The 112,924-nt window shown below is 65.8% G+C and carries 99 protein-coding genes, 1 tRNA gene and 3 pseudogenes; 57 read left to right on the top strand and 46 right to left on the bottom strand.

Annotation, left to right across the window (positions count from 1 at the left end; translation table 11 throughout):
• The coding region (locus RI03_RS09930) for an ABC transporter transmembrane domain-containing protein (RefSeq protein WP_037515133.1) at nt 1-1,332 on the bottom strand (1,332 nt) is incomplete at its 3' end.
• Between the two features lie 127 nt (nt 1,333-1,459).
• Between RI03_RS09930 and RI03_RS09925 the strand changes: the two genes are divergently transcribed.
• Genes RI03_RS09925 through cydX form a run of 3 tightly spaced genes read left to right on the top strand, consistent with a single transcriptional unit; the run spans nt 1,460 to nt 4,314 of the window.
• Nucleotides 1,460-3,034, top strand: a complete 1,575-nt coding sequence (locus RI03_RS09925; protein ID WP_010217048.1) for a cytochrome ubiquinol oxidase subunit I — start codon at nt 1,460-1,462, stop codon at nt 3,032-3,034.
• A gap of 14 nt (nt 3,035-3,048) precedes the next feature.
• Nucleotides 3,049-4,191, top strand: coding sequence for a cytochrome d ubiquinol oxidase subunit II (gene cydB, locus RI03_RS09920; protein ID WP_010217046.1), 1,143 nt, complete (start codon nt 3,049-3,051; stop codon nt 4,189-4,191).
• A 24-nt stretch (nt 4,192-4,215) separates the two neighbouring features.
• A complete protein-coding gene (gene cydX / locus RI03_RS22680) occupies nt 4,216-4,314 on the top strand; it encodes a cytochrome bd-I oxidase subunit CydX (RefSeq protein WP_010163863.1) in 99 nt (32 codons plus the stop codon).
• A 69-nt stretch (nt 4,315-4,383) separates the two neighbouring features.
• On the opposite strand, the gene RI03_RS09910 is transcribed toward cydX, so the two are convergent.
• Complete coding sequence (locus tag RI03_RS09910; RefSeq protein WP_010217045.1) at nt 4,384-5,052, bottom strand: OmpW/AlkL family protein; 669 nt, start codon at nt 5,050-5,052, stop codon at nt 4,384-4,386.
• 132 nt (nt 5,053-5,184) lie between these two features.
• Between RI03_RS09910 and RI03_RS09905 the strand changes: the two genes are divergently transcribed.
• Entirely contained in the window at nt 5,185-5,943 is a 759-nt protein-coding gene (locus tag RI03_RS09905) for a Crp/Fnr family transcriptional regulator (RefSeq protein ID WP_010217044.1), read from the top strand.
• Between the two features lie 6 nt (nt 5,944-5,949).
• On the opposite strand, the gene RI03_RS09900 is transcribed toward RI03_RS09905, so the two are convergent.
• The gene (locus RI03_RS09900; RefSeq protein ID WP_010163860.1) at nt 5,950-6,528 is read right to left on the bottom strand and encodes an acyltransferase; all 579 of its coding nucleotides are present in this window, start codon (nt 6,526-6,528) and stop codon (nt 5,950-5,952) included.
• 266 nt (nt 6,529-6,794) lie between these two features.
• Between RI03_RS09900 and RI03_RS09895 the strand changes: the two genes are divergently transcribed.
• From RI03_RS09895 to RI03_RS09880, 4 genes are all read left to right on the top strand, one after another.
• Nucleotides 6,795-7,235 carry a BLUF domain-containing protein gene (locus RI03_RS09895; RefSeq protein WP_037515131.1) on the top strand — a complete coding sequence of 147 codons (441 nt, stop codon included), beginning with the start codon at nt 6,795-6,797 and terminating at the stop codon, nt 7,233-7,235.
• Between the two features lie 61 nt (nt 7,236-7,296).
• Complete coding sequence (locus tag RI03_RS09890; protein ID WP_010217041.1) at nt 7,297-8,838, top strand: PAS domain-containing sensor histidine kinase; 1,542 nt, start codon at nt 7,297-7,299, stop codon at nt 8,836-8,838.
• Nucleotides 8,831-9,460, top strand: a complete 630-nt coding sequence (locus tag RI03_RS09885) for a response regulator transcription factor (protein ID WP_010217040.1) — start codon at nt 8,831-8,833, stop codon at nt 9,458-9,460. The genes RI03_RS09890 and RI03_RS09885 overlap by 8 nt, the downstream gene beginning before the upstream one ends.
• A gap of 116 nt (nt 9,461-9,576) precedes the next feature.
• Nucleotides 9,577-10,536: a L,D-transpeptidase gene (locus RI03_RS09880; RefSeq protein WP_238542340.1), complete on the top strand. Its 960-nt coding sequence runs from the start codon at nt 9,577-9,579 to the stop codon at nt 10,534-10,536.
• Nucleotides 10,537-10,590: 54 nt separating this feature from the next.
• On the opposite strand, the gene RI03_RS09875 is transcribed toward RI03_RS09880, so the two are convergent.
• The 6 genes from RI03_RS09875 to RI03_RS09850 form a co-directional block, all read right to left on the bottom strand.
• On the bottom strand, nt 10,591-13,080 hold the full coding sequence (locus tag RI03_RS09875) for a TIM-barrel domain-containing protein (protein ID WP_010217037.1): 2,490 nt from the start codon (nt 13,078-13,080) through the stop codon (nt 10,591-10,593).
• A gap of 19 nt (nt 13,081-13,099) precedes the next feature.
• On the bottom strand, nt 13,100-14,608 hold the full coding sequence (locus RI03_RS09870) for a tryptophan halogenase family protein (RefSeq protein WP_010217036.1): 1,509 nt from the start codon (nt 14,606-14,608) through the stop codon (nt 13,100-13,102).
• On the bottom strand, nt 14,605-16,224 hold the full coding sequence (locus tag RI03_RS09865) for an alpha-amylase family glycosyl hydrolase (protein ID WP_010217034.1): 1,620 nt from the start codon (nt 16,222-16,224) through the stop codon (nt 14,605-14,607). The genes RI03_RS09870 and RI03_RS09865 overlap by 4 nt, the downstream gene beginning before the upstream one ends.
• Nucleotides 16,225-16,229: 5 nt before the next feature.
• Nucleotides 16,230-18,044, bottom strand: a complete 1,815-nt coding sequence (locus tag RI03_RS09860) for an alpha-amylase family glycosyl hydrolase (RefSeq protein ID WP_010217032.1) — start codon at nt 18,042-18,044, stop codon at nt 16,230-16,232.
• Nucleotides 18,041-19,555, bottom strand: a complete 1,515-nt coding sequence (locus tag RI03_RS09855; protein WP_010217030.1) for a tryptophan halogenase family protein — start codon at nt 19,553-19,555, stop codon at nt 18,041-18,043. Before RI03_RS09855 ends, RI03_RS09860 begins: the two co-directional genes overlap by 4 nt.
• 80 nt (nt 19,556-19,635) lie before the next feature.
• Nucleotides 19,636-22,599, bottom strand: a complete 2,964-nt coding sequence (locus RI03_RS09850) for a TonB-dependent receptor (protein ID WP_010217028.1) — start codon at nt 22,597-22,599, stop codon at nt 19,636-19,638.
• A gap of 226 nt (nt 22,600-22,825) precedes the next feature.
• On the opposite strand from RI03_RS09850, the gene RI03_RS09845 reads away from it, so the two are divergent.
• A complete protein-coding gene (locus RI03_RS09845) occupies nt 22,826-23,848 on the top strand; it encodes a LacI family DNA-binding transcriptional regulator (RefSeq protein WP_026046615.1) in 1,023 nt (340 codons plus the stop codon).
• A 422-nt stretch (nt 23,849-24,270) separates the two neighbouring features.
• On the opposite strand, the gene RI03_RS09840 is transcribed toward RI03_RS09845, so the two are convergent.
• Nucleotides 24,271-24,942 (bottom strand): DUF6445 family protein, encoded by a 672-nt coding sequence (locus RI03_RS09840; RefSeq protein WP_238542339.1) that lies wholly within the window; start codon nt 24,940-24,942, stop codon nt 24,271-24,273.
• 84 nt (nt 24,943-25,026) lie between these two features.
• Between RI03_RS09840 and RI03_RS09835 the strand changes: the two genes are divergently transcribed.
• The 8 genes from RI03_RS09835 (at nt 25,027) to RI03_RS25080 (ending at nt 31,240) form a co-directional block, all read left to right on the top strand.
• Nucleotides 25,027-26,607: an MFS transporter gene (locus RI03_RS09835; protein ID WP_010217024.1), complete on the top strand. Its 1,581-nt coding sequence runs from the start codon at nt 25,027-25,029 to the stop codon at nt 26,605-26,607.
• 181 nt (nt 26,608-26,788) lie between these two features.
• Nucleotides 26,789-27,937: an aminotransferase gene (locus RI03_RS09830; protein ID WP_010217023.1), complete on the top strand. Its 1,149-nt coding sequence runs from the start codon at nt 26,789-26,791 to the stop codon at nt 27,935-27,937.
• On the top strand, nt 27,934-28,560 hold the full coding sequence (locus RI03_RS09825) for a methylthioribulose 1-phosphate dehydratase (protein ID WP_010217021.1): 627 nt from the start codon (nt 27,934-27,936) through the stop codon (nt 28,558-28,560). The genes RI03_RS09830 and RI03_RS09825 overlap by 4 nt, the downstream gene beginning before the upstream one ends.
• The gene (locus tag RI03_RS24645; RefSeq protein ID WP_010217020.1) at nt 28,557-28,751 is read left to right on the top strand and encodes a hypothetical protein; all 195 of its coding nucleotides are present in this window, start codon (nt 28,557-28,559) and stop codon (nt 28,749-28,751) included. Before RI03_RS09825 ends, RI03_RS24645 begins: the two co-directional genes overlap by 4 nt.
• Nucleotides 28,751-29,107 carry an acireductone dioxygenase gene (locus RI03_RS24640; protein WP_010217018.1) on the top strand — a complete coding sequence of 119 codons (357 nt, stop codon included), beginning with the start codon at nt 28,751-28,753 and terminating at the stop codon, nt 29,105-29,107. Before RI03_RS24645 ends, RI03_RS24640 begins: the two co-directional genes overlap by 1 nt.
• Entirely contained in the window at nt 29,104-29,790 is a 687-nt protein-coding gene (gene mtnC / locus RI03_RS09815; RefSeq protein ID WP_010217016.1) for an acireductone synthase, read from the top strand. The genes RI03_RS24640 and mtnC overlap by 4 nt, the downstream gene beginning before the upstream one ends.
• Nucleotides 29,787-30,854, top strand: coding sequence for an S-methyl-5-thioribose-1-phosphate isomerase (gene mtnA / locus RI03_RS09810; RefSeq protein ID WP_010217015.1), 1,068 nt, complete (start codon nt 29,787-29,789; stop codon nt 30,852-30,854). The genes mtnC and mtnA overlap by 4 nt, the downstream gene beginning before the upstream one ends.
• Before the next feature lie 257 nt (nt 30,855-31,111).
• Nucleotides 31,112-31,240, top strand: coding sequence for a hypothetical protein (locus RI03_RS25080; protein ID WP_269724661.1), 129 nt, complete (start codon nt 31,112-31,114; stop codon nt 31,238-31,240).
• Between the two features lie 260 nt (nt 31,241-31,500).
• Here RI03_RS25080 and RI03_RS25350 read toward each other — a convergent pair whose 3' ends face one another.
• Complete coding sequence (locus tag RI03_RS25350) at nt 31,501-32,472, bottom strand: hypothetical protein (RefSeq protein WP_443208554.1); 972 nt, start codon at nt 32,470-32,472, stop codon at nt 31,501-31,503.
• On the opposite strand from RI03_RS25350, the gene RI03_RS25240 reads away from it, so the two are divergent.
• Nucleotides 32,449-32,937, top strand: coding sequence for a helix-turn-helix transcriptional regulator (locus RI03_RS25240; protein WP_338009632.1), 489 nt, complete (start codon nt 32,449-32,451; stop codon nt 32,935-32,937). The two genes, RI03_RS25350 and RI03_RS25240, sit on opposite strands and share 24 nt — an antisense overlap.
• 145 nt (nt 32,938-33,082) lie before the next feature.
• Nucleotides 33,083-33,607 (top strand): PEPxxWA-CTERM sorting domain-containing protein, encoded by a 525-nt coding sequence (locus RI03_RS24060; RefSeq protein WP_170318370.1) that lies wholly within the window; start codon nt 33,083-33,085, stop codon nt 33,605-33,607.
• A 175-nt stretch (nt 33,608-33,782) separates the two neighbouring features.
• Here the strand turns inward: RI03_RS24060 and RI03_RS09790 are convergent, their stop codons facing one another.
• Together RI03_RS09790 and RI03_RS09785 are read right to left on the bottom strand one after the other, a co-directional pair.
• Nucleotides 33,783-35,030, bottom strand: coding sequence for a tyrosine-type recombinase/integrase (locus RI03_RS09790; protein WP_010217010.1), 1,248 nt, complete (start codon nt 35,028-35,030; stop codon nt 33,783-33,785).
• 156 nt (nt 35,031-35,186) lie between these two features.
• Nucleotides 35,187-35,276 (bottom strand) — tRNA-Ser (locus RI03_RS09785).
• Between the two features lie 94 nt (nt 35,277-35,370).
• On the opposite strand from RI03_RS09785, the gene RI03_RS09780 reads away from it, so the two are divergent.
• The 10 genes and pseudogenes from RI03_RS09780 to mazG all read left to right on the top strand — a co-directional run bounded on the left by RI03_RS09780 (nt 35,371) and on the right by mazG (nt 44,129).
• Nucleotides 35,371-36,417: a lytic murein transglycosylase gene (locus RI03_RS09780; RefSeq protein WP_026046610.1), complete on the top strand. Its 1,047-nt coding sequence runs from the start codon at nt 35,371-35,373 to the stop codon at nt 36,415-36,417.
• Between the two features lies 1 nt (nt 36,418).
• Nucleotides 36,419-37,210 carry an SPOR domain-containing protein gene (locus RI03_RS09775; protein WP_238542338.1) on the top strand — a complete coding sequence of 264 codons (792 nt, stop codon included), beginning with the start codon at nt 36,419-36,421 and terminating at the stop codon, nt 37,208-37,210.
• Nucleotides 37,211-37,229: 19 nt separating this feature from the next.
• Nucleotides 37,230-38,402: a D-alanyl-D-alanine carboxypeptidase family protein gene (locus RI03_RS09770; RefSeq protein WP_010217006.1), complete on the top strand. Its 1,173-nt coding sequence runs from the start codon at nt 37,230-37,232 to the stop codon at nt 38,400-38,402.
• A gap of 4 nt (nt 38,403-38,406) precedes the next feature.
• Nucleotides 38,407-39,039 (top strand): dTMP kinase, encoded by a 633-nt coding sequence (tmk, locus tag RI03_RS09765; protein ID WP_010217004.1) that lies wholly within the window; start codon nt 38,407-38,409, stop codon nt 39,037-39,039.
• On the top strand, nt 39,036-40,013 hold the full coding sequence (locus RI03_RS09760; RefSeq protein ID WP_010217003.1) for a DNA polymerase III subunit: 978 nt from the start codon (nt 39,036-39,038) through the stop codon (nt 40,011-40,013). The genes tmk and RI03_RS09760 overlap by 4 nt, the downstream gene beginning before the upstream one ends.
• 39 nt (nt 40,014-40,052) lie before the next feature.
• On the top strand, nt 40,053-41,591 hold the full coding sequence (gene metG, locus RI03_RS09755; protein ID WP_010217000.1) for a methionine--tRNA ligase: 1,539 nt from the start codon (nt 40,053-40,055) through the stop codon (nt 41,589-41,591).
• A pseudogene (locus tag RI03_RS09750) lies at nt 41,592-42,367 on the top strand (TatD family hydrolase).
• Nucleotides 42,364-43,128 carry an MBL fold metallo-hydrolase gene (locus RI03_RS09745; RefSeq protein WP_010216999.1) on the top strand — a complete coding sequence of 255 codons (765 nt, stop codon included), beginning with the start codon at nt 42,364-42,366 and terminating at the stop codon, nt 43,126-43,128. The pseudogene RI03_RS09750 and the gene RI03_RS09745 overlap by 4 nt, the downstream one beginning before the upstream one ends.
• Nucleotides 43,125-43,298: a hypothetical protein gene (locus RI03_RS24055; RefSeq protein WP_170318369.1), complete on the top strand. Its 174-nt coding sequence runs from the start codon at nt 43,125-43,127 to the stop codon at nt 43,296-43,298. The genes RI03_RS09745 and RI03_RS24055 overlap by 4 nt, the downstream gene beginning before the upstream one ends.
• 87 nt (nt 43,299-43,385) lie before the next feature.
• On the top strand, nt 43,386-44,129 hold the full coding sequence (mazG, locus tag RI03_RS09740) for a nucleoside triphosphate pyrophosphohydrolase (RefSeq protein WP_026046609.1): 744 nt from the start codon (nt 43,386-43,388) through the stop codon (nt 44,127-44,129).
• 117 nt (nt 44,130-44,246) lie between these two features.
• Here the strand turns inward: mazG and hflX are convergent, their stop codons facing one another.
• From hflX to dusB, 7 genes are all read right to left on the bottom strand, one after another.
• Nucleotides 44,247-45,539, bottom strand: a complete 1,293-nt coding sequence (gene hflX, locus RI03_RS09735; RefSeq protein WP_010216996.1) for a GTPase HflX — start codon at nt 45,537-45,539, stop codon at nt 44,247-44,249.
• A 9-nt stretch (nt 45,540-45,548) separates the two neighbouring features.
• Nucleotides 45,549-46,115: an RNA chaperone Hfq gene (hfq, locus tag RI03_RS09730; RefSeq protein WP_274517556.1), complete on the bottom strand. Its 567-nt coding sequence runs from the start codon at nt 46,113-46,115 to the stop codon at nt 45,549-45,551.
• A 134-nt stretch (nt 46,116-46,249) separates the two neighbouring features.
• Complete coding sequence (gene ntrX, locus RI03_RS09725) at nt 46,250-47,623, bottom strand: nitrogen assimilation response regulator NtrX (RefSeq protein ID WP_010163824.1); 1,374 nt, start codon at nt 47,621-47,623, stop codon at nt 46,250-46,252.
• 3 nt (nt 47,624-47,626) lie between these two features.
• Complete coding sequence (locus RI03_RS09720) at nt 47,627-49,831, bottom strand: HAMP domain-containing histidine kinase (protein ID WP_010216995.1); 2,205 nt, start codon at nt 49,829-49,831, stop codon at nt 47,627-47,629.
• A 106-nt stretch (nt 49,832-49,937) separates the two neighbouring features.
• Complete coding sequence (ntrC, locus tag RI03_RS09715) at nt 49,938-51,350, bottom strand: nitrogen regulation protein NR(I) (protein WP_010216994.1); 1,413 nt, start codon at nt 51,348-51,350, stop codon at nt 49,938-49,940.
• Nucleotides 51,347-52,432 (bottom strand): two-component system sensor histidine kinase NtrB, encoded by a 1,086-nt coding sequence (locus RI03_RS09710; protein ID WP_010216993.1) that lies wholly within the window; start codon nt 52,430-52,432, stop codon nt 51,347-51,349. Before RI03_RS09710 ends, ntrC begins: the two co-directional genes overlap by 4 nt.
• Nucleotides 52,408-53,412, bottom strand: coding sequence for a tRNA dihydrouridine synthase DusB (dusB, locus tag RI03_RS09705; RefSeq protein WP_010216991.1), 1,005 nt, complete (start codon nt 53,410-53,412; stop codon nt 52,408-52,410). The genes RI03_RS09710 and dusB overlap by 25 nt, the downstream gene beginning before the upstream one ends.
• 114 nt (nt 53,413-53,526) lie before the next feature.
• On the opposite strand from dusB, the gene RI03_RS09700 reads away from it, so the two are divergent.
• Genes RI03_RS09700 through RI03_RS09690 form a run of 3 tightly spaced genes read left to right on the top strand, consistent with a single transcriptional unit; the run spans nt 53,527 to nt 55,750 of the window.
• Entirely contained in the window at nt 53,527-54,693 is a 1,167-nt protein-coding gene (locus RI03_RS09700; RefSeq protein WP_010216990.1) for a bifunctional 2-C-methyl-D-erythritol 4-phosphate cytidylyltransferase/2-C-methyl-D-erythritol 2,4-cyclodiphosphate synthase, read from the top strand.
• On the top strand, nt 54,690-55,223 hold the full coding sequence (locus tag RI03_RS09695) for a hypothetical protein (protein ID WP_037515117.1): 534 nt from the start codon (nt 54,690-54,692) through the stop codon (nt 55,221-55,223). Before RI03_RS09700 ends, RI03_RS09695 begins: the two co-directional genes overlap by 4 nt.
• A gap of 2 nt (nt 55,224-55,225) precedes the next feature.
• Nucleotides 55,226-55,750: a CinA family protein gene (locus RI03_RS09690; RefSeq protein ID WP_443208553.1), complete on the top strand. Its 525-nt coding sequence runs from the start codon at nt 55,226-55,228 to the stop codon at nt 55,748-55,750.
• On the opposite strand, the gene RI03_RS09685 is transcribed toward RI03_RS09690, so the two are convergent.
• Nucleotides 55,687-56,169: a type II toxin-antitoxin system RatA family toxin gene (locus RI03_RS09685; RefSeq protein WP_010216985.1), complete on the bottom strand. Its 483-nt coding sequence runs from the start codon at nt 56,167-56,169 to the stop codon at nt 55,687-55,689. The genes RI03_RS09690 and RI03_RS09685 overlap by 64 nt on opposite strands.
• A gap of 1 nt (nt 56,170) precedes the next feature.
• Entirely contained in the window at nt 56,171-57,118 is a 948-nt protein-coding gene (gene lipA / locus RI03_RS09680) for a lipoyl synthase (protein ID WP_010163813.1), read from the bottom strand.
• Between the two features lie 65 nt (nt 57,119-57,183).
• On the opposite strand from lipA, the gene RI03_RS09675 reads away from it, so the two are divergent.
• Complete coding sequence (locus RI03_RS09675; protein ID WP_010163812.1) at nt 57,184-57,813, top strand: carbonic anhydrase; 630 nt, start codon at nt 57,184-57,186, stop codon at nt 57,811-57,813.
• Nucleotides 57,814-57,897: 84 nt separating this feature from the next.
• A complete protein-coding gene (locus tag RI03_RS09670; protein WP_010216982.1) occupies nt 57,898-58,311 on the top strand; it encodes a hypothetical protein in 414 nt (137 codons plus the stop codon).
• A gap of 202 nt (nt 58,312-58,513) precedes the next feature.
• Here the strand turns inward: RI03_RS09670 and RI03_RS09665 are convergent.
• Together RI03_RS09665 and aspS are read right to left on the bottom strand one after the other, a co-directional pair.
• A pseudogene (locus RI03_RS09665) lies at nt 58,514-59,286 on the bottom strand (polyphosphate kinase 2 family protein).
• Nucleotides 59,287-59,381: 95 nt separating this feature from the next.
• Nucleotides 59,382-61,190 carry an aspartate--tRNA ligase gene (aspS, locus tag RI03_RS09660; protein ID WP_026046607.1) on the bottom strand — a complete coding sequence of 603 codons (1,809 nt, stop codon included), beginning with the start codon at nt 61,188-61,190 and terminating at the stop codon, nt 59,382-59,384.
• Nucleotides 61,191-61,342: 152 nt separating this feature from the next.
• On the opposite strand from aspS, the pseudogene rnd reads away from it, so the two are divergent.
• Nucleotides 61,343-62,517, top strand: a pseudogene (rnd, locus tag RI03_RS09655) (ribonuclease D).
• Between the two features lie 9 nt (nt 62,518-62,526).
• Here rnd and RI03_RS09650 read toward each other — a convergent pair.
• The 6 genes from RI03_RS09650 to RI03_RS09625 all read right to left on the bottom strand — a co-directional run bounded on the left by RI03_RS09650 (nt 62,527) and on the right by RI03_RS09625 (nt 71,107).
• Nucleotides 62,527-64,155 (bottom strand): glycosyltransferase family 39 protein, encoded by a 1,629-nt coding sequence (locus tag RI03_RS09650; protein ID WP_138995646.1) that lies wholly within the window; start codon nt 64,153-64,155, stop codon nt 62,527-62,529.
• Entirely contained in the window at nt 64,107-65,294 is a 1,188-nt protein-coding gene (locus RI03_RS09645; protein ID WP_010216977.1) for a glycosyltransferase, read from the bottom strand. Before RI03_RS09645 ends, RI03_RS09650 begins: the two co-directional genes overlap by 49 nt.
• 184 nt (nt 65,295-65,478) lie before the next feature.
• A complete protein-coding gene (locus tag RI03_RS09640; RefSeq protein WP_170318368.1) occupies nt 65,479-66,993 on the bottom strand; it encodes a Ppx/GppA family phosphatase in 1,515 nt (504 codons plus the stop codon).
• A 7-nt stretch (nt 66,994-67,000) separates the two neighbouring features.
• Nucleotides 67,001-69,178 carry an RNA degradosome polyphosphate kinase gene (locus RI03_RS09635; protein WP_026046605.1) on the bottom strand — a complete coding sequence of 726 codons (2,178 nt, stop codon included), beginning with the start codon at nt 69,176-69,178 and terminating at the stop codon, nt 67,001-67,003.
• Complete coding sequence (locus RI03_RS09630; RefSeq protein ID WP_010163800.1) at nt 69,175-69,798, bottom strand: HdaA/DnaA family protein; 624 nt, start codon at nt 69,796-69,798, stop codon at nt 69,175-69,177. Before RI03_RS09630 ends, RI03_RS09635 begins: the two co-directional genes overlap by 4 nt.
• Nucleotides 69,799-69,841: 43 nt before the next feature.
• Entirely contained in the window at nt 69,842-71,107 is a 1,266-nt protein-coding gene (locus RI03_RS09625; protein WP_010216973.1) for a hypothetical protein, read from the bottom strand.
• Nucleotides 71,108-71,169: 62 nt separating this feature from the next.
• Between RI03_RS09625 and purM the strand changes: the two genes are divergently transcribed.
• From purM to RI03_RS09605, 4 genes are all read left to right on the top strand, one after another.
• Nucleotides 71,170-72,279 (top strand): phosphoribosylformylglycinamidine cyclo-ligase, encoded by a 1,110-nt coding sequence (gene purM, locus RI03_RS09620; protein WP_010216970.1) that lies wholly within the window; start codon nt 71,170-71,172, stop codon nt 72,277-72,279.
• Nucleotides 72,280-72,429: 150 nt separating this feature from the next.
• Nucleotides 72,430-73,005 carry a phosphoribosylglycinamide formyltransferase gene (purN, locus tag RI03_RS09615; protein ID WP_010216969.1) on the top strand — a complete coding sequence of 192 codons (576 nt, stop codon included), beginning with the start codon at nt 72,430-72,432 and terminating at the stop codon, nt 73,003-73,005.
• Nucleotides 73,002-73,265, top strand: coding sequence for an MmcQ/YjbR family DNA-binding protein (locus RI03_RS09610; RefSeq protein WP_010216968.1), 264 nt, complete (start codon nt 73,002-73,004; stop codon nt 73,263-73,265). Before purN ends, RI03_RS09610 begins: the two co-directional genes overlap by 4 nt.
• Nucleotides 73,266-73,507: 242 nt before the next feature.
• On the top strand, nt 73,508-74,002 hold the full coding sequence (locus tag RI03_RS09605; protein ID WP_238542337.1) for a hypothetical protein: 495 nt from the start codon (nt 73,508-73,510) through the stop codon (nt 74,000-74,002).
• A gap of 69 nt (nt 74,003-74,071) precedes the next feature.
• On the opposite strand, the gene RI03_RS09600 is transcribed toward RI03_RS09605, so the two are convergent.
• Entirely contained in the window at nt 74,072-75,652 is a 1,581-nt protein-coding gene (locus RI03_RS09600; RefSeq protein WP_026046604.1) for a long-chain fatty acid--CoA ligase, read from the bottom strand.
• Nucleotides 75,653-75,683: 31 nt separating this feature from the next.
• Nucleotides 75,684-79,202, bottom strand: coding sequence for a DNA polymerase III subunit alpha (gene dnaE, locus RI03_RS09595; RefSeq protein ID WP_010216963.1), 3,519 nt, complete (start codon nt 79,200-79,202; stop codon nt 75,684-75,686).
• 170 nt (nt 79,203-79,372) lie between these two features.
• Here dnaE and RI03_RS23515 point away from each other — a divergent pair, with 170 nt between their 5' ends.
• Nucleotides 79,373-80,674, top strand: coding sequence for a hypothetical protein (locus tag RI03_RS23515; protein WP_138995645.1), 1,302 nt, complete (start codon nt 79,373-79,375; stop codon nt 80,672-80,674).
• A gap of 20 nt (nt 80,675-80,694) precedes the next feature.
• Here the strand turns inward: RI03_RS23515 and RI03_RS09590 are convergent, their stop codons facing one another.
• The 5 genes from RI03_RS09590 to RI03_RS09570 form a co-directional block, all read right to left on the bottom strand.
• On the bottom strand, nt 80,695-81,174 hold the full coding sequence (locus tag RI03_RS09590) for a glutathione peroxidase (RefSeq protein ID WP_010216961.1): 480 nt from the start codon (nt 81,172-81,174) through the stop codon (nt 80,695-80,697).
• Nucleotides 81,171-81,998 (bottom strand): GNAT family N-acetyltransferase, encoded by an 828-nt coding sequence (locus tag RI03_RS09585; RefSeq protein WP_010216959.1) that lies wholly within the window; start codon nt 81,996-81,998, stop codon nt 81,171-81,173. The genes RI03_RS09590 and RI03_RS09585 overlap by 4 nt, the downstream gene beginning before the upstream one ends.
• Nucleotides 81,995-82,669 (bottom strand): ABC transporter ATP-binding protein, encoded by a 675-nt coding sequence (locus tag RI03_RS09580; protein ID WP_010216958.1) that lies wholly within the window; start codon nt 82,667-82,669, stop codon nt 81,995-81,997. Before RI03_RS09580 ends, RI03_RS09585 begins: the two co-directional genes overlap by 4 nt.
• The gene (locus RI03_RS09575) at nt 82,662-83,912 is read right to left on the bottom strand and encodes a lipoprotein-releasing ABC transporter permease subunit (RefSeq protein ID WP_010163784.1); all 1,251 of its coding nucleotides are present in this window, start codon (nt 83,910-83,912) and stop codon (nt 82,662-82,664) included. The genes RI03_RS09580 and RI03_RS09575 overlap by 8 nt, the downstream gene beginning before the upstream one ends.
• A gap of 609 nt (nt 83,913-84,521) precedes the next feature.
• Nucleotides 84,522-86,972, bottom strand: a complete 2,451-nt coding sequence (locus RI03_RS09570) for a TonB-dependent receptor (RefSeq protein WP_010216955.1) — start codon at nt 86,970-86,972, stop codon at nt 84,522-84,524.
• 264 nt (nt 86,973-87,236) lie between these two features.
• On the opposite strand from RI03_RS09570, the gene RI03_RS09565 reads away from it, so the two are divergent.
• Complete coding sequence (locus RI03_RS09565) at nt 87,237-87,710, top strand: Hsp20 family protein (RefSeq protein ID WP_010216953.1); 474 nt, start codon at nt 87,237-87,239, stop codon at nt 87,708-87,710.
• Nucleotides 87,711-87,993: 283 nt separating this feature from the next.
• On the opposite strand, the gene RI03_RS09560 is transcribed toward RI03_RS09565, so the two are convergent.
• Both RI03_RS09560 and secG read right to left on the bottom strand, forming a co-directional pair.
• Nucleotides 87,994-89,628 carry a CTP synthase gene (locus tag RI03_RS09560; protein WP_010216951.1) on the bottom strand — a complete coding sequence of 545 codons (1,635 nt, stop codon included), beginning with the start codon at nt 89,626-89,628 and terminating at the stop codon, nt 87,994-87,996.
• A gap of 113 nt (nt 89,629-89,741) precedes the next feature.
• Nucleotides 89,742-90,146 (bottom strand): preprotein translocase subunit SecG, encoded by a 405-nt coding sequence (gene secG, locus RI03_RS09555; RefSeq protein ID WP_010216949.1) that lies wholly within the window; start codon nt 90,144-90,146, stop codon nt 89,742-89,744.
• Nucleotides 90,147-90,410: 264 nt separating this feature from the next.
• Here secG and RI03_RS09550 point away from each other — a divergent pair, with 264 nt between their 5' ends.
• From RI03_RS09550 to eda, 8 genes are all read left to right on the top strand, one after another.
• Entirely contained in the window at nt 90,411-90,734 is a 324-nt protein-coding gene (locus tag RI03_RS09550; protein WP_010163778.1) for a MarR family transcriptional regulator, read from the top strand.
• A 10-nt stretch (nt 90,735-90,744) separates the two neighbouring features.
• Entirely contained in the window at nt 90,745-91,047 is a 303-nt protein-coding gene (locus RI03_RS09545) for a hypothetical protein (RefSeq protein ID WP_010216947.1), read from the top strand.
• Nucleotides 91,044-91,973, top strand: a complete 930-nt coding sequence (argC, locus tag RI03_RS09540; RefSeq protein WP_010216945.1) for an N-acetyl-gamma-glutamyl-phosphate reductase — start codon at nt 91,044-91,046, stop codon at nt 91,971-91,973. The genes RI03_RS09545 and argC overlap by 4 nt, the downstream gene beginning before the upstream one ends.
• Before the next feature lie 98 nt (nt 91,974-92,071).
• Entirely contained in the window at nt 92,072-93,538 is a 1,467-nt protein-coding gene (gene zwf, locus RI03_RS09535; protein WP_010216944.1) for a glucose-6-phosphate dehydrogenase, read from the top strand.
• A 142-nt stretch (nt 93,539-93,680) separates the two neighbouring features.
• Nucleotides 93,681-94,397, top strand: coding sequence for a 6-phosphogluconolactonase (gene pgl / locus RI03_RS09530; protein ID WP_010216943.1), 717 nt, complete (start codon nt 93,681-93,683; stop codon nt 94,395-94,397).
• A gap of 28 nt (nt 94,398-94,425) precedes the next feature.
• On the top strand, nt 94,426-96,243 hold the full coding sequence (gene edd / locus RI03_RS09525; RefSeq protein WP_010216940.1) for a phosphogluconate dehydratase: 1,818 nt from the start codon (nt 94,426-94,428) through the stop codon (nt 96,241-96,243).
• Between the two features lie 113 nt (nt 96,244-96,356).
• Nucleotides 96,357-97,325: a glucokinase gene (gene glk / locus RI03_RS09520; RefSeq protein WP_010216939.1), complete on the top strand. Its 969-nt coding sequence runs from the start codon at nt 96,357-96,359 to the stop codon at nt 97,323-97,325.
• A complete protein-coding gene (gene eda, locus RI03_RS09515) occupies nt 97,322-97,936 on the top strand; it encodes a bifunctional 4-hydroxy-2-oxoglutarate aldolase/2-dehydro-3-deoxy-phosphogluconate aldolase (RefSeq protein WP_010216937.1) in 615 nt (204 codons plus the stop codon). The genes glk and eda overlap by 4 nt, the downstream gene beginning before the upstream one ends.
• Before the next feature lie 393 nt (nt 97,937-98,329).
• On the opposite strand, the gene mltG is transcribed toward eda, so the two are convergent.
• From mltG to fabD, 5 genes are all read right to left on the bottom strand, one after another.
• Nucleotides 98,330-99,295 (bottom strand): endolytic transglycosylase MltG, encoded by a 966-nt coding sequence (gene mltG / locus RI03_RS09505; RefSeq protein WP_010216936.1) that lies wholly within the window; start codon nt 99,293-99,295, stop codon nt 98,330-98,332.
• Between the two features lie 7 nt (nt 99,296-99,302).
• The gene (gene fabF, locus RI03_RS09500) at nt 99,303-100,562 is read right to left on the bottom strand and encodes a beta-ketoacyl-ACP synthase II (protein ID WP_010216935.1); all 1,260 of its coding nucleotides are present in this window, start codon (nt 100,560-100,562) and stop codon (nt 99,303-99,305) included.
• Nucleotides 100,563-100,685: 123 nt separating this feature from the next.
• Nucleotides 100,686-100,922, bottom strand: coding sequence for an acyl carrier protein (locus RI03_RS09495; RefSeq protein ID WP_010163766.1), 237 nt, complete (start codon nt 100,920-100,922; stop codon nt 100,686-100,688).
• A gap of 126 nt (nt 100,923-101,048) precedes the next feature.
• Nucleotides 101,049-101,789 carry a 3-oxoacyl-[acyl-carrier-protein] reductase gene (gene fabG, locus RI03_RS09490; protein WP_010216933.1) on the bottom strand — a complete coding sequence of 247 codons (741 nt, stop codon included), beginning with the start codon at nt 101,787-101,789 and terminating at the stop codon, nt 101,049-101,051.
• A gap of 12 nt (nt 101,790-101,801) precedes the next feature.
• Nucleotides 101,802-102,737, bottom strand: coding sequence for an ACP S-malonyltransferase (fabD, locus tag RI03_RS09485; RefSeq protein WP_026046602.1), 936 nt, complete (start codon nt 102,735-102,737; stop codon nt 101,802-101,804).
• 184 nt (nt 102,738-102,921) lie between these two features.
• Here fabD and RI03_RS09480 point away from each other — a divergent pair, with 184 nt between their 5' ends.
• The gene (locus tag RI03_RS09480; RefSeq protein ID WP_010216929.1) at nt 102,922-103,284 is read left to right on the top strand and encodes an RcnB family protein; all 363 of its coding nucleotides are present in this window, start codon (nt 102,922-102,924) and stop codon (nt 103,282-103,284) included.
• Nucleotides 103,285-103,347: 63 nt separating this feature from the next.
• On the opposite strand, the gene RI03_RS09475 is transcribed toward RI03_RS09480, so the two are convergent.
• Entirely contained in the window at nt 103,348-104,058 is a 711-nt protein-coding gene (locus RI03_RS09475) for a helix-turn-helix transcriptional regulator (RefSeq protein ID WP_010216928.1), read from the bottom strand.
• Nucleotides 104,059-104,594: 536 nt separating this feature from the next.
• On the opposite strand from RI03_RS09475, the gene rpsF reads away from it, so the two are divergent.
• From rpsF to rplI, 3 genes are read left to right on the top strand one after another with little or no spacing between them, the layout of a single operon-like run.
• Nucleotides 104,595-105,020 (top strand): 30S ribosomal protein S6, encoded by a 426-nt coding sequence (gene rpsF, locus RI03_RS09470; RefSeq protein WP_026046601.1) that lies wholly within the window; start codon nt 104,595-104,597, stop codon nt 105,018-105,020.
• Nucleotides 105,021-105,033: 13 nt separating this feature from the next.
• Nucleotides 105,034-105,258 carry a 30S ribosomal protein S18 gene (rpsR, locus tag RI03_RS09465; protein WP_010163758.1) on the top strand — a complete coding sequence of 75 codons (225 nt, stop codon included), beginning with the start codon at nt 105,034-105,036 and terminating at the stop codon, nt 105,256-105,258.
• 12 nt (nt 105,259-105,270) lie between these two features.
• On the top strand, nt 105,271-105,876 hold the full coding sequence (rplI, locus tag RI03_RS09460) for a 50S ribosomal protein L9 (RefSeq protein ID WP_010216925.1): 606 nt from the start codon (nt 105,271-105,273) through the stop codon (nt 105,874-105,876).
• A 294-nt stretch (nt 105,877-106,170) separates the two neighbouring features.
• Here rplI and mutL read toward each other — a convergent pair whose 3' ends face one another.
• Complete coding sequence (gene mutL, locus RI03_RS09455; protein ID WP_026046600.1) at nt 106,171-108,072, bottom strand: DNA mismatch repair endonuclease MutL; 1,902 nt, start codon at nt 108,070-108,072, stop codon at nt 106,171-106,173.
• Nucleotides 108,073-108,230: 158 nt separating this feature from the next.
• Between mutL and RI03_RS09450 the strand changes: the two genes are divergently transcribed.
• The 4 genes from RI03_RS09450 to mrdA form a co-directional block, all read left to right on the top strand.
• The gene (locus tag RI03_RS09450; protein WP_010163754.1) at nt 108,231-109,277 is read left to right on the top strand and encodes a rod shape-determining protein; all 1,047 of its coding nucleotides are present in this window, start codon (nt 108,231-108,233) and stop codon (nt 109,275-109,277) included.
• Nucleotides 109,278-109,409: 132 nt separating this feature from the next.
• Nucleotides 109,410-110,387, top strand: coding sequence for a rod shape-determining protein MreC (gene mreC, locus RI03_RS09445; RefSeq protein ID WP_010216921.1), 978 nt, complete (start codon nt 109,410-109,412; stop codon nt 110,385-110,387).
• On the top strand, nt 110,384-110,893 hold the full coding sequence (gene mreD / locus RI03_RS09440; protein WP_010163750.1) for a rod shape-determining protein MreD: 510 nt from the start codon (nt 110,384-110,386) through the stop codon (nt 110,891-110,893). The genes mreC and mreD overlap by 4 nt, the downstream gene beginning before the upstream one ends.
• 32 nt (nt 110,894-110,925) lie before the next feature.
• Nucleotides 110,926-112,924: penicillin-binding protein 2 (gene mrdA, locus RI03_RS09435; protein WP_037515122.1), on the top strand; the 1,999-nt coding region annotated here is incomplete at its 3' end.

Raw genomic sequence — 112,924 nt, 5'->3', positions numbered from 1 at the left:
CCGCGCGCGACTGGCGGTCGGATCGGACAGCGCGATCGTGTCGGCGATGGTCCCGGGCAGCAACAGCGGGTTCTGCCCCGACCAGGTCGCGATCGCCGCGAGGCTGGCATTCCCGGGGAGCACGATCCCGTCGACCGCAAGCGTCCCTTCCGACAGGGGCGCGAGGCCAAGCAAGACATGCAGCAGGCTCGATTTGCCGCTCCCCGAGGGGCCCGTGATCGCGACGATCTCGCCAGGCGCGACGTCGAGCGTGAAATCGCGGACCGCCGCGACATCGGAATCCGGATAGCGGATCGTAACCGCAGCGAAGGTCACGCGTGGCAGCGTGGTCGTGGTACGAGACCAGCCCGCCGGCTCTGGCGCTTGCGCCGCGAGGACCGCGTCGAGCCGGACGCTCGCGGTCTCGGCGGCCTGGCGATCGTGATACGCCGCCGCCAGCCGTCGCATCGGTGCATAGAAGTCGGGGGCCAGCGCCAGAACGAAGAAGGCGCGAAACAGCGTCAGATGCTCGGGCACCGCTACCGGCAACAGCCCGAGCAGGTTGAACCCGGCGTAGACCGCGACCAGCGCGACCGACAAGGCCGCGAAGAATTCGAGTGCCGCGGACGACACGAACGCCACCCGCAGCACGCGCATCGTCCGCCGTGCGACCGTTGCGCTGGCCACCGCAATCCCGTCGGTTTCCCGCGCGATCGCGCCGAACGCGAGAATGACGGGAAGCGCGCGCAGACGGTCGGCGAGGCGGATCGACAGCTGCGCGAGCGCGTCGAACTGGCGGCGGGATTCCGCCGCTGCCGCGCCGCCGGCGAGCACCATCGCAGCGATGAACGGCACGAGCGTCAGCAGCAGGATGATCGCCGCGACCGGGCTGGCCACCGCGATCGCGCCGCCGATGAGTAAAGGCGCGATCGCGGCGGCACGGCGTGCGGGCAGGAAGCGCGCCACATGGCCGTGAAGCGCCTCCACCTCGTCAACCGCGCTGTTCACGAGTGCCCCGGTGGAACCGTGTCCGGCAAGCGGGCGAAACAGCGCTGCGACGACACGCGCGCGGATCGCCGTCTTGGCAGCCTGCGCGTCGCGCGCGCCGGCGCGGACCGCGAACATCGCCGCCACGCCGCGCAAACCGCCCGCGAGGATCGTCAGCGCGACCCACCACCCGATCCGCATATGCCTAGCGGCAAGCGTCGCAACCGCACCCGCCAGCCCCGCCGCAAACAGGATTGCCGCGACGGTATCGCCAAGCAGCAACACCATCGGACGCGCGGAAGTATAGCCCGTGATCTCCTTCAATAGTGGGACGGCGGGGGTGGGAGAAAGGGCGGCGGTCGTCATTCCCGTTGCCTAGAACAGGGGCCGTAATGGCCGAATACGGGAAACCGCGTATTCCGGAAAAAGCGGTGCCGGGGGTAGCCGAACGCGATTGGCGGCTCGCGGATGGTTGAGCCGGGAGGGCTTTGCCATGGATTTCACTATCGTCGATCTGTCGCGACTTCAGTTCGCGCTGACCGCGCTCTATCACTTCCTGTTCGTACCGCTGACGCTTGGTCTGAGCGTCATGCTGGTCATCATGGAATCCTTGTACGTCATGACCAACCGCCCGATCTGGCGGGTGATCACGCGGTTCTGGGCGAAGATCTTCGGGATCAACTTCGTGCTCGGCGTGGCCACCGGGCTGACGATGGAATTCCAGTTCGGCACCAACTGGTCGTATTTCTCGCAATATGTCGGCGACGTGTTCGGCGCGCCACTCGCGATCGAGGGGCTGATGGCGTTCTTCCTCGAGGCGACCTTCGTCGGGTTGATGTTCTTCGGTTGGGAGAAGCTCGGCAAGGGGCAGCATCTGTTCGTCACCGCGATGGTCGCGCTCGGCACCAATCTGTCGGCGCTGTGGATCCTGGTCGCGAACGGCTGGATGCAGAACCCGATCGGCGCGCGGTTCAACACCGATACGATGCGGATGGAAGTCACCGATTTCGGTGCGGTGCTATTCAATCCCGTCGCGCAGGCGAAGTTCGTCCATACCGTCAGCGCCGGGTACGTCATCGCGTCGGCGCTGGTGCTCGGCGTGTCGGCCTTCTACCTGCTGCGCGGTCGCTTTACCCAGATCGCCAAGCGATCAATGACGGTCGCCGCCGCGTTCGGGCTGGCGTCGTCGCTGTCGGTCGTCGTGCTCGGCGACGAGAGCGGTTATGCGCTGACCGACAACCAGAAGATGAAACTGGCGGCGATCGAGGGCGCGTGGCACACCGCGCCCGCGCCGGCGGGGCTGACGCTGTTCGGCTTCCCCGATTTCGAGACACGTACGACACGCTATCAGGTCGAGATCCCCTGGGTCCTCGGGCTCATCGCGACCCGCAGCCTGTCGGGCACGGTGACCGGCATGTCGGAACTCGTCCTGCAGGCGCATGAGCGGATCAGCTCGGGCCAGATCGCGTATCGCGCAGTCCAGGTCCTCAAGCACGCCCCGCAGGATGTCCCGGCGAGCGCGGCGTTCGAGATGCACAAGCGCGACCTCGGCTATGCGCTTCTGCTCAAGCGCTACGTCGCCGACCCCGCTGCCGCAACGCCCACGATGATCGACGCCGCCGCCTGGGATACGGTGCCGAGCGTCCCACTGATGTTCTGGTCGTTCCGTGCGATGGCGGGAATCGGGTTCGCGATGATCGCGCTGTTCGGCGCGGCATTCGTTTTCGCAACGCTCCGGCGGCATGACTCGTCGCGCTGGTTCCTCCGCATCGCGGTCGCCGCCATGCCGCTGCCCTGGATCGCCGCCGAACTGGGCTGGGTCGTCGCCGAACTCGGGCGGCAGCCGTGGGCGATCGACGGCGTGCTGCCGACCTTCCTCGCGACGTCGTCGCTCACGCCCGCGATGCTGATCACGACGATCGTCGGCTTCACTGCCTTGTACGGCGGACTCGCGGTGATCGAAGTTCGGCTCGTCCTCGCCGCGATCGCGCACGGTCCGCTCGAGGACTTGCCCGATGCCGATCCCGCGCCGGTCGTCACCCGGCCCATCCCGCACCTCGTCGCCTGAAGGACGCTCCGATCATGGCTTTTCTCGATTATGAAGTCCTCCGCCTGATCTGGTGGACGTTGCTCGGCGTGCTGCTCATCGGTTTCGCGGTGATGGACGGGTTCGACCTCGGCGTCGGCGCGCTGCTCCCGTTCATCGCGCGCGGCGATGTCGAACGGCGGCTCGTCATCAACGCGATCGCCCCGACGTGGGAGGGTAACCAGGCGTGGTTCATCCTCAGCGGCGGCGCAATCTTCGCCGCCTGGCCGCTGCTCTACGCGATCAGCTTTTCGGGGTTCTACCTCGCGATGTTCCTCGTGCTCGCGGCGCTCATCCTGCGCCCGGTCGCGTTCAAATATCGCTCCAAGTCGAATGATCCCAAATGGCGGGCGCGGTGGGACTGGGCGCTGTTCATCGGCGGGTTCGTACCGACGTTGGTCTTCGGGGTCGCGGTCGGCAATGTCCTGCAAGGCGCGCCGTTCCGGATCGATACCGACCTTCGCGCAACCTATGAGGGGAGCCTGCTCGGCCTGTTCACGCCGTTCACCCTGGTCTGCGGGCTGTCGTCGGTGGCGATGCTGGTCCTGCACGGCAGCGCGTGGCTTGCGGTGAAGATCGAACACGGCCCGGTCCATTACCGCGCCCGCGCAATCGGCACGGGGGCGGCGGTCGCGTCGCTGGTCCTGTTCGCGATCGGCTGGGGGTTCGTCGCAAGCGGCAACGGCTATGTCGCGCAAGGCGTGGTCGATCCGTTCGGTCCCTCCAACCCGACCCGGCTGACGACGGTCGTCGAGCAAGGCGCGTGGCTCCGCAATTACGCGCGCTATCCGTGGATGATCGTCGCACCCGTCCTCGGTTTCGGCGGCACCGCGCTGGCGCTTGCAGGGATCCTGTTCCGGCGCGAGGCGGCGGCGCTGGTCGGTTCGTCGCTGGGGGCGGCCGGGATCATCTCGACGGTAGGGCTGTCGATGTTCCCGTACATCCTGCCGTCGAGCATCGATGCACATTCCAGCCTGACGGTGTGGAACGCGTCGTCCAGTGCATCGACGCTGGTACTGATGCTCGTGGTCACGCTGGTGCTGCTGCCGATCATCCTGGTGTACACCGCCTGGGCGTACCGCGTGATGTTCGGGCGGGTGACCACCGCGCAGGTCATCGCCAACGTCGACCTGTATTGACCACCCCGACTGGAGGATAAGCATATGTGGTATTTTACCTGGGTATTGGGGCTCGGCCTCGCGGTCGGGTTCGGCATTCTCAACGGGCTGTGGCACGAGTTCCACCTGCCCGTGGAGGATTGACCCGCCGCATCGATCGACACGAAAAAAGGGCCGCCCCGGAGTTCCGGGGCGGCCCTTTTTACGTCTGGATCAGAGCCGGATGCCGATCCCGACCCCGGCGACGATGGGATCGATATGGACTCGCGACCGGTTGACCGCAGCACCGGTGTCGAGCCGCGCGGTCGTGTCGATGTCGATGTATTTGACGTCGAGGTTGACGAATACGCGCTTCGAGATGTCGACGTCGATCCCAGCTTGCAGCGCATAGCCGAAACTGTCGTTCAGATGGACGTCGGTCGGCCCGATCGCCTTGACCAGCGAGTCGCTCGCCTTGTCCGAATAGAAGATCGTGTAGTTCACCCCGGCACCGAGATATGGGCGGACATGCCCTTTGGGCAGGAAGTGATATTGCAGCGTCAGCGTCGGCGGGAGAACCCAGGTGCTTGCCACCTTGTCGAGGGCAGCGATCGTGCCGCGCCCGATCACGCTGTGCTTGGTCGTCGCGAGGATCAGCTCGGTCCCGAGATGGTCGGTCAGCATATAGGTGAAATCGACCTCGGGCGCGAAACTGTCGTCGACCCCGAGCTTGCTGCCGGGGAAGCCCGGCGTCACCGCGTCGCTCCGTTCGTTCGGCGCGACCATGATCGCGCGCGCGCGGACCAGCACGTCGCCCTGCTGGATCTGCGCGGACGCCGGTATCGCGATCGTGCCCGCGACCGCGGTAGTGAGCGCAGCGCCCAAGGCTAAGGTAAAACGCATGGTGTCCCTCCGTCGATGATGATGGAGAGTCGCGTAGCGCGGTGGCGACCGGGCGGATTTGCGCGGCGACACGCGCGCACCTACGTATGATTACGTCGATCTAGTGCGGCGCAACGGCCGTAGGGTCACGCGATGGCACCGCATCTCCGGCAACAACCGCCCGTGCGGGAGTATTGCGACACGTGCGCGGTGCGGGATCGTTCGATCTGTGGCGCGCTGACGAGCGGGCAGCTGATGCCCCTGGCGACGATGCGCCGGATCGAACGGCTTGGCGTAGGCGAGACGATCGCGTGGGAAGGCGCGCCATCGGTGATGATCGCAATCGTGCGCCACGGACTGGTCGGGCGCAGCCTGCTGCTAGCGGACGGGCGCGAACAGGTTGTTGGGCTCGCGTTCGCCGGTGACATGGTGGGGCGCCCCTTCGCCGCCATCAGCGACCACAGCCTGACCGCGATCACCCCGACGTTGCTGTGCGTCTTCCCGCGCGCAGCGTTCGAACGGTTCGCTGCCGCCAGTCCGCCGCTTGAACATGCGATGCTGCTTCAGTCGCTCGACGCCCTTGCCCGGACACACCGCAACATGTTGATGCTCGCGCGAATGTCCGCCCCGCAACGGATCGCGACCTTCCTGCTCGATCTCGCCGAACGGGGGGATCGCACGCCGGCTGGACACATTGCGATCCCGCTCGGGCGACAGCAGATCGGCGATCTGCTCGGGCTCTCGATCGAGACGGTCAGCCGCCGGCTGCGCGCGTTCGAACGCGCGGGGCATATCGGCCTGCCGGGGCAACGTACGCTGGTGATGCACGATCCCACGGCACTTGCGGCGATCGCGGGCGGGAGGGGGACGCCGTCCCTGCCTGCCGATGGCCGCCGTCAAGTTATGGCGTGATCGCGATCAGCTGGCGAGATCGGCGTGAAAGAAATGGTTCCGCCGGAGTTCGATCAACCGCGGCTCGAACACCGGATCGAAGTCGCATCCGCGGGCCTGGATCATATCGCGCCATTCGTCCGGCAGTTGCTGGTCGCGGCGCGTAAGCGACAGGACATGCTGCGCCATCGGCCGGATCCGCCGAAGCGGTGACCCGCCATAGACGTAACCGCCTTCGACATGGCCCTTCAGGACCGCACCAGCACCGATGATCGTGTTATCGCCGATTGTCGTGTCGGGAAGAACGATGGCACCGTGACCGATGAAGACGTTGCTGCCGATGATGATCTTGCCGACGGCATCGAACGCGGTGTTCATCATGCGGTTGATCATGTTGATCGAGCCATCGTGCCCGAACAGGAAACAGTCGGAAAGCCGGGCATTATCCCCCAGGCGGACATAGTCTGGATCGGTGATGACCGCCCGCGGGCTGATAGAGCAATGTTCGCCCATGACGATACGCCCTTCGGCCTTGAGCGCCGCGGCATGGGACAGCCCGTCGACCTCGCCCGGGCGCCCAAGCGCGCGCCGTAACAGATTTAGCATACTGCCTATCATCGTACCCCCCTCGTCCTTTTGATTTGCATCCGGCAAGGGTCGGGGCAAGCAGAAGAAAGGAAGTATTAAGTATATCTGTGTGAGTTAATGTACTGTAACGGCACATCGAAATTGAAGGAGCGTCGTTCCCGGCACCACCGTTCATGGGGTTTGCCGGGGTGTTTCCCACCGTCCACCGCTTTCGGTGGAATGTTCGTATGGCGTGCCGCCGCGCGATCGGCGAAACGACCGGGAGCCTCCTTGAAGATATACGCATGGACCGAACCGTCATCTACGTCAGCAAACGGGTGTTCCCGGTAAGCGACGCCGTCAAGGTCATCGCCGGGATCGTCGAACCGGCGCGTCTGCGCAATACCGGGCTTGGCGTGACCGGGGTGCTGGTCGCGACCGAGAATACGTTCGCGCAGGTGATCGAAGGACCGGAAGACGCAATCGAGACATTGATGCGCAGCATCGCGCGCGACCCTCGCCACTGCGACGTAACGGTGTTGCGGCGTGAAAGCCTTTCACGCCGACGGTTCGTCCGGTGGTCGCTCGCGTATCAAGGCCGGTCGGCGTATTTCGAGGGCTTCATCCGCCCCCTGGTCGCTCAGCCCGACGCGCCGCGGGCGGATGTCGACCGTCTGGTCGACCTGATGGACCGTCTTGCGGCACCCACGTCGCGGCGCCTGTCGGACGAAGGCGGGTCTCCGTAGAGATACGTAGATATTCCGATGCCCGTGGTACGCTAGGCCAGCGGATGCAACAGGAACACCAATGCCGATCCACTATTCGTTAGACGTCCCGCGCGGCGGGTCAGGTGGCGTGGGAGACCTTGGCGCGCTGCCGAGCCTGATCGCGGCATTGCCCGACCATGCGATCGTCCGGCTCGACGCGCAGGGGCGGGTCAACGGCTGGGGAACCGCCGCCGACTCGCTGTTCGGCTGGAACGCGGAGGAGATCCTCGGGCATGACGTCGAACGGCTGTTCGCGCCGGGCACCGCCGCCGCCTTGATCGCGCATTTCGCGCCAGGCGGGGGCCGCAAGCGCGAGACCGCGGACGACCAGTGCCGCCACAAGAGTGGCGCGAGCTTTCGCGCGATCACCTCGCTGACGTCGATCGCGGGCGCGGGCGCGGGCGGCGCGGTCGAGGGCTTCTGGCTGGTGGTGCGCGACGTGACCGAGGAGCGCGCCTCCGCCAGCTCGATCGAGGCAAGCGCGATCCTGCTCAACTCGATCCTCGAGACCGTTCCCGACGCGATGATCGTGATCGACGACCACGGCGTGATCCAGTCGTTCAGCGCGACCGCCGAGAAGTTGTTCGGCTATGACGAGGCCGAGGTGCTCGGGCACAACGTCTCGATGCTGATGACGACGCCCGACCGCGACGCGCACGACCGCTATCTCTCGCGCTACCTCGACACCGGCGAACGCCGCATCATCGGCAAGGCGCGCCGTGTCATCGGGCTGCGCAAGGACGGCACGACCTTCGCGCACGAACTCGCGATCGGCGAGGCGCGCGGGCGGGGGCGGCGCGTCTTCACCGGCTTCATCCGCGATCTGACGCAACGCGAAACCGCCGCCGCGCAACTCGCCGAACTCCAATCCGAACTGCTCCACATCTCGCGCGTCACCGCGATGGGGACGATGGCCTCTACCCTCGCGCACGAACTCAACCAGCCGGTCACGGCGGTCGCCAATTACGTCGAGACATCGCTCGCGTTGTTGCAGGCGGGTGCGCCGGGGAGCGACGCGATCGTTCAGGAGGCGCTCGCGGAAGCGGCGGCGGAAGCGCACCGTGCGGGCAAGATCGTCCGGCGGCTGCGCGACTTCGTCGCGCGCGGGGAACTCGACAAGACGGTCGAGGCGCTGGCCGACATCGTCGACGACGCTTGCGCGCTCGGCATGGTCGGCGCGGCGACGCCGTCGATCGAGATCGAACGCGCGATCGACCCGACGACCGGTCCCGTGCTGGTCGACCGCGTGCAGATCCAGCAGGTCCTGATCAACCTGATGCGCAACGCGGTCGAGGCGATCCCGGGCGAACACGGCGGGATTATCCGCGTCACCGCGCGCCCGCAGGGCGACTTCGCGCAGGTGACGGTCACCGACAGCGGGGCAGGGCTTGCCCCGGGCATCCTCGCCACGATGTTCGGCGCCTTCGCCAGTACCAAGCGAGACGGCATGGGGCTCGGCCTGTCGATCTGCCGGACGATCATCGAGGCGCATGGCGGGCGGATCTGGGCCGAATCCCGCCCGGTCGGCACCGCGTTCCACTTCACCGTGCCCCGGGCAGGGCGGGAGACCAGAGATGACTGACCGTCCCGTCGTGCACATCATCGATGACGAGGAAGCGATCCGCAAGTCGGCGGGGTTCATGCTGCGGACCGCGGGCTATGCGGTCCATACCTGGCCGAGCGGGGTCGCCTTCCTGAAGCAGGCGCGGCAGGCGCCGATCGGGTGCATCCTGCTCGACGTGCGCATGCCCGAGATGGACGGGCTCGAGGTACAGGCGACGCTGACGGAACGCGGGATCGCGATGCCGGTCATCATCCTGACCGGGCATGGCGACGTCGGCACCGCCGTGCGGGCAATGAAGGGCGGCGCGGTCGATTTCCTCGAGAAACCGTTCGAACGCACGGTCTTGCTGGCGATGGTCGAAGCGGCGATCGCGCGGATCGAGGATGCGGACCGGCATGCCGCCGAAGCCGACGCCGCCAGGCTCCGCATCGCCGCCTTGACGCCACGCGAGCGCGACGTGCTGCAACAGCTGGCGCACGGTCTCCCCAACAAGACGATCGCGTTCGACTTCGGGATCAGCCCGCGCACCGTCGAGGTGCATCGCGCGAACCTGATGGCGAAGCTCGACGTGGCGAGTTTTCCCGAAGCGTTGCGGATCGCGTTCGCGGCTGGACTGGGGCCGCAGCCGGACGCGGCGTAGCGTTCGCACTGGTCGGGAGAGGCTGGCGTTTTCCTCAGGCGGGGCGGGCGTAGGTAGTCCCCCCGATAGCCGATTCCGCCGGGTTCTGGTCTGGCGTCGTCTTTCAGGAGAATGGCGTGATCGTATCCCGTGTGTTCGGACGCTTGTGCGCCATCATGGTCGCAGCAAGCCCATTGCTGTCCGTCACCGCGACCGCCCAGACCCCGTCCGGCCCGGTCGAAACCCTCAAGCCCGGCGACTTCCTGTGGGAGCCCGAGATCGCGCCGAACGGCCCGGTGACGATCGTCATCAGCACCGCGACGCAGCGCGCCTATGTCTATCGCAACGGCGTTCCGATCGCGGTCAGCACGGTATCGACCGGGCGTGCCGGGCATGAGACGCCGATCGGGGTCTTCACGATCCTGCAGAAGGCGGTGACGCACCATTCGAACCGCTACAACAATGCGGCGATGCCGTTCATGCAGCGGCTGACCTGGGACGGGATCGCGCTCCACGCGGGGCCGTTGCCGGGCTATGCCGCGAGCCACGGCTGCATCCGGCTGCCGTCGGGTTTCGCCGAGCGGCTCTATGCGATCACCGCGCGCGGCGCGACCGTCGTCATCACCGACGAAGCCGCTGTCCCCGAAATCGCACCGACCGCCGACCCGCTGATCGCGCCAGAGGACCGCCATGCTGCGCCCGAGAACTATGCCTGGAACCCCGAGCGCTCCCCGACGGGGCCAATTTCGCTGCTGGTGAGCGGGCGCGACCGGCGGCTCGTCGTCCTGCGCAACGGGCGCGAGATCGGATCGGCCCGGGTGCTGATCGATGCGCCGATCCTGGCGACGCGCGCCTATGTCCTGCAGGCGATCGACCCCGCCGGGCCGCACTGGCTAGGCCTGCCGCTGCCCGGTGCACCGGACCCTGCGGCGGGCGAGACAGTCGATCCGGATCGGTCGGGCTCGCATATCCCCGCAGCGTTCCGGGCGATTCTGCTCGGCGTGCTGCAACCCGGAACGACGATGCTCGTCACCCGCGACACGTTGGCGAGCAGCGGGACCGGTCAGCGGTTGCGCGTGTTCGATACGCAACGCTGAGCGACCGTTTCCCCGGCGCAGGCCAGTCCCGCCTGCACCGGGCTGGCGTGACGGTTAGCGCGCCAGCATCACGCGCGACGCCTTGACCGGCGCGGGCATCGTGAACGCCACCGTCTGCGCCGCGCTGTCCGCCGCCGTCGCCAGCCGCTTCCCGTCATGCGTCGCGGTCGCCGGCGTGGTCCAGCCGTGGATCGTCACCGTCACCTGCGACCACCACGGCTTGAAGCTCCCCTCGCGCGCCTCGAACGCGATCGACAGGCCGTTCGGCGTCATCGCGCACGTCACCTTCTGCCGCAGGAACCCGCGGCGTTGATAGGCGAGCGTCGTGCCGTCATCCTCGTACAGCGTGCCGACGCATTCGGCGCCCGGGTAGACGTCGAGCATCAACGGTCCGCTCGGCATCTGAGCCGTGCTCTGGACGAGCGGCTGGCGCGGCAGGATCGTGCCCGCACGGACGAACACCGGCAGGCGGTCGAGCCGCGGCGTCTCTACGACGCGGTCGCCGTTGGAACGCGCGGTCGGCACGGCCTGCGTCGCGGACTGGATAGGACCCTGTGCGGTCGGCTCGGGGGTGCCGGTGCGCAGACCGGTCCAGTAATCGTACCAGCCCCCGGCGGGCAGGCAGACGTCGTAGGTCTGCGGCGATTCCGGGCTGGGCGGGGGCGCGATCAGCAGCGCCTTGCCGAGCGTGAACGCCATCGACTGGTTGCAGCTCGCCGATGCCGCACTCGGGTAATCGTAGAACACCGGGCGCATGATCGGGTCACCAAGCCGGCTGTTCTGGTCCGCCAGCGCGTAGAAATACGGCATCAGGCGATACCGCTCCTCGACGAAGCGGCGGCGGATCGCGAGATGATCGGGGCCGTCGACCCACGGCTCGACGCGCGGCGTGCCGGTCGCCGAGTGATCGCGGAAGACGGGCGTGAACGCGCCGATCTCGAACCAGCGGGTCAGCAAATCGGGGCTTGGCCCGCCCGCGAAGCCGCTGACGTCGGCGGCGCTATAGGCGAAGCCCGACAGGCCGAGGTTGATGATCTGGTGGACCGACAGCTTGAGGTGATCCCAGGTCGCGAGATTGTCGCCGGTCCAGGTCACCGAATAGCGTTGCCCGCCCGCATAGCTTGCGCGCGTCATCACGAACGGGCGCTCGTTGGGGCGCAGCGCGAGCAGGCCGTCATAGGTCGCGCGCGTGTTCTGCATCCCGTAGACGTTGTGGATCTCGCGGTGATCGCCGGTGCGGGCGGCGAAGTCGTCGCTGTCGATGCGGTGGACCGTGTCGAGCGGCATCGTCTTGGTCGGCGTGTTGAAGATCGCGGGCTCGTTCATGTCGTTCCAGAAGCCAGCGACGCCCGCATCGAGGAAGCCCTTGTACAGCGTCCCCCACCAGGTCCGCGCCTTCGTCGTCGTGAAGTCGGGGAAGACCGAGTCCCCCGGCCACACCGGCGCGACATAGTCGCTGCCGTCGGGATTCTTGACGAACGCGTCGATCCGCTTGCCGGTCGTGTAGGGCGCATAGCCGGTGTCGGCCTTGGCGATGTGCAGGTCGGTGATCGCGATCAGCTTGATCCCCTCCGCCTTCATGTCCTTCACCAGCGCCGGAAGGTCCGGGAAGGTCTGCGGATTGGTCGTGAACGGGCGGTTGCGGTCCTGATAGCCGATGTCGAGCCAGATCACGTCGGTCGGCACGCGGTCCGCGCGCAGGTGGCGGGCGATCTCGCGGACTTCATCGGCGGACATGTAGCTGTAGCGCGACTGCTGATAGCCGAGCGCCCATTTCGGCGCGAGCGGCGCGCGGCCGGTCAGCCCGGCGTAGCGGCGGGTGACGTCGGCGAGGCTGGGGCCATTGAGGAAGTAATAGTCGATCGGCCCGTCGGGGCCGCCGAACTTGAGCGTGTCGGCGTCGCGGTGGCCGAAATCGAACCAGGTGCGATAGGTGTTGTCGAGCAGGATCCCGTAACTGCCGCCCGCGCCGCCGGTCGTGGCGAAGAACGGGATCGACTTGTAGATCGGGTCGTCCCCGCTGGTGAAGCCGAACGCATCGGTGTTCCAGTCGACGAATTCCTTGCCGCGCCGGTCGAGCCCGCCGGTCTTGTCGCCGAGGCCGTAGATATGCTCGCTGATCGGCAGAGTCTTGGTGAGCGTGAACGCCTTGCCGTCGACGCGCGCCGGGGCGGCATCGGCCGAGATGATCTTGCCGTCGAGCGTCTCGAACGTCACCGCGCCACCCGCGCCGATGCGGACCCGCAGCGTCGCGGTGGTGAACCCGTCGGGCGCTGGCGTCACCGTCGCGCGGGTCTTGCGCTGCGCGGGGAGGACCGCCCAGCTGGCGTCCTCGGGATAGACGCCGTCACGCGCGATGCGGACCCGGACGAGATCGTCCGACAAGGCGATTAGCTTCATCTTGAGCACGCCCGCGGTCACTTCGACGCCATCGCGCGCAGCTGTCAGCGTGGGCGCGGGGGCAGCAGCCTGTGCCTGTGCGGCGGGGGCGGTGAGCGGCAGCGCGACGGTGGCGAGCAGCAGCGCGACGGGGAGGCGTTTCATGATAGGTCTCTCACTGAAATTACCGGGGGAGGTGGGTCTGGTGCGGCTGGTAATTGCGCGCGCAGCGGCTGAGGAAATCGTCGATGCGGGCCATGTCGACGCGGTCGATATCCGGACCGGGCGGGACGAGCCGGGTATCGTCGGGGAAGGTGCCATAGCCCGCGAACAGGCAGTGCCAGCTGATCGCGCTGTAATAGCGCCCGAGGTCGAGCCGTTCGATCTCGGACGTCAGATCGCCGCCCGTGAACCACGCCGACATCACGCGCTTGAGCGTGTCCGACGGTTCGACCGCGCGGGCGGCCGCCCAATAGCCGTGCGGGTCGGCATGGCGCTGGTTGAGCCGGTAATGCGCGACGATATAGTCCCGCACGCCATCGTAGCGTGCGGCAATCCGCGCGTTGTACGGCGTTCGCGCCCTGGCGGTGAAGCCATCCGCATCGACCGCGTCGAGGAACGCCTCGACCGTTGCGATCACGAGATGCAGCGCAGTCGCCTCGAGCGGTTCGAGGAACCCCTGCGCAAGCCCTGCTGCGAGCGCATTGTGCGACCAGCTTTCGGCGACGCGTCCGACGCGCATCGTCAGGTGGCGCGCGGTGCCGCTGTCGCCAACACCAAGATGGTCGCGTAACTCCGTCTCAGCCTGTTCGGGCGAGAGATGGCGGCTCGAATAGACATAACCGTTCCCGCTGCGGGTGGTGAGCGGGATGTCCCACACCCACCCGGCCGACAGCGCGGTCGCGCGGGTCTGGCTGGCGAGCGGCGCGGCGGGGTCGCGCGGGGTGGGCAGCACGACCGCAGCATCGTTGAACAACGTGTCGGCGTAGCGAACGAACGGGACGTTCAGGGTCTGCTCGAACAAGACGCTGCGGAATCCGCTGCTGTCGACGAACAGGTCGCCAACCACCGGAGCGCCATCCTCGCACAGCAGCGCGGCGATCCCGCCGTCTGCTGCACGTTCCACCCCGGTCACGCGCCGCTGGAGATGCGTCACGCCGCGCTTCTCGACCGCGTGCCGCGCGAGGAAAGCGCCCACCTTATAGGCGTCGAAATGGTAGCCGTAGCTGACCTCGAACGGAAAAGTCTCGTCGGGCTGCGGCGCACACGCCGCATCCGCCAGTCGCGCCGGAAGCAGGAAACGGTCAGGATGCGCCACGACATCGCGCCCGGTGCGGCGCGCGCGGGTGTTGTAGAGGAAGGCGTCGGCGGTGTGGCTGTCGAGTGCGGTCGGGAAGGGGTGGAAATAGCGGCCGAACCCCGGTCGGTCGGACCAGCCGTCGAACCCGATCCCGAGCTTGTAGGTCGCGTCGCACGCGGGCATCCACTCGGCCTCGGATATCCCGAGCTGGTCGAACAGACCCTTCAACTGCGGGGTCGAACCCTCGCCGACGCCGACGATCCCGATCTCGGGGCTCTCGACCAAGGTTACGCGCGCATTCGGCCAGCGGCGCGCGATCAGGCAGGCCGCGATCCAGCCGGCGGTGCCGCCGCCCAGGATGACGATCGCCCGATCCGCCGCCGGATGCGTCACAGCGTAAGCACCAGCCCGGCAAAGGCGGGCAATACGTCCGCGTCGCTTTCGTGGGTCGCCAGCAGCACGGCACCGTCGCGAGCAATCGTCTCCGGCACGCGGCGCACGGTGTCGCTGAAGTTGAACAGGCACAGCAGCCGCTCGCCGTCCGCCGCGCGCTCGAACGCGAGCAGCGCATCGTCGCTGAACAGCACGCGCAGGTCGCCAGCACGCAATGCCGGGTGCGCGTTGCGCGTCGTCAGCACGCGCCGGGTCCAGTTGAGCAGCGAGTCCGCGTCGCCATCCTGGACGTCGACCGCGAGGGCGGCATGATCGCCACCGAACGGCAGCCACGGCGTCACGCTTCCAAAACCGAGATCGTCCGCTGCGCCGACCCACGGCATTGGCGTCCGCGCCCCGTCGCGCGACAGCGTCATCGGCCAGTTGGCGATCGCCTCGGGGTCGAGCAGGTCCTCGAACGCGATGTCGACCTGCGTCAGCCCGAGTTCCTCGCCCTGATACAGGAAGATGTTCCCGCGCAGCGACGCGAGCAGCAGCAGCTTCATCCGCGCAAATGCGCGCGCATTGTCGGGCGTGGTCCAGCGCGAGACCGCGCGTGGCGCGTCATGGTTCTCGAACGCCCAGCTCGGCCACCCGATCGTCGGGTCGTTCGGCCAGCGCGCGAGGGAATCCGCGACGAGTTCGGGCTTCAATGCATCGGCATAGAGGAAGTCGAAGCTGTACGCGCTGTCGAGCCGCTTGCCGCCCGCCGTGAACAGCTTCATCTCGCGATCGCTGTCCTCCCCGCCGATCTCGGCGACGGTGAAGCCAGCGCCATACTCGTCGAGCAACGCGCGGATCCGCTCGAGAAACGCCGGGATGTCGGCGTGGCTCTGGTTGTGCAGCTTGAGCTGGAAATCGAAGGGCCGCGTTCGTGCGCGGTTGGTCGCGGGGGCGGGGGGGTTATTGGTCAACGCGGGGTCGTGCATCGCGAAGTTGATCGCGTCGAGCCGGAAACCATCGACCCCGCGATCGAGCCAGAAACGCGCGGTATCGAGCAGTTCCTGCTGCACCGCCGGATTGTGCCCGTTGAGCTGCGGTTGTTCCTTGAGGAAATTGTGGAGGTAATATTGCTGGCGGCGCGCGTCCCACGTCCACGCCGGGCCGCCGAACACCGATTGCCAGTTGGACGGCGGGCTGCCGTCCGCCTTGGCATCCGCCCAGACGTACCAGTCGGCCTTGTCGCCCGAACGGCTCGCGCGGCTTGCCTGGAACCACGGATGATCGTTCGACGTGTGCGAATAGACCTGGTCGATGATGATCCGCAGCCCGAGCGCATGCGCGCGCGCGACGAGCGCGTCGAAATCCGCGAGCGTGCCGAAGATCGGGTCGACGTCGCGATAGTTCGCAACGTCATAGCCGAAATCCTTCATCGGCGAGGTGAAGAACGGCGACAGCCACACCGCGTCCATCCCGAGCGAGGCGACATGGTCGAGATGCGCGGTGATGCCATTGAGATCGCCGATCCCGTCGCCGTTCGAATCAGCGAAGCTGCGCGGATAGATTTGGTAGATCGCGGCGCCTTTCCACCATTGTTCGGAGGCAGACGGCGCGGATTGGACGGCAGGGGCGGTCATGAGGCTCATTTGCTGGGGAGGCGGGCAGGTGCGGCGGCGCAGATCGCGTAGCCGAGCGGTGGGAGCGTTATCATTGCGGAACCCGGCGCGGTCACGCTGGCCGGGCAATTTCCGGCGAGCGCCGTGAACCGCGCGGACTGCGCGCCGACCTCGACATTGGCGCTGAGCGGCTGGGTCGACGTGTTGAGCACGACGAGCACTTCGCGTCCGTCGTCATCCCCGCGCGTGAAGGCAAGCAGGCCGGCCTTTTCCGAGGCGAACCGCACGACGGTGCGACCGTGGCGAAGCTGCGGATGGTCGCGGCGGATCTGCGACAGCTTGGCGATCGTCTGGAAGATCGGGTTGTCGGTCCCGAAATGCGCGGTCGCGGTGGTCGTCTTCGTGCCGATCAGCCGGTTGTCGTTATAGGTCGCGACCTTGCTCGGGAACATGTCCTCGCGCGAATCCTGGTCGCCACCGTGCCCGGTGAACCCCTGCTCGTCGCCCGAATAGATCGTCGGCACGCCGCGCGCGGAGAGCAGCAGGACATGCGCGAGCGTGAGCCGCTGGAGCCGTTCGGCCTCGGTCGCGGTCGGCCACGCCTTGTCGAGCATATAGCCCATCCGGCCCATGTCGTGGTTGCCCAGGAAGGTCGGGAGCCGCAGCGCGGTCGCGTCGCCGCCCTCGTACAGTACGTCGCCGTCGATCAGCCTGGCGAAGACGTCGGTCCCCGCCTTGCCGGTCAACATCGCGCGCGCCGCGGCCTGGAATGAGAAGTCGAGCACTTCCGGATATTTGTCGCGACGAGTGAATTGCGCGGTGTAGCCGGGGTCGACCGTCTCGGAATAGACTTCGCCGAAGATCGGGAAGTTGGGGATGCCGCGTGCCGCCGCGCGGGTCTGCATCGCGGGGATGAACGCCTGCCAGAATTCGGGGTTCACGTGGCGCGCGGTATCGATGCGGAAGCCGTCGACGCCGAACCGGTCGATCCAGCTGCCGTAGATGCTGATGAACCCGGCAATGACGCGCGGATCCTCGGTCATGACGTCATCGAGCCCGCTGAAATCGCCATAGCGCGCGGATTCACCGGCGAAGGTCGAGTCCCCGCGATTGTGATAATAACGCGGGTCGTTGAGCCATCCCGGCACCTTCACGCTTGCTTCGCTAGGCGGCACGAACGGGGTGTAGGCATAGGCCGGATCGGTCAGCCTGGCGAAATTCTCGGGGGTCTGCACCGCGTCGCCCGCGAAGCCCGGATTGATCGGCTTGCCGGTGACGCCACCGCGCCGCTGGTACGGATAATCCGCCTTGCTGCGATAGGCGCAGGTCTTGACGACGCACTCGCGATACTGGATCACGTCCGCGGTATGGTTGGCGATGATGTCCATATAGACCTTCATGCCCCGGGCATGCGCCGCGTCGACGAACGCCGCGAACTCGGCATCGGTGCCGAAATGCGGATCGACCCTGGTGAAGTCGGTGATCCAATAGCCGTGGTACCCGGCGCTTTCGTGACCCTTGGCGCCCTGGACCGCCTTGTTCTTCAACACCGGCGCAACCCAGATCGCGGTGACGCCGAGCGACTGGATATAGTCGAGCCGCTGCATCAGCCCCTTGAGGTCGCCGCCGTGGTAGAAGCCCTTGGTGGTCGGATCGTAGCCCGTGGTCAGCCGGTCTCCCGTCAGGCCACCCGTGTCGTTGGACGGATCGCCATTGTCGAACCGGTCGGGCAGGACGAAATAGATGATCTCGTCCTCAGGCGCGCGGGCGCGAACCTGCTCGACCGGGATGGCGGTCGCAGGACCGGCGAGCGCGAACAGCAGGGCTGCGGTGAGGCTCATGCGGTCACCGACCGGGCTGCGGCGCAATGACGCGCGATGAAGTCGTTGTGGCTCGGCATCTGGGCAACCTCACGGGCGTTGAGCTGGTCGATCGTGTCGAGGAATTCGGCAAGATCGGTGGCGGGGATCGCATCGGCGAGCGGGTGATGCCCCCGCGGCATCACGCCTTGGCCCGCGAACACCTGAAGCCAGCCGACCTCGGTGAACAGTTCCTCATGCTCGCGCGTGATGTGGCCGTTGCCGCGCCATAGATCGATCTTGGCGGAAAGCGTCTCGGGAAGCGCCATCTCGCGGCATTTCTGCCAGAACGGCTCGGTGCGGTCGTTCGCGTGATAATGCAGGATGATGAAGTCGCGGATGCGCTCATATTCGAAATCGCTCTGGCGATTGAACTCGGTGCGATCCGCCTCGGCGACGGTGCGGCCGGGGAGGAGCTTCATCAACCGCGCGATCGCGGACTGAATCAGGTGGATGCTGGTCGACTCCAGCGGTTCCAGGAAGCCCCCCGCCAGCCCGATCGCGACGACGTTGCGGTTCCACATCTTGCGGCGCTTGCCGGTGCGGAAGTGGATCGGCCGCGGGTCGGCGAGTGCTTCGCCGTCGAGCCCGGCGAGCAGGGTCGCGGTCGCCTCGTCGTCACTCAGATGCTCGGACGCATAGACGATGCCGTTGCCGGTGCGATGCTGCAGCGGAATCCGCCACTGCCAGCCCGCCGCCTTGGCGGTCGAGCGGGTGTAGGGGGTGAACGCGGTGCTGCGTTCCGACGGCACCGCCATCGCGCGATCCGCCGGGAGCCAGTGCGTCCAGTCGTCATAGCCGGTGGCAAGCGTCTGTTCGATCAACAGGCCGTGGAAGCCGGTGCAATCGATGAACAGGTCGGCGGCGAGCGTCGTCCCGTCCTCGAGCAGCAGCGAACCGATATCGCCATTGTCGGCCCGCTCGACGCGGACGACCTTGCCCTCGATCCGGTTGATCCCGCGCGTTTCGCTGTAGCGGCGGAGATACCGCGCATAGAGCCCCGCGTCGAAATGGAAGGCGGACGGCATGTCCGGGAGCACGCGTGCGGTCCGTGCCGGCCCGCGCTGCATCCGCTCCGCAAGCGCGGCCTGGGTGTTGAGCGAATAGGCCGCGAGGTCCTTCGCGGTGCCGAGCGCCTTGGCGCGCAACCAATATTGATGGAACGGTAGCAAGCCAACATCGCGCCCGACCGTGCCGAACGCGTGCATGTAGCGATGTCCGGGCCGAAGCCAGTCGACGAACTCGATCCCGAGCTTGTACGTCCCCTGCGTCGCGCGGAGGAATGCGTCCTCGTCGAGCCCGAGCGCATCGTTGAACAGCCGGATCTGCGGGATCGTCGCCTCGCCGACGCCGACCGTGCCGATCGCGTCGGATTCAACGAGGTCGATCTCGAACCCGGTCTCGAGGAAGCGGGCGAAGGTGGCGGCCGTCATCCACCCCGCGGTCCCGCCGCCGACGATGACGATCCTGATCGGCTCAGGCTGCTCGGTCATGATCGACGTCCCCGCTTGTACTAAGGCATTCGGCGCGCGCGCGGCCAGCGAAAGGTTTCACTGGCCGTGCGCGGCCGTGGTCAGAACTTGTAGGTGATACCGATATAGTAATCACGGCCATAGCGCTGGTAATCGTTCACCTTGCGCGGGTCGTTGTCCTGATACGTCACGAACGGACGATCGGTCAGGTTCTTGGCCTGTGCCAGGATCGCGAAGTTCTTGAGGAACCCGCTCTGGAACTCATAGCCGATCTGCGCATCGAGGATCGCCTCCGCGCGCGCGGTCCGGTACGTCGGGTTCGCCGACAGACCTGCGACCTCGGCGAGGAAGCTCGACCGGTAGCGATAGTTTGCGCGCACCTGGAAGCCGCGCTTCTCGAAGTAGATCGTGCCGCTGCCGGTCCACTCCGACAGGCCGGGCAGGGTGATCGCCTGCGCCGGGTTGCTCGCATATTTGATCGTCGACTGCGTGTAGTTGCCGCTTGCGAACACGCCGAACCCGTCGAGCGCGGCGGTGATCGCCTTGAACGGCAGCGATACGGTCGCCTCGACACCGAGCACTTCGCCGCGACCCGTGTTCGCCGGGGTCGACACGTTACCGATGGTCTGGCCTGCGGCGACCACCTGCGCCTGCTGCGCCGCGGTCAGCGCCGGGAGCAGCGCCGAGAAGTCGTAAGGCAGCGAGTTGTTCGGATCGACGAAGTCAGTCAGGTGCTTGAAGTAGCCCGACAGCGCGACATAGCCGCCCGCCTTGAAGTACTGCTCGAACGACATGTCGATGTTGGTCGACTTATACGGCTTCAGATTGACGTTGCCACCGGTCGAGGTGAACACCGGGAACAGGCCCGCGGGGGTCTGGCCGATATTGGTCGGGTTGATCGCGACGTCCTGCGTGACACGCTCCTGGTCGAGGCGCGGACGCACCATCGTCTGCGATGCGCCGACCTTGACGAAGCCGAGCGGGATCAGCTCGAGCGACATCGTCGCCGAGGGCAGGACGTTGGTGTAGCGATACGTCTGCGTCACCGGTGCGATCGTCACGACCCCGCCAACCACGCTGGCGATCTGCCCGGACGAGCTCTGGTCCGAATGCACCACCTGCGTGCCGATCGAGCCCTTGAGTGCCTTGTCGCCAACCATCCCGTCGATCGTGATCTTGGCGTAGCCGGTCCAGACCTTCTCGAGCACGGTGTTGTCGCGCACCAGCGCGGACGGGCGCCCGTCGAACGCGGCATTCAGCGTGTTGTTGTAGAGATACAGCGGATCGAGTGTCAGCATCTGCGGAATGCCGAGATAGCCGAGCGCCACGTTGGTCCCGAGCAGCGCCGCGGCGGGAACGTTGCTGCTGAGCGGCGAGCCGCTTGCGACGGTGCAGTTGGTGCCGCCGCCCGGCGGGCAGAGGAAGTAGGACGTGTAGGCGCTGGTCTTCTTGCGCTGGCTGTAGTTGGCGCCGACTTCCCAGCCCTTGACGACGCTGTCCGAGAACTCGCCGTTGAGGTTCGCGCGGAGCGACTTCAGGTCGTCCTTGAAGCTCGGCCGGTTGAGGAAGCCCGTCTGGACGACCTGCTGGTTGCCGTTGTTGCCCCACCCCTGCGGATCGGTCAGCTTGAATACGTTGGTGTTGGTATAGTCGAGCGTCGGCGCGAAGGTGTAGGTGCCGTTGCCGTTCTGCTTGACCGTGACGGTGTCGGCAGCGCCGCTCTTGGAGAAGCCGGTGCCGGTGTTGGTTTCCAGCAGGAAGTCGGTGCGGTTCGAATGGCTCCAGCTCGCATCGACGTTGAGGTGGATCGTGTCGGTCAGCTTGAGGTCGTTGTTCCAGCCGAGCGAGAAATTCTCCGCCTTGCGCTGGTTATAGTCGTTGCGCTGCACGCCGAAGACGTTGCCGAAGGTCGCGCTGGTGGCGAAACCGTTGTTGGTCGTCACCCCCGATACGGTGGTGCCACCGGTGGTGCCGGCGCTGGCGAGCTGACCGGCGAGCGGGAACTCGATCCCGCGCAGGATCTGCGTTTCCTCGAAATGCGAATACAGCGCGTCGAAGGTCGAGTGGAACGTGTCGGACGGCCGCCACTCGATCGTCGCGACGCCGCCGTAGCGCTTCAGCAGGTTCGACTGGACATAAGGCTTGGCGCCGTTGAGCAGGAACGGGCTGGCCGCCGTGCCGGCACCGCTATAGCCCCATGCGTTGTATCGCTCATCCTGCGACGGCGTCTGCGTCGCGGAAGCGCCGATCGCGATCCCGAGCGTGTCGCCCGCGAACTTGTCGACATAGGTTGCAGACGCGCGATAGCCGTAGCGCGTGCCATCGGGGTTGAGCTTGTCGATCCCGTTCATCTGCCCGCGCGCGCTCACCGCGATGATGCGCTTGCCCTGGTCGAGCGGACGCAGCATCCGCAGGTCGACCGTGCCCGCGATGCCGGCGGCGATCAGCGATGCGTCGGCGGACTTGTAGACGTTGACGTTCTTGAAGAATTCCGACGGATACTGGTCGAACTCGACACCGCGGTTGTCGCCGGTCGTGACCTGCTCGCGGCCGTTGAGCAGCGTGGTCGAGAAGTCGGGGCCGAGGCCGCGGATCGACAGGCGCTGGTCGCGGCCTTCGAGACGCTGCGCGGTGACGCCCGGAAGGCGTGCGAGCGAGTCCGCGATCGACACGTCGGGCAGCTTGCCGACGTCCTCGGCGGAGACGGAATCGACGATCAGGACCGACTGGCGCTTGATCTTGGCGGAGGAGTCGAGACCGGCGCGGATGCCGGTGACGACGATATTCTCGTCAGCGGGAGCCGCTGCGGCGGCTTCGACCGGGGTTTCGGCGGGCGTTGCAGGTGCCGGGGTCGGATCGGCCTGGTTGGCCGTCGCCTCGACCTGCGCTTTGGCGGTCGGGTTGGCATTTGCGGTGGTCGCCGCGTCCTGCGCGAACGCGACCCCCGGCATGATGAGCGCCGCGGCGAGCGCGGTGCTGCTGACTCGCAGGCCGAGCAGCGTGGTGGACAGGCGGCGCACGGGTGCGGTCGCGCAAACTGCGCGGCTCATCGCTTGGTCGGTCATTTTGTGGCGTTCCCCTTCAGGCGGGCCTGGCCCGCGCATCCTCACGTACAGTTTCGTCGACGTCCTGAAAGCTGCGTCGATTGCCCTGTGGCGTCTATATTTCGAAGAGGGGGTTTGCAGAAGGATCGGGCATACGTATTCTCGAACGCACCCCGAAACGCGCCTCGCCGCCCATCGTCCCGGCGCGCTAGGATCCTCGAAGTTAGTCCGGAGGATTGTGGCAACGATGGCGAGACGACCGACTTCCCTCGATATCGCGCAACTGGCAGGCGTCTCGCAGCCGACCGTCTCGCGCGCCTTGCGCGGGGTAAAGACGGTCAATCCGCAAACCCGCGCCCGGATCGAGGCGATCGCGCGCAAGCTGAACTACGCGGTCGACAAGAACGCATCGAGCCTGCGGAGCCAGGCCGCCAATACTCTCGCGCTATTGTTTTTCGAAGAGGCGGCGGAAGAGGACGGCGCGATCAACCCGTTCTTCCTCTCGATGCTTGGATCGATCACGCGCGCTTCGGCCAAGGCGGGCTATGATCTGCTGATCTCGTTCCAGCAATTGTCGGGAGACTGGCACGTCGACTATCAGGACAGCCACAAGGCGGACGGGATCATCCTGCTCGGCTATGGCGACTATGATACCTACCGCGTCCGGCTCGATCATCTTGCCGAACAGGGATCGCACGTCGTGCGCTGGGGCGCGGTCGGTACGGGGCCTGGCGCGATCACCGTCGGTTCGGACAATCGCGACGGCGGCGCGCAGGCGACTGCGCACCTCCTGACGCAGGGGCGTCGGCGCATTGCGTTTCTGGGTACGGCGGACAGCCGCTATCCCGAGATCGAGGAGCGGTATCGCGGCTATTGCGCCGCGCTCGAACGCACCGGGATCGCCCCCGACGAACGCCTGCGGGTCGATGCCATCACTTCGGAGGATGCCGGGGTCGACGCGGTCGTCGAGCTCGCGCGGCGCGGTGCCGGGTATGACGCGATCTTCGCCGCCAGCGACAGCATCGCGATCGGCGCAATGCGCGCGCTTGCGGCGACGGGGCGGAGCGTACCGGGCGACGTGGCGATCGTCGGGTTCGACGACATTCCCTCGGCGTCCTTGACCAGTCCGCCTCTTTCCACGGTCGCGCAGGATGCAAGGCGCGCGGGGGAAACGCTGGTGGCGACGCTGCTCGGTCGGCTGCGCGGGGAGGCGGTGGTGCCGGATCCGTTGCCGACGCGGCTCGTCGTGCGCGAAAGCAGCGGCGGGTAGCGCGGATCGACGGGCGCAATGGGGGAGGCCTTGCCGCGGGGTCCGGCGCGGGTCTCTGCGAGGCTCCCCCACCCCAACCCCTCCCCTGAAGGGGAGGGGCGAACAGGGGCGGCCGTTGGCCTCTACTGCGGGGTGGGGGCGGAAAAGAGCGGCCATTGCGCGGGGTTCCGCAAAAGCCCCTCCCCTTCAGGGGAGGGGTTGGGGTGGGGCCGTGCCGCGAATTCGGGCGCTGGTCTCGGTGAGACCTCCCCCACCCCCATCCCCTCCCCTGAAGGGGAGGGGCGAAAAGGAGCGACCGTTGGCCTTTATTGCAGGGGAGGGGCGATCAGGAGCAGCCGTTGCCCGCTATCCAAGGGGCGGGGCGGATAAGGGCGGTCGCTCTCCAGGTCCAGCGAAGCGATTGGGAACGCCGAGCCGCTCGCTCAGTCGTCGAACAGGAACAGGTTGAGCGTCAGCCGCCCCGCCAGCGGATCGCGGCTGAGCGCGACGTCCGGCGGCAGATACGCGCAGTGCAGCGTGTTGCCCGGATAGACCAGCGCCCGGTTGTACGCCCCGGCCTGTACCGCAACCTGCTCGTACAAGGCGGTATCGCCCGCGATATAGGATGGTGCAGGCATGCCGTGGGTGCGAACGCCCTCTTCGAGCGTATTCCTGAACCGGTCGAGCCGTGCCGCATCGACGCTTTCGAACCCGGTCTCGCGTTGGCGATAGAAAGCGGTGCCGCCCTGCGCGCCGTGGCCGAGGAACAGCAGCAGCGCGATCCGCCGCGGCTCGACTCCGTCGAAATGCGGCAGCCGCTGGATCGGCGCGAGCGCTGCCGGATCGGTGGTGACGAGCGAATAATAGGCTTCGGATACCGCCGGTGCGAGGTCCAGACCGAAATGCGCCTTGAGCAAGGGCGCGATCTTCCGCCGCATCGTTTCCGCCAGTCGCGGCGGGACTTCGGCGCGGATGCCGGGATAATGCGGGCCGATCTCGCCCATCCGGAGCGCGGCGGCATCCTCGCGCAGTAGCTCGGGATCGGGCCAGAAATCGTCGATCGCGAGCAGCGGACGCCGTTCCAGACCCTGATAATAGACGCGTGCCGGTTGCATGCCGGTGTCATGCAACCCGCCCGACGTGGTCCGCAACCTCTTTCGGCGCGCCGGAAAGCGCGTCGCATTCGTATGCATCGCCGCATGCCCTTGTGCGCACGTCCGCTTGGCGGCACTCCGGCACGCGACAAGGTCGGCCGACAGCAGGAGCCGGACCCGGAGAGGCCTGACGTGAACGAAAAACCGGTGCAGGGCTTCGGCGGCCTGTGGAACATCAGCTTCGGCTTTTTCGGAATCCAGATCGGTTTCGCACTGCAGAACGCGAACATGAGCCGGATCTTCCAGACGCTCGGCGGGTCGCTCGACGATCTGTCCTATCTGTGGGTCGCCGCCCCGCTGACCGGGCTGCTCGTCCAGCCGATCATCGGCCATTACAGCGACCGGACGTGGAGCCGCTTCGGGCGTCGCCGGCCGTATTTCCTCGCGGGCGCGGTGCTTGCGGCGCTCGCGCTGTTCGTCATGCCGGAGGCGAAGGTGCTGTGGTTCGCGGCACTGACGCTGTGGGTGCTCGATGCCTCGATCAACGTCTCGATGGAGCCGTTCCGCGCGTTCGTCGGCGACATGCTGCGCAAGGATCAGCATAGCGCGGGTTACGCGCTGCAGACCGTCTTTATCGGGGCAGGGGCCGTCGTGGGGTCGATCTTCCCGTTCGTGCTCGCGCATCTCGGCGTTGCCGAAACCGCGATCAGCGGGGTGCCGGATACGGTGCGCTACAGCTTCTGGTCCGGCGGTGCCGCGCTGCTGCTCGCGGTGCTCTGGACGGTCGGCAACACGCGCGAATACAGCCCCGAGCAGATGGCGGCGTTCGGCGAACGCGACGCGAGCGAGGACGCCACGCACCCGATGCGCGCGCTCGCCGCACGGAGCTTCGGGCGGTCGATCGCCTGGATCGTCGCAGGCGCGGCGATCCTGGTCGCGGTGCCGACGCTCGCGCTGCAAAAGGAAGTGTATCTCCTCGGCGGCCTGCTGATCGCGTTCGGCGCCGCGAGCGCAGTGGCGATCCGGCGCGCGCGGCAGGGGGATACGACGAGCGCGCTCGGCCTGATCGTCGGCGATTTCTCCGCCATGCCGCCGGTGATGAAGCGGCTGGCGCTGGTCCAGTTCTTCAGCTGGTCAGCGCTGTTCATCATGTGGATCTATTCGACCCCGGTGGTCGCGCAATATGCGTTCGGGTCGAGCGATCCGACCAGTGCCGCCTACAATGCCGGGGGCGATTGGGTCGGCGTGTTGTTCGCGGTCTACAATGGCGTCGCCGCGCTGGTCGCGTTGCTGATCCTGCCACGGCTTGCTGCGCGGATCGGCAAGGTGCGGACGCATATCGCGTGCCTGTCCTGCGGTGCGCTGGCGTTCGCGAGTGTCTTCGTGATCCGCGATCCCAACTGGCTGATCCTCAGTGAAATCGGCGTCGGGATCGCCTGGGCGTCGATCCTCGCGATGCCCTATGCGATTCTCGCGTCGAGCCTGCCGCAAGCCAAGCTCGGAATTTACATGGGCCTGTTCAACGTGTTCATCGTGATCCCGCAATTGCTGGTGGCGACCGTGATGGGATCGGTGCTCAAGGCGTTCTTCCCGACCGAACCGATCTGGACGATGGCGTTCGCCGCCGTCGTGATGGCGCTCGCGGCGCTTGCGATGCTTCGGGTCGGCGAGGCGGGCGCGGACTAGGGCGTGATGCCCCGAATTCGCGCCACCATGGTGCAGCTTTGATTTGAAGCGGTATCGCCGCCGGGGGTAAACTCCGGATGGCGACGTGGTTGAAAGCAATTATGGTGCGCAAATGCTGGCAGGAGCGATTATAGCGTCTGGACCACACCCCTGCCGTCTGCGCCAAGCAGGAGATCCGCCTTTGCCGCCGCCCACCACGATCTTCGAGCGCCAGTCGCGGCTCGCGCAGGAGCTCGGCGCGATCAACCTGGGGCAGGGGTTCCCCGACATGCCGGAGATCGGACACGGCCCCCGCGCGCTGCTCGACGCCGCGGCGCGCGCCTTGACCGAGCGGTCCAGCCAGTATCCGCCGATGCGTGGGTTGCCCGCGCTACGATCGGCGATCGCTGACTATTACGAGCGGGAGCAAGCCCTCACGATCACGCCCGAGGAGGTCGTCGTAACATCGGGCGCGACCGAGGCGCTTGCGGCGGCGCTGCTGGCGCTGGTCCGCCCGGGCGACGAGGTGGTGCTGGTCCAGCCGCTCTACGACGCCTATCTGCCACTCGTCGAACGCGCCGGCGGGGTCGCACGTCTGATCGACCTGACGCCCCCCGACTGGACGCTGCCGCTCGACGCGCTCGAAGCCGCAATGTCGGAGCGGACCCGCGTCCTTTTGCTCAACACCCCCAACAACCCGACCGGAAGCCGCATCGACGCGGCAACCTGGACGTCGATCGCCACCTTGTGCGTCCGCCATGACGTCACGCTGATCTGCGACGAGGTGTGGGAAGCGATGATCTTCGCAGGCACGCATGTGTCCCCCCTGTCGATCCCGGGCCTGCGCGGCCGCACCGTCAAGATCGGGTCGGCGGGCAAGATCTTCTCGCTGACCGGGTGGAAGGTGGGCTGGGCCTGCGCTGCGCCACCGCTCGCGGACGCGATCGCGGCGACGCACCAGTTCCTCACCTTCACGACTGCGCCGGCGTTGCAATGGGCGGTGGCGGAAGGGCTGGCACTCCCCGCCGACTGGCATGACGCGCACCGCGACCCGTATCGCCACGCGCGCGCTTTCCTGGTCGAACGGCTTGCCACGGCGGGTTATGCGGTCTTGCCGGGGGCGGCGACGTGGTTCGTCATCATCGATCTCGCCGCCTCGGGGATCGCGCTCGACGACGAAACCTTCGCGCATCGCCTTCTGGTCGAGGCGGGGGTGGCGACCATCCCCGTCTCCGCCTTCTACGCCACGGCCCCGCAGACCGGATATGTCCGGCTTTGCTTTGCCAAGGACGAAGCGACCCTCGCCAGCGCAGCCGACAAGCTCGCGGATTTCCGCAGGGCGCTGACGTGACGCCGTTCGAAGCAGCGACCCGCGCGATCATCGCGGCCGGCACCCGCCTCGACCGTGCCGGACTCGCGCCGGCGACCGCGGGCAATTATTCGGTACGCTTGCCCGACGGGACGATCGCGCTGACCGTGTCCGGCGCGCACAAGGGACGGCTCGAACCCGAACAGGTGATGCGCGCGAGCCCCGATGGGATTGCGCTAGACGGCAAGCGGCCCTCGGCCGAGACGTTGCTGCACTGCCTGGTCTATGCGGTCGACCCGACCGCGGGCGGGGTGCTGCACACCCACTCGGTCACCGGCGTGGTGTTGAGCCGTGCGTTGGCCGGACGGCAGGCGATCGTGCTCGACGGCTATGAGTTGCTCAAGGTCTTCCCCGGGATCGACACCCACGCCACCCGCGTCGCGATTCCGCTGGTCGAGAACAGCCAGGACATGGTCGCGATGGCGGACTCGCTTCGTCCGCTGCTCGCGGCACAGGACCCGATCCTTCCCGCCTTCTACATTCGCGGCCATGGACTCTACGCCTGGGGGCGGACGCTTGCCGAGGCCGAAAACGTCGTCGAGGCGGTCGAGTATCTGCTCGCCTGCGAGTGGGAAACGCTGAAACTGGAAAGGCGCGTATCATGACGACCCTGACCCTGTACGATCTCGCCGACCCGCATGCACGCCTGGCCGAAACGCACGATGCGACCGATATCGCGGACAGACTTGCGCCGCTCGGGATCCGGTTCGAGCGGTGGCAGGCGGGGGTGATACTGGACCATGACGCGAGCGACGCCGACGGATCGCGGCCTATCGGGCGGACATCGACCGGCTGATGACGGCGGGCGGGTATCGGTCGTGCGACGTGATCCGCCTGCTCCCTGACAATGCCGAGCGCGCGACGTTGCGGACCAAGTTCCTCGACGAGCATATCCATGACGAGGATGAAGTCCGCTTTTTCGTGGAGGGATCCGGCGTCTTCTATATCCGTGGCCCCGATGCGGTCTATGCGCTCGAATGCACGCGCGACGACCTGATCGCGGTGCCCGAGGGGACCCGCCACTGGTTCGACATGGGGCCGGCACCGCGTTTTACCGCGATCCGGCTGTTCGCCGAACCGGACGGCTGGGTGGCGCGGTTCACCGGCGATCCGATCGCACGGGGCATTCCGTTGTACGAAGGCGTCGCGTGACCCCGAAAGCGATCGTAACCGACGTCGAAGGAACGACCTCGAGCATCGCGTTCGTCCACGAGATGCTGTTCCCCTACGCCCGCACGCGGCTCGCGCGGTTCGTCGCGGCCAACGCAATGCGCCTCGACGATGAACTCGCGCAGGTCCGCGCCGCATCCGGGCGACCCGACCTCGATCTGGCAGGGGCAATCGATCAGTTGCTCGAATGGCACGATGCCGACCAGAAGGTCGCGCCGCTGAAGTCGGTGCAGGGCATGATCTGGGCCGAGGGCTATGCCGATGGAACGCTGATCGGCCATGTCTATCCCGATGCGATTGCCGGGCTCGCGCGGTGGCACGCGCACGGCATCGCGCTGTACGTCTACTCGTCGGGCTCGGTCGCGGCGCAGAAACTGTTGTTCGCGCATACCGCGGCGGGGGATCTGACGCCGCTGTTCGCGGGGCATTTCGATACCGCCGTCGGCGCAAAGCGCGACAGCGCTTCATACCGCGAGATCGCGCGCCGGATCGCGCGGGAGCCGGACGACATCCTGTTCCTCTCCGACAGTATCGCGGAACTCGCGGCGGCGCGCGAAGCGGGGCTGCGCGTGATGTTGCTCGCGCGCGACGGCGTACCGGTTGACCCGGGCTACCCGCTCGCGACCTCGTTCGACATCATCCTTGCCGAAAGCCTTGCTGCATGATTCTCGCCGGGCAGAAGACGCGGTCGATCTGGCTCGAACCGGACGGCTGGAGCGTCGGGATCTTCGACCAGCGTCGGTTGCCGTGGTCCGTCGAGCGGTTGCGCCTGACGACGATGGAGGCCTGTGCGCTGGCCATCGCCGACATGGCGACGCGCGGTGCCCCGCTGATCGGCGCGGTGGCGGCATATGGGATCGCGCTGGCGTTGCGGGCGGACCCGGGTGACGAGTCGCTCGACCGCGCGTTCGATCGGCTGGTTTCGACGCGCCCGACCGCGGTCAATCTCCGGTGGGCGCTCGATCGTGTTCGTGGCGTGGTCACGCGCTTGCCCGAGCGTGATCGTGCCGCGGTGGCGTACGTCGAAGCCGGCGCGATCTGCGACGCGGATGTCGAGGTCAACGCCGCGATCGGTCGTGCCGGGCTCGAGATCCTGCAGTCGCTCGTCGAGGCCAATCCGGGCCGCGCGATCAACATTCTGACGCACTGCAACGCGGGCTGGCTGGCGACGGTCGACTGGGGCACCGCGACCGCGCCGATTTACATGGCGCACGATCTCGGCATCCCGCTGCACGTCTGGGTCGACGAGACACGCCCGCGCAACCAGGGCGCGCTCACCGCGCTTGAGCTTGCCGCGCACGGTGTGCCGCACAGCTATATCGTCGACAATGCGGGTGGGCTGCTGATGCAGCGCGGGCAGGTCGACCTCGTTCTCGTCGGCACGGACCGCGTGACCCGCAACGGCGACGTCTGCAACAAGATCGGCACCTATCTGAAGGCGCTCGCGGCGCACGACAACGGCATCCCGTTCGTCGTCGCCTTGCCATCCTCGACCTATGACGCCGCGACGCCGGACGGCGCAGCGGTCAAGGTCGAGGAACGGTCCTCCGAGGAGGTCCGCCGGCTCGACGGCCCGGACTTGGATGGAACGATGCGGCAGATCTTCGTAACGACGTCGCCCACGGCGAATCCGGCGTTCGACATCACCCCCGCGCGGCTGGTCAGCGCTTATATCACCGAAAAAGGGCGGGTCCGCGATGCAGCTGGCTTGGCTGCGGCGTTCGGATGAAGAGAAAACTTCCGCCGTTTCGGATCGGGTGATCCCAAAACGGCGCATATCCCCGAACTCGGGCAAACTCTGCATCTTATTGATTATTGCACGCCCCCTAACGCGCCATAAACCACTTGTACCCGGAGACGATTTACGTCGCCTCCAGGGGAGGGTCGCGTGGATTTGTTCTCCGACTGCCAGGCGGCCCTCCAACAGGAAAACGTCCGTCACGAGGCGGGCGTCATCGGCGGCGAGCCGTGTCGAGGGGGCTAATCGTGACAATTGCCAGGCGTATCGTTGGTGTGTTCGGAATGTCGCTGTTGATGCTCGTGTCGCTGGTGATGCTCGCGCTCGCCTTCCTCCTCATTCACGACGGCATGGCACCGGGGAATAGCGTCGGATGAGGTCTGGCAGGCGGGCGTGAGCTCCGACCTGCCCGTGCGTCCGGCCTGCAAGAACTTCGCAACGCACAGCGTCGGCCGCGACCCCGGCTTCTGGCGGAAGAGGTGCCCGCCGCAAGTAAGGCTAATAATGACTGAAAAACTGTGTTCCTCTTAGGGCTGATACTTTGAGTACCCCAGTTTATACCCCGCCGCAAAAATCATGATTCGTGATTGAGCTTTACGCGCCCCACTCCGGTCCGTCCGGGTCCGGGCGGAAATCGTCAAGGCTTGCTGTAGGCGGCGGTAATTTCGCGAGGGGAAGGGTTGGCGCTTCTCCGCCAAACCGGACCCGAATTATAGCCGCACTGCCGCGGAGCCCTGGAAGATGGCCACCGCCTCCTCGCCAGCCGAGATCTTGCCACCGATCCAAGGTGCGCGCTCCGCGGTGAGGTTTCCGATCTGGATGCCTCGCTCGCTAAAGACCGCCACCGCGTTTGGGTCGTGCGGGTTCTTCGGCTCGCGCCGCAACTCGACGGGATCGCCCGGTGCGCACTGCAACAGCTCGAACCGGAGTTCACTCTCCTTGCCGGCATTGATGAAATCGATGCCGACGATGGCGAGGCGGAAATCTCGCTGATCCATACCCAAGGTACTGCCGATGCCATCCAGTGCCTAGCAGGCATCCGGTCGCGAAGCATCGCCTGTGCGCGCTCGGCGGGGACGTTCCCGGCCGCGACTTCGGCATTCAACTGTTCCTGCACCGCCGCCTGGTCGCGCATCGATGCCGTGGCCTTCGCCGCGTCCGAAACCCGCTGCGCAACGACAAGACCGATCTCGCGCGAGATTGCCGCCTGGATGTCGCCCTGCTGCTTGATCGCCTGGCTCTCAGCCTTCACGCGGGCCTCGGCCATCAGCGCCGCCGCGCCGGACACGCCATAGGCGTCCGCCAGCAGATATAGGTTGCGGGTCTGCGCGCCGATCGCATCAGCTTCGCGTCCGAGGCGTTCCGCGCGAGATATTGCGGCTCGGTCCGATGCCGCGTGCGTGGCGTTGGACTTGGACGCGGCAGCCGTCTCGGCGTCGCGGGCCTGCGTGATTTTCGTCAGCCCAGTGCGATACTGCGCATCGGTGATAAGGTGCTTGTCGAACTTGCGCTGCAGCTGGTCGCTAGCATCTTCGTAGCGCTGAGTGGCGGCCGTAATCGCGTTCTCAACTAACAGGATCGCGGCATGAGCGGCGGGGTTCTCGCTCAACCTTCGTGGCGTTGCCTCATCGCGGCGATTGAGCCGTGGTACAACTGGGGGGAGATCCACGTTGAGAGAATGCAGGGCATGCGTATGGGCAGCGATGGCTACGCGTCGGGCCGAAGTGCGTGGCTTGGTACGAGAGCGACATCAACAACTGGGTCGCCGATCCGATGGGATGGCGCGCGGAGGATAGCGGCGATGAATAGTCAGCCAGCAATAAGAGAAACTCATGCCGACCCTCGCCACTTGCCCCGGGCGGCCGCCGACAAGATTCGCGATCGCAGCCGAGATAATCTTATGCGCCTGCGCGACGTGATCGAGAGGACCAAGCTGTCGCGCACAACTATCTATCGGCGGATCGGGGCAGGGACCTTCCCCTCGTCCACCCAGATTAGCGACGGGCTAGTTGCCTGGTACGAAACCGATATAAATGAATGGGTTGCCAATCCGATGGGCTGGAGGATGACGTAGAATTGCCTGTAGCGCGGACCGGCATCTCCACTGACGTCGCGTAACAATCTTTCGTTTTTAACGTTTCCGCAACTATTTGTATATTCTCCCGTACCTTCGCTGCCTTCGTTCCGTGACTCGCGGGTTTGGGAGGCGGGGAGTAGATATGAAAAAACTAGCATTCTGTTTGTCGGCTGCAATCGTTGGCCTGGCTTCGCCGGCATACGCAGCACCGTTGGTTTTCGACTTTTCCGGCCCCTCAGGTACAGCAGTATTCCAGCTCGACTCTAATCCGACACCGGATACGTTCAGCAGCTTTTTGGGCTCTGATCAGTTGGCCTTCAAGAATGTAGCGGGCATTTTTGGCGGGATTGCTGGGACCGCGGACAATATCGGATTTGGAAACGGTCTATTCGCTACGTTGAACATCAACGCTGCGAATGTGGGTTTTTCCCAGTTCTCAGGTCCGGCGCTGTTTTCTGGACCAGCAAATGCGCCTACATTCTCGACCGGGACCTTTGTCCTGATAAATCCTTTTTTCGGAAACGCTAACCTAACAATTTCCCCAGCGGCAGTAGCGGGGGCCGTGCCTGAGACAGCGACGTGGGCAATGATGCTCGTCGGTTTTGGCGCAGTCGGGTTTGCAATGCGTCGTCGATCGAACGTTCGTACGACAGTGAGCTATGCTTAAATCGCGTAGGCGTAGCGCTGAAGCAATATTGTAAAGCGCCTCTGGAATGCCGCCGGCCGAGTGACCGGCGGCATTTTGACGTCAGCACTGCCTGACAAGTTAGCTCCTAGAGCGGCCATCTTCTAATTTCGTCGGCCGCCACCGAGCAAATCGTTCGCGGGCGAAATCCCCTTCGTCAGCATGTTCGACCATTCCTGACTGAGCTCCGCCGCCGCTCCATATGCCCGGCACGATCGTATGCTGCTTTGACCCGGTTTTCCGGGACGTGTGCGAGCATCAGTTCCACGATCGCAGCATCCTCAGTTGTCTTTCGCCGTACCGCTAGCGCGTTCATCACCGTCGAGAACGACGAACGCCAGCCATGGGGTACATGCCGGCCGTGATACCCCACCCGGTTATAAAGGTAGCCGATCGCATTCTCGCTCAGCGGACGATGGCTATGTCGCTGGCCGGGAAAGACGAAACGGTTGCGGCCGGTCAGTCGATGAACAGCTAGGAGCACGTCGACCGCCTGCCAGGACAGGGGGATGATATGCTCGAACGCTAGCTCTTCCTTCAGGTCGAGCGCCAGCTTCATCCGGTCCGCCGGCACACGCCAGATCGGCAGGAACGGCCCGAACTGTTCGCCCGTGAAGTCGACCCCTTCGAACTCTGACCAGGTCGCGCTGCGGACCATGCCTGGCCGGGACTGCGTCAGCGCGAGTAGCCGCGACGCAAGCTTGGTGATCGGTGACGCGCCAGACGCCTCGGCCGCGACCAGCACGCCACGCGCTTCGTCAATGTCGACCAGCGCCGGCTGGCGGCCCTTCTTGGGCAAGGGCTTCAGAGCCTTGCCAACCACCGCAGACGGATCGTTCTCAACAATGCCTTCGGAGATCGAGTAGGCGTAAACCGCGGATATGCGCTGACGCAACCTCTTTGCGGTTTCAATCGCACCGCGATCTTCAACCACACGCAGCGCCTTCAGGACGATCGGCGCGGTGACCGAGGCCAGCGGCATTGCCCCGATCGCGGGGAACACATCGCGCTCAAGGCTGGTGATGACGTCGTCAGCATGCACCGGTGCCCACCGGCCTTTCTGCAGATCGTACCAGCGCCGGGCCGACTGCTCGAACGTTACCAGCTTGGAAAGCTCGACCTGCTCTTGCTCCCGTGCATCCTGCGCTCTCTTCCGCGCCCCCGAGGGGTCGATATGCTCGCGGATCATCCGTCGCGCTTCGTCACGCTTTTCGCGCGCCTTCGAAAGTTTGATGTCGGGGTAGGGGCCAAACGTGAGCAGCTTCTCTTTACCGAGCATCTGGAACTTCATGCGCCAGGATTTCAGGCCGGTTGGCGCGACGTAGAGGAAGAGCCCACCCGAGTCGGCAATCTTGTACGGCTTCTCGCGCGGTTCCGCGTTCTTAACTGCGGCATCTGTAAGCATGGTACCCCGACTCCCATATTCCGGTACCCCGAATTGTGCCCACGATACCCCGGCGCTGGGATGGAACAGATCGGGATTGGTCGGGAGTAGCTATAGCCGAAAACCCGCAGTTTTGCTAGGGTTAGGGATTGTTTGGGCTGCGCTGAAATGGGATTTTGGCGGAAGAGGTGGGATTCGAACCCACGGTGAGCTTGCACCCACGACGGTTTTCAAGACCGTTGCCTTAAACCACTCGGCCACTCTTCCGTTCGCCCCCGCTTAGCCAGCGTCTGGCGATTTGTGCAAGAGGCACGGGCTTTGGGGCTTCATGCGGAAAGCGGGCTGTGCCAAGGTCGATGGCATGCGGGGTAACAGTAAAACTTGGGCGCGGATCGCGGGCGGTATCGCTGGGATCCTCGCCTGCGTATCGATTGGCGGGGCTGCGAGTGCGCAGGATGACGCCGGATTTCAGACCTATCTGACAACGCTTCGGGCGCAGGCGGCGACGCGCGGGGTCAGTCGGGCGACGCTGGATGCGGTGCTCCCGACGCTGACGCTCAACCAGCGCGTGATCGAGCTTGATCGGCAGCAGCCGGGCGGGCCCTCCATCGCGGCGATCCCGAACTTCGCGCCGTATCAGGCGCAACATGTCGGCGCGGCGATCATCTCACGCGGGCAGGCCGCCTATGTTTCCGAACGCGGACGGCTGCAGCGTATCGAGCAGCAGACCGGCGTCCCCGAATCGATCATGGTCGCGATCTGGGGGCACGAGACGAGCTACGGCCGGGTGATGGGCGGGTTCGATCTGCCGCGTGCGCTCGCCACGCTGGCCTACGAAGGGCGACGGCGCGACCTGTTCGCGGATGAATTCATAGCGACGTTGCAGATGATGGACCGCGGCGTCCCGCGCTCGCAGCTCGTCGGCAGCTGGGCGGGCGCGACCGGCGGGCCGCAGTTCCTGCCCTCCGTGTATCTGCGCCTCGCGCGCGACGGCGATGGCGACGGCCGCGCGGATATCTGGACGAGCAGTGCGGACACGCTTGCGTCGATCGGCAATTATTTCAACAACGCGGGCTGGCGACCGGGCGAGCCGTGGGGCTTGGCCGTCGCGGTCCCGATGGCGTTCGACCGCAGCCAGTTGACGACGCGGCTGGTCTCGCCGCGCTGCCCGCGGGTGTTCCAGCGGCACAGCGCGTGGAAGACGATGGCCGAATGGCGCGCGCTCGGGCTGGTCCCGCAGGCGCGTGGCTGGCCGGGTGATCGCGTGCTGGCGACGCTGATCGAACCCGATGGCCCGGGGCAGACCGCCTATCTGCTCACCGGCAATTACCGCGTGATCCTCGATTACAACTGCTCCAACTTCTACGCATTGTCGGTGGGCTTGCTTGCTGACGCCGTGGAGCGGTGAGATGAGCCTCGGGGGTGCGCTCGTGCTGCTGGCACTGGCAGGACAGGTCGATCCTGTTCCGGCCGGGGCCGGGCCGCGCGCGACCTCGGGCGAGGTTTCGAGCGATTCGGTCGGCTATGCCGCCGCGATGGCGCCGTTGCCCGAGGGGCCGTTCGCGTCTGCGATGATAGCAGTACGGCATCCGACGCTTCCGGCGGGAAGCTTCGTCGAAGTGACCGCGCTCGACACCGGGCGGACGATCGTCGCGCAGGTGCTCGGCGGATCGGCGGAAGGGGCGGTCGTCGCACTATCGCCGGGCGCGGCGCGGCAATTGGGCGTTGGCGACCGTGCAGCCTTGCGCGTTCGCGAGGTGACACCGAACGCGCAGGATCGGGCGATCCTGCTCGCGGGCAAGAGCGTTGCGCCCCGGCTGGACGCGCCGCCTGCGTTGCTTGCGGCGTTGCGCCGGCGTTTGCCGGGAAGGAATAGTGTTGCTCGGGGGACGACCGTGCCGGTTACCGTCCCTTCGGCAACACCGCCATCGGCAAAACCCGCGGCGACCAGCCACGCGATCCGCAGGACGCCGCCGCCTCCCCAACGCGCGACCGGCACGCTCATGCTCCAGGTTGTCGCGCTGTCCTCGGCCCGACGTGCGACCGTGCTCGCGCAGAAGCTCGGCGGGCGGGTTTTGCCGGGCGGCGGGCTGTACCGCGTGCAGCTTGGGCCCTATGCGGATGCGGCATCCGCCAAGCGCGCGCGTGACGGCATTGCCCGGGCTGGCTATGGCGACGCACGCATTCTCCATTCAAACTAGAAGAACGAGAGCCAACATCATGTCATCCCGCTGGAACTGGACCGCCGCCACCGCCATTATCGCGATTGCGGCGACGACGCCTGCGCTCGCCAAGCCCGATTTCCAGACTCCGGCCCCGGTCGCCTATCTGACGGATCTGTCGTCGGGCGCGGTGCTGTACGAGAAGGACGCGGACCGGCGGATGCCGCCCGCGTCGATGGCCAAGATGATGACGGTCTACGTCGCGTTCGAGATGATCAAGTCGGGTGAGCTCAAGCTCGACCAGACCTTCCAGGTCCAGCCCGAGACGTGGCGCAAATGGCATAGCCAGGGCTCGACGATGTTCCTGTCGGCGGGCGAGAATGTCAGCGTCGAGAATTTGCTGAAGGGGATCGTCACGCTGTCGGGCAACGATGCCTGCGTCGTGCTGGCGGAAGGCATTTCCGGGACCGAGCAGACCTTCACCGAGCGGATGAACCGCGCGGGCGCGAAGCTCGGGCTGAACAACAGCCATTTCGGCACATCGAACGGCTGGCCCGATGGCGGCGTGACCTATGTCACCGCGCGGGATCTCGCCAAGCTCGCCGCCGCGACGATCCAGCATCACCCGACGCTGTACAAGCGCTTCTATTCGCTCCCGAGCTTCACCTGGGGCAAGACGCTTGGCGGGGCCAAGCCGATCGACCAGGCGAACCGCGATCCGTTGCTCGGCCGCGTCCAGGGCGCGGACGGGCTGAAGACCGGGCACACCGAGGAAGCCGGTTATGGCTTCACCGGCTCGGCCGAGCAGAACGGCCGTCGCCTCGTAATGGTGATGGCGGGCCTCGGCAGCTCGGGCCAGCGCTCGGATGAGTCGGTCAAGTTCATCAACTGGGGCTTCCGCGCGTGGCAGGCCAAGCCGATCGTTGCCAAGGGCAAGCAGGTCGAGACCGCCGAAGTCCAGATGGGCAGCGCGCGCACCGTCGGGCTGGTCGCGCCGACCAACCTGACCGCGACGCTCCCCGCCGGGGTCGCCGCCGACATGACGCTCAAGGTCGTGTATCAGGGGCCGATCAAGGCACCGATCAAGGCCGGGCAGCATATCGCCGATCTCGTCGTCTCGACCCCGGACATGCCGCAGCAGCGCCTGCCGCTGGTTGCGGCGACCGACGTTGCCGAGGCAGGCTTCTTCGGTCGCGCCTGGGCCGGCCTGATGAGCCTGTTCGGCGGCTGATACGGTGGCGGTGACCGGACGGTTCCTCTCGCTCGAGGGCGGGGAGGGGGCAGGCAAGTCGACGCAGGCGCGCCTGCTCGCCGCGGCGCTCGCCGAGCGCGGGATCGATGCGCTCGTCACGCGCGAGCCCGGCGGGAGCGAGGGGGCGGAGGCGATCCGCAGCCTGTTGATGGAAGGCGCGGTGACGCGGTGGAGCGCGCACAGCGAGGCGTTGCTGTTCGCCGCCGCGCGCGCCGACCATGTCGAGAAGACGATCCGCCCGGCGATCGGCGCGGGGCGCTGGGTGATCTGCGACCGCTATCTCGACAGCAGCCGGGCGTATCAGGGGCTTGCGGGCGGGATCGACGACGCCGAGATCCTCGCGCTGCATGGCTTCGGGTCGCGCGGGCTGCTGCCGGATCGCACGTTCGTGCTCGAACTGACGCCAGAAGAAGGTCGCGAGCGGGCGGCAGTCCGCGACGGCGCGGCGGCGGATCGGTTCGCGGCGCGGGGGGCGGCGTTTCATGCCGACGTCGCCACCGCATTCCGCCGGTTCGCCGAGCACGAACCCGACCGGTTCCGGATGATCGACGCGAGCGCGGATATCGCGACCGTTTCCGCCGCGATCCTGGCCGACCTCGCCGATTTGCTGCCATGACGCTGCCGATCGGCAATGATCCGGCGCATGCAGCCTTTGCCGCCGCGCTCAGGAGCGGCGCGCTGCACCACGCGTGGTTGTTCGCCGGACCCGAGGGCATCGGCAAGGCCAGCTTCGCGCGCGCGGCGGCGGTGCGGATGCTCGCGGAAGGCGCGGGGGCTGACCTGCCGCCGGGCTTCGATGTTCCGGAGAACGACCGGACGCGGACGCTGATCGCCGCCGGGTCGCACCCCGACTACCGCGTGCTGACTCGCCAGCCCAAGGAAGGCGACAAGACCGGGCTCGATCTCGCACGGAGCATCCCGATCGCGCAGGTCCGCGCGCTCGGCCCGATGTTCGCGACGCGACCGTCGATGTCGGATCGTCGCGTCGTCATCATCGATGCGGTGGACGATCTCGAGCGGCCCGGCGCTTCGAACGCGCTGCTCAAGAACCTCGAGGAACCCCCGCAGGGGACGATCTTCCTGCTGGTCAGCCATGCACCGGGGCGGCTGCTGCCGACGATCCGCTCGCGCTGCCGGACGCTGCGCTTCGATCCGTTGAGCGATGCCGCGATGACGTCGGTGCTCGGCGAGCTGCTGCCGTCCGCGGACGAAAGCGAGATTGCCGCGCTGACTCGCGTGGCACAGGGGTCGCCCGGCCGCGCGATGGGGTTCGCCGGGCTCGATCTCGCCGCGCTTGACGAGGCGCTGACCGCGATCGCGCGCGACGGTGATCCGACCAATGCGCGGCGGGGCAAACTGGCCAAGGCGCTGGCGCTGAAGGCGGCGCAACCCCGCTACGAAGCGTTCCTCGACCGTGCTCCGGCTTTCATCGCGTCCGAAGCCCCGGCACGACAGGGGCAGCGACTGCGCACCGCGCTCGAAAGCTACGACGCCGCACGCGCGCTCTCGGCAAGCGCACGCGCGCTCACGCTGGATGTGCAGGCGACGGTGTATGAAATGGCCGGGATCGTCGCGCGGCTCGCCGCCTGAGGCCTTCAATTCACGCGCGCCTTGCTCTAGGAGGCGGCGATGGCCGATCCCTTTTATATCACCACCGCAATCAGCTACCCCAATGGCCGCCCGCATATCGGGCACGCTTATGAGGCAATCGCGACCGATGCGATCGCGCGCTACCAGCGCCAGCTCGGCCGCGAGGTCCGCTTTCAGACCGGCACCGACGAGCACGGGCTCAAGATGGTCCAGGAATCGCGCAAGCGCGACCTGACCCCGCGCGCGCTCGCGGACGAAATGAGCGGCTATTTCAAGCAGATGGCCGACGCACTCGATATTTCCTACGATCGGTTCATCAGGACCAGCGACGAGGATCATTATCGCGCCAGCCAGGCGATCTGGCGGGCGATCGAAGCTGCGGGCGACCTGTATCTCGATCGCTACGAGGGCTGGTATTCGGTTCGCGACGAGGCGTTCTACGACGAGAAGGAACTGGTCGAGGGGGAAGGGGGCGCAAAGCTCTCGCCGCAGGGCACCCCGGTCGAATGGACCGCCGAGGAGACCTGGTTCTTCCGCCTGTCGAAATACCAGCAGCCCCTGCTCGATTTTTTCGAAGCCAACCCCGATTTCATCCGCCCCGAGGCACGCCGCAACGAAATTCTGCGGTTCGTCGAGGGTGGCCTGTCCGACCTGTCGGTCTCGCGTACCAGCTTCGACTGGGGCGTGCCGGTTCCGGGGAGCCCGGGGCATGTCATGTACGTCTGGGTCGACGCGCTGACCAATTATCTGACCGGGGTCGGCTATCCCGACGATCTCGAACTGTACGAGACGTTCTGGCCGGCGCAGCTTCACATCATCGGCAAGGATATCGTGCGTTTCCATGCCGTTTACTGGCCGGCGTTCCTGATGAGTGCGAACATTCCGCTGCCGCGTGCGGTGTTCGGGCACGGCTTCCTGCTCAACCGTGGCGAGAAGATGTCGAAGTCGCTCGGCAACGTCACCGATCCGATGGCGTTGGTCGAGCATTTCGGGGTCGATGCGCTCCGTTACTTCCTGCTCCGCGAGGTCAGCTTCGGGCAGGACGGCAGCTATTCCGAGGAAGCGATCGTCACGCGGTGCAACGCCGATCTCGCCAACAATCTTGGCAATCTCGCGCAGCGTTGCCTGTCGATCATCGCCAAGGCGTGCAACGGCGTCGTACCGGACGCGGGCGCAGCGACCGAAGCGGAGACCGCGCTTGCCGACAGCGTTGCCGCGGCCGAACGCGGTCTGCATGACGCGATGAAGGATCTTGCGCTCCACACTGCGCTGGATTCGGTCTGGTCCGCCGCGCGCGACGCCAACCAGTATTTCGCGGACCAGGCCCCGTGGAGCGTCCGCAAGACCGATCCCGCCCGCGCCGACACGATCCTGTATCATGCCGCCGACGCGATCCGCCGGATCGCGATCCTCGCGCGCTGGGCGATCCCGGGCGGCGCGGACAAGCTCCTCGACCTGCTCGCGCAGTCCTCCGATGCGCGCAGCTTCGAGGCGCTCGGCCATCCGCTTGCGTCCGGGCTGACGCTGCCCGCGCCGAGCGGGGTTTTCCCACGGCTCGAAGCCCCGGCGGAGGCGTAAATGTTCGCCGACAGTCATTGCCACCTCAACTACAAGGGCCTCGCCGAACATCAGGGCGAGGTGCTCGCTCGCGCCCGTGCGCGCGGCGTCGAGGCGATGCTCAACATCGCGACGCGTGAAAGCGAATGGGACGCGGTGCTCGCCACCGCCGAGCGCGAGCCGGACGTGTGGGCGACCGTCGGCATCCACCCGCACGAGGCCGACCAGCATCCCGACGTCGGCACCGCGCGGTTGATCGAGCGCGCGCAGCATCCGCGCGTCGTCGGGATCGGCGAGAGCGGGCTCGACTATTTCTACGACCACAGCGACCGTGAGCGACAACAGGCAAGTTTCCGCGCGCATCTCGCGGCCTGCCGGGCGACGCAATTGCCGATCGTCGTCCACACCCGCGACGCCGAGGAGGATACCGCGCTGATCCTGCGCGAGGAACTGGAGCAGGGGGCCTTTCCGGGGGTGATCCATTGCTTCACCGCGAGCGGCGCGTTCGCCGATATCGCGCTGGACCTCGGCTTCTATATCTCGATCTCGGGGATCGTGACGTTCAAAACGCGAAGGACTTGCAGGAGACCGCCGCGCGCCTGCCGCTCGACCGGCTGTTGATCGAGACCGATTCGCCATTCCTCGCACCCGTGCCGAACCGCGGCAAGACCGGCGAACCCGCCTTCGTCGCGGATACCGCAGCGTTTCTGGCAGATCTGCGGGGCGAATCGATCGAGACGCTCTCGTCGGCAACGCGCGAGAACTTCCACACCCTGTTCGCCAAGACGCGCGCATGAGGCTGCGGATCCTCGGTTCGGGAACGTCCTCGGGCGTCCCGCGGATCGGCAATGACTGGGGCGCGTGCGACCCGACCAACCCGCGGAACCGGCGGACGCGTGCGTCCGTACTGATCGAGACTGCGACGACGCGGATCCTGGTCGATACCGGCCCGGACATGCGCGAGCAGTTGCTCGCCGCCGACGTTTCGACGTTCGACGCGGTGATCTGGACTCATGACCACGCCGACCACACGCATGGCATCGATGACCTGCGGCAGGTCTTCCACGCGCTCGGCCGACCGGTGCGCGGGATCGCGCGCCCGGCGCTCAAGGCGCGGTTGCTCGGCAGGTTCGGCTATGTTTTCAGCGGGCTGAACGGATATCCAAAGGTCGCGTCGATCGAGGATCTGCCGGATTCGATTGTCATCGGAGACATTACCGTCCGGGTTGCGGACCAACCGCATGGCGGCACCCAATCCGCCGGTTTGCGGTTCGAGGGGGAAGGCGGCGTCATCGGCTATGCGACCGACCTCAGCGGGATGACCGAGGATATGGCGCGGCTGTACACCGGCCTGGACGTCTGGGTGGTAGACGCGTTGCGCGAGCGGCCGCATCCGTCGCATCCCGATCTGGCAATGGCGCTGGGCTGGGTCGAGCGATTGCAGCCAGGGCGTGTCGCGCTGACGCACATGGACCAGTCGATGGACTATGGGACTTTGGTGCGCGACCTGCCGGACGGGGTCGAGCCGGGCTATGACGGGCTGGTGCTGGAAGCATGAGCGCGTTCGTCACTGCGTTGTGCCTGATTCTGCCGATCGCGGCGCTTGCGTCGCGGCGGCTTCCGGTCAGCACGGTGGTGAAGCTCGCGCTGATGTGGGCAGCGATCTTTGCGGGGCTCGTGCTGGTCGTCCTGATTTGGCAGCAGGTTATGAATTCGAGTCCGTCCTGACCGACTTCCCATCGAATATCACGTCGTATTTAACATAATGTGTATTATCGGTCTTATAGATCGTCGGCTGCGGAAGGGCTTCGTCAGATGATCGAACGTCTCGTTGGTATCATGGCCCGCCTGCGCGATCCGGCGACGGGTTGCGAATGGGACGTCGCGCAGGATTTCAGAAGCATTGCGCCGTACACGATCGAGGAAGCCTATGAAGTCGCCGACGCGATCGCGCGCGACGACATGGCCGATCTCAAGGATGAACTCGGCGACTTGTTGCTCCAGGTCGTGTTCCATTCCCGGATCGCCGAGGAAGCCGGCGCGTTCGCGTTGCCCGACGTTATCGCGGCGATCAGCGACAAGATGGAACGCCGGCATCCGCATATCTTCGGCGACACCCCAGACGGCGTCGATCATCAGTGGGAGCAGATCAAGGCTGCCGAACGCGCCGACAAGGGGTCTTCGGGCGCACTGGACGGCGTGGCGATCGGCCTGCCCGCACTGCTTCGGGCGGAGAAGCTCCAGAAGCGCGCGGCGCGGACCGGGTTCGACTGGCCCGATGCGACGGGTGCGCGCGCGAAGATCGATGAGGAATTGCAGGAGGTCGAAGCCGCCGCTTCGCTCGACGAACGCGAGGACGAAATTGGCGATGTGCTGTTTTCCGTCGTCAACTGGGCGCGCAAGCTCGGCGTCGATCCGGAAGCGGCACTGCGCCAGGCGAACGAGAAATTCGAACGTCGTTTCAAGGCGATGGAGGCGGAAGCTGGGGCCGACTTCGAGGCGCTCGACCTCGACGGGATGGAGGCCTTGTGGGCGACGGTTAAACGTTTCGAAGCTTAGCGCCGCCGGGCGTTTCCGGTCCCTACGTTACCCGTTCCTTTCACGCGTAGTAAGGAAACCGGCGCTGTAGCCGGCTTCCCCGTTACCTTCGAAACGGGCAACCAGACGTTTCCCGCTTCAGTCGTTGCGCTGGCAAAACCGTTCGTAATCCCGTTCGGCCATCCGCACTTCGTAAACGGCCGTATCACCGTCGACCGTCTGCGCCGAAACCTCGCCATGCGCATGCAGCCACGCCGCGCCTGCGCCGTCCGCCGCATCGAGCGTGATCGCATATTGGCGATGGCTTGCCGTCAACAGACCCGCAACGGTATCGAGCAGGTCCGCCACCCCTTCCCCGCTCAGCGCCGACAACGCCACGACGTCCTCGCGCCGCGCCGCCTCGCCGATCATTTCCGCGCGCTCGTCTGCATCGAGCAGGTCGAGCTTGTTCCAGGCCTCGATCCGCGGGACCGACGCGTCGACGCCGATATCGCGGAGAACCGCCTCGACATCGTCCTTCTGCGCGATCGTGTCGGGATGCGCGATGTCGCGAACGTGGATCAGCAGGTCGGCGGACACGACTTCCTCGAGCGTCGCCTTGAACGCTGCGACCAGCAGGGTCGGCAGTTCCGAGACGAACCCGACCGTGTCCGACAGGATCGCCTTGTCGATCCCGGGCAGCGCGATCTGGCGCAACGTCGGGTCGAGTGTCGCGAACAGCAGATCCTCCGCCATCACATCGGCACCGGTCATCCGGTTGAACAGCGTGGATTTGCCCGCGTTGGTATAGCCGACCAGCGCGATCACCGGCCACGGCGCACGCTGGCGCCGATCGCGATGCAGCCCACGGGTGCGCGAGACCTGTTCGAGTTCCTTCTTCAGCCGTGCCATGCGGTCGCGGATCAGGCGGCGATCCGCTTCGATCTGCGTCTCACCCGGACCACCGAGGAAGCCGAACCCGCCGCGCTGGCGTTCGAGGTGGGTCCAGCTCCGCACGAGCCGCCCCGCCTGATAATCGAGATGCGCGAGTTCGACCTGCAACCGCCCCTCGGCGGTCGCGGCGCGTTCGCCGAAGATCTCGAGGATCAGTCCGGTTCGGTCGATCACCTTGGCGGAGAGAGCCTTCTCGAGGTTGCGCTGCTGCACCGGAGTCAGGCTCGCGTCGAACACGACGAGCTCGGCTTCCGCCATCCGCACCGTCGCGGCGAGCGCCTCGAGCTGGCCCTTGCCGATCAGCGTCGCTGGCTGCAGCGCGCGCACCTTGACCGCGACGCGGTCGACGACCTCGACGTGGATCGCCATCGCAAGCCCGGCGGTTTCCGCCAGCCGGGCATCGGCATCGCGCGACGAAGCACCCGTGTCAGGGTAAACGACGATGGCCTTGGCACCGCGCGCTACGTCGTCGCGGTCGCGTTCAAATCCTGTGGTCAAAAACGGTCCTCAATCTTCGTCGGAACCCGCTGTTTCATCAGCGAGATTAAGCGGATGCGCAGGCTGGATGGTCGACACTGCATGCTTGTAGACAAGCTGCGCCATGCCATCGCGCTGGAGCATCATGCAGAACAGGTCGAACGCGGCGATCTGCCCCTGGAGCATCACGCCGTTGACCAGGAACATCGTCACGCTGTCCTCGGACTTGCGCACTGCGTTGAGGAAGATCTCCTGCAACAGCGGCTGCTTGCGCTGCGCCTCGCCAATCGCATTGACGATCGCGTCGACGTCGATCGTGTTCGCGGGCATGATCGTCGAGATCGCGTGCTTGTAGATCAGCTGCGACTGGCCGTCGCGGCGCAACAGCACCGAGAAATTGTCGAACCACGTCACGATCCCCTGCAGTTTCACGCCCTTGACGAGAAACATCGTGATCGGCGTCTTGGTGCGGCGGAGCGCGTTGAGAAAGAGGTCCTGGAGCGAAGTCTGTTTGTCGGCCATCGGTCGATCCTTGTTCTTGGCGGGTTTGCCCGCGGCGCGCCGGTGCCCGGCGTCGGATAGTCTGGAGTTGCTAATCTAGGGATGCGGGTGCGCTTCGTCCACTGGAACGCAACGACTTTATCTGGCAGGCGGCAGTCGGTCAGCGCGCAAAAACCCGCTGACCGTCACGCTCGCACGCCAACGGCACCGCCCTCCCCTGGTGGACCGTCCTAGTCTTCGCGGACTTCGGTGATCCCGAGCAGCTTGAGCTTGCGGTGCAACGCCGAGCGCTCCATCCCGATGAAGTTGGCGGTGCGCGAGATATTCCCGGAGAACCGCCGGATCTGCACCCGCAGATACTCGCGTTCGAAACTCTCGCGCGCTTCCCGCAACGGCGCGCCCATGATCGCGGTCGCGCCGCTCCCCATTTCACCGGGATCGCCGAGGATGTCGGGCGGCAGCATGTCGACGTCGATCCGCGCGAGCCGGTCGCCCGGTGCCATGATGATCGTCCGCTCGACGATGTTCCGCAACTGGCGGACGTTGCCGGGCCATTCGTAGGATTGCAGCGCGACCATCGCATCGGGCGCGACCTGCGGCGTGGCAACGCGACGTTCGGAGGCATAATGCGCCATGAAATGGTCGATCAGCACCGGGATATCCTCGCGCCGCTCGGACAGGTTGGGGAGCGTGACGGGGACGACGTTGAGTCGGTAATACAGGTCCTCGCGGAACCGCCCCTGCTCGATTTCGTGCGTCAGATCGCGCGCGGTCGCCGAGACGACGCGGACGTCGACCTTCACCACCCGCTGCCCGCCGACGCGGTTGAACGCCTGCTCGGTCAGCACGCGCAGGATCCGCCCCTGCGTCGTCAGCGGCATGTCGGCGATCTCGTCGAGGAACAACGTCCCGCCATGCGCCTGTTCGAGCAGCCCGGAGCGGACGAGTTGCCCCCCCTCCTCCACGCCGAACAGTTCTTCCTCGACCCGCTCGGGCGTCATCCGTGCCGCGCTGACGACGACGAACGGCGCGGTCGCGCGCTGGCTCCAGCCGTGCAACAGCCGCGCGGCGACTTCCTTGCCGACACCCGCGCCGCCCATGATCAGCACGCGGCTTCCGGTCGACGCCACGCGCTTCAACGTCGCGCGGACGCCGTTGATCGCGGTAGAGCTGCCGGTCAGGTCGTTGTCGCGCCCGACGCTCGCGCGGAGACTCGCCACCTCGGCACGAAGCCGTTCGGTCTCGGTCGCGCGCGCGACCATCAGCAACAGGCGTTCCGCCTCGAACGGCTTTTCGATGAAATCGGCGGCACCGCGCCGGATCGCCGCGACCGCGGTATCGAGATTGCCGTGGCCCGAGATCATCAGCACCGGGATCGACGGATCGCGCCGCTTGATCTCGTCAAGCAGTTCGAGCCCGTCGAGCCGCGACCCGTGCAGCCACACGTCGAGCAACACCAGCGACGGCCGCCGCACCGAAATCGCTTCCAGCGCGGAATCGCTATCGCCGGCCACCCGCGCGTCATAGCCTTCGTCCTCGAGGACGCCGGCTACTAGATCACGGATATCGCGTTCGTCATCGACGACGAGGATGTCGAGGGGCATGGTTCAGGTCCGGTTCTGTACGAGGACTGGCGCGGCAGGCGCGCTGTTGGACATTGGCGTAATGGCATCGTCGCCGCCATCGAGCTTGGCGAGCTGTTCAGTATCGAAGCACAAAGTCACGATCGTCCCGCCCCCCGGCCGGTCGGCGAAGGTGATCGTGCCGCAATGTTCCTCGACGATCTTCTTGACGATCGCGAGCCCGAGCCCGGTCCCGCGCGCGCGGGTGGTGACATAGGGCTCGACGATCCGGTCGCGCGCGGCAGGCAGGCCGATTCCGGTGTCCGCGACGGTCAGCACGATCCTGCCGTCGCCCGGTTCGATCGCCATCACGATCTGCGCAGCTTCGGCACCGGCATTGGCCTCGATCGCCTCGACCGCATTCTTGACGATGTTGGTCAACGCCTGGCCGATCTGGCGCCGGTCACAAATTAGCATCGGCGCGGGGTCGGCGGAGTCGAGCGCGAAGGTGATGCCCGGATGCGCGACCTCGTGGAGGAACAGTGTCTGGCGGGCGAGATCGACCAGCGATTCCTCCCGGAACACCGGCTTGGGCATCCGCGCGAACGAGGAAAACTCGTCGACCATGCGGCGCAGATCGCCGACCTGTCGGACGATCGTGTCGGTCAGCCGGGCGAAGGTCGTGTCCTCGGGGTCGATCTGCTTGCCATAGCGGCGCTGCAGCCGTTCGGCGGCGAGCTGGATCGGGGTCAACGGGTTCTTGATCTCGTGCGCGATCCGGCGCGCGACGTCCGACCAGGCGGCGCGGCGCTGGTCGAGCAATTGTCCGGTGATGTCATCGAACGTCAGGATCGGCCCCTCCGCGGCGCGAGTTACCTTGACCGCGAGCGTCCGCATTTCGTTGCCCTGCCCCAGTTCGACGATCGCATCGCGCTCGTCGCGTTCGATCAGCGCGGCAAGCTCGGGGGAAATCGTGCTCAGCGGCTTGCCGACCAGCATTTCATCCGGGCTTTCGAGCAGCGAGATCGCCGAGCGGTTGATCAGCCGGATCATGCCATCGGGCGAAACCGAGATTACGCCCGCGGTGACGCCCGACATCACCGCCTCGATCAGCGCGCGGCGGCTTTCCAGCGCGCCGGTCTGCGCTTCCAGGCGTTCGGTCATCTGGTTGAACGCGCTGCCGAGCGTGCCGAGTTCGTCCTGAACACGCGTTTCGGGAACGCGCGCGGACAGGTCCCCGGTCGCCACCTTGTGCGCCGCCGCGACCAGCGCGCCGACCGGCCGCACCAGCCGATCCGCGACCTCGAGCGCGATCCACACCGCGATCGCGATGATCAGCAGCGACATGGCGAGCAAGGCAGCGTTGAATTTCAATTGGAGGGATCGCGATTTGGCGATCAGATCGCGGTAGCTCGAAAGCACCGCGATGCTGCGCTTCGACTGCGCCTCCATCACATGGACGTCTGATCGCGCAACCGTCAGGAGGAACACGTTGGTCGTGCCGGGCACCAACGTGACCGTTTCGATGAGATTGCCCTTCACCGTGGTGATGCTGGGGGTGCCGCGCCGCAACCGGTCAAGCTCGGGCTGCGAAACCTCGTTCCGATAGTCCAGTTTGTCCGGATTGACCTGCAGGATCTCGCGCGAATCGCCCTTGGGCTCGGCGATGAACAGAAACCCGTCGGAAAGGCCGCGCAGATAGATCTGGTTGAAGAAATAAGCGGGGAATTGCGGGGACTTGAGGTTCTGCTGGAGGTTGTCGGAAATATCCGCTGCGGCGAGGACCGCCGAATCCTGCCAGCGGCGCAACATCTGGTCGTAGGAGGTGCGCGCAACCCCCGTCGCGTTCTCGATCATGCTGCGCGCCTGGTCGGAATACCAGAATTGCACGCCGTACTGGAACAGCAGCGACGCGAACACGACGACGAACAGCGTCGGCACCGCCGCGATCACCGAGAACAACGCGACGAGCTGGACATGCAGGCGCGCGCGCCCGCCGATCGGCAACCGCGCCGCGCGCTTCATCGCGATCCGCCGCCCGAGCAACACCAGCAACGCGCCTGCCGGCAGCAGGTTGGCGACCAGCAGCAAGGCGATCACCGCGGGACTGAGCAAGGCGCGCGAGGCCGCACCGGTGCTGATGACGAAATAGGTCGCGACCGCGATCGCGACCAACGCGCTCAGCACAAGGAACTCGATTGCCGGGACAATTTTGAGCGGCGCGCGAAGCGACGGGGCGGAACGTGTCAAAGGGGGCGTACTGCCTTCCATCGTGACATTGCTACAACGCTATTGTGGCTAAGAAAACACAGTATTTGTCTCGGTCCATCGGATTGCCGATCCGACCGATCGCAGCTTATGGTTCAATCCCCAGCACATCCAGTCGCTTACGCAAAGTGTTGCGGTTGATTCCGAGCGCACGGGCGGCGCGCAGCTGGTTATTGCCGTGGCGCGCCAGCAACGCTTCGATCAGCGGACGCTCGACCTCGCCGATGATGCGGTCGTACAGCGTGCCATCGTCGAGCGCCGCAGGCTCCTCGATCGCCAGTCGCGCGATCCGGGCGTGGATCGCGGCCTCGATCCCGGCGTCGCCGACCGGGCGGGGCGGCGCTACGCCCCCCAGCATCGCGCGTACTTCGCCGCCGTCGATCCGTTCGTCGCGCGCGAGTACCGACACACGGCGCATCATGTTCTCAAGCTCGCGGACGTTGCCGGGCCACTCATGCGCTTCCAGCACCGCCACAGCATCGGTCGTCAACTGCTTACGCGGCAACCCGTCTTCCACAGCACGGTCGAGGAAGTGCCGCGCCAGCAGCGCAATGTCCTGCCGCCGCGCGCGGAGCGCGGGCAAGGTCACGGGAACGACGTTGAGCCGGTAGAACAGGTCCTCGCGAAACTGCCCGTTGGCGACGAGCTGGGTGAGATCACGATTGGTCGCCGCGACGATCCGGACGTCGGCGCGGATCGTCCGAGCACCGCCGACCGTCGTGAATTCGCCCGACTGGAGAACGCGGAGCAACCGGGTCTGCGCTTCCATCGGCATGTCGCCGATCTCGTCGAGGAACAGCGTTCCCCCCGCTGCCTGCTCGAACCGGCCGGCCGACCGCGCCTGCGCGCCGGTGAACGCGCCACGTTCATGGCCGAACAGCTCCGCCTCGATTAGCTCGCGCGGGATCGCAGCCATGTTGAGCGCGAGGAACGGCGCGCGTCGGCGCGGGCCGAGATCATGGATCGCGCGCGCGACCAGTTCCTTGCCCGTCCCCGACTCGCCTGACACCAGGACCGTCAGATCGTTCGACACGACCCGCGCGATGATCCGGTAGACGTCCTGCATCGCCGGCGACCGCCCGATCAACGGGAGGGTCTCGTCCTCGTCGCTCGGTTCGAACACCCCGCCCGATCCCCGCGCGAGCGCGCTCTGGACGCTTTGCGACAGCGCATCCAGGTCGAACGGCTTGGGCAGATAATCGAACGCGCCGACCTCGGTCGATCGCACTGCAGTGGTCAGCGTGTTCTGCGCGGACAGGACGATCACGGGCAGCCCCGGATGGCTCGCGACGACGCGTTCGACCAGATCGAGCCCGTTGCCGTCGGGCAGGACGACATCGGTGACGAGGACGTCGGGGGCGCGTCCGGCAAGCTGCACTTCGGCCTCGGCAATCGTCGCCGCGGTCGTGACACGGTGGCCGTCCCGTTTCAGCGCCTGCCCGACGACGGTGCGGATCGCCGCGTCGTCGTCCACCACGAGGATCCGCCCGGTGCGGGTCACGCGGTGCCGCGCGGGAGCATGATGCGGAAGACAGTCATCGGCGGGGTTCCCTCGCGCGCATATTGGACGATCCCGCCCATGTCGCGGACCAGCTTGTCGACCAGCGCGAGGCCCAGCCCCTGCCCCTCCGGCTTGCCCGAGATGAACGGGTCGAACAGGTGGTCCGCGATATCGGCCGGCGCGCCGGGGCCGTTGTCGATCACGCAGATCTCGATCGGGAGCGGCTGGCGTGGACGCCCGGGGGCGGGTGCGATCGCCATGCCGTGGCGATAGGCAGTGGCGAGCGTGATTCGCGCGTCCGCCTGGCCGCGCATCGCCTCGCACGCATTCTTGAGCAGGTTGAGCACGACCTGCAGAATCGAATCGCGGTCAAGTTGTGCCGTGGGGAGCGACGGATCGAAGCGTTCCTCGATCTTCACCTGCTGCGCGAACCCGGCGAGCGCGACGCGGCGGGCATGATCGAGCAGCGGATAAACGTTTTCGGGCGCGAGATGGAGTGGGCGGGTGTCGGTAAAGTCCTGCATCCGGTCGATCAGCGCGGCGACGCGGTCCACTTCGGTCGTGATCAGCGTGGTCAGCTCGGCCGCGCCCTTGCCCTTGGATAGAAGCTGCGCCGCCCCCCGGATGCCGGACAGTGGGTTCTTGATCTCATGCGCGAGCATCGCCGCCGCGCCGATCGCGGCGCGCGCCGCTGCCGCACGGTCCGCGCTGTGGCCGAGCCGCCGCGAATTGGCGGCATGGTGGAGCGTGATCGTCCGCCAGCCGGGGTGATCCGCGATCAGTGTCTCGACATAATCGACCCGCACGCTGCCGCCACGGGCCAGCGCGATCTCGGTGTCGAACGCCGACAGGCCGTGATTGTCGCGCGGATAGTCGACCCCCGGATCCTGCATCACCGCGGCGAGCGGCTGCCCCAGCATCGCGCGCTCGGACAGGTTGAGCAGCGTTTCGCATTCGGCATTGGCGTGGACGATCCGCGACTCGGGGTCGACCACCAGCACCGCGACCGGCAGCGCGGCGAACAGTTCGGCGAAGCCGGGCCCCGGCCCTGCGCCCGTCACGCGGCGGCGCGGCTGCGCCACGGGGCGTAGAATTCGGCGAGCATCGCCTGCACCACCTTCGGGTCGGGGATCTGGTTGACCTTGTTGCGGAACTCGGCCGAGCCGTGGAGCCCGCGGGTGTACCAACCGATGTGCTTGCGCGCCATATTGACCCCGGTCTCGGTGCCATAATGCGTGAGCATCGCATCGTAATGCTCTGCGATGACGGTATATTGTTCCTCGAGCGAAGGGTCTTCGCGCCGCCGCCCATGCGCGAACCACTCCATCACCTGCCCGAGCAGCCACGGGCGACCGTACGCCCCCCGCCCGATCATCACGCCATCCGCCCCCGATTGCTCGAGCGCGGTCTCGGCATCCTCGATCGAACAGATGTCGCCATTGGCGATCACCGGAATCGTGACGGCCTCCTTGACCTGACGGATGAACGCCCAGTCGGCATTGCCCTTGTACATCTGATTACGCGTGCGGCCGTGGACCGTCACCAGCTTGCACCCGAGATCCTGCGCGATCTTCGCGAGTTCGGGCGCGTTGAGGCGGTCGAGATCCCACCCCATCCGCATCTTGAGCGTGACGGGCACCGATACGGCATCGACCACGCCCTTGATGATCGCCGCCGCGAGATCGAGGTCGCGCATCAGCGCGGAGCCCGCGTCGCCGTTGGTCACCTTGCGGACTGGGCAGCCCATGTTGATGTCGACGATCGCGGCACCGCGATCCTCGCTCAGCTTGGCGGCCTCGCCCATCTCGAACGGGGTGCAGCCGACGAGCTGCATCGACACCGGATCCTCGATCGGATGCCACGCCGCCTTCTGGATCGACTGGCGCGTCTCGCGGATCGCGGCCTGGCTCGCGACCATTTCGGTCACGTTGAGGCCCGAGCCGTAGCGCCGGACCAAAGTGCGGAACGGCATGTCGGTCACGCCGGTCATCGGCGCGAGGATGACCGGGGAAGCGATCGTCACGGGGCCGATCTGCAAGGGGGAAAGCGTGCGCGGGGTCACGGGAGCCTGATCTTTCGGGGGAAGGCATGTGCCTTAAAAACGGGCAGGCTATAGCCGGGACGACGCGGCGCGGCAAGGCTGGCGGGACAGCGCGGCATGGGCTAGGCGCGCCGCATGTCATCGACCACAAATGCCGCCATCATCGTCGCCGCCGGGACTGGCGCACGCTCGGGAAGTGCGGTCCCCAAGCAATATATGCCGCTCGGCGGACGCGCGATCCTGGCGCACAGTTATGAAGCCTTGCGGAGGCACCCCGCGATCGACCGCGTGATGGTGGTGATCGGCGCTGGACAGGAAGCGGCGCTGAACGACGCGCTTGGCGACGTCGAGTTCGTCATCGGCGGGTCGACGCGGCGGCGCTCGGTGCTGGCCGGGCTCGAAGCGCTCACCAGCCAGACCGACCACGTCCTGATCCACGACGCGGCCCGCCCGTTCCTGAGCGCGACCGTCATCGACGCGCTGCTCACCGCGCTCGAGACGCGTGACGGCTCAGTCCCCGCCCTTCCCGTCGCCGACACGCTCGCGCGCGATACCGCGCTCAGCGGCACGCTGCTTGGCGGTACGGTCGCGCGCGACGGGTTGCACCGTATCCAGACCCCACAGGCGTTCCGTTATCCCGTCGTGCTCGCCGCGCATCGCGGCTGGCGCGGGGACGAACCCACCGATGATGCCCAGATGGTCCGCCTCGCGGGTGGCACCGTCGCCTTGGTCCAAGGAGATCCCATGCTCGAGAAGATTACCCACCCCGCCGATTTCGCCGCCGCCGAGGCGCGCCTCGAAACCACGTTGCGCACCCGCATGGCGACCGGCTTCGACGTCCACCGGCTCGAGGTTGGCGAGGAATTGTGGCTCGGCGGCGTGCTGATCCCGCACGACAAGGGCCTGTCCGGGCATAGCGACGCCGACGTCGCGCTCCACGCGATTACCGACGCCTTGCTCGGTACGATCGCAGCCGGAGACATCGGCACGCACTTCCCGCCGAGCGATCCGCAGTGGCGCGGTGCGGACTCTGCGCAGTTCCTCCAGCATGCCGCGAGCCTCATCACCGACCAGGGGGGCATCATCGACTTCATCGACCTGACGCTCATCTGCGAGGAACCCAAGGTCGGCCCGTACCGCACCGCGATGCGCGACCGGATCGCGGACCTGTTGCGGCTCAAGCCCGGCCAGGTCAGTATCAAGGCGACCACCACCGAACGGCTGGGCTTCACCGGGCGCGGCGAAGGAATCGCGGCGCAGGCGGCGGCAACGGTGCGGGTCCCGGAGGATCGGACGGCATGAGGATGCGGGCGATCGTGGCGACATGGCTGGCGCTGGCTGCCACCGCGAGCAGCGCCGCGCAGGCGCAGCCGGGCGCCTGCCTGACCGCATCGGAAGTGACCGATCTCGCGCAGGTCGTTCTCCCCGAGGCGATCGGCGCGGCGGGGCAGGTCTGCGCGCGCGTGCTCCCAGTGACCGCCGCGATCCGCCAGACCAATGGCGCGCTCCTGACGCGCTACCGCAGCGAGGCCGATCGCGTCTGGCCGCAGGCGAAGCGCGTGATCGGCAAGATCGGCGGGGTCGAGGGGACCGCGATGCTCGACTCGGATCTCGTCCGGCCGCTCCTGACCACGATTCTGGTCGCGCAGGTGACCAAGACGATCAATGTCCGTGATTGCACGTCGATCGAACGGATCTACACTGCGCTCGCCCCGCTTCCGCCGCGCAACACGGCGGACGTGGCGGCGCAGATTCTGCTGCTCACGATCCAGGCCAAGGCGCGCAGGGGCGAGAAGATCGACCTGCCCGTCTGTTTTGAAACGGCGAAATGACGATGGACACGATCCTTCCTACCGAACTCGTCGAGGCCGCACGCAAGGTGGTCGAGGCCAACCTCGCGGTCGGGCGGCGCGTTGCGCTGGCCGAGAGCTGCACCGGCGGGCTGGTCGCGGCGGCGCTGACCGAAATCCCGGGATCGTCCGAGATGTTCGAATGCGGCTTCGTCACCTATTCCAACGACGCCAAGCTCTCGATGCTGCGCGTGAGCGCGGACGTGATCGAGACGTTCGGCGCCGTATCGGTCGCAACCGCCTGGAGCATGGCACAGGGCGCGCTCGAGGCGAGCGGCGCTGACATCGCTGTGGCGATCACCGGCGTGGCGGGGCCCGGCGGTGGCTCCGAAAAGAAACCGGTCGGCACCGTCGTCTTCGCACGCGCCGAGCGCGGGGCCGATCCCGGCAACGTCGTTGCGGACCGCAAGGATTTCGGCGATCTCGGTCGCGGCGGCGTCCGGCTTCAGGCCGCGCTGTGCGCGCTCGAACTGCTGCTGCCGCCGAGCGACGGTGACGAAGCGCTGTAAAGCACCTTGGCGCGATCCTCGAACGCGCCGATCATCTTGCGCAGCGCGGTGCCGAACACCTGTCCCGCGAGCATCTCGAACACGCGATTCTTGAACGCGAAGTCGACCGTGAAATCGACCGCACACCCCTGCGGCTCGGGCCGGAACAGCCATTCGTTACGCAGATATTTGAGCGGGCCATCAAGATAGTCGACGTGGATGCGGTCTGGCCGCACCATCTCGACCTTCGACGTGAACGTCTCGCGCAGGCCCTTGAACCCGACGATCATGTCCGCGACAAGTTGCGTCTCGCTGCGCGACCGCACGCGGATCTGCGAGACCCACGGCAGGAACTCGGGATAGCGACCGACGTCCGCGACCATGTCGAACATCTGCTCGGGCGTGTACGGCAGATGCCGCGTTTCGGAATGACGCGGCATCTCAGGCGCGGGCCAGCTTCAGCTCCCGCGCGGCGCGCAGGCGGGCAAAGTCGTCGCCGGCGTGATAGCTCGACCGGGTCAGCGGCGAACTCGCGACGAGCAGGAAGCCCTTCGCGCGTGCGATGGCGGCGAACGCGTCGAACGTCTGCGGCTTGACGAAATCCATCACCTTGGTGTGGCGAGGGGTCGGCTGGAGATATTGCCCCATCGTCAGGAAATCGATGTCGGCCGACCGCATGTCGTCCATCACCTGATGCACCTCGAGCCGTTCCTCGCCGAGCCCGAGCATCACGCCCGACTTGGTGAAGATCGACGGATCGTGCCGCTTGACCGATTCGAGTAGCCGCAGCGACGCGTAATAGCGCGCACCCGGGCGGATCGTCGGGTACAGCCGCGGCACCGTCTCGAGATTGTGATTGTACACATCCGGCCGCGCCGCGACGATCGACTCGACCGCAGCCTGCGTCTTGTTGCGGAAATCGGGGGTCAGGATCTCGATCGTCGTATTCGGCGTGGTGCGGCGCAGTGCCTCGATCACCTTGACGAATTGCGACGCGCCCCCGTCCGGCAGATCGTCGCGATCGACCGAGGTGATGACGATATGCTCGAGGCCAAGCTCCGCGGCGGCATCGGCGGTATGCTGCGGCTCGAGCGCGTCGACCGCGCGCGGCATGCCGGTCTTGACGTTGCAGAACGCGCACGCGCGCGTGCAGGTGTCGCCGAGGATCATCACGGTCGCGTGTTTCTTGGTCCAGCACTCCCCGATATTGGGGCACGCCGCTTCCTCGCACACGGTGGCGAGGTTGAGGCGGCGCATCAGCGCCTTTGTCTCGGCGAAGGCGGTGCCGCCGGGGGCCTTGACGCGGATCCAGTCGGGCTTGCGTTCACGGGCCGGGCGGGCCGGCGACTCTGAGAGCAACTGGGGTGCGAGCGGGGAGTTCTCGGTCATGGGTGGCAGATAGCGATTGCTTGCGGGCCTTGCCACCCCCTGCATGCCTGCGATAAAAAGCGGTCATGGCTGATTTTTCCGAACTCGTCGGCGGGTATCACCGCTTCCGCGACTCTGACTGGGCGCGTCAGCGCGATCGTTGGTCCGAATTGTCCAAGGGGCAAAGCCCGAAGGTGATGGTGATCGCCTGCTCGGACAGCCGGGTCGACCCGGCGCAGATCTTCGATACGTCGCCGGGCGAGATCTTCGTCGTCCGCAACGTTGCCAACCTCGTCCCGCCGTTCGAGCGCGACGGGTCGCGCCACGGTGTTTCGGCGGCCCTCGAATTCGCAGTGACTCAGCTCAAGGTGTCCGAGATCGTCGTGATGGGTCACGCCTCGTGCGGCGGCGTCGGTGCCGCGCTGACCGAGGTGTTCGACGGCAAGGAGCCGGGCGAAGGCGGCTTCATCGCGCATTGGATCGACATCCTCGGCGAAGCCCGCGATCGGATCGTCGCCGAGCATGGCACCGGACCCGAGGCGGTTCGTGCGCTGGAGCTGGAAACGGTACGCGTCAGCCTCGCGAACCTGCGAACCTTCCCGTTCGTGCAGGCAGCGGAAGCCGCCGGTACGCTGTCGCTCCGGGGCGCCTATTTCGCGATCGCGGATGGCGTGCTGCACGTCATGGGCGAGGATGAGGGCTTCGCTGCTGCCTGACGGAGAGCCGTTGCCTGTCAACTGTTCCGGCCGTACCCTCCCGCAATGAGACCAAACACCCTGCGCGCCCTTCGGCGATACCACATGTATCTGGGGCTGTTCTTCGCGCCGATGATCCTGCTGTTCGCCATCAGCGGCGCGCTGCAGACCTTTCGGTTGCAGGAGGCGGGGGGCTATGGCGGTCAGCCGCCAACCTGGATCGTCTGGCTCGCCAGCGTCCACAAGGACCAGGGGCCGCCACGCGCGCCACGTGCCGAGCGGCCAAAGGCAGCTGGACCGGCGGTCGCCAGCGAGAAGCCGGAAAGACGCCCTGCCAGCGACGCAAAACGCCCCTCGCCGCTGCCGTTGAAGATCTTCGTCGCGTTGCTCTCGATCGCGCTGGCGGCGTCGACCGTGCTCGGCGTCATGATCGCCTTGTCGATCAAGAGCGGGCGACGTGTCTCGCTGACCTTGCTGGCGCTCGGCACGGTGGTGCCGATCATGTTGTTGTGGATCTGAGCGGGCAACGGGCAAGCGCACAGGGCGGAAAGCGGTCCCTCCTTCTTCCACTTCCCCGGCGCAGGCCGGGGCCCAGTGGTGAGGACGGATGTAACGATTCACACCGCCCGAATATCGTCTGTTCCACGCTTGGGCCCCGGCCTTCGCCGGTGAAGCGAAGAATTTTGAAACAGACGAACGCCCCCCACGGCCCAAACCCCCGCTATTCCCCCAGCGCCTTGCGCGCCACCTTCTCGATCTCCGCATCCAGCGGCGGCGGCGTCATGTCCACATTCGCCTCGAGCGCCTTGGCAATCATCGTAAGGGCGGCGATCCGCCCCGCCTTCTTGTCGTTGCCGTCGATGATCGTCCACGGCGCGACCTTCGTATCGGTGCGCTTGAACATGTCGTGCATCGCTTCGAGATACTCGGCGCGCTTCTCGCGATTGCGATAATCGTCGATCCCGGTCTTCCAGCGCTTCCACGGCGAATCGAGCCGGTCCTCGAGCCGCTTGTCCTGTTCCTTCTGGGTCACATGGACGAACAGCTTTACGATCGTCGTTCCCGACTCCGCCTGCTGCGCCTCGAACGCATTGATCTCGTCGAAGCCCTGCTTCCACTCGGCCTTGCTGGCATAGCTCTCGACACGCTCGACCAGCACGCGCCCGTACCAGCTCCGGTCGAACACCGCGATGTTGCCGCAGGCGGGAGCTTCTGCCAGAATCGCCACAGGAAATGATGGTCCTGTTCGTCCTGCGTCGGCGCCTTGATCGGGAAGACCTCGAAGTTGCGGGGATCCCATTCGGCACACAGCCGCTTGATGATCCCACCCTTGCCCGCGGCGTCCCACCCTTCAAACATCACGACCGCACGCTTGCGCTGAACGATATGCGCGACCTGGATATGCGCCAGCCGCTCCTGCAGGGCGTCCAGATCGTCTTCATAGTCGCCGGAATATTTCTTGCCGTCTTCATAATCCGAAAGGTGCAGCGTCATCAGATCGGGCCTCGTCGATGGGAGGGCGGCAATCATGCCGCCTTCCTATACTCGCCGTCACCCCGATTCGATCCCGCAGACCGATCGGAAGGGTTTCAGCCGGCCGCTTCCGCCGCCTTCGCCCCGTCACCGACGACCTTGAGGTTGAGTTCCTTCAACTGCTTGGGCGTCGCGAAATTGGGCGCGCCCATCATCAGGTCCTCGGCCTTCTGCGTCATCGGGAAGGTGATGACCTCGCGGATGTTGGGCTCGTCCGCGAGCAGCATCACGATCCGGTCGACGCCCGGTGCGGAGCCCCCGTGTGGCGGTGCGCCGCACTTGAACGCGTTGATCATGCCCGCGAAGTTCGTGTCGACGTCCGCCTGCGTATAGCCGGCGATCTCGAACGCCTTGTACATGATCTCGGGCTTGTGGTTCCGGATCGCACCCGACGACAGCTCGATCCCGTTGCAGACGATGTCGTACTGGAAGGCGAGGATATCGAGCGGGTCCATCGTCTCCAATGCTTCCATCTCGCCCTGCGGCATCGAGAAGGGGTTGTGGCTGAAGTCGACCTTCTTGGCGTCCTCGTCATATTCGAACATCGGGAAATCGACGATCCAGCAGAATTCGAACCGCTTGTCGTCGATCAGCCCGAGCTGGTCGGCAACCCGCGTCCGCGCGAGCCCCGCGAGCTTCGCCGCCGACGCTTCCTTGCCCGCCGAGAAGAAGATGCCGTCGTTCGGCCCGAGCCCGAGCGCCTCGGCGATCGCCTTCATCCCATCCTGGCCGTGGTTGTTGGCGATCGGCCCGCCAAACACGCCGTCCTTCTGCGTCGCATAGCCGAGACCCGGGAAGCCTTCGCTCTGCGCCCAGCTGTTCATCTCGTCGAAGAACTTGCGGCTCTTCTCATGCGTGTTCGGCGCCGCCAGCGCGCGGACGACGTCCCCGCCCTCGACCATCGACGCAAAGCGCCCGAAGCCCGAGCCGCGGAAATGCTCGGACACGTCGGTGATGACGATCGGGTTGCGCAGGTCGGGCTTGTCGTTGCCATACTTAAGCATCGATTCGCGGTACGGAATCCGCTTGAACGGCAGCGGCGAGACGGTGCGTCCCTTGCCCTGCCAGTCGGCGAACTGCTCGAACACGCCGTGGAGCACCGGCTCGATCGCCGCGAACACGTCGTCCTGCGTGACGAAACTCATCTCGAAATCGAGCTGGTAGAATTCGCCCGGCGACCGGTCGGCACGCGCATCCTCATCGCGGAAGCACGGTGCGATCTGAAAATAGCGATCGAACCCTGCGACCATCAGCAGCTGCTTGAACATCTGCGGGGCCTGCGGGAGTGCGTAGAACTTGCCCGGATGCACCCGGCTCGGCACCAGATAATCGCGCGCGCCTTCGGGTGACGACGCGGTCAGGATCGGCGTCTGGAATTCGGTGAACCCCTGGTCGATCATCCGCTTGCGCAGCGACGCGATGACGTTCGAGCGCAGCAGGATGTTGGCATGCAACCGCTCGCGCCGCAGGTCGAGGAAGCGGTAGCGCAGGCGAATATCCTCGGGATATTCGTTCTCGCCGAACACCGGCATCGGCAGCTCGTGCGCGGACGACTGGACGGTCACTTCCCGTGCGCGCAGCTCGACCTCGCCCGACGGCAGACCCGCGTTCACCGTCTCGGGCGAGCGCGCGACGACGTCGCCAACCACCGTCACGACCGATTCGGGCCGCGCCTTGTCGAGCATCGCATGTGTCGGGCTGTCGCTGTCGGTGACGATCTGCGTGATACCGTAATGGTCGCGCAGGTCGACGAACAGCAGATTGCCGTGGTCGCGCTTGCGGTGGATCCAGCCCGACAGCTTGACCGAGGTGCCGACGTCGGCGGCGCGCATCTGGGCGCAGGTGTGCGTGCGATAAGCGTGCATCGTTCTTCTTCTCATGTGCGTCACCCCGGCCAGGGCCGGGGCCGCGCGCGAACCGGGCACGACGCCCGCTCCACAAGGGTGAAAGGGATGCTCCGCGCTTCCCTCCCTCACCCACCTTTGTCAAGGCGCGCGACCGTCGCTATGGGGGGGTGATGCATATCCATCCGCTTATCACCGACAGTGCCACCCTCGCCAATCTCTGCACCCGACTGGCCGAGGCCGACTTCGTCTGCATCGATACCGAGTTCATGCGCGAGAACACCTTCTGGCCCGAACTGTGCCTGATCCAGATCGCCGACACCAACGAGGCCGCCGCGATCGACCCGATGGCGCCGGGGCTCGACCTCGCGCCACTGCTCCAGCTGATGGTCAACAACGACGACGTGCTCAAGGTCTTCCACGCCGGCGGGCAGGATCTCGAAATCATCTACAACCTCACTGGCAAGACCCCCTACCCGCTGTTCGACACGCAGGTCGCGGCGATGGCGCTCGGTCAGGGCGAGCAGATCGGCTATTCCAACCTCGTCGACGCATGGCTCGGCCTGACGATCGACAAGGGCGCGCGTTTCACCGACTGGAGCCGCCGCCCGCTCGACGCGCGCCAGATCGAATATGCGATCGGCGACGTGACGCATCTCGCCGACATCTTCCCGCGGATGCTCGCGCGACTGCGCAAGACCGGGCGCGGCGCCTGGCTCGACCAGGAGATGGAGCGGATCGGCGATCCCAAGAATTATGCGAACGACCCCGAGGAAGCGTGGAAGAGGATCCGCATCCCGAGTCGCAAGCCGGACGTGCTCGGCCGCCTCAAGGCGCTCGCGCGGTGGCGCGAGATCGAGGCGCGGTCGAAGGATCTGCCACGCGGCCGGATCGTCAAGGACGAGACGATCGCCGATCTCGCGGGGCACGCCCCGCGCAAGCAGGCCGATCTCGCCAAGGTCCGCGGGCTCTCGGCGTCATGGGCGCAGAACGACATCGGTGCCCGGCTGATGTCCGGCTCGAACATGCGTCCCCGATGGACGCGGAGGAAATGCCCGCGCGCGACGATCGCAAGCCCGGTCTGGGCAAGGACGGCGCACTCGTTGCCGACCTGCTCAAGCTGTTGCTCAAGATCCGCTCGAAGGAAATCGACGTCGCCGCGCGTTTGCTGGCGCGGACCGACGATCTCGATGCGCTGGCGGCGGGTCAGCGCGAAGGTCTCTCGATCCTCGAGGGCTGGCGCTTCGACCAGTTCGGGCGCGATGCGCTCGATCTGGTCGAGGGGCGGCTCGCGTTCGCGGTGGTCGGCGGCAAGCTTAAGATGACGCGGACCGAGGACGTGACCTGACGCGGAGCTTCAGCGCGTCGGCGTTCGCAAACAGGACAGCTGGAGCTGCCCACCGCGAACACAGGTGCCGCGCTGGAGTTCGGCAACGGCCGGCGGACCGAAGGGACCGATGAAGAATTCAGGCTCGCCCGGGATTTCATTCAGCAACCCTGCTTTATGCAACACGTCCAGCGGCTGCTCGGTATAGCGTTGGGTAAAGTACAGTTGCGTTGTCGCTGGCAACGCCAGTTGGCCGCTGCGTGTCGCGACTGTGCGAGGCCCGTACCCCGTCGCCCACGCGTTCAACGGCGGGCCCGGAAGGGTTACGATCGCGATCGGACAGGTCCGGCCGGACGTTATCCAGCTACAGGCTTCCGCCGCGATGACGGCACCGCCTTCACCGCTGACGACGATCGCGCTGTTCGGGCTTCGCAATGCCCGGGTCAACCCGCCGACCCAGTCTTCGGTTTCGAAATCGGGATACGTGACGACCAGGTTGATCGTGACGAGCGCGGTCACCAGCCCACTTGCCGCAAGGAACAGCGTCGGCTTGCGGATAGTGCTCAATCCGGCGCAAACCAGGGTCACTGGAAACACTGCGATCCATACCAGCGTACGCTCGACCAGAACCGGCTGTTTAAGACTGAACCCGAAAAAGACCACCAGCGCCATCACGCCGCATGCCGCCGCCAGTCTGGTCGCGCTTCGATCGAACGTTCGAATTGTCCCATATAAGGCACCGCCCAGGATCACCGCCGCGACGGTTCTCTGGTAATGCGACGGGTCCCGCACCAGCAGGGTGCTGTACCAGAAAAGCTTCGTTGATCCCCTGATCCCAGCATAATGCAGCCAGGCGATGTTGGGGTTGGGCGCCAGCATCTGATGGTAAGCGATGTAGATCGCCCATGCTGAGCCCACCACGATCGCAGCGTCGGCGGCGGCCAGCCGAAGCCAGTCCCGCCCGAGCACCGGTATGAAGCGGCGATCGGCAATCATCAGCCCGACGGTTGCGATCGGCAGCCATAGAAACCCGGTGCTATGAAAGTAAACCGCGGCAACCGCCCCACCGACGTACCCCAGCCATGCCGTGATCCGACTGCGGTTTCCGGTATCATTGGCGGTTACGATGCTTACCAAACTGAAGAATGAAAACGTGATCGCGAGCGCAAAGAAACTGTAGCCCCGGACCTGTTGCGCGTAGAAGATCTGCTGGGCAGAAACCGCAAGCAGCAGCGCAGCGACCGTCGCGGCCTGTTTCCCATAGACCCGCGAAAGCCCGCGGTACGTCACAACGATCGTCAGCAGGCTGGCGATGATCGCCGGCACGCGGAGCATTACCGGCCCCATCTGTCCGATCAGCAAGATCCAGCCCCGTAGGATGCTGTAGAAGAGGGCCGGATTGGTCTCTCGAACCATCCAGCTGCTCCACAACCGGGCGAACGGCTGATGTGCGAAGAACAACGATGCATATTCGTCGAACGACAGCGAATAATTCGCAAGGCCGAACCGCAACGCCGCCGCTAGCAGCAGGATGATAGCCACCACGCCTACCCCCTGCTCGGCCCCGAACCAGCGCCCCCGCGCCTGCCGGGGCGCTGGTGCCACACCGCTCACAGGCGCTTCCGCCAGGTGAAGATCGACGACATCGAGTAATTCCACACGGTCGTCACCGCGATCCCAGCAAGTGCCGAAAGGATCAGATAATTGTGCCGCTGGTACAGCCAGCGCGCGATGCCGACGTTGGCGAACAGGCCAACCCCGCACACAAGGTTGAACGTCAGCCAGCCCCACCACAGCCGCTGCCCCTTCAGGCGCTGGTCACTGTAGGTCAGGATGTTGTTGAGGAAGAAGTTGCTCGACGTCGCGACCAGCGTTGCCACGGCCTGCCCCACGGCAAACCAGCGCGCTTCGTCCGCGGTACCGAACACTGCCAGCAGGATCTGCAACACGACCGTGAGCACGAAAAAATGGACCACCACGCCAGACCCGCCGACCAGCGCAAAGCTGACGAAGCGGATCGGCACGACGTGGCCGAACGCCTTGTCGAGCAGCAACTGGAGATATTCCCACAGCACCAGCCCGTCGAGCTTGCTTTCGCCATGCTGCCGCGTCCGAAACGTGAACGGCACTTCCGCAACGCGCAGCGGCGTCGGCGACGACGCGGCGATGTCGAGCAGGATCTTGAACCCGACCGACGACAGCCCGGGCAAGGAGCCCATGAAAGCGGCGCGCGTCAGCATGAAGAACCCGCTCATCGGATCGCCGATCGCGGTCTTGGTCAGCTTGTTGGCCAGCATCGTCGCAAATTCGCTCATCGCGATCCGGCACTTGTTCCAGTCGCCCATGCCGCCACCCTCGACATAGCGGCTGCCGACGACCAGATCGATATCGCCGCGCCGGATCCGCGCGAGCATGTCGAGCAGGATCGTCTCGTCATGTTGCATGTCGCCATCCATCACCGCGACATAGGGAGCCGCTGTCGCGAGGATGCCCTCGACACATGCCGACGCGAGGCCACGCCGGTCGAACCGGTGGACCACGCGGACCCGCGGATCCTCGAGTGCAAGCGCTCGCGCCTGGTCCGCGGTGCCGTCAGGAGAATTGTCGTCGACGAACACCACCTCCCACCGGGTATCACCCAGCGCGGCGCGGAGCGCCTCGACCAGCAGCGGGACATTGCGTGATTCGTTGAAGGTGGGAACGATGATGGATAGCTCGGCGGGGAGCCGGAACGCCCCTCCGGGGTCGCGCTCGGCAATTACGGCTGACGACACCAGCCCCTGCTGTGACGAATCCATACCAACTTCCCCAAAGTATCGGACTTGCCTGTTGCAAACCTTGCCCCGAGCCCCCTCGGAATGCAGTCTCATCCATATGGGGTATGTTTCCGTATAGCAACAAACGGTTGTGCCATTCCGGGACAGGGCGACGCAGCGGATCCCTCAGCAAGATACGGTCCTGCGAACGGCCGCTGCGCTTGATTCAGACCGCAGCCTTGCGCCCCAAAGCGGTCGCGAGCGCACCGTGCCGCCGTTCGACCGTCTCGCTGTAGAGAACACGGTCCTCGGGCGCGACCTTGAGCGTCAGCAGGCTTCCGTCATCGATCAGCCGGGTGCGCTGCAATGGCCCGGCGAGACCGCCGCTCATCCGTTGTCCAAGCCGCATCGCCAGGCCCCACAGCACCGCCCGCTTGAGATCGATCGCGGGCGCCAGCATCGCGAGCGGGGCTGGCGTCTCGGTCCCGCCGCCAAGGCTGGTGAACAACGCCTGCGCCATCACCGCGCGGCCCCGCGCATCGACCGCGACCCAATTGCCGTGCAACGCCACCTCGACGCCGCGTTCGGCGCGGAACTCGGGATTGGCGCGCCAGCCCACGTCCGCCAGCAGGCAGGCCGCCAGCCGCAACCGCGCCATGTCCGGCGCATCGCGCGGAAACAACGGAGCGATCCAAGTGTCGAGCAGATCGCCATGCTCGGCGAACCGGCCGTGGCGCTGTCCTTCATCGCGAGTCGCGACGATCAGCGGGTCCTGCGCCCGGACCGCGGGGTCGAGCGCCCCGTAGAGCAGCCCCTCGCGCAATCCGAACGCCGAGACGATCGTCGTTTCCGTGCCGAGATGCTTGAGCAGCACCGCCAGCAGCGCGTCGGCATCGCCCAGCGTCGCCGCGCGCCCCGCGGACAGGCCGGGCACCGCGCGCAACCAGGCCTTGTTAACATGGCTGATCGTGCGCCCGAGCCGGTCGATCGCGCTGCGCGGCATCGCATATTGGTGGATCACGGGGAGCGGATAGCTGTTGACGTGCATGTCGAGCCGCGCGAGCGCGCGCCACGACCCGCCGACGAGGTACAAGGGCAGCCCCTTCCCCTTGCCCAGCCAGCCCGATGTCCGCAGCGCGTGCTCGACCACCCGCTGTAACGCGCCCGGCCCCTTGTTCCGGATCGCCGCGATCCTGAGCACGCCAAGCGGGAACGACACGCGGTCGCGCACCTCGCCGTTCGAGACGCGGATCAGTTCGAGGCTGCCGCCGCCCAGATCGCCGACGATGCCGTCCGCCTCGGGAATCGCGGACAGCACGCCGTACCCCGCGCCGCTTGCTTCCTGCTCGCCCGACAACAGCTCGACGTCGAGCCCGAGGTCGCGCGCTGCGTCCAGCAGCACCGCGCCATTGCTCGCGTCGCGGACCGCGGCGGTGGCGACCGTGCGCAGCCGCGTGACCTCCATCTCGCGCGCGACCGCCGCGAAGCGCGCCAGCGCGTCGGCACCGACCTTGAGCGCTTCGGTCGCAATCGCGCCAGTGTCGGCCAGTCCGCGCCCGAGCCCCGCCATCACCTTTTCGTTGAACAGCGTCGCGGGCAGCCGTTCGGGCCCCTGATAGACGACCAGCCGGATCGAGTTCGACCCGATGTCGATGATCCCGGTCCGCGGCGCGCCATTGGCGGCTGCCGGCGCCAACGGGCCGCCGACGGGCTTTGGCTTGCGAAAGATGAGCGCGGTCATGGTCGCGTCACCGCCGGCGCCGCAGCGACAGCTTGGGCACCGATCCGCTCGCCGCCAGCGCCGCACCGCGCCCCGACAGCGACGGGTTGGTCATGAAATAGCGGTGCAGGTTGAACGGCCGGTCGCCCGGCTCTTCGCGGATATAGCTTCCGTCCGCCTGCAAGTCCCAGCTCTGTTCGTTGTCGATCAGGTTTGCCACCATCACCTGGCCGAGGATCTGGTCGTGGACGGTGCGGTTCTCGATCGGGAGCATATATTCGATTCGCCGGTCGAAGTTGCGCTGCATCCAGTCGGCCGAGGTGATGAACAGCTTGGCATCCGGGTTCGGCAGGTCCTTGCCATTGCCGAACGCCCAGATCCGGCTGTGTTCGAGGAACCGCCCGACCACCGACTTGACGCGGATGTTCTCGGACATGCCCGGAACGCCGGGCTTGAGGCAGCAGATCCCGCGGATGATCAGGTCGATCTGGACCCCGGCCTCGCTCGCTTCGTACAATTTGTCGATCGTCTCGGGGTCGACGACCGAGTTCATCTTCGCCCAGATCGCGGCGGGCTTGCCCGCGCTGGCATTGGCGATCTCGGCGTCGATCAGGTCCATCAAGCGCGGACGCATGTCGCGTGGCGACAGGCTGATCAGCGCCATATTCTCGGGTTCGACATAGCCGGTGACGTAGTTGAACATTTGCGCGGCATCGCGCCCGAGCCGAGGATCCGCCGTGAAGAAGCTGAGATCCGTATATATTTTTGCGGTTATAGGATGATAGTTGCCCGTCCCGAAATGGCAGTATGTGCGATATTGGCCACTTTCCCGACGCACCACCATCGAGACCTTGGCGTGCGTCTTCCAGTCGATGAAGCCGTAAACGACCTGAACCCCCGCGCGCTCCAGCGCCGACGCCCACAGCAAATTCTGCTCCTCGTCGAAGCGGGCCTTGAGCTCCACCACCGCAGTAACGGACTTGCCCGCTTCGGCGGCGGCGATCAGCGCGTTGATGACCGCTGACTGCTTCCCCGCGCGATAGAGGGTCTGCTTGATCGCAACGACGTCGGGGTCGGCGGCGGCCTGCTTGAGGAAGGCGAGCACCACGTCGAACGTCTCGTACGGGTGGTGGACGACGATGTCCTTCGCGCTGATCGCCGCGAAACAGTCCCCGCCATATTCGCGGATCCGCTCCGGGAAGCGGGGCGAGAAGGGCGGAAACTTCAGGTCGGGCCGATCCTCGTCGACGATCGCCTCCAGATCCCCGACGCCGAGAAACGCGCCGCTCTCGGTGACGAAGCAATCCGGCCCACCCAGTTCGTCGCGGAGCACCGCGCCGAGCCGCTCGGGCATCCCGCTTTCCAGCTCGAGCCGAATCACCCGCCCCCGCCGCCGCCGCTTGATCGCGTTGGCGAAGTAGCGAACGAGATCCTCCGCCTCTTCCTCGATCTCGATATCGCTGTCGCGCAGGACCCGGAATTCGGCGGCCCCGAGCACGCGATAGCCCGGGAAGATCAGCGGCGCGAACCGCTTTACCAGTGATTCGACGGCGACGTAGCGCGCCTTCGTCCCCGGCAACCGGAGGAAGCGCGGCATCGGCGCGGGGATCATCACGAGCTCACGGATCGGCTGATCGTCCGAGATCCGGACAAGGTCGAACATCACCGCCAGGCCCTTGTTGGGCATGAACGGAAACGGATGCGCGGGGTCGAGCGCCTGCGGGGTCAGGATCGGGAAAAGCTGCTCGCGGAATTGCGTCTCCAGCCAGAACAGTTCTTCGGCGGTCAGCGCCTCGTCGATCGTGCGCGAACTCAGCACGCCGATCCCGGTTTCGGCAAGCAGCCGCCGCAGTTCGCGCCACACCGTGCGCTGGCTTTCGATCAGTGCGTCGGCCTCGGCGACGATCGCGGTCAACTGCTGCCCCGACGTCAGTCCGTCGGTCGAGCGGCGGTCCACGTCCTGCAATTGCTGGCCCTTGAGCCCGGCGACGCGCACCATGAAGAACTCGTCGAGGTTCGACCCTGAGATTGACAGGAAGCGCAGGCGTTCCAGCAGCGGATGCGCGGTATTGGTCGCTTCCTCGAGCACGCGCCGGTTAAACGCCAGCCAAGACAGCTCGCGGTTGAAATAGCGATCAGCCCCCTCGGTGCCGACGAACGGATCGTCGTCACGCACCAGGCTCGCGATATGGGCGGGTCTCGTCATGGATGCTCTGCCGGGTCTGGAGCGCGGCCGCCGATCAGCCCCGCCTCTTGCAATGTTGCCCGCGCGAGCGGGATCGACAAGCGCTTGCGGCGCTCTAGCACGACCTGGTCGAGCAGGTCGACGGCGCGAAGCAGCGCGACGTGAGTCCGTTCGACGCGAGTGACGAGCCACTGGATCAAGTCGGGCCGCGCGTCGAGCCCGCGCCTGAGGAACTGGCGTTCGAACAGGGCCGCCATCAGCACCTCATCGGGGTCGCCGATCCGCAGCGTCGGGCTCGCCATCAACCGCGAACGCAGATCGGGAAGCTTGATTTCCCATTCGGGCGGCGGTGAATCGGCCACCACGACGACCGGACGCCGTTCCTCCTGCGCGCGATTCCACGCGTGGAAGATCGCGATCTCGCTCTGCCGCTCGGCGTCGTCGATCAGCCCGCCGCCGGTCTTCGCGGCGAAGATCCGCGCGATCAGGCTGCGACCCGATTTGCGCGGCCCGGTGACGACCACCGCCATCACCGGCCAGGTGCTCCAATGTTCGAGCTGCTGGACCGCGCGGGCATTGGACGTGCCGATCAGGAATTCGTCATCGCGCGGGTCGGCTGGCCAATCGAACGGCAGTGCCATTTGCGCGGACGGGATCATAAGAGTCGGGTCTGACATCGGCGCATCAGCCGGTCGCATTATCGGCGGGCACAGCCTGGGCGCCCGGCGTAGGTGCCGCGCTGCGACGGATCCGCAATGTCGTCCCGCTGCCGTAAACGGTCCAGCCCCGCGCCTCCAGCGCAGCGCGAAGCACGGCAGGATCCGCGTCGAACTGGACCCGCAGGACCGAGACACCTCCAAGCGCAAGACTGGTGGTAATCGCCGATCTTACGCCCGGCACCCCCTGCAACGCCGCTTCGGTCGCTGTGACCGAGGTGGCATTCGGTGTGTCGGCCTGTACGGTCACGACCGAACCGCCCGTCGTGCCAGCCCCGGCGACACCACCATCCACACCGGGAAGTGCGAGATCGGTCGGCGTCGCGTCCGGCGTCGGCGTCGCGACCGGCGCGACATAAGCGAGGCCCGAATCGCCCATCAGCGCTCCGTTGCGAAGCGCTGCCTGATAGGCATCGTCGATCCGTTTCACCCCGGCGTCGAGGAGGACCGGCAGCGCCTCACCATTGTCGACGCGCAGCGTGAACTGCGTAATCAGGCGATTGTCCGGGCCATGCCGCGCTTGGAACGTCCCGATGATCGGGCCGCCTGGCCATTCGCGCCGGATCGAGACGGTCGGGATCACGACGTCGGTCGCACCATATTGGTCGAGCACGACACGCCACCACCCGCGCCCGCGGCGTTCGGTCTGCCCGAGGTTGAGCAGCACTGCGTCGTTCCCGGTTCCGGTCGGGCGGATATAGTCGATCAGGCTGTTGCCGGTGCGGTAGCGTAGCCACGCTTCCTGCCACGCGGTCTTCTGTTCGAACGCGGTCGCCACCCCACCACTGATCTCGATCGGGATCGTCAGCATCGGCGGCGACCGCGTCGCCTCCGCCGAAACGCCGAGGATCGATCCGGCGCGGGCGCGGCTGAACAGGACGCCTAGGCGTGCGACATAGCGGTTCGGGCCGATCTGTTCGTTCTCGACGACGATTCCCGACACCATGCTGTCGAGCGTCCCGTCCGACACCAAGGCACCACCGCCGCCGAGGCGTCGGGACAGCATCTGCCAGCCTTTGCGCTGCGCGATCCGCCATCCGGCGTAGCGCGCCTGGTCCGCGGTCTTGCCGGTCACGTCGACCGTGACGCCGCTGACTTCGTAACTGCCGGAGTAATCGGCAGAAGCGAGTCCCTGTGCCGGATTGTCGGCCTGAGCCAGGACCAGCCCGCCAGTCGCGGCAAGGCCAAGCACGGCGACCAACCCCAACGGGCGGAAAAGACGGTGGATCGACATGTCGGCGCCCTTTTGGCGAAGGAGGCGTGGAAATCCAAGCGCGATATGGCTAGGCGGACAGGATGAGCGAAAACGAACCGGACAAGGCGTCCTACACTTATGCCCAGGCGGGCGTCTCGATTGCGGCCGGCAATGCGCTGGTCCGCGCGATCGGCCCGATGGCCAAGGCGACGCGTCGCCCGGGCGCAGATGCGGATCTCGGTGGCTTCGGGGGGTTCTTCGACCTGAAGGCGGCCGGATTTGTCGATCCGCTGCTGGTCGCGGCGAACGATGGCGTCGGAACGAAGCTCAAGCTCGCGATCGAACAGGATTCGCATGACGGCGTCGGGATCGATCTGGTCGCAATGTGCGCCAACGACCTGATCGTCCAGGGTGCCGAGCCGCTGTTCTTCCTCGATTATTACGCGACGGCGAAGATCGACCCCGCCGTCGCCGAGCGAGTCATCGCTTCGATCGCCGAGGGATGCCTCCAGGCCGGTTGCGCGCTGATTGGCGGCGAGACCGCCGAAATGCCGGGTATGTATGCGCCGGGCGATTACGATCTCGCCGGTTTCTGCGTCGGCGCGGTCGAGCGCGACAATGTGCTGACCGGACGCGACATCGCAGCGGGTGACGTGATGCTGGGGCTCGCCTCGTCGGGCGTGCATTCGAATGGATTCTCGCTGGTCCGGCGGCTTGCAGCGGACAAGGAGTGGAAGCTCGATCGCCCCGCGTTGTTCGACAATGAGGTCCGCCTGATCGACGCGCTGATGGCGCCGACGCGGATCTACGTGAAATCGCTGTTGCCGTTGCTGGCAGAGCGCAGGATCAAGGGACTCGCGCATATCACCGGGGGCGGTCTGCTCGAAAACATCCCGCGTGTGCTGCCCGAAGGCGTCCATGCGAAGGTCGATGCCGATGCCTGGACGCAGCCGCGGCTGATGGCGTTCCTGCAAGCGCAGGGCAATATCGAGCCCGAAGAGATGGCGCGGACTTTCAACTGCGGAGTCGGCATGGTCGTGATCGTGGCGGCGGATCAGGTTCATGCGGTGACGACCGCGCTGGAGGCTGTAGGCGAGACGGTGCTGTCGATCGGAACGCTGGAAGCAGGACCGCGTGGTTGCACCGTATCGGGCTCGACCGAGACCTGGGGCGGCAAGGCCGACTGGACCGCCACGCATAATCATGGGTGAGCACCCGGATATCTCGCCCCGCATTCCCTGGAGCCGCGTCCCCGCCGAAAGCCGGATTCTGACGGCGTGCGAGAGACTGGCAGGGCAGCCCTTCGGTACCGCTGACCCCGCGGCTGGCCTGCGGCCTACGATCGTGTCGGGGTGGGACAGATGACCGCGCCAAAAACAAAGGTCGGCATTCTCCTTTCGGGTCGCGGCTCCAACATGATCGCGCTCGTCGAAGCCGCTCGCGACCCGGCGTGCCCTTATGAGGTCGCGCTCGTCGCCTCGGACAAGCCCGAAGCCCCTGGCCTCGCCTGGGCGACCGACCAAGGCATCGCGACTTGGAGCCTTTCGCCGAAAGGTATCGGCAAGTCTGCGTACGAAGCCGCGCTGGATTCGGCGCTGCGCGCTGCGCACGTCGAGACGGTTGCTCTTGCAGGCTATATGCGATTGGTTTCCGACAGTTTCGTTGGCGCGTGGCGCGGTCGGATCGTCAACATTCACCCGTCGCTTCTGCCGAAGTACAAGGGGCTCGACACACACGCTCGCGCGATCGACGCGGGCGATGCGGTTGCCGGTTGTTCGGTCCATGTCGTGACCGAGGAACTCGATGGGGGCGAGCTGCTCGGACAAGCCGAAGTTCAGATCCTGGGTGGCGATACGGCTGACATACTTGCGGAGCGTGTGCTGGCGGCCGAACATCGTCTTTACCCCAACATTCTGGCAGAGTTTGTCGCACGATGAGTCCCGATCCCGCCCCCCTGCTCGACCGCGTCCGCGCGCTGTGTCTCGGCCTCCCCGAGGCCGTCGAGCGCGAGTCGCATGGCGCACCCGGCTTCGTCGTCGAGGACGGGAAGTTCTTCGCTTATTTCTGGCATAACCATCACGACGACGGCGAGACCGTCGTTATCGTCAAAACGAGCGGCGACGACGAACAGGCGCAGCTCATCGAGCTTGATCCGGCGTGTTATTACAAGCCGGCCTATCTCGGGTCATCCGGATGAATTGCTCTGCGGCTGGACGGCGACACGGTCGACTGGGATCGTGTTGGAGACCGCATCGCGATCAGCTGGGAACTCGCCGCACCGCAGCGATTGCTGGAAGCGGGCGGTCGATGAGTGACCGGCCCGGTCCCGTCCCGACGCCTGCAGAAAAGGCCGAAGCTGCCGCGATCCGGCGACGTTGGGTTTCGCTCGCCGAAGTCGTCAGCGTGGCGGGAGTCGCGATTGCGGGCCTGGGACTATGGGTGACCTGGTCCGATCATCGCAGCGAACAGGCAGAGAAGCAGAGTCAGTCAGTTACCGAACGCCGTGAAAACGCGAGGTACGTCGTCAAGTCGAGCGTCGCCCGCAATGGCGATATCCTGATCGAGCGCGACGAACGGCATTCGTTGGGCGATATCAGCGTGACGTTCCCGGCCGCACTCGGGATTGCGGCGCAGACCTCTGTGACGCAGACGATCAGCCGAGGCTGGTACGAACGCGCCTTGCTCGCCGCGACCGATGGCGGCACGGATCGTAAATCCGGTAAGCTCCCCGTTTTGTTGACCGTCAATTACTGGAACGACGACTCGCGACGGAGTATCTCCGGTATCTACGACATCGTGTGGCAGACCAAAGGGCGCCTCGTGCTTGGTCGCGAGCTGAAGGTCGAAGCGCTTCGATTACGCGCTCCGATCGGGACAAAAGCGGCGCTGGAAGTGGCGTGGGCAAAAGACGGCCCGAAAACCAAATCCTCCTGATCCCTATACCCGGATCTTGTCGATCGACCGATCGCCGTCAGATACATTCGGTGCGAATATCGCGGATCTCTATGCCGCCAGAACATGATCCCGAAATTGCGCGCGCAATGCCGTCTTTAACAGCTTGCCTGTTGCGGTATGGGGCAGAGACTCAACGAACAAGATCTCATCGGGCAGCCACCATTTTGCGACATGCCCCGCAAGATGCGCCGCTATCGCCGCCGCAGTCACGTCGCTTCCCGCCTTGCGCACCACCAGCAGTAGCGGTCGCTCGTCCCATTTCGGGTGATAGACCCCGATCGCCGCCGCCTCTGCCACGCCCGGGCAGCCGACAGCCGCGTTCTCCAGGTCGACCGAGGAAATCCACTCGCCGCCTGATTTGATCACGTCCTTCGCGCGATCGGTGATCTGCATCGTACCGTCGGTGTGGAGTACCGCGACGTCGCCCGTATCGAACCACTGGTCCGAATCGACAGCGTCCGCGTCAGCCTTGAAGTAGCGCTTGACCACCCAGGGCCCGCGCACCTGCAACCGTCCGGAACTCACCCCATCACGCGGCAAGACCCCGTCGGCATCGTCGACCACGCGCAGTTCGATTCCGAACGGAATCTGTCCCTGCTTGCAGACGTGGTCGAGCTGCGCGTCTCGGCTCATCGTGTCCCAATGCGGCGGGTAGCAGCCGGCAGTGCCGATCGGCGAGGTCTCGGTCATCCCCCACAGGTGTTTGACCGTCGCCCCCATCCCCATGATCCGCTCGATCATCGCGCGCGGCGCGGCGGATCCGCCGATCGTCACCTGTCGGAGGTAGCGAGGCGCATCGCCGCTCGAGTCCATGTGCTGGAACAGGGCGAGCCACACCGTCGGCACCCCCGCCGAATGCGTCACGCGCTCCTCGTTCATCAAACGACATAGCACCGCAGGTTCGTTGACCGCCGAATAGACGACTTTCGCCCCCGCCAGCGCCGCCGCGAACGGCAGGCCCCAGGAGGCGGCGTGGAACATCGGCACGACGGGCAGGACGACCGAGGTCGACGACAGGTCGAACACCCAGGGCGCGACTTCGGCCATCGCGTGGATCACGGTCGAGCGGTGTTCGTACAACACGCCCTTCGGGTTCCCGGTCGTCCCGCTGGTGTAGCAGAGCATGCACGGATCGCGTTCGGGGCCTTCGTGCCAGGCATAATCACCGTCTTCTGCCGCGATCAGCGCTTCGAACGCGCCGTCGTCGAGGCAGACATACCGTTCGATCGACGGCCACTGATCGCGCAGCCGGTCGACGATCGGCTGGAACTGGCGGTCGTAGAACAGCACGCGGTCCTCGGCATGGTTGGCGATGAACACCAGTTGCTCGTCGAACAGCCGCGGGTTGATCGTGTGCACCACGCCGCCCATGCCGATCACGCCGTACCAGCAGGCCAGATGGTGCACGTGGTTCATCGCGAGCGTCGCGACCCGATCACCGGGCTTGACGCCGAGCCGTTCGAGCGCCTGCGCGAGCTTGCGCGCGTCTCGGGCGACGCGCGACCAGTCGGTTCGCGTCTCGCTGCCGTTTGCCCAATAGGTGACGATCTCGCGCGCGCTGTGTTCGCGCGCGGCGTGGTCGATCAGGCGCGGGACGCGCAATTCGAAATCCTGCATTCCGCCGAGCATCGTCTCTCCCATCATCGAGATGGGGCAGCACTCACCCCACCAGAGCCAGCCGCGCTTCGGCGGTTCTCAGCTCCACGTCGCTGACATCCTGCAAGCCTTCGATCCGCTCGGCAAGCTCCCCGTCGAGCAAAAAGTCGCGACCGAGCAGGACGCGTGCGTGCCCGCCACCGGCGACCGGCACTTTCGCCCATACCTCGCCGCGCGCGCCGCGGACGTCCGACAGGATCTGCGCGAGTGCGGCCATTCCGGCGGGGCTCGCCACGCTCAGTTCGAGCGCGAAGCGGGCGCTGTTGGCGAGTTGCTCGAACGGCTGGATCCGCTTGATCGAGACGCGCGGGGTCTCCTCGCCCGGACGGCGGTCGAGCTCGACCGTCAGCAGCCCGCAGCCGTTGTTGCGCGCGGCTTCCTCAAGGTCGGCGGCGACGCCGTCGTCGAAGCAGGTCGCGATGAACTGGCCCGACGGGTCCGAACAGGTCGCCATCAGGTAGCGCTTGCCCCGCGCGGAGGTGCGCCAGCGCGCGTCCTCCACTAAAGCGGCCATCGTTGCACCTGCGCGCGTTCCGTCGTCGGGGATCGACAGCTCGCCCAGCGCGGCGAAGCTGCGCGCGCCGTGCATCTTGGCGAGGTGACCGTGGCGGTCGACCGGGTGCGCGGACAGGTAGAAGCCGAATGCGTCCTTTTCCTGGTCCATCCGCTGCGCGACCGACCAGTGCGCCGAGCGGGGGAGCTTGATCGGGGGTTCGGCGGCGTCGGCGGTGCCGAACAGGCCGCCCTGCCCGCTGGTCTTCTGGTCGTGGATGCGCGCTGCGGTCGCTAAAATCGTTTCGGAACAGGCATATAGCCCGGCGCGGTTCTCGTCGAGGCAGTCGAACGCGCCCGCCGAGGCGAGCGTCTCGACCTGGCGCTTGTTCATCAAGCGCGGGTCGACGCGGCGGGCGAGATCGTCGATCGACTCGAATTTGCCGTTCGCTTCGCGCTCCTGGACGAGCTTTTCCATCGCGCCTTCGCCGACCGATTTGAGCGCGGCCAAAGCGTAGCGGACCCCCAACCCCTCGCCGGTATCCTCGACCGTGAACTCCGCTTCGCTTCGATTGATGTCGGGCGGCAGCAGCGCGACCTCCAGTCGCCGCATGTCATCCACGAAGATGCTCAGTTTGTCGGTGAGCGTCATGTCGAAACACATGGAGGCGGCATAGAATTCGTGCGGATGATGCGCCTTCAGCCACGCGGTCTGGTATGACAGCAACGCATAGGCCGCGGCGTGCGACTTGTTGAAGCCGTAGCCGGCGAACTTGTCGATCAAGTCGAACAGTTCGTTCGCCTTGGCCTTCTCGATCCCGTTGATCGTCTTGCAGCCCTCGACGAAGCCGGCGCGCTGCGCGTCCATCTCGGCCTTGACCTTCTTGCCCATCGCGCGGCGCAACAAATCCGCCTGCCCCAGCGAATAGCCCGCGAGGATCTGCGCGGCCTGCATGACCTGTTCCTGGTACACGAAAATCCCGTAGGTCTCCGACAGGATCCCCTCGAGCAGCGCGTGCGGATAGACGATCGGCTCGAGCCCGTTCTTGCGCTTGCCGAACATCGGGATGTTGTCCATCGGGCCCGGGCGATACAGCGAGACGAGCGCGATGATGTCGCCGAAATTCGACGGCCGAACCGCGGACAGCGTGCGCCGCATCCCCTCCGATTCGAGCTGGAAGACGCCGACCGTGTCGCCCTTCTGCAGCAACTTGTAGACGCCCTCATCGTCCCATTCGAGCGCGTCGAGATCGAGCAAGACCCCGCGCTGCGCGAGCAGGTCGATCGCCTTCTTGAGCACCGAAAGCGTCTTCAGCCCGAGGAAATCGAACTTCACCAGCCCCGCGCCCTCGACATATTTCATGTCGAACTGCGTGACCGGCATATCCGAGCGCGGATCGCGGTACAAAGGCACCAGCTCGGCGAGCGGACGATCGCCGATCACCACGCCTGCGGCATGGGTCGAGCTGTGGCGCGGGAGGCCCTCGAGCTTCATCGCGAGATCGAGCAGATGGCGGACGTTGCCGTCCTGCTTATACTCGCTGTGGAGCTCGGACACGCCGTCGATCGCGCGCTTCAGCGTCCACGGGTCGGCGGGGAGATTGGGGACGAGCTTCGCGAGCCGGTCGATCTGGCCGTACCCCATCTGGAGCACGCGCCCGGTGTCCTTCAACACCGCGCGCGCCTTCAGTTTCCCGAAGGTGATGATCTGCGCGACCTGATCGCGGCCGTATTTCTGCTGGACGTAGCGGATCACCTCGCCGCGGCGGGTTTCGCAGAAATCGATGTCGAAGTCGGGCATCGACACACGTTCCGGGTTGAGGAAGCGCTCGAACAGCAGCCCCAGTTTCATCGGATCGAGATCGGTGATCGTCAGCGCCCAGGCGACGACCGAGCCTGCGCCCGAACCACGGCCCGGGCCGACCGGAATGTCGTGATCCTTCGCCCATTTGATGAAATCCGCGACGATCAGAAAGTAGCCGGGGAAGCCCATCTGGATGATGACGTCGAGCTCGAATTCGATGCGCTCACGGTACGGGGTGCGCCAGTCGCCGGTCTGCTCGGCACTCTGGCCCCCGGCGGACAACAGCCCGAGCTCGGCGATCCGGTCCAGCCGCCGCTCCAGCCCCGCGCGCGCATCCACGCGCAGCTTTTCGGCTTCCGCCTCGCGGTCGCCCGCCAGGCTCGGCAGGATCGGCTTGCGCTTGGGCGCGGCGACGCCGCAGCGTTGCGCGACGATCATGGTGTTGGCGATCGCCTCGGGGAGGTCGGCGAACAGCGCCTTCATCTCCTTGGCGGGCTTCATCCACGCATCGGGCGAGCTGCGCGGGCGGTCGTCGCTGGCGATATAGGTCGAGTTGGCGATGCACAGCAAAGCGTCATGCGCCTCGCTGAAATCCTCTTCCGCGAAACAGCACGGGTTGGTCGCGACCAGCGGGAGGTTGCGGTCATAGGCGAGGTCGAGCAGCAGCGGCTCGGCCTTGCCCTCGATCTCGCACTGGCGGCGGGTGAGCTCGATATAGAGCCGGTCGGGGAACAGCGCCTGCAACCGGTCGGCATAAGCGAGCGCGCGGGCCGGCTGGTCCTCCGCGAACAGCCGCGCGAGCCCGCCCTCGCGCCCCGCGGTGAGCGCGATCAGCCCGTCCGAACACGCCGCCAGCGCGTCGAAATCGACATGCGCGGCGAGTTCGAGCGGACGATCGAGATGCGCGCGCGAGACGAGCTTGCACAGATTGTCATAGCCCGTCTTGTCCTGCGCATAGAGCGCGATCCAGTCGATCACCGGGGTCGCGGTCTCGGGCATGTCGGGGCGGCACAGCCCGAGCATCGTCCCGATCACCGGCTGGACCCCCGCCGCCATCGCCGCGTCGGAGAAGGCCATCGCGGCATAGAGCCCGTTGCGATCGGTCAGCGCGGCGGCGGGAAAACCGAGCTGTTGCGCGTGCTTGGCGATCGCCTTGGGCTCGATCGCGCCGTCGAGCATGGTGTAGGACGAGAAGATACGGAGGGGCACGAAGCCAGCATGAGACATGGGGGGCTTATGCGCCGTGGGGGCGATTCTGGGAACCGGGGGTGTGGGGAATTTCAGTCTTTGGGGGCGATAAAGGCAGGGACCTAAACCGCGGACCTCCGGCCAACTCTCGCAACCCCCAATAGAAGGTTATGTAGTGTAATGACATTATCCATTAGAAACGCGCTGGCTTGACCTCAAATGCCGGTTCGAGGCATAAATTATTGATGGCTATCAATAATCCTCAAACTTGGTCCCGCATAGCACGTTCCAACTTGCGGCAACTTGCTAACTTGGTTGGCAATGAGGCCTTAAAAAGTATGGCACGGTCGCCGTCCGCGGGCGAGGCTAGGCAAGTAAAAGCACTTACTGAGGCCATAGCGCGGCGGCTAGACGGTCCGCAGTTCTCTAGTGACCTCAACGCTTCCTTTGACGAGCTTCTTTTGTCTGTAGACGACTTTGAATCAACTTTGCTTAATATGCATTTTCAATCATCTCTCCAGTCAGCCGTTATTAAAGACGGTACAGTAAAGAAAAGTCGGCGGCTGGGCGACATGGTCTTTTCAGCAAACAACGATACTCGAAAATACATCATAGATTATTTAGACAGCTTACCGCCTTCGCTTACGCCGGTTGAAATGGCGGCAAATGAGGTGGCCGAACTTGTTCCCGACCAAAAAACTGGTCCGTTAAGATTCAAATTAACAGCCGGCATTGTGCAGGTTGAGCATCAAGCTGCCGTTACCCGAAAGCAAGATCAACAAAATGTTGACGCCGCTAGGGGTGAACTTGTTGCGGCCGGCAGAGTGGCCGAACAATACCTTTCGTCGGCAAATTTTGACATAAGATTGGTCGAAGAAGTCAGATCAATGGTTAAACGACTAGAATCTGATCAAGATATAATTGCACTAGGAGTTAGTGCAATATCGTTCCAACAGATTGTTGAAGCCTTCGCAAACGAATTGCCGGATTTTTGGTCTGCAAAGCTCCAAGGGTTTTCGCTTGGGCTATCGATGTACGTTGCACAGTTCCCCGATTGGATGCGCTTTGCGGAAAATGCTGCAGACGCAGAGTTCAGCCCTGACGATATTAAAAGTCTTTACATTGCTGGATGCAAACTGACAGAAGAACTAAGAAAACAGGATAAGCTTGTTGATCCTGAAGTTCCACGTTCACTTGCCTTTTTACTAGAGTCGATCAATCAGCCACGTCGGGCCGCAAAAAGAACTGTATATGCTGCTGTACGATCGATAGAGAATTTAGTTTCGGTTTTGTTCAAGGGATTTGGAACGATTGTTTCTGGGATCCCCGAGGGTGGCAAAAAGGGCGTTAGCTCCGCCACGGCGGTTGTTGTAGGAACCGGCTTACTTTTTGTTGCTGCCACGACTGCAGTTTACATTGACCCCGCCGCAGGGCGCGTTCTACGCACCTCGTGGATGGGAAAGGCCGGCAAGCTTATTCTTGAACATCTGCCAAAGCCTGATGCCGATTAGTAAACGCTCGAAAACTATTGCTACAAAATCTTCTCCACGTCTTCTTCAATCGCCTCAGGCTTGGTCGTCGGCGCATAACGCTCCACCACCTGCCCGCCCCGATCCACCAGGAACTTGGTGAAGTTCCACTTGATCGCGCCCGTTCCGAGGAACCCCGGCGCCTGCTTTTTGAGCGCGGTGAATAGAGGGTCGGCGTCCGCGCCGTTGACGTCGACCTTGGCGAACATCGGAAAGGTGACGTCATAGGTCAGCGAGCAGAAAGTGCGGATCTCCTCGGCGTCGCCGGGTTCCTGCGCGCCGAACTGGTTGCACGGGAAGCCGAGCACCGCGAAGCCCTTGTCGGCGAAGCGGCGCTGCAACGCCTCCAGCCCGGCATATTGCGGGGTGAAGCCGCATTTGGACGCGGTGTTGACGATCAGCAGCACCTTGCCGGCATAGGCCGACAGATCGACCGGCTTGCCGTCCGCGCCGGTCACGATGTGGTCGGTGATCGTGCTCATGCCGTCTTCCCTTCGTTGCGCGCGAGCAGGAAGCGCAGGTTGCGCTCGACCCCCGCCCATTCGCTCGCGATGATCGAATAGACCACGAGATCGCGGATCCGGCCATCCATCAGTTGATGATTGCGCAGCACGCCGTCGCGCTTCGCGCCGAGCCGCTCGATCGCCTTTTGCGACGCCTTGTTGAACCAGTCGGTGCGGATCTGGACCGCGTTGCAGTCCATCACCTCGAAGGCGTGTTTGAGCAGGAGCAGCTTCGCCTCGGTATTGACCCCGCTGCGCTGGACCGAGTGCGCGTAGAAGGTGCCGCCGATCTCGAGCCGGCGGTGCGCGGGGTTCATCCGCATGTAGCGGGTGAGGCCGACGATGCGGGGGGCTGGCCCACCCTCCGTTCGGGCTGAGCGAAGTCGGAGCCCTTGCGGTGTGCCTGGCCCTTCGACTTCGCTCAGGGCGAGCGGGGGGGTGGGTTCAGGCTCCGTGGGTGTCGCGATCGCGGGTTCGGTCCCTGTCCCCTCCTCCGTTCGGGCTGAGCGCAGTCGAAGCCCTTGCGGTGTGCCTGGCCCTTCGACTCCGCTCAGGGCGAACGGAGGGGGTGTGGGCTCGGGCACGCACACCGTGAACGGCATCGACCGCCCGTAATCGCGCTCCCGGAACAGCGCCGCCATGAACGCCGCCGGGTCGGTCAGCGTCGAGACGTTGGTGAAGAACAGTTCGCTGATCTTCCCGTCCGCCGCCGCCGCGACGATGCCGTCCTGGTCCTCAGGCACCGTCGGGCGGAGGATGACATGCTGGCCGACCAGCGTCGGCGGGTCGGTCCAGGCTGTCATGCAAGCCGTCCTTCGTGGAGCCGGACGACGCGGTCCATCTTGGCCGCGATCCGTTCGTTGTGGGTGGCGACCAGCGCCGCCGAGCCTTCGCCGCGCACCAGCCGGAGGAACTCCGCGAGCACGATGTCCGCGGTGCCCTCGTCGAGGTTGCCGGTCGGTTCGTCCGCGAGCACCAGCGCGGGCCGGTTGGCGAGTGCACGCGCGACCGCGACGCGTTGCTGCTCGCCGCCCGAAAGCTGGTTGGGGCGGTGCGTCAGGCGATGCCCGAGGCCGAGCGCGGTGAGCAGCGCGGCGGCGCGTGCGTCGGCCTCGTCGCGCGGCCGGTCCTGGATCATCTGCGGGAGGACGACATTCTCGGTCGCGTTGAAATCGGGGAGGAGATGGTGGAACTGATAGACGAAGCCCAATTGGTCACGCCGCACCCGCGTCCGCCCGTCGGCGTTGAGCCGCGCGGCTTCCTCGCCCGCGATCCGGATCGACCCGCCGAACCCGCCCTCGAGCAGCCCGACCGCCTGGAGCATCGTCGACTTGCCCGAGCCCGAGGGGCCGAGCAACGCGACGATTTCGCCCGCGCCGACGGTGAGATCGACGCTGCGGAGCACTTCGATCGTCTGGCCGCCTTGCGCGAAGCTGCGCGACAGGCCGGTGACGACTAATACCGGTTCATTCATAGCGAAGCACCTGGACGGGATCGGTGCTCGCCGCCTTGAGCGCGGGGTAGAGCGTGGCGAGGAAGCTGAACACGAGTGCCATCAGCGCGATGACGGTGACTTCGACCGGATCGGTCTTGGACGGGAGTTCGCTCAGGAAGCGGACCGAGGGGTCCCACAGGTTTTGCCCCGTCGCCCATTGCACCGCGTTGACGACGTCTTGCCGGAACCACAGGAAGAAGAAGCCGAGCAGCAGCCCCGCGACCACGCCGAGCGCGCCGATCGTCGTGCCGACGACCATGAAGATGCGGATCATCGCCCCCCGGCTCGCCCCCATCGTCCGCAGGATCGCGATGTCGCGCGTCTTGGCGCGCACCAGCATGATCAGCGAGGACAGGATGTTGAACACCGCGACGAGGATGATGATCGACAGCACCGTAAACATCGCGACCCGCTCGACGCCCAGCGCCTCGAACAATTGCGCGTTCATCTGGCGCCAGTCCTGGATCGTCCCGGTCCGCCCGATCTTGTCGACCAGCGGCGCTAGGATCTGCCCGACGCGATCGGGGTTGGTCGTCTGCAACTCGACCATGCCGACCGAATCCCCCATCATCAGCAGCGTCTGCGCATCCTGCATCGGCATGATGACATAGGCCTTGTCGAAATCGTACACGCCGATCGTGAACACCGCGCCGACCGTGTAGTTGACGATCCGCGGCACCGTGCCGAACGGGGTCGATTGCCCCTGCGGGCTGATCAGCTGGATCTGGCTGCCGACCACCGCGCCGAGCGCATCCGCCAGCCCCGAGCCGATCGCCACCGTCCCGCTGCCCGGGGTCAGGTTGCTGAGCGACCCCATCACGACCTTGCTGCCGATCGTCTTGTTCGAGCGGATGTCGGAAACGCGCATCCCGCGCAGCAGGACGCCTTCGACGCGGCCGTTATAGGTCGTCATCAGCGGTTGCTCGATCATCGGGATCGCGCTCGTCACGCCGGGGGTGGTTTCGGCCAGCCCGACGATCCGGCGCCAGTCGGGGATCTGCCCGCCATAGCCCTGCACCACCGCATGGCCGTTGAGCCCGACGATCTTGTCGAACAGTTCGGCGCGGAAGCCGTTCATCACGCTCATCACGATCACCAGCGCGGCGACGCCGAGCATCACCGCGACCAGGCTGATCCCGGCGACGAGGAAGATGAACGCCTCGCCCTTGCCCGGCAGCAAATAGCGCCGCGCGATCATGCGTTCGTATCGGGATAGGATCATATCGTTCGGTCTGGCCGCCCCGGGGGTGCTGATCGCGTCGCTCTAGGCGGCAGGTGGCGGACTGGCAACTGTTGCGACGTGTTGCGCAATCGCCACAGCGCCGCCGCAATCGGTACGGCGCGGCCACATTCCCGGTGACAAGCCCCGGTAACAAACCTAACGCTTTTGTCACTGACACACAGGCAACGGCCGTGGTTCGGGGATGCTTTCAGCGCCGCCTAAAAGGGCTGGCTGCGAAGGCGAATTGGGGGCTGACGAGCGATCGTCACGCAGGCGCCCGGGTCGGAAACGGCCCGGGCGTTTGCTTTTGGGGGAAGGCGCACGCGCCGGTCTGCGCAGCAGATCCCTTAAAACGGACGGCGGGCGCGAAGCGACCCGTCCGACGGCGGCTTTGCCGACCGGCGCTTCTTGTTTCTTTTTGGTTTTTTGGCTCTCCGGCAAATGTTGCTCTGCTGGACTTCCCAACCCCAACCCCAACCCCTCCCCTGAAGGGGAGGAGCTTTTTTGGCGATCGCTTCTTTCTAGCCCCTCCCCTTCAGGGGAGGGGTTGGGGTGGGGCCGAGCCTCGCAGAGACCAGCCGCCGCCTGAGGCCACCGCACCCCCAGACCTCAGAACGACTTGCTCACCGTCACCCCGTAGGTCCGCGGATCCCCCGGTTGGCCGACGACCAGCCCGGTGCTCCCCGACTGCGTCGCAAGCACCTCATAATAATTCTGGTCGAACGCGTTCCGCACCCAGCCGAATACGTTGAAAGCGTCGCGCGCCTTGAACCCAATCCGGAAATTGCTCAGCGCATAGCCCTGGATGTCGGTATACGCCGACCGCGACGGGTTGGACGAGAATTTGGAGCGATAGCTCCCGTCATAGCCAACGTAGAACTGCCCCTCGACCGACCCGACCCGCGCGGGCAGGTCATATTCCGCGCCATAGGAAAACGCCCATTTCGACACGCCCGGAAGCCACTGACCCGAGACGTCGCAGCTCGCGGGACTAAGGCCCGACACCCCCGCCGCCGCCGGAGTCTGCCCGGCTGCGACCGTCGTCCCGCCCGAAAGCTCGGGCGGGCACGGCGCGTCGACAAAGCGGACGTAGCGTGCGTCGGTGAAAGCGCCATTCGCATAGACATTGAGCCGCGCCGACGGGCGGAACGCCGAGTCCACCTCGACCCCGCGCGTCCGCACCTTGCCCGCATTGGCGAGATAGCCGCGCAGCACACCCAACTGTCCGTTGGTGACCGTCGCCTGATAATCGTCGATTTCGGTCCAGAAGCCCGCGATGTTGACCGTCGCGCGGCGATCGAGGAACTGCGTCTTCAGCCCCAGCTCGAAATGGTTGACCTTCTCGGGCTTGACCGTCGCTGCCGACAGGATCGGGTTGTTCGCGCCGTCGAGCGGGAGCCCCGAAAGGTTGATCCCGCCCGACTTGTAGCTGCGCGCATAGGTTGCATAGGCGTGGATGTCGCGGCTGACGGTATAGGCGGCGGTGATATCCCCCGACACGTTCCACTTGTCGAACCGCGGGGTATAGGTCTGCGGCGCCAGCACGCCGCGCTGGTCGGCGTTGAGCGTCGTACTGCCTGTTCCGGTCGTTACGACAGAGACATAGGAGCCGTTCTTCTTGTCGTAATTCACCCGCAGACCTGGCGCGATCGAGAGCGCGTCCGTGATATGCCACGTCGCCTTGCCGAACGCCGCTACGCTGGTGTTGGTGAAGCCGATCGTGTTGCGCGCGGTCAGCCCGTTGAGGATCGCGGGGTTGCACGCGTTCGCAGTTACGGGCGAACAGCCGCTAGCGCCCGGTCGAACGCTTGCCCCCGGATTGAGCAGGAAACGGCTCGCCGCCGATCCCTGGACCTGCAGCCCTTGCGTATCGATCGTCTGGTAGAAGTAGAACGCGCCCAGCACGTAATCGATCTTGCGATTGCCGTTGGAGGCGATCCGCAGCTCCTGGCTATACTGCTCCTGCTGGGAGGGATTGTTCGACGCGCTGGTAACGGGCAAACCGATGAAGTCGCGATCGTTCGACGGATCCCAGTTCCAGAACCGCCACGCCGAGACCGAGGTCAGCGTCGAGCCGCCGAGGTCGAGATTGGCGACCAGGGACGCGCCACCCAGCGACTGTTTGGCGCGGAGCGGTGTATCGACATCGGTGATCCGGTCGAACGCGTTGGTCGATGGGACCGCATAGCCCTGTGCCGCAGCAAGAGCGGCATATTGGCGGTTGAGGGGACGTTGGGTCGCACCGGTGCGGACATAGTATTGGACGCAGCACTCCGGATTCTGTCGCGCGTAATCGCCGTACAGGGTCAAGTCGAGCGTATCGGTCGGCTTCCACAGCAATTGCCCGCGGAAGCCGACATTGTCCTGGCTGTTGAGGTATGTGTCAGTTCGAACGTTGTAAATCGTGCCACGTCGCGTCGTGATCGAGGTCGACAGCCGGATCGCGAGCTTGTCGTCGACCAGCGGTCCCGAGACCGACGCCTTGCCCTGGAAAAAATCGTAATTGCCGCCGCTCACCTCGACCCGTGCCTCGGGGCTGAAGCTGGGTTTGCGGGTCGTGATATTGATCGCGCCGGCGGTCGTGTTCTTGCCGTAGAGCGTGCCCTGTGGGCCACGCAGCACCTCGATCCGCTCGGTATCGGTGAAGTCGAACGTCGCCGACGCGATCCGGCTGTAATAGACCTGGTCGACGTAGATGCCGACGCCCTGCTCGATCCCGTCATTGGTCAGCCCGAACGGCGCGCCGAGCCCACGGATGTTCGCGGCCGAGTTGCGCGGGTTGGTCGAGTAGAATTGCAGCGACGGTTGCAGCTGTGTCAGCCGGTTGACGTTGTACGTCCCCGTTTCCGCCAGCGCGGTCCCGCCGATCACCGACATCGCGATCGGGACCGACTGGATCGTCTCGACCCGTCGGCGCGCGGTGACGACGATATCCCCCCCGCCCTGTTGCGCGGTTCCCAGCCGACCATCGGTTTGGCCCGTGGGCGCGGGCGTGGCGGGCGGCGTCTGCGGTTCGACCGCGGTCTGGGCAAGCAGGATAAGCGGCAGGTGAGCAAACATGAACGTCCCCTTTTGCGCCCGGCGCTACCGAGTCGCCGCACAATGCCTATCAAACACGGGGATTATCACGCCGGATTGTTCTTGGGCGGTCGATAGCCACGCTTTAGGCACCGGCAAATCCGATCGACCTACTCTTGAACCGGCGACGAAACGCCCCAGATTCAGGCCGTGCGGTGCCACTTTCGGGCCGCACCGGGCCGGGTCGCACCTTCGTGGGCCGGGCTTGCATACCAACGCTGTATCTCGCTTTTTAAGGAGCCCATCATGCGTCAATTCGATCTTACCCCCTTCCGCCGCTCGACCGTCGGCTTCGACCGGCTGTTCGACATGCTCGAGGCAAATGCGCGCCAGGCGAGCGCAGACAATTATCCCCCCTTCAATCTCGAGCGGCTCGACACCGATCGCTATCGCATCACGATTGCGGTCGCCGGTTTCGGGCGCGACGATATCGAGATCACCGCGCAGCAGAATTTGCTGCAGGTGAAGGGTCGCAAGGATGACAAGGACGCCGCGGCTGCGTCGTTCCTGCATCTCGGCATCGCCAACCGCAGCTTCGAGCGTCGTTTCGAACTCGCCGATTTCGTGCGGGTCGAGGATGCGCGGCTGAATGACGGGCTGCTCGTGGTGGATCTCGTCCGCGAAGTGCCCGAGGCGATGAAGCCCAAGACGATCGCGATAAAGACCGGCGCGCCGCTGGTTGCGGTCGAGGACGGGAAGGACTCTGCGCAGGCTGCTTGACGGCTGGCGTTTGGACTAAGGTTGGGGCGTCCGGGCTTTGGTCCGGGCGTCCTTTTTCGTTGCGTACAACAAGGCGTATCCCTTCCCCGGCGAAGGCGAGACCTTTGATTAAGGCGATTGGAGGTTTGACCGTCACCCTCGCCCCAAACTTGCCGTCATGCTGAACTTGTTTCAGCATCCACCTCGCGACGAGGACGGTCCGGACTCGCGGAGGGCTGGATCCTGAAACAAGTTCAGGATGACGGACGGTTGTGTAGAACGCTCGCGAATACCGGGGAAGCGGTCAGACCAGCCGCGACTGCCGTACCGCTGCTGCAATGAAGCTCGCGAACAGCGGATGCGGATCAAACGGCTTGCTCTTGAGCTCGGGATGGAACTGGACGCCGACGAACCACGGATGATCCGGCCGCTCGACGATCTCGGGCAGCATCCCGTCGGGTGACATGCCGCTGAACACCAGACCGCCCTGCTCGAGTCGCTCGCGATAGGCGGTGTTGACCTCATAGCGGTGACGATGCCGCTCCGAAATGTCGCTGCCGCCGTAGATCGTCGAGACGACCGAATTGCCGTCGAGCTTCGCCGGATACGCACCAAGACGCATCGTCCCGCCGAGATCGCCACCGGCTTCGCGCTTTTCGAGCCCGCCGGTGCTCATCCATTCGGTGATCATGCCGACCACGGGTTCCTCGGTCGGGCCGAACTCGGTCGAGCTCGCGGCCGTGATCCCCGCAAGATCGCGCGCGCCTTCGACGCATGCCATCTGCATCCCGAAGCAGATGCCGAAATACGGAATGTCGCGTTCACGCGCGAAGCGGACGCTGGCGATCTTGCCTTCCGCGCCCCGCTCGCCGAACGCGCCGGGAACGAGGATCGCGTGCATCGGCTCGAGCCGCGCGGCGATGTCGGCATCGTCTGCCTCGAACAGCTCGGCGTCGATCCACTCGACGTTGACCTTGACCTTGTTGGCGATCCCGCCGTGGACGAGCGCTTCGTTGAGCGACTTGTACGCATCCTGCAGGCCGACATATTTGCCGACCACGCCGATCGTGACCTCGCCCTCGGGGTTGGTCAGCCGGTCCATGATGGTGGTCCAGCGCGACAGGTCGGGGGATCTGCCCGGCAGGATGCCGAACGCGTTGAGCACCGCGTCGTCGAGGCCTTCGTTATGATATTGGACCGGGACCGCGTAGATGCTCTTGGCGTCCAGCGCGGGGATGACCGCGGACTTCGGCACGTTGCAGAACAGCGCGATCTTGGCACGGTCGCTTTCGGGGAGCGGTTGCTCGCAGCGGCACACCAGCACGTCGGGCTGGACACCAAGCGCGGCAAGTTCGCGGACCGAATGCTGCGTCGGCTTGGTCTTCAACTCGCCTGCGGCTGCGATGTAAGGCACCAGCGTGACATGGATGCTGACCGAATTGCCGCGCCCGAGATCGTTGCGAAGCTGGCGGATCGCCTCGATGAACGGGAGCGATTCGATATCGCCGACGGTCCCGCCGATCTCGCACAGCACGAAGTCGAGATCGTCGATTTCGGCCTGCGCGAAGTCCTTGATCGCATCGGTGACGTGCGGGATGACCTGCACGGTCGCGCCGAGATAATCGCCGCGGCGTTCGCGCGCGATGATCTGCTGGTAGATCCGGCCCGAAGTGACGTTGTCGCTCTGCCGCGACGGAACGCCGGTGAAGCGTTCGTAATGGCCGAGATCGAGATCAGTCTCGGCACCGTCGTCGGTCACATAGACTTCGCCATGCTGATAGGGCGACATCGTGCCCGGGTCGACGTTGAGATAGGGATCGAACTTGCGGATCCGCACGCGATAGCCACGGGCCTGGAGCAGTGCCGCGAGGCTCGCTGCCATGAGACCCTTGCCGAGCGAGGAGACCACGCCGCCGGTGATAAAGATGAACCGCGCCATGGGAGCAAAGGCCTAGCGTCATCCGGGGTGGCGCGACAAGCGCGCGACTCCGGGAAAGTTTCAGGGAAGGTGCGAAGCCGGCCGCGTGGCCGGTCCGCGGCTTGCGGTGGGGCTTACGGAGCGGTCGGGGCCGCGCCGTTCGCGGGCGCCGCGCTATTGCCAGTCGGCTCGATCGCGCTGCGCGCTCCGCTCGCGAACGGATTGTTCGGATCGGTCTGGACCGGCGGCGCGATCGGTGCGGGGGCGGTGGCTGCGCCGCGCGCCAGCGTCGGATCGACCTTGGCGACGCGGTTCTGCGCGGCGAGCACCGCGAGCAGGATGCTGAGCGCGATGAACACCGCCCCCAGCGTCGAGGTTGCGCGCGTCAGGAAATCCGCCGCGCCGCGCGCCGACATCAGGCCAGACGGCGATCCGCCCATCCCGAGACCGCCACCTTCGGACTTCTGCACGAGAATCACCGAGACCAGCGCCGCAGCGACGCAGAAATGGACGACGAGAAGGAACTGGAACAGAAACATCTTGCGAGTGGATCCTTGAGCGCCGGTGACAATGGCGTTGGGGCGGCTGCGTTGCGGGGCACATAGGCGAGGTCGCCGGTTCGATCAACCACGCGCGCATGCCGCCCTGCCGCAGACATCTTAGGCATTTCGCCATCGAACTGAAACCTAGCGGGGGGCGAGACGTTAAGTCGTCCAGGAATGTCCCCCGACAGTCGGGGGTTGCCGAGTAATTACGGGTACCTTGCCGTGGCAGTTCAAACCGATGGTTCACTCAGCGAATGGATGCAGGCGCTGGTCGATTATGTCCGCTCGGGGGAACCCGACCTGACCAACCGACAAATGGCGTTGCTTCTGGTCGTGTATCTCAAACCGGGCCCGCATACGGTCCGCGGTCTGGCGGCGATGCTCAACGTATCGAAGCCCGTCGTAACGCGCGCCTTGAACAGGCTTGGCACCCTGGGCTATCTGCGCCGCCAGCGTGACGACAACGACAAACGTAACATCTTCGTCGCGCGTACCTCCGAAGGGGCAGGGTTTCTTGAAGATTTCGGCCAGTTCATCGGCGGCGGCGAACCGCAACCTGTCGCACGTCGCGCCACCGCGTAAGAGTTTTGCGTTGTCCGGCCAGTCGGTTACGCTGGATCCCTCGTGCAATGCAGTGCGTCGGGATCTGGCGGACATCCGGCTCGCGGACCGCGTCTTCGCGCCGCATTACGCAGCGGCCGTGCCACGCATCGTCGTGACCACGGCAGAATTGCGCGAAGCGCCCGAGCCGGATTCGGCGGTCATCGCGACGCTGAGCGTGGGCAGCACGTTCGAAGTCCTCGAGTTCGTCGCGGGCCGTGCATGGGGCGTCGCACCAGCGATCGAACGGGTTGGCTATGTCGATACCCGCACGTTATCGTGGCCGACAGCATGAGCGTCAGTGTCTTCATCGATGGTGCCGTCGGGACGACTGGTCTCGAAATCCGCGACCGGCTTGCCGGTCGGGATGACGTCGTGTTGGTTACGCTCCCGGATGCGCTCCGCAAGGATGCCGCCGCGCGGCGCGAGGCGCTCAACGACAGCGACTTCGTGATCCTGTGCCTGCCGGACGACGCCGCCCGCGAGGCGGTCGCGCTGATCGACAACGATCGCACCCGGATCATCGACGCTTCCACCGCGCATCGGACGGCGGAGGGCTGGAGCTATGGCTTCCCCGAACTGGAACGCTCCCAGGCGGCGGCCATTGCCGAATCGAAGCGTGTGACCAACCCCGGCTGTTACCCGACCGGATTCCTCGCGCTCGTCCGCCCGCTCGTGCGCGCAGGGCTCGTCCCGGTCGACTGGCCGCTGACAGTCAACGCGGTGTCGGGCTATTCGGGTGGCGGCAAGGCGATGATCGCGGAATATGAAGGCCCCAATCCGCCACCGGCGGCGCGGGCCTATGCGCTTGGCCTCGCGCACAAGCATGTGCCAGAAATGCAGAAGCATGCCCGGCTCGAACATCCGCCGATCTTCATGCCCTCGGTCGCCAACACCTACCGCGGGATGATCGTCGAGGTTCCGCTCCCGCTCGGCATGTTCAAACGGCGGCCGTCGCTCCAGGCGTGCGAGGCGGCGCTCCGCGAAGCCTATGGCAGCGACAGCCTGATCCGCATCGCCGATGATGACGCAACGACCGTCCAGATCGAGGATGATGCCGGCACCGATCGGCTGACGCTGCGGGTCTGCGGCAATGCCGAGGCGGGGCAGGTCCGGCTGATCGCCACGCTCGACAATCTCGGCAAGGGTGCGGCGGGGGCTGCGGTGCAGAATCTGAACGTCATGGCCGGGTTCGATCCGCTCGCCGGGTTGATCCGCTGATACGATCAACGGCCGAATTGTTTTCCGCTTTTGCCTTGGCGGCGCATCGCTTGCTGCTTAGGTGACGCTTCCCCCCGTCCCCAGGAGGTTCTAGTCGCATGCCAATCCGCACGCCTGTCGGTAAACTCCTGTTGTTCGGTGCTACCGGCGATCTCGCGCAGCGCATGTTGCTGCCGTCGCTGTATGGCCTGCATGCCGACGGCCTGTTGCCCGAGGGGCTGACGATCACCGGCACCGCCCGCTCCGATCATGACGATGCGAGCTATCAGGCGTTCGCCAAGACCGCGCTCGAGAAGTTCGTCCCCAAGGACCGGATGGACGAGAAGGCGATGGCGAGCTTCCTCGAGCGGGTCGGCTACCAGCCGCTCGATGCGACCGACCTCGATCATTACAAGCAGCTCGGCGAAAAGGTCGGGGACGTGTCCGGGGGGCTCGCGATCTTCCTGTCGACCGCGCCGTCGCTGTTCGAAGCGGTGATCCGCGGTCTGGAGTCCGCGGGCCTTGCGGGCGAAACCGTCCGGATCGGGCTGGAGAAGCCGCTCGGCTACGACCTCGCATCGAGCCGCGAGATCAACGATACGGTCGCGACCGCCTTCCCCGAAGAGCGCACCTTCCGGATCGACCATTATCTCGGCAAGGAAACCGTCCAGAACATCCTCGCGCTGCGCTTCGGCAACTCGTTCTTCGAGCCGGTATGGAATGCGCGCGGGATCGACAATATCCAGATCACCATCTCGGAGACGGTCGGGCTGGAGGAACGCGCGGCTTATTATGACGGCGCGGGCGCGCTGCGCGACATGGTCGCCAACCACATGCTCCAGTTGCTCGCGCTCGTCGCGATGGAGCCCCCTGCCCGCTTCGACGGCAATGCGATCCGCGACGAAAAGGCCAAGGTCTTCCGCTCGCTCCGCACGATCAAGCCCGAGGAAGCGCCGCGCGACACCGTCACCGGGCAATATGCCGCGGGCGCAAGCGGCGGCGAGATCGTCAAGGGCTATGCCGACGAGCTCGGCAAGGCCTCGACCACCGAGACGTTCGTCGCGATCAAGGCGCATGTCGACAACTGGCGCTGGCAGGGCGTGCCCTTCTACCTGCGCACCGGCAAGCGCATGCCGACGCGGCGGAGCGAGATCGCGATCCAGTTCAAGCCGGTGCCGCACTCGATGTTCTCGAACCGTGGCGGCTTGCTCCAGCCCAACGTGCTGATCATCCGCCTCCAGCCGGAGGAATATATCCAGCTGCTGGTGATGGCGAAGGAGCCAGGGCTCGACCGCGATGGGATCCGCCTGCGCGAAGTGCCGCTCAACCTGAGCCTCGATTCGGAGTTCGCGGGCACGCGCCGTCGCATCGCCTACGAGCGGCTGCTGCTCGACCTGATCGAGGGCGACCAGACCCTGTTCGTCCGCCGCGACGAGGTGGAGGCGCAGTGGACGTGGATCGACGCGATCCGCGAGGGCTGGGTCGCGAACGACATGAAGCCGAAAAGCTATCCTTCGGGGAGCTGGGGGCCGAGTGCTGCGGTCGCGCTGACCGAGCGCGATGGCGTGACCTGGCAGGACGATTGATTTCTCCCTCTCCGGCTTGCGGAAGAGGGTGGCTGAACTGAACGAGGGGGGAGCGGGCAGTACCGCGGGCTATGGTTCGCTGCACGGCCCCTCTCCCCGACCCTCTCCCCAGGGGGGAGAGGGAGAAAAAGAGAGAAAAGACATGAGCGACGAACACGAAATCGAATGGTGGGATTATGAGAGCGCCGACGAGATGGCGGACGCCGTCGCGGGCGACATCGGCTTCATCATCGACGCGGCGATCGACGCCCGCGGCGCGGCGGTGATCGCGCTGGCGGGTGGCAAGACCCCGGTGCCGATCTACGAACGGCTCGCCAAGGCGAAGATCGACTGGAAGCGCGTGACGATCGTGCCGACCGACGAGCGCGTGGTTCCGCTGGGCGACGCACTGTCGAACGTGACGATGATCGCCAAGACGTTCCTGCCCAAGGGCGCGCGCGTGATGCCGATCGTTCCCAACGCGACCGCGGATTACAAGGCCGCTGGCCGCTCGGCGGATGCGCTGATGCAGGACCTGCACTGGCCGCTCGACCTGTGCCTGCTCGGCGTGGGGGCTGATGGCCACACCGCCTCGATCTTTCCCGGACCCGATTTCGACGAGGCGCTGTCCGGCCCGGTCGAGCGCCGCGCGCTCGGCGTGATGCCCGATCCGCTCCCCAAGGAAGCGCCGGTCGCGCGCGTCACGCTCAGCCGCGCCGCGATCGTCTCGGCGCGCGCGCTGATCATCGCGGTGACGGGTGATGCGAAGAAGAAGGTGATCGAACAGGCGATCAAGCAGGGGCCGTCTTCGTCCTACCCGATTGGACGTGTGCTTGCAGATGCGGAACTACCGGTAGATATTCACTGGGCCGCCGAGTGATCTCCAACCCCTCCCCGGGAAGATTGTCGTGACCCTTCATTCTGAAATCGCCGCCGTCACCGACCGCGTCATCACCCGCTCCAAGGCCACGCGGGATACGTATCTCACGCTTATCGGGCGTGCGCGCGATTCGCATATCGAGCGGCCCGCGATGGGCTGCGCGAATGCCGCGCATGCCTATGCCGGGACCGAGGAGGATCGCCCCGCGCTGACCGGCGGCAAGGCGATGAACATCGGGATCGTCACGTCGTATAACGATATGCTGTCGGCGCACGCGCCTTACTATCGCTACCCCGAGCAGATGAAGGTCTGGGCGCGCGAAGCGGGCGCGACCGCGCAGGTCGCGGGCGGTGTTCCGGCGATGTGCGATGGCGTGACGCAGGGCTATCCGGGGATGGAGCTGTCGCTGTTCAGCCGCGACACGATCGCGCTGTCGACCGCGATCGCGCTCAGCCACGGAATGTTCGAAGGCGCGGCGCTGCTCGGCATCTGCGACAAGATCGTGCCCGGGCTGCTGATGGGCGCGTTGCGCTTCGGGCATCTGCCGATGGTGCTGATCCCCGCCGGGCCGATGCCCTCGGGGCTTCCCAACAAGGAAAAAGCGGCGGTTCGCGAGGCGTTCGCCGAAGGCAAGGTCGGGCGCGACGCGCTGCTCGAGGCCGAGATCGGGGCGTATCATTCGAAGGGCACCTGCACCTTCTATGGCACCGCCAACTCCAACCAGATGATGATGGAGATGATGGGGCTCCACATGCCGGGCGCCGCCTTCGTCAATCCGGGCACCAAGCTGCGGCAGGAGCTGACGCGCGGTGCGGTCCACCGGCTCGCGGCGAACGGCTGGCATGGCGAGTCCTATCGGCCGCTCGGGCTTTGCGTCGACGAGAAGGCGATCGTCAACGCGGCGATCGGGCTGCTCGCGACGGGTGGCTCGACCAATCATCTGCTTCACCTTCCGGCAATCGCGGCCTGCGCCGGGATCGTGATCGACTGGGAGGATTTTGACCGGCTGTCCAAGGCGATCCCGCTGATCGCGCGGGTCTATCCGAACGGCTCGGCCGACGTGAACGGGTTCGAGGCGGCGGGCGGCATGCCGTTCGTGATCCGCGAACTGATCGCTGCGGGGATGCTCCACGGCGACCTCATGACCGTGGCGGGCGACTCGCTCGAAGCGTATGGGCGCAAGCCGGTGCTCGAAAGCGACCACCTCACTTGGGTCGATCCCGGCCCGAGCGGAGACGAGACGATCCTGCGCACCCCCGCCGCGCCGTTTGCGCCCGAGGGCGGGTTCCGCATCCTGACCGGCAACCTCGGTCGCGCGTGCATCAAGGTTTCGGCGGTGGAGCGCGATCGCTGGACGATCGAGGCGCCGGCGCGGGTCTTCCATGACCAGGCTTCGGTGCAGACGGCGTTCCAGGCGGGCGAACTCGACCGCGACGTCGTGGTCGTCGTGCGCTTCCAGGGACCACGTGCGAACGGTATGCCCGAACTCCACAAACTGACCCCGCCGCTCGGCGTGCTGCAGAACCGCGGGTTCCGCGTCGCACTCGTGACCGACGGGCGGATGTCGGGGGCGAGCGGCAAGGTGCCGTGTGCGATCCATATCTCGCCCGAGGCGCTCGGCGATGGGCCGTTGTCGCGCGTGCGCGACGGCGATGTGATCCGCGTCGATGCGGAAACCGGCGAATTGTTTGCGCGGGTCGATCCGGCGGAGTGGGCGGCGCGGACGCCGGTCACGATGCCGACCGAGATCGACGGGATGGGTCGCGAATTGTTCGGCCTGTTCCGCGCCAACGCGAACGAGGCGGAGCGCGGTGCTTCGCCCTTGTTGACGGGCATGGGCTGGTAACGATCCGCCGTGCTCCTGCGCAGGCAGGAGCCCAGAGTTACGAACGTAGCGCTTGTTACTCCAGGCTCCTGCCTGCGCAGGAGCACCCGGGGGGCAAGCCAGAGGGGAATGGAATGCAGGTCGTTGCAGTTGATATCGGCGGTACGCACGCCCGCTTCGCGCTGGCGGAGGTAGAAGGCGGTCGTGTCGTCACGCTCGGCGAGCCGGTGACCTTGAAGACCGCCGAATATGGCGGGTTCCAGACTGCTTGGGAGGCGTTTGGCGCGCAGATCGGCCAGCCGCTTCCGCGCGCGGCGGCGATCGCGGTCGCCTCGCCGATCAGCGGCGACGTGATCAAGCTGACCAACAACCCCTGGGTGATCCGCCCGCCGCTGATCAAGGAGCGGCTCAAGGTCGACAATTTCGTCCTGATCAACGATTTCGGCGCGGTCGGCCAGGCCGTTGCGCAGGTCCCCGAGAGCGAGTTCCTCCACATTGGCGGGCCGGATATCCCCTTCCCCGAGAATGGCGTGATCACCGTTTGCGGCCCCGGCACCGGGCTCGGCGTCGCGCAGGTGTTACGCGCGCAGGATCGCTATCATGTGATCGAGACCGAGGGCGGACATATCGATTTCGCGCCGCTCGACGCGCTCGAGGATGCGATGGTGAAGCGGTTGCGCAAGGCATACACGCGCGTGTCCGCCGAACGCGTCGTGTCCGGCCCCGGCATCGTCGCGATCTACGAGACGCTTGCCGATATCGAGCATCGCTCGATCACGCGGCTCGACGACAAGGCGATCTGGACCGCTGCGCTCGACGAGGGCGACAGCCTCGCCGTCACCGCGCTTGACCGGTTCTGCATGAGCCTCGGCGCGGTCGCGGGGGATCTTGCGCTGGCGCATGGATCGAACGGCGTCGTGATCGCGGGCGGGCTCGGGCTTCGGCTCAAGGACCATTTCCGCAAGTCGGGCTTTGCCGAGCGGTTCGCCGCCAAGGGGCGGTTCCAGAACCGCATGTCGACGATCCCCGTCAAGCTCATCACCTATCCGCAGCCCGGCCTGTTCGGCGCGGCGGCCGCTTATGCGCAGGAGTATACCCAATGACCGTCACGATCGCCGAAATCATGCAGACCAGCGCGGTCATCCCGGTGCTGGTGATCGACGACGCGGCGACCGCGCGTCCGCTCGCCGAGGCGCTGGTCGCGGGTGGCCTGCGCGTGCTCGAGGTCACGATGCGGACCCCCGCCGCGCTCGACGCGATTCGCGAGATGAAGCAGGTGCCGGGCGCGATCGTCGGTGCAGGCACGGTCGTCAACGCCGACCAGTTCGCTCAGGTGATGGACGCGGGCGCGGAGTTCATCGTCTCGCCTGGGCTGACCGAACGGCTGGCGCGGCCGATCATCGACAGCGGCGTCCCGTTCCTGCCGGGGATCGCGAACGCCGCGGACATCATGACCGGGCTCGATCTCGGCCTGACGCATTTCAAGTTCTTCCCGGCCGAGGCGAATGGAGGCTTGAAGGCGCTCAAGGCGCTGGCGGCACCGTTCTATCAGTGCAGCTTCTGCCCGACCGGTGGGATCACCGAGCAGAGCGCGCCCGAGTGGCTGTCGTTCGCGCCGGTGTTGTGCGTGGGGGGAAGCTGGGTAACGCCCAAGGGCGCATCGATGGCCGAGGTCGAGGCGCTCGCGCGCGCGGCGAACGGCTTGCGGGGGTGACACCCGGTCTTTGTGTCGAAACCTTGCTGCGTTGCAGCAATGAAAACTCACGCTTTAGTTAAACGCGGTATTCGACCGGTGCTTACGTTTGGATCTCCACCCCGAGGAGACAGCCGATGCACCGATCGAACGACGCAGACCGTACGCCCCCCACCGAAACCTTCCGCGGTTCCCTGCTGTTTCTGACGTTCGGGCTGGTTATGCTGGCGTTCCTCGTCGCGATCGATCGGCCCGAATGGTTCAAGCTCCGCCCGGTTTCGGGCACCGCGATCGCGATGGCGAAGGCGCCGAACTGGCGAACAAGCCGGCAGCACCGTCGCCGGTTTCGCAACGCTAGTCTCCTCCGGGCGATCCACCTGACCGGTCACCCCGGCACGCAGCCGGGGTGGCGGATCAGATCCCGTGCGCGAGCCGGTAGGCACGCCACTTGACGACGTTGGCGTTATGCTCGGGCAGCGTATCGGCGAAGACATGCCCGCCCGATCCGTCCGCGACGAAATACAACGCCTTGGATTGCGCGGGATCGAGCACTGCGTCGATGCTCGCGCGGCCCGGGTTGCAGATCGGCCCCGCAGGAAGCCCGACCATCGCATACGTGTTGTACGCATTCACCGCGCGCACCTCGGACAGCAGGATCTTGCGACCGAGCGGCTTGCCCTTGGTGATCGGGTAGATGATCGTCGGATCCGCCTGGAGCATCATCCGCTGCCGGAGCCGGTTGGCATAGACCGCCGCAACCAGGCGGCGTTCGCTCGGCTTGCCGGTTTCCTTCTCGACGATGGAGGCGAGGATCAATGCCTCGCGCGGGGTCGTCACGACCAGGCCGGGTTTGCGCTTGGCCCATGCCTGCGCAAGATAGCGCGTCATCGGTGCCTGCATCCGCGCGACCATCTGCGCGCGTGTCTCGCCGCGCTGGTACGCATAACTGTCGGGCAGGATGCTGCCCTCGGCGGGTGCCTCCGCCGTCCCGGACAGTTCGGTGGTGCGATCGAGCACCTGTTTCACCATCACCGAGGGATAGCCCTCGGGAATCACGACGAAGCGCTGGACGGTCTTGGTCCCTTGCAGAACCTTCAGGATATCGCCCTGGCTGAGCCGCGGCGGGATGCGATATTCGCCCGCCTTGACCGGCGCGTTCGATCCAAAGACCCGCGCGAGCAGGCGGAATCGCTCGGCCGAGGCGATCGCCCCGGCCTTTTCGAGCTGGAGCGAGACGGTCGCGAGGCTCGCCCCGGGTGCGACCTGCACCGAGATCGAACGATCGAGCGGGCCACGCCCGCCCCACATGTTCGCGACGCCCAGCACCACCGCTACCGCCAGCAGCAATGCGCCGAGCCCGAGGCAGCCAAGACGCCGCACCGTCGTATTAGACCGGGATCATGACGAGCGATGCATTCGTCCCGCCGAAGCCGAACGAATTGTTGAGCACCGCCTTCACCGACCGCTGCTTGGCGACATGCGGAACGAGATCGACCCCCGCGCAGCCTTCGCTCGGATTGTCGAGGTTGAGCGTCGGGGGCACGATCTGGTCGCGCAGCGCGAGGATGCAGAAGATGCTCTCCACCGCACCCGCGCCGCCGAGCAGATGCCCGATCGCGGACTTGGTCGAGCTCATCGACAGCGTGTCGATGTTGCTGCCGAACAGCCGCCGGACCGCGCCCAGCTCGAGCTCGTCGCCGAGCGGGGTCGAAGTGCCGTGCGCGTTGATATAGTCGATGTCGGAGAGTTGCAGCCCCGAGCGCTTCATCGCCATTTCCATCGAGCGAAACGCGCCCGAACCATCGGGATGCGGCGCGGTGACATGATAGGCATCGCCCGACATGCCGTAGCCGATGACCTCGGCATAGATCTTTGCGCCGCGCGCCTTGGCGTGCTCATATTCCTCGAGGCAGACGACGCCTGCACCCTCACCCATCACGAAACCGTCGCGGGCGATGTCGTAGGGGCGACTGGCCTTTTCGGGTTCGTCGTTGAACGCGGTCGACAGCGCGCGCGCCTGCGCGAAGCCGGCGATCCCAAGCGGGCAGATCGCGCCCTCGGCACCGCCCGCGAGCATCACGTCGGCATCGTCCATCGCGATCATCCGCGCGGCATCGCCGATCGAATGCGCGCCGGTCGAGCAGGCGGTGACGACCGAATGATTCGGGCCCATCAGGCCGTATTTGATCTGCACCTGCCCGGTGATCAGGTTGATCAGCCGACCGTGGACGAAGTGCGGCGAGACGCGGCTCGGCCCCTTGTTCTCGCAGACGAGCGATTCGCTCGCGATGCCGGGCAATCCACCGATCCCCGACCCGATCGAGCAACCCGCGCGATAGCGCTCGGCCTCGGTCATGTTGGTGAGACCGGCATCCTCGAGCGCCTGACCGGCGGCATCGATGCCATAGATGATGAAGGGATCGACCTGGCGCTGGACCTTATGGTCGACGCGCAAATTGGGATCGAAGCCATAGGCATGGTCGGCGGGCTTCACCTCGCACGCGATGCGGCATTTCTGGTCCGACGCATCGAACCGCGTGATCGGCCCTGCGCCCGATTTCGAGGCGAGCAGGTTCGCCCACACCGTTTCGACCTCGGCGCCAAGCGGCGTCACGAGACCCAATCCGGTTACCACAACACGGCGCATGGCCATCTCCCGTTGTATTGCTTGTCGTCCAAATGGAAAACGGCCCCCCGCCCCCGGTATATTGCCCTGGGACGGGGAGCCGCTTCTGTCGTCAGCGTTGCTGCCGCGCCCGTGGCGTGGCGCTCAGCCCTTGTGCTCGTCGATGAAGGTGATCGCGTCCTTGACGGTCGTGATCTTCTCGGCGGCATCATCCGGAATTTCGACTTCGAATTCTTCTTCGAAGGCCATCACCAGCTCGACGATGTCGAGGCTGTCCGCGCCCAGATCATCGATGAAGCTCGCATCTTCGGTCACCTTGTCGGCTTCAACGCCGAGATGCTCGACGACGATCTTCTTAACGCGGTCTGCGGTCTCGCTCATATTCCGTCCCTCTGTAGCTGGGGGTTCTTGATTCCTGAACGCACGTAGAACGGGGTTAAGGCCCTTGCAAGGGGAACCGGTACCCGAACGCGTGCGGCAACGCCGCGAACCGTGCGGCGTCTGCGCTTAGATCATGGCCATGCCACCGTTGACGTGGAGCGTCTGCCCCGTGACATAGCCCGCCTCGCGGCTGGCCAGATAGACGACTGCTGCGCCGATATCCATGCCCTCGCCCATTTTTCCCATCGGGGTCCGCGCATTGAGCGCATCCTTCTGTGCATCGGGCAGCCCGTCGGTCATCGGCGAGGCGATGAAGCCCGGCGCGACGCAGTTGACGGTGATCCCGCGGCTCGCGAGTTCCTGCGCCAGCGCCTTCGACATCGCGGTCAGCGCGCCCTTGGACGCGGCGTAATTCGCCTGCCCCGGGTTGCCGGTGGTGCCGACGACCGAGGTGATCGACACGATCCGCCCGAACCGCGCTTTCATCATCGGGCGGGCTGCGGCGCGCGCAAGCCGGAAGGCGGCCTCGAGGTTGACGCGGATCACCGCGTCCCATTCCTCGTCCTTCATCCGCATCACCAGATTGTCGCGCGTGATCCCGCCATTGTTGACGAGGATGTCGAGCTTGCCGCCCAATGCCTCGACCGCCTGCGGTACGAGCGCGTCGACCGCCGCACCGTCGGACAGGTCGCACGGCAGCGCGACGTGATCACCGTCCAGGCTGTCGCGAAATGCCTCCAGTTTGGCGACGTTCGAGCCCGATACCGCGATCCGCGCGCCTTGCGCGGCGAGCGCGCGCGCGATGGCGGAGCCGATGCCGCCCGATGCGCCCGTGACGAGCGCGGTCATTCCAGTCAGATCAAACATCATTCTTCTCCGTCACAGCGCTTTGGAAAGCGCTTCGATATCGTCCATCGTCACCACGCTGGTCGCGTCCACGTCGGGGGCGATGCGCTTGATCATCGGGGTGAGCACCTTGCCGCCGAATTCGACGAAGCGCTCGACCCCGGTGTCCGCCATCGCGAGCACCGATTCGCGCCAGCGGACCATGGCGGTGACCTGTTCGACCAGCAGCCGGCGGATCGTGTCGGCGTCGGCCACGGGGGCTGCGGTGACGTTGGCGAACACGGGCACGAGCGGCGCATCGACCCGCGCATCCGCAAGCGCGCGCTCCATCGCATCGGCGGCGGGCTGCATCAGCGGGCAGTGGAACGGCGCGGAGACCGGGAGCAGCACCGCGCGCTTGGCGCCCATTTCCTTGGCGAGCGCGATCGCACGCTCGATCGCACCGCGATGCCCGGAGATGACGACCTGCGACGGATCGTTATCGTTCGCGACGGTGCAGACTTCTCCTTCGGCCGCGGCTTCGGCAATCGCGCGCGCCTTGTCGACGTCCGCGCCGAGCAGCGCCGCCATCGCGCCGACCCCGACCGGGACCGCCGCCTGCATCGCCTGCCCGCGCAGCTTGAGCAGCCGCGCCGTGGTCGACAGGTCGATCGCGCCCGCTGCGCACAAGGCGCTATATTCACCGAGCGAATGGCCCGCGACATAATCGGCCTTGTCGGCAAGGCGGATCCCGCCCTCCTGTTCGAGCACGCGCAACGTGGCGATCGCATTCGCCATGATCGCGGGTTGCGCGTTTTCGGTCAGCTGGAGCTGGTCCTCGGGGCCTTCGGTCATCAGCCGGAAGAGATTCTGGCCAAGCGCATCGTCGACCTCCTGAAAGACCGCGCGCGCGACCGCACTCGATTCCGCCAGCGCGCGGCCCATGCCGACCACCTGACTACCCTGTCCCGGAAAAACAAACGCCCGCATCGCATCACTCCTTTGTCCGCGCGGTTAGGCCCGCGAGCGAAGCGGCGTCAACCTGAACGGGCCCGGACCGGCCGGGACATCTTGCGACCAATTCGCGTTCTTGTCGGTACGGATGTGCGACATGCGCATCCCAAATAGGTCTCGACGCCGGGAGCAAGGCGCCGTCCAAACCAAGGAGTTTGTCATGAAGAAGCTAATCCTAGCGCTGCTCGCTACAGCCGCTGCCGCCAGCCCGATCGCCGCGACCAGTGCCGAGGCACAGCAGCGCGAAACCCGCACGGTGGTCCGCGAGCGGCCCAACGGCACGGTCGTGACTCGCCGCACGACGACCAACGCGCCGCAAAATCGCCGCTGGGCGCGCGGGCAGAAGTTCGACCGTCGCTACGCGCAGAACTACCGCGAGATCAGCGACTGGCGTGCGTATCGCGGTCGCCGCCTCTACGCCCCGCCGCGCGGCTCGCGCTGGGTTCGCTCGGGCAATGACGCGGTGCTGATCCGCACCAATGGCGGCGTCATCGGCGCAGTGCTGAGTGGTGCGTTCAACTGATCGAACGAGGGCTGTGACCGACGGTTCGTCGGGCACAGCCCTCGCCTCCCCGGGGGGGTGACGTCAGTGCCGGACCCGCATCCCGGAGCGGCGAATGACACCGTGGTCCAGATTTTGCCCGGTGCCGAAACCGGGTGCCTCCCCGCCGGTCGCCCACGGATCGTGCAGCGCCGCCGTTGCGAGCAGCGTCGCGACCAGTTCGACCTGGCGGCTCGTGCCGGTCTTCGAGAAAATCGACGATAGCTGCTTTCGAACCGTAGCGACCACGGAGCCGCGCAATCGCGCATGGGTCGTCAGCGACCGCCCCATCACGAGACTTTGGGCGAGGGCGGTTTCGCTCGCGGTCAGCAGATAGACGCGGGACGGAACGAGCATTTCCGATTCGGCCCAGGCAAGCAGGTCCCGCACCACCAGCTTCGTCCGGCTCGCCGCCTGGTACGTTCCGCTTGCCGTATCGTGCGCAATCAGCAGGGCATGACGGACGCCGGTAGTATCGGTCACCGAGACCATCACCACATCGCCGGCGCGTTCGGTCAGTGCGGTGCTGAACTGCGTGGACAAGTCCCGCGACGCCCCGAGCAGCGGCTGCCCGAGCGCGCCGTGTAGCAGGTTCTGGCGTGCCAGCATGTGCTGGCCGACCGCATTCGATCCGAGCAGAAGGCCATCGGCATCGAGGTCGAAGGTCGCCAGATACCGGTCCGACGTCGGAGTATGGATGTTGCACGCCTCGAAGAGCTGCAAATGGTCCGTTCGAAAGCCGACGCGCGCGGTCATCGCACTGGGGTCCCTTCAGCCAGCCCGAACGAAAATGACGGCTCCAGCGCCCCTGGCACTGGTCCCTCTAATCGATGTGCAGCCATTGCTGCCCCCCTTTCCTGGTCGACCCGGTTCTGTAGGAAGTTGGCGCTCCAGAAGCAGCCCGCGACAAACCCTACCGAGAACAGGGCAGCGCTCACAATTACTGAAAGTAATAGGATCATTGAGGATCACCTCCCGACGATCATACTTACCTTTTTTGGTATTGAAGGAGAATACTGCAAACACCGTATAGTTAATACTTAGGATTGGGTATGAGCCAATCCACATCGCTTTATCGTACTGTTGTCCTTGCGTTTTCGATGCCAGACATGATTAATCCGAAGCGGGTAAGACGCGGAACAAAGCGCTTGTGTGCGTCGGAAGGTTCGGGCAAAGGACACGCCCGTGCTGCGGCCAGAAATGGTCGTCGTATGTGATTCCCGAGACGACAGCCGGAGGGGCGTCCGCATGGTGCGGCGTCAGCGATCGGCCAAAAGAGAGAGACGAGACACATGGCTCTATACGAGCACGTGTTCCTTGCGCGCCAGGATCTGGCACAAGCGCAGGTGGACGCCCTGGCGGAAACCGCCACCAAGATCGTGAACGATAACGAAGGCCGGGTCGTCAAGACCGAGAGCTGGGGCCTGCGTAGCCTGGCGTACAAGATCGCCAAGAACCGCAAGGCGCATTACGTGATGCTCGAAATCGACGCCCCTGCCGGCGTCGTCGCCGAGCTCGAGCGCCAGACGCAGATCAACGAAGACATCATCCGCTACATGACCGTCAAGGTCGACGCGCTCGAAGAGGGCCCGACCGTGATGATGCGCAAGTCCGAGCGCGACCGTGAGCGTCGTGGCGACCGTGAAGGTGGCCGTGAAGGCCGCGGCGATCGTCCTGACCGTGGCGACCGCCCGCGTCGTGACTTCGATAGCGAATAAGGACGTATAGACCATGGCACGCCCATTTTTCCGCCGCCGCAAGAGCTGCCCGTTCTCCGCAAAAGACGCGCCCCGGATCGATTACAAAGACGTCCGGTTGCTCCAGGGCTTCGTGTCCGAGCGTGGCAAGATCGTCCCGTCGCGTATCACTTCGGTGAGCGCAAAGAAGCAGCGCGAGCTCGCCCAGGCGATCAAGCGTTCGCGTCATCTGGGCCTTCTGCCCTACATCGTTAAGTAAGGAGCGGCTGAGATGGATGTCATCCTGCTGGAACGTGTCGACAAGCTCGGCAACATCGGCGACGTCGTCAAGGTGAAGGACGGGTTCGCCCGCAACTTCCTCCTGCCGAACAAGAAGGCGCTTCGCTCCAACGAAGCCAACCGCAAGGTCTTCGAAAAGAACCGCGAGAACATCGTTGCTGAAAATGCAACGCGTCGTGCGGAAGCGGAAGTCGAAGCCAAGGGCATCGACGGCACGACCGTGACGTTGATCCGTCAGGCGTCGAACACCGGCCAGCTGTACGGCTCGGTTGCTGTGCGCGATCTGATCGAGATCCTCGAGGCCGAAGGCCACAAGGTGTCGAAGTCGGCGATCGTGCTCAACAAGCCGATCAAGGCCATCGGCCTCTATGAGGTCAAGGTTTCGCTGCACCCGGAAGTGTCGGTGACGATCAAGGTCAACATTGCACGCTCGCCCGAAGAGGCGAAGATGCAGGCCGAGGGCGTCAACGTCATGGAAGCCATGTTCGAAAAGGACGAGGCTGGCTTCGTTGAGGATTACGATCCCAACGCAGAGCCCGGTGCGACCGCCGAGGTCGCCTCGAACCAGGACGACGCCGAGGCACCTGCCGCAGCGTAAGTCATTCGGTTACGATACGAAAAGGGCCGTCCGGAGTGATCCGGGCGGCCCTTTTTCTTTGCGCTAAACTTTCGCCCGGCTGGAGGGAGTGGGATTCAGCCGGTGACGGCGCATGCCCCGACGAGGGCTGCGAGCGGGATGAGCGCGAAGACGATGGGAAGAACTTTGGTCATCAGGCGGTCCGATACGGCGATGGGGGCTGTTGCGGGTAAAATGCGCCGCATCGCATTTGTTTCCGCAGGATGAACGAAAGCCTGCTTTGTACTTCCAAACGAAAGCTTGCCCCGCGCCTCGCTACTTCCGTCCGAACAGCCGTTCGATGTCGCCATGCGCCAGCTTCACCCAGGTTGGCCGCCCGTGATTGCACTGCCCCGAATGCGGCGTGACTTCCATTTCGCGCAGCAGGGCGTTCATTTCGGCAACCGACAGGATCCGCCCTGCCCGTACCGATCCGTGGCACGCCATCGTCGCGGCGACGTGATCGAGTCGCTCGCGTAGCGACAGCGCCTCGTCGAAGGCGGCGAGTTCGTCGGCGAGGTCGGTGACCAGACCGGTGACGTCGCTTTGCCCGAGCATCGCGGGCACACCGCGCACCAGCATCGCGCGCGGGCCGAAGCGGTCGAGGTCGAGGCCGAATTCGCTGAGCTCGTTTGCCCGCGCCTCGAGCCGGTCACAGGCGGACTCGTCGAGTTCGATCACTTCGGGGAGGAGCAGCGCCTGGCTGGCGACCCCGCCGGACGCCATCGCCTTGCGCATCCGCTCGAGCACGAGGCGCTCGTGCGCGGCGTGCTGGTCGACGAGGATCAGGCCGTCCTGTGCTTCCGCGACGATATAGGTCTTGGCGACCTGGCCGCGCGCGACGCCGAGGGGGTAGGCGACGGTTTCGGGCGGTGGGGCGTAGGCGGGTTCGGCGCGGGCGAGCGGGGGTGGGGTGAAGAAGGTGCGGCGGTCGTTGAGGGAGTAGGAGCGGTGATCTATTCTTAGCCCCTCCCCTTCAGGAGTTTCAGGTGAATAGCCCCCCGGGCTATTCAGGTCAGGCTGGGAGCCTGACCGACCTGAAACTGGGTTGGGGGTGGGGGATGTCTCACCGAGCCGGAGTTCTGCTGGACTGCCCCACCCCCACCCCTCCCCTGAAGGGGAGGGGCTATTCTCGCTGGTCCACGCCGCCAGCGCACTCTCGGTCGGGCGCTGGCTGCGATGCCCCGCTTCATCCAGCGCCCGGCGCAACCCGCTGACGATCAACCCGCGCACCAGCGCCGGGTCGCGAAACCGCACCTCGGTCTTCGCCGGATGGACGTTGACGTCGACCGCATCGGGCGGAACGTCGAGGAACAGCGCCACCACCGCATGCCGGTCGCGCGGCATCATCTCGGCATAGGCCCCGCGAATCGCGCCGATCAGCAGGCGGTCCTTCACCGGACGCCCGTTGACGAACAGATATTGATGATCCGCAATCCCGCGATTGAAGGTCGGCAAGCCTGCGATGCCCCCCAGCCCGATCCCCTCGCGGACGAAGTCGATCCCGACGCCGTTCTCGACCAGCCCGCGGTCGGTCAGCCCGGCGACCCGGTCGGGCAAGGTCTCGCCCGCGCTGACCGAGAGCGACCGCCGTCCGTCATGCTCGACCGAGAAGCCGATGTCGGGCCGCGCCATCGCTAACCGCCGCACCACGTCCATGCACGCCGCGAACTCCGCGCGCGGCGAGCGCAAAAACTTGCGTCGTGCTGGCACGCGCGCAAACAGCGCCTCGACCCGTACGCGAGTCCCCGGCGGGATCGCGGCCGGGCCTTCCGACTCCAGCACGCCATTGTCGATCACGCGTGACCAGCCTTCCGCGCCGGGCACCCGGCTCTCCAGCGTCATCCGCGCGACGCTCGCGATCGAGGGCAATGCCTCGCCGCGAAACCCGAGCGTGCTGACCGCTTCGATCGCCCCATCTACCAGCAAACTGTCGGGGAGCTTGGAGGTCGCATGCCGCTCCAGCGCGAGCGCCATGTCGGACGGTTGCATCCCGCACCCGTCGTCGGTGACCTCGACCAGATCGGTCCCCCCGCCGGCCAGCCGCACCGCGATCCGCGTCGCGCCCGCGTCGATGGCGTTCTCGACCAGCTCCTTCAACGCGCTGGCTGGCCGTTCCACCACTTCACCGGCAGCGATACGATTGACGAGATGTTCGGGGAGGCGGCGTATTGACATGCCTTAAGCTCTAGCCCAAGCGACGCCATCCCGCGAGCCGTATCCGTGACTTAACCAGAGCGTGGGCGTCGCTCTGAAAGCCACGGGTTTAAGCATGTCGCGGGGGCGAAATGCGACCTGCCGGAAGCCTCCGCACCCGGCGTGAAACGGAACGATCCATGGGCTTTTTCTCGAATCTCTTTCGCTTCTCCTCGCACGACATGGCGATCGATTTGGGGACCGCCAATACGGTCGTCTATCTGCGCGGCCGCGGCATCGTGCTCAACGAACCCTCGGTTGTCGCGGTCGAGACGCTGAACGGCGTCAAGCGCGTCAAGGCAGTCGGTGACGACGCCAAGCTGATGATGGGCAAGACCCCCGACAGCATCCAGGCGATCCGCCCGCTTCGTGACGGCGTCATCGCCGATATCGACGTGGCCGAGCAGATGATCGCGCACTTCATTCGCAAGGTCCACGGCGGGCAGCGGCGCTTCATGCGCTGGCCGCAGATCGTTATCTGCGTTCCCTCGGGTTCGACCTCGGTCGAGCGCCGCGCGATCCGCGATGCCGCGTCGAACGCGGGCGCCTCGCAGGTCTGGCTGATCGAGGAGCCGATGGCCGCCGCGATCGGCGCGGACATGCCCGTCACCGAGCCGATCGGCAGCATGGTCGTCGACATCGGCGGCGGCACGACCGAAGTCGCGGTGCTGTCGCTGCGCGGTCTCGCTTATACCACTTCGGTGCGCGTCGGCGGGGACAAGATGGACGAGGCGATCGTCTCCTATGTCCGTCGCAACCACAATTTGCTGATCGGCGACGCGACCGCGGAGCGGATCAAGCAGGAAGTCGGTGTCGCCAAGCCGCCGCTCGACGGGATCGGCCTGACGATCCACGTCAAGGGGCGCGATCTCGTCAACGGCGTGCCCAAGGAAATCCAGATCAACCAGGGCCAGATCGCCGAGGCGCTCAGCGAACCGGTCGGGCAGATCGTCGAGGGTGTCCGCATCGCGCTCGAGAATACCGCGCCCGAACTGGCGGCGGATATCGTCGATCAGGGGATCGTGCTCACCGGTGGTGGCGCGTTGCTCAAGGGCATCGACGAAGTGCTGCGCGACGAGACCGGCCTGCCCGTCACGATCGCGGACGACCCCCTCACCTGCGTCGCGCTCGGCACCGGGCGTGCGCTCGAGGATCCGATCTACCGGGGTGTGCTCCACAGCGCGTGAGCGGTGCGGGCACGACACACGGACCAACACGGCTGTCGAGCGAGATGGGTGCGCGAATCCCTACTCAGCGCGGACGGCCCTCGCTACAGACGGTAGCATCAGGCGGCCCTTGGGCCTTTGGATGGGGGTAACATGGCGCCGCCTCGCAATCGGCGCCCGGGTTTTTCGCGGCGGGCGCAATATGGTTTGTTTCTCGGCTATGTGATCGCGGTTGCCGGGTCGCTGGTGGCTGCGGTGTTGCTTGCGTTGTCGGCGATCGATCCGCCCGCGTTCGCGGTGCTGCGCGCGACGGTGGCGGAAGTGACGACGCCGATGTCATCGGGGCTGTCGGCGGTCGGCCAGTGGTTCGGGTCTATTCCGGGCGGGATCGGCAGCTATGTCGGTGTCCATGACGAGAACAAGCGCCTCCACAAGCAGCTTGCCGACCAGCACGCCCTCTACATGCGCGCGCGTTCGCTGGTGTATGACAACCGCCGGCTCACCGCCTTACTGCGGCTGCGCGAGCGGATCACCGAACCCGTCGTCACCGCGCGGCTGGTCAGCTCCTCCGCCACGAGCACGCGTCGGTTTGCGGTGCTCAATGCCGGGTCTTGGCAGGGTGTCGCCTCGGGCCAGCCGGTGACCGGGCCGGACGGACTCGTCGGGCGCGTGCTCGAAACCGGGCCGAACAGCGCGCGCGTGCTGCTGCTGACCGATGGCGAAAGCGTCGTGCCGGTGCGGCGCACCCGGGACGGTTTGCCCGCGCTTGCCGCCGGGCGGGGCGACGGACTGGTCGATATCCGGTCGGTCGCGATGTCAAACGCGGGCTTCACCCCGGGCGACGTGTTCGTGACGTCGGGGATCGGCGGGATCTATCCGCCCGACGTTCCGGTCGCGCGTGTCCTGCGGCACGGACGCGACTCCGCGCCGGCGCGCAGCTATTCGCAGCCCGACACGCTCGACTATGCGATGGTGCAGCGCGCCTTCATGCCGCCGCTACCGCCAACGCCGGTGCCGGTCCCAGTGGCGAAGCCCATCCCTGCCCCCAAGCCGTCGAAATCGGCAAAGCCGCGTTCCGCGCCAGATTCTGCTCCTGCTCCTGCGCCTGCCGCGAGCGCTGTTGCGCGATGAGCCAGATTCGCGGCCCTTTCGACGAGCCACCCGATACGAGCCTGACGCGGTTCGTCCCTGCTCTGTCGATCGTCATCGCATCGACGCTGACGGTATGGCCGATCATCGCGAGCTTGCCCGTGATGCCGCCATTCGGGTTGCTGATGCTGCTCGGCTGGCGTTTGTCGCGGCCGCTCAGCCTGCCGGTCTGGGCGGCGTTGCCGCTTGGGCTGTATGACGATCTCGTCAGCGGACAGCCGCTCGGCAGTGCCATGCTGTTCTGGACGTTGTGCTTTTTCATGATCGACCTGATCGACCAGCGCATCGTGTTTCGCGACTTCTGGCAGGACTGGCTGATCGCGGGAAGTTCGATCGCCTTCTGCCTGATCCTCGGTCGTTTCGTCGCTTCACCGCTTGGCGCGCACGTCGACACGCTTTTGCTGCTGCAGATCGCCGTTGCGACCTTGCTGTTTCCCCTCGCGACGCGCATCTGCACGATGCTGGCGCGCGAGGAGGAATCGGCGTGAACGGGCCGACTTTCGGCAATTCGAACAAGGTGATGACCGAGGCGGCGCAAAGCTTCAGCTTTTCGCGCCGCGCGGTGCTGCTGGGTGCTGGCCAGGGCGTGTTCGGGCTCGCGCTCGCGGGACGGATGGCGTGGCTCGCGATCGCCGAGAATGAGCATTATACCAATCTGTCGGAAAGCAACCGCGTCAACATGACGCTGGTCCCGCCGAGGCGCGGCTGGATCGTCGATCGCCACGGCGCGCCGATCGCCAACAACCGTACCGATTTCCGCGTCGACATCATCCCCGACCGGCTCGAGGACAAGGATCGCGTGCTCGCCTTGCTGCGCGACCTGCTCAAGCTTCAGCCAGAGGAAATGGACCGGCTTGTCGCCGACCTCGCGCATGCGGCGGGGTTCCAGCCAGTGCAGGTCGCCGAGAATCTCGACTGGGAGCGGTTCGCCGCGGTCAGCGTGCGGCTGCCCGAACTGCCCGGCGTCGCCCCGACGCGCGGGTTCTCGCGAAGCTATCCGGGGGGCGCAGCGGTCGCCCATCTGACCGGTTATGTCGGTGCCGCCTCGGCCGAGCAGTATAAGGAAACGCGGGACCCGCTGATGGTCACACCGGGCTTCAAGCTTGGCAAGGATGGTCTTGAAAAGACGCTGGAAAAGACGCTCCGGGGCGTGGCGGGGCAAAAGCGCGTCGAGGTGACCGCGCGCGGCAAGCTGGTCGCGGAGCTTGCAACCAGACCCGATCAGCCGGGCCAGAACGCGCGGCTGACGATCGACGCCGGCTTGCAGGAATATGCCGCGCGGCGGCTCGGGACGCAGTCCGGGTCTGTCGTGGTGATCGACTGTACCAATGGCGAGATGCTCGCGATGGTGTCGATGCCCGCCTACGATCCCAACGCCTTCTCCGACGGGATCAGCCATCTCGAATGGAAGATGCTGTCGGACAACGACCATGTTCCGTTGATGAACAAGGTCCTGCAAGGGCTGTATCCGCCGGGATCGACCGTCAAGCCTATGAACGGGCTGGCGCTGCTCGGTGCAGGCGTTCCCGCGTCGGAACGGGTGTTCTGCAGCGGCGCCTTGCGGGTCGGCACCGGCGTGTTTCACTGCCATCTCAAGCGTGGGCACGGTGCGCTCGATCTCAAGAATGCGATCATGCAGAGCTGCGACATCTATTTCTACGAGATGGTGCGCCGGCTGGGGTATGATCATGTCGCGCCGGTCGCGCGGTCGCTCGGGCTCGGGCAGAAGTTCGATATCCCCTTCCGCAGCCAGCGCTATGGCACGGTGCCGGACGCGGCGTGGAAGTTGCGGCGCTACAAGCAGTCGTGGACCGTCGCGGACTCGCTCAACGCATCGATCGGCCAAGGCTATGTGCTCGCCAACCCGCTCCAGCTTGCGGTGATGGCGGCGCGGCTCGCCTCCGGGCGAGCGCTCCAGCCGAGCCTGCTGACCGGCCACGTCCATGCGGACGCGCCCGCGCTGGCGGTCCAGCCCGATCACCTCCGCACCGTCCACGAGGCGATGTGGGGCGTCGTCAACGGCGGCGGCACCGGGGGGGCGGCGAAGATGCTGATCCCCGGGGTCGCGCTCGCGGGCAAGACCGGCACCGCGCAGGTCCGCCGGATCACCATGGCAGAGCGTGCGGGCGGCGTGCTCAAGAACGGGCAATTGCCCTTCAAGATGCGCGACCACGCCTTGTTCCAGGGGTTCGCCCCGCACGACAACCCGCGCTACGCGATTGCCGTGGTGCTCGAGCATGGCGGCCATACCGTCCGCAACCTCGATACCCCGGCGATCGCGCGCGATATCATGACGTGGCTGTTCGACCGCGACCGTGCGCTCGCGTCGCTTGCCGAGTCGGAGCCGACCTGGGGCGGCGATATCCGGACACGGATTGCGGCGGAGAGCGCGGCCTATCGCGCCGCCGCCAACGCCCCGCCACCCGCGATCGGCGCGCAGACCGAGCGCAACGCGACCGCGCCCACCGATGCGCCCGCCGTCCGCGCCGCCGCCGACGCCGACGTGGCGGCGGCGGAGG

This window comes from Sphingomonas sp. PAMC 26621, from assembly GCF_000251145.1.
Lineage (GTDB): Bacteria > Pseudomonadota > Alphaproteobacteria > Sphingomonadales > Sphingomonadaceae > Sphingomonas.
This window is presented reverse-complemented; position numbering and strand designations above follow the sequence as displayed.

Coding starts and splice junctions, on each gene's coding strand:
- RI03_RS09925 (WP_010217048.1), top strand. CDS start 1,460: ATGGATTTCACTATCGTCGATCTGTCGCGACTTCAGTTCGCGCTGACC.
- cydB (WP_010217046.1), top strand. CDS start 3,049: ATGGCTTTTCTCGATTATGAAGTCCTCCGCCTGATCTGGTGGACGTTG.
- cydX (WP_010163863.1), top strand. CDS start 4,216: ATGTGGTATTTTACCTGGGTATTGGGGCTCGGCCTCGCGGTCGGGTTC.
- RI03_RS09910 (WP_010217045.1), bottom strand. CDS start 5,052: ATGCGTTTTACCTTAGCCTTGGGCGCTGCGCTCACTACCGCGGTCGCG.
- RI03_RS09905 (WP_010217044.1), top strand. CDS start 5,185: ATGGCACCGCATCTCCGGCAACAACCGCCCGTGCGGGAGTATTGCGAC.
- RI03_RS09900 (WP_010163860.1), bottom strand. CDS start 6,528: ATGCTAAATCTGTTACGGCGCGCGCTTGGGCGCCCGGGCGAGGTCGAC.
- RI03_RS09895 (WP_037515131.1), top strand. CDS start 6,795: ATGGACCGAACCGTCATCTACGTCAGCAAACGGGTGTTCCCGGTAAGC.
- RI03_RS09890 (WP_010217041.1), top strand. CDS start 7,297: ATGCCGATCCACTATTCGTTAGACGTCCCGCGCGGCGGGTCAGGTGGC.
- RI03_RS09885 (WP_010217040.1), top strand. CDS start 8,831: ATGACTGACCGTCCCGTCGTGCACATCATCGATGACGAGGAAGCGATC.
- RI03_RS09875 (WP_010217037.1), bottom strand. CDS start 13,080: ATGAAACGCCTCCCCGTCGCGCTGCTGCTCGCCACCGTCGCGCTGCCG.
- RI03_RS09865 (WP_010217034.1), bottom strand. CDS start 16,224: ATGACCGCCCCTGCCGTCCAATCCGCGCCGTCTGCCTCCGAACAATGG.
- RI03_RS09860 (WP_010217032.1), bottom strand. CDS start 18,044: ATGAGCCTCACCGCAGCCCTGCTGTTCGCGCTCGCCGGTCCTGCGACC.
- RI03_RS09855 (WP_010217030.1), bottom strand. CDS start 19,555: ATGACCGAGCAGCCTGAGCCGATCAGGATCGTCATCGTCGGCGGCGGG.
- RI03_RS09850 (WP_010217028.1), bottom strand. CDS start 22,599: ATGACCGACCAAGCGATGAGCCGCGCAGTTTGCGCGACCGCACCCGTG.
- RI03_RS09845 (WP_026046615.1), top strand. CDS start 22,826: ATGGCGAGACGACCGACTTCCCTCGATATCGCGCAACTGGCAGGCGTC.
- RI03_RS09840 (WP_238542339.1), bottom strand. CDS start 24,942: ATGCAACCGGCACGCGTCTATTATCAGGGTCTGGAACGGCGTCCGCTG.
- RI03_RS09835 (WP_010217024.1), top strand. CDS start 25,027: ATGCCCTTGTGCGCACGTCCGCTTGGCGGCACTCCGGCACGCGACAAG.
- RI03_RS24645 (WP_010217020.1), top strand. CDS start 28,557: ATGACGACCCTGACCCTGTACGATCTCGCCGACCCGCATGCACGCCTG.
- RI03_RS24640 (WP_010217018.1), top strand. CDS start 28,751: ATGACGGCGGGCGGGTATCGGTCGTGCGACGTGATCCGCCTGCTCCCT.
- mtnA (WP_010217015.1), top strand. CDS start 29,787: ATGATTCTCGCCGGGCAGAAGACGCGGTCGATCTGGCTCGAACCGGAC.
- RI03_RS25240 (WP_338009632.1), top strand. CDS start 32,449: ATGAGCGGCGGGGTTCTCGCTCAACCTTCGTGGCGTTGCCTCATCGCG.
- RI03_RS24060 (WP_170318370.1), top strand. CDS start 33,083: ATGAAAAAACTAGCATTCTGTTTGTCGGCTGCAATCGTTGGCCTGGCT.
- RI03_RS09790 (WP_010217010.1), bottom strand. CDS start 35,030: ATGCTTACAGATGCCGCAGTTAAGAACGCGGAACCGCGCGAGAAGCCG.
- RI03_RS09780 (WP_026046610.1), top strand. CDS start 35,371: ATGCGGGGTAACAGTAAAACTTGGGCGCGGATCGCGGGCGGTATCGCT.
- RI03_RS09775 (WP_238542338.1), top strand. CDS start 36,419: ATGAGCCTCGGGGGTGCGCTCGTGCTGCTGGCACTGGCAGGACAGGTC.
- RI03_RS09770 (WP_010217006.1), top strand. CDS start 37,230: ATGTCATCCCGCTGGAACTGGACCGCCGCCACCGCCATTATCGCGATT.
- RI03_RS09760 (WP_010217003.1), top strand. CDS start 39,036: ATGACGCTGCCGATCGGCAATGATCCGGCGCATGCAGCCTTTGCCGCC.
- metG (WP_010217000.1), top strand. CDS start 40,053: ATGGCCGATCCCTTTTATATCACCACCGCAATCAGCTACCCCAATGGC.
- RI03_RS09745 (WP_010216999.1), top strand. CDS start 42,364: ATGAGGCTGCGGATCCTCGGTTCGGGAACGTCCTCGGGCGTCCCGCGG.
- RI03_RS24055 (WP_170318369.1), top strand. CDS start 43,125: ATGAGCGCGTTCGTCACTGCGTTGTGCCTGATTCTGCCGATCGCGGCG.
- mazG (WP_026046609.1), top strand. CDS start 43,386: ATGATCGAACGTCTCGTTGGTATCATGGCCCGCCTGCGCGATCCGGCG.
- ntrX (WP_010163824.1), bottom strand. CDS start 47,623: ATGCCCCTCGACATCCTCGTCGTCGATGACGAACGCGATATCCGTGAT.
- RI03_RS09700 (WP_010216990.1), top strand. CDS start 53,527: ATGTCATCGACCACAAATGCCGCCATCATCGTCGCCGCCGGGACTGGC.
- RI03_RS09695 (WP_037515117.1), top strand. CDS start 54,690: ATGAGGATGCGGGCGATCGTGGCGACATGGCTGGCGCTGGCTGCCACC.
- RI03_RS09690 (WP_443208553.1), top strand. CDS start 55,226: ATGGACACGATCCTTCCTACCGAACTCGTCGAGGCCGCACGCAAGGTG.
- RI03_RS09685 (WP_010216985.1), bottom strand. CDS start 56,169: ATGCCGCGTCATTCCGAAACGCGGCATCTGCCGTACACGCCCGAGCAG.
- lipA (WP_010163813.1), bottom strand. CDS start 57,118: ATGACCGAGAACTCCCCGCTCGCACCCCAGTTGCTCTCAGAGTCGCCG.
- RI03_RS09675 (WP_010163812.1), top strand. CDS start 57,184: ATGGCTGATTTTTCCGAACTCGTCGGCGGGTATCACCGCTTCCGCGAC.
- RI03_RS09670 (WP_010216982.1), top strand. CDS start 57,898: ATGTATCTGGGGCTGTTCTTCGCGCCGATGATCCTGCTGTTCGCCATC.
- aspS (WP_026046607.1), bottom strand. CDS start 61,190: ATGCACGCTTATCGCACGCACACCTGCGCCCAGATGCGCGCCGCCGAC.
- RI03_RS09645 (WP_010216977.1), bottom strand. CDS start 65,294: ATGGATTCGTCACAGCAGGGGCTGGTGTCGTCAGCCGTAATTGCCGAG.
- RI03_RS09640 (WP_170318368.1), bottom strand. CDS start 66,993: ATGACCGCGCTCATCTTTCGCAAGCCAAAGCCCGTCGGCGGCCCGTTG.
- RI03_RS09635 (WP_026046605.1), bottom strand. CDS start 69,178: ATGACGAGACCCGCCCATATCGCGAGCCTGGTGCGTGACGACGATCCG.
- RI03_RS09630 (WP_010163800.1), bottom strand. CDS start 69,798: ATGGCACTGCCGTTCGATTGGCCAGCCGACCCGCGCGATGACGAATTC.
- RI03_RS09625 (WP_010216973.1), bottom strand. CDS start 71,107: ATGTCGATCCACCGTCTTTTCCGCCCGTTGGGGTTGGTCGCCGTGCTT.
- purM (WP_010216970.1), top strand. CDS start 71,170: ATGAGCGAAAACGAACCGGACAAGGCGTCCTACACTTATGCCCAGGCG.
- purN (WP_010216969.1), top strand. CDS start 72,430: ATGACCGCGCCAAAAACAAAGGTCGGCATTCTCCTTTCGGGTCGCGGC.
- RI03_RS09610 (WP_010216968.1), top strand. CDS start 73,002: ATGAGTCCCGATCCCGCCCCCCTGCTCGACCGCGTCCGCGCGCTGTGT.
- RI03_RS09600 (WP_026046604.1), bottom strand. CDS start 75,652: ATGCTCGGCGGAATGCAGGATTTCGAATTGCGCGTCCCGCGCCTGATC.
- dnaE (WP_010216963.1), bottom strand. CDS start 79,202: ATGTCTCATGCTGGCTTCGTGCCCCTCCGTATCTTCTCGTCCTACACC.
- RI03_RS09590 (WP_010216961.1), bottom strand. CDS start 81,174: ATGAGCACGATCACCGACCACATCGTGACCGGCGCGGACGGCAAGCCG.
- RI03_RS09585 (WP_010216959.1), bottom strand. CDS start 81,998: ATGACAGCCTGGACCGACCCGCCGACGCTGGTCGGCCAGCATGTCATC.
- RI03_RS09580 (WP_010216958.1), bottom strand. CDS start 82,669: ATGAATGAACCGGTATTAGTCGTCACCGGCCTGTCGCGCAGCTTCGCG.
- RI03_RS09575 (WP_010163784.1), bottom strand. CDS start 83,912: ATGATCCTATCCCGATACGAACGCATGATCGCGCGGCGCTATTTGCTG.
- RI03_RS09570 (WP_010216955.1), bottom strand. CDS start 86,972: ATGTTTGCTCACCTGCCGCTTATCCTGCTTGCCCAGACCGCGGTCGAA.
- RI03_RS09565 (WP_010216953.1), top strand. CDS start 87,237: ATGCGTCAATTCGATCTTACCCCCTTCCGCCGCTCGACCGTCGGCTTC.
- RI03_RS09560 (WP_010216951.1), bottom strand. CDS start 89,628: ATGGCGCGGTTCATCTTTATCACCGGCGGCGTGGTCTCCTCGCTCGGC.
- secG (WP_010216949.1), bottom strand. CDS start 90,146: ATGTTTCTGTTCCAGTTCCTTCTCGTCGTCCATTTCTGCGTCGCTGCG.
- RI03_RS09550 (WP_010163778.1), top strand. CDS start 90,411: ATGCAGGCGCTGGTCGATTATGTCCGCTCGGGGGAACCCGACCTGACC.
- argC (WP_010216945.1), top strand. CDS start 91,044: ATGAGCGTCAGTGTCTTCATCGATGGTGCCGTCGGGACGACTGGTCTC.
- zwf (WP_010216944.1), top strand. CDS start 92,072: ATGCCAATCCGCACGCCTGTCGGTAAACTCCTGTTGTTCGGTGCTACC.
- pgl (WP_010216943.1), top strand. CDS start 93,681: ATGAGCGACGAACACGAAATCGAATGGTGGGATTATGAGAGCGCCGAC.
- glk (WP_010216939.1), top strand. CDS start 96,357: ATGCAGGTCGTTGCAGTTGATATCGGCGGTACGCACGCCCGCTTCGCG.
- eda (WP_010216937.1), top strand. CDS start 97,322: ATGACCGTCACGATCGCCGAAATCATGCAGACCAGCGCGGTCATCCCG.
- fabF (WP_010216935.1), bottom strand. CDS start 100,562: ATGCGCCGTGTTGTGGTAACCGGATTGGGTCTCGTGACGCCGCTTGGC.
- RI03_RS09495 (WP_010163766.1), bottom strand. CDS start 100,922: ATGAGCGAGACCGCAGACCGCGTTAAGAAGATCGTCGTCGAGCATCTC.
- fabG (WP_010216933.1), bottom strand. CDS start 101,789: ATGTTTGATCTGACTGGAATGACCGCGCTCGTCACGGGCGCATCGGGC.
- fabD (WP_026046602.1), bottom strand. CDS start 102,737: ATGCGGGCGTTTGTTTTTCCGGGACAGGGTAGTCAGGTGGTCGGCATG.
- RI03_RS09480 (WP_010216929.1), top strand. CDS start 102,922: ATGAAGAAGCTAATCCTAGCGCTGCTCGCTACAGCCGCTGCCGCCAGC.
- RI03_RS09475 (WP_010216928.1), bottom strand. CDS start 104,058: ATGACCGCGCGCGTCGGCTTTCGAACGGACCATTTGCAGCTCTTCGAG.
- rpsF (WP_026046601.1), top strand. CDS start 104,595: ATGGCTCTATACGAGCACGTGTTCCTTGCGCGCCAGGATCTGGCACAA.
- rpsR (WP_010163758.1), top strand. CDS start 105,034: ATGGCACGCCCATTTTTCCGCCGCCGCAAGAGCTGCCCGTTCTCCGCA.
- rplI (WP_010216925.1), top strand. CDS start 105,271: ATGGATGTCATCCTGCTGGAACGTGTCGACAAGCTCGGCAACATCGGC.
- mutL (WP_026046600.1), bottom strand. CDS start 108,072: ATGTCAATACGCCGCCTCCCCGAACATCTCGTCAATCGTATCGCTGCC.
- RI03_RS09450 (WP_010163754.1), top strand. CDS start 108,231: ATGGGCTTTTTCTCGAATCTCTTTCGCTTCTCCTCGCACGACATGGCG.
- mreC (WP_010216921.1), top strand. CDS start 109,410: ATGGCGCCGCCTCGCAATCGGCGCCCGGGTTTTTCGCGGCGGGCGCAA.
- mreD (WP_010163750.1), top strand. CDS start 110,384: ATGAGCCAGATTCGCGGCCCTTTCGACGAGCCACCCGATACGAGCCTG.